Below are 113792 nucleotides of genomic sequence, written 5' to 3' on the forward strand. Positions count from 1 at the left end.
GCTCAGCAAACGGCGGCGGGTCAGGCCGCCGAACGCGGTCCGACCTGCGCGATCGGCAGGTGCAGCACGACGGCCGTCGCCGGGACCGCGTCGTCTTCGCGACGTTCCAGCAGCGCCGCATTCTCGGGCAGCTGACGCGAATTGATCTCGCCGGTGGCGATGCGCCGCAGTACCTCGTGGGCACGGGCAAGTTGGTCGCGCTTGCGGTACTGACCGCCGGGCAGCTTCACCCCGGCCCACACGCCGTACTCCTCGCGGTGCGTGACGGCGTGCTGGGCGCATCGGCGCTGCTGTGCCAATGGGCAGCGGCGCAGGCACTGGATCCGCGCCTCGGTGGCCGACCGCTCGTAGGCGCGCGCCTTCGCCGCGCCGTCGCCACCGTCGTCGTCCGGGTAGCCGAACCACAATTCCGGGTTGGTCGCGCAGGGGTGTCCCATGTCGGTCTCCTCGATCTGGCTGTCAAACGTAGACGGAAGCGTATAGCAACAGCGCCGGGCTCGGCAAGAGAAACGTGATGGAAACGTATATCCGCTGGCCGCCGCCCGCGGCTGTGTAATATCCGCCGTATGGCCGGAGCGTGCGGTGAGCCGTGAATCGGCCGGGGCCGCGATCCGCGCGCTCCGCGAATCGCGCGACTGGTCGTTGGCAGAGCTGGCCGCGGCGACGGGCGTCAGCATCATGGGCCTGAGCTTTCTGGAGCGAGGCGCCCGCAAACCGCATAAAAGCACAGTTCAAAAGGTTGAGAACGGGCTCGGACTGCCGCCCGGCACTTACTCGCGGCTGCTGGTCGCCGCCGACCCGGACGCCGAGCTGGCGCGATTGATGGCATCGCAGCAGCCCGGAGAGATGCCCGCAAGGCGGGTGGGCCCCATAGTGGTCGACCGCCACAGCGACACCGACGTGCTGGAAGGTTATGCCGAGGCGCAACTCGATGCCATCAAATCCGTCATCGATCGACTTCCGGCGACAACGTCAAACGAATATGAGACGTATATTCTCTCTGTGATCGCACAATGTGTGAAGGCCGAGATGCTGGCCGCCAGCTCTTGGCGCGTGGCGGTGAACGCCGGCGGCGACTCGACGGGCCGGCTCATGGAGCACCTGCGCGAACTCGAGGCGACCCGGACGGCGCTGCTGAAGAGGATGCCCGCCAGCCTGAGCGCGCGCTTCGACCTGGCGTGTGCGCAGTCGGCGTTGCCCGAACCGATCATCGCGGCACTGGTCGGAGTCGGCGCCGACGAGATCTGGGAGATCCGCAACACCGGCGCCATCCCGCCAGGGGCGCTCCCCCGCGTTCGCGCCTTCACCGAGGCGGTCGAGTCGACCAATCCGAAGCGAGCCGCCGAGGGGGCGCAATGATCGGCAACGAACTCGAGGTGTTGGGCCGTGCCCACCGGCTGTTCGCCGGCAACGCGCGGCGTCCCCCGCTGCACGCGGGCGCGCCGCTTCATGATGGCCCGCGCGTCACCGTCAATACCGTTGGTTTGCAGGGCAACTACCGAGCCGCTGCCGATCGGGGCCGGCGACAGCTGCGCTCGGCTGCCGGTACTGACGCGCTCGCGGCCGACATCATCGACGGCGCGCTTCACGATCGGGCGAGGGCCCATGATCTCACCGCACGCGTGCTCGACGCGGCGCGCGCCGACGTCGCATCCGGCCCCGTCACACCGCTGGCCCAGCGGGAGGCGATGCGCCGCGGGGCGGCCCGGCTGCGTTCCCAACGCGGGCACGTCCTGACGGCGCGCCTGCTGGCCCGACGGCATGCCGCGGCACTGCGCGCGCTGCGGTACCAATCGCTGCGCCGCTCGCGGCTGCCGCTGACCGATCGCCGCGCCGCCATCGTGGTGCGCGCCGCAATTTCGCGACTGGGCCGCCCGTACGTGTGGGGCGCGACGGGCCCCGATCAGTTCGACTGTTCGGGCCTGGTTCAGTGGTGTTACGCGCGGGCCGGTATCCACCTCGACCGCACCACCTATGAGCAGATCAACGACGGTATTCCGGTGCCTCGTTCCCAGGTTCGCCCGGGGGATCTCGTCTTTCCCCACGCCGGACACGTCCAACTGGCGATCGGCAACAACCTCGTCATCGAAGCGCCCTACTCCGGCGCCTCGGTTCGAGTGAGCCGACTGGGCAACAGCATTGCGATCCGGCGGCCATTGTGACAGGCGCGGAACAAGCCGGACGTGCACTGGACGCCGCTCGGGCGCGGCAATCGTCTCTGGCAGGCCGGCACCGCGCGATGGCCGACGCCGACCGCGCGCTCACGCAGGTCCTCGCCGACGCTCACGCCTCGATGCGCGAAAGCGTCAGGAGGCTGGATGCGATCGCCGATGAAGTCGACCGCGCGGTCGCGCACCAATCCGGGCTCGCCGTCGACACCCCGTTGGGCGCGCGCGAGTTTCAGAGATTCCTGGCGGCGAAGCACCGGGAGATCGCGGCGGTAATCGAGGATGCGCGCGAGTTCGGCCGCGCCAAAAAGGTTGCGATCGAGCGACTGGGCGCGCAGTACCTCGGTTCTGCGGACCAGTGAGACAGCTGGTGCGATGCTTGTCCACAACGGCGCCGTCGCGGTGATTTGTCGGTCGCGGCACCCATCATTACAGTCGCCCGGCATGCAGGGGCCGCCACAAGATCGCGACGTTGCCGCCACGCCCCCGGAACCGGGAAAGGGTGCGGCCGCGGACGCCATAGCGCACGCGGAAAGCGCTCTGGCGCGGCAGAATTCGGCTGTCTCCCAACTCGACCTGCAAGTCGTGTCCGCCATTTTGAACGCACACCTGCAGGCCGTCGAGGGAAAAGAGGCGTTGGCCGAACTGCAACGCGAGACCGAGGCCGCGGTCCGGACCCGGTCGGACCTCGACACCCCGGCGGGCGCGCGTGACTTTCAGCGGTTCCTCATCGGCAAGCTCAGGGACATCCGCGGGGTGGTCCTCAACGTGAGCCTGGACGACACCTCGAAATCGGCGCTGATGGCCGCCTGGACGTCGCTCTACGAATGTTCGCGAAGCGAGCCGCATCCCGGGGAGGATCAGGCGCCGGCGCCCCCGGGCGACGAGCCCGCGGCGTCTCCCGACGATCTAGGCACCGATCCCCTGCTGGACTCGTTGCTGGCCGACGATCCCGGCCTGCCGCCCGGGGAGGCGCCCGCAACGCTTCCGCAGGCCGCCTACCCACCCGCGCCGCCGATTCCCAACCTGGGCATGGGGCCGATGCCCGGTCTCGGAGTTCCCGGTGGGTTACCGCTGCCCACAGGGCTCGCAGACCTGGCCGATTCGGCGGCGCGTCATCCCGAGACCGACGCGTCCGGTCCCGACGACCCGGACACGGGTGCTCACGACCATGTCCGGGACTCAGGCGCAACCCCGGCACAGGGCGAGTTGGCATCGGCCGGCGATCCCGAGGCCGGCCCGACACCGGTGACGCTGCCCGACGGAGAAACGGTGACGGCGCCCAGCCCGCGGCTCGCGGCCGCCATCAATGCCGCGGTCGGTGGTGCGCCCATCGCCGAAGCGTTCCGCCAGCAAGGCATCACGCTTCCCCCACCGGGCACGCCGGTCACCGACCCCATCGACCCCAAGCAGGTCAACCCGGGCGACGTGGGCATCCTGACCGATCGCTATGCGCTCGCCCTCGGCCCCGGAAAAGCCCTTCTGGACGGCCAGATTCAGCACATCGGCACCGTGAGCGGGCCGAACTTTCTAGGCTGGGAGCATCCACCGGGGGCGAACACGACGGTGACCGCGCCGGCCGAGCCCAATGCACCGACACCGACTCGACCGGCGAACGCGCCGGCCACCTCAGGACAGTGACCGCCGCCGGCGGCCATGAACAGGAGACAGCGGATGGCAGATTCGATCCACGTCGTGCCCGCGCAGTTGCGGCAGGCCGCGGCGCAGCACCAGGAGACCGCGGAGTACCTACGCACCGTTCCGTCGTCGCATGCCGCGATTCAGGAGAGCCTCGACTCGCTGGGGCCGATCTTCGGTGAACTCCGCGAAGCCGGGCGCGAACTGCTCGAGTTGCGCCGGCAATGCTACGAACGACAGGCCGACGACCACGCCGACCTGGCCGACAAGCTGACCTTGTCCGCGACGATGTGGGAACACCACGAGCGAAGCGCGGCACATGACCTGCGGGGCGTCGCCGACGGCGGTCGATGACCGACGCCAACCCCGCGTTTGACACCGTCCACCCGAGCGGGCACATCATGGTCCGCTCCTGCCGCGGCGGATACATGCACAGCGTCGCGCTGAGCGACGCGGCGATGGAGACCGACGCCGACACGCTCGCGCGGGGTATTCTCCTCACCGCCGATGTGGCGTGCCTGAAGGCGTTGCTGGAAATCCGCGATGAGATCCTGGCCGCCGGTCACACCCCGTCCGCGGAGGTGCCGACCCCGCAAGACCTCGACGCTGCGATCGAGAAGTTGCTGGCGCACAAGCTGCGCCGCCGCGACGGCATGGGTTGACCGGCGCAGGGCTTACGGCAGCTGGGTTTGGCCGGCGCCGGGGCGGGGAACGATGTCAACTGGCGGCTCGACGGGGTTGGGGCCGAACAACTCTCGTGCCCGGGCCAGCAGGGCACGCACCTCGTCGAGTTGCTGCTGCAGCGCAGATTCAGCCATCCCTCCACGCTACCGAGGCCGCCGCGCCGGCACAATTCACCGACCGCATAAAGCATCCGAGGCATGCCGGTACGCTGAGTCGGTGGCGATCTTCGGCCGGATAGCGGCGCGCCAGCGCCTCCGCAGAGCTACCCGGGAATCGTTGGCGATTCCGGCCTTCAGCTCTCCCGTCGACTGCACCCCGTGGGTGACAGGCGGGCTGTGGCCGGCCGAGTTGTCGACCGTCACAGCCGAAACCGCCACGCTCGCAGAGTATCTCAGGGACGACCTGCAGCGCATCGCCGACCGCGCCAATGATGAGCTCAAGATCATCAAGCGGGCCGGATTGTCCGACTCCGCGCGTCAGGCGGAGGAGGCCGGCGTGATCGACGACGCCCGCGCCCGGGCGGTGCGGCGGGTCGAATCGACCCTGCGCCAGTTGGACGCGATGAAAGCCCGCGCTGCCGGGGCTGCGGTCCGGCGAGAACCCACCGAACCCGTGCATCCCGAGCCGGGGGAAACCCAGATCATCCCTGCCGTGAAGGACCCCGAACCGGACGTCGAGCCGGTGGCAGGGCTGGCCACCGCGACCGACCGTGAGGAGCCGGACACGGCGTGGTATCCGCCCGCTGTTCACCACGACGCCGTCGAGCCTGTCACACGCCCTCACATCGACGACACACAAGTCATTCCCGCCATCAGTCAGGCAGAGCCCGCAGTCGACGCGCCGGGCGGCCCGGGTCGCCATCATGCGCTCGTCGAGGCGCCCGCCCCGGACGACACGGCAACCGAGGGCGACTACGGCACCCCCGGCGGCGACGCCGAAGCCTCCGCCGCCGACTCAGCCTCCGCGGCAACGGAATCCGATGCCGCGCGGCTGAACCGGCTGCTCGAGTTCGTAGTGCGCCAGGAGTCGCGGCTGAACTGGGCCGTCGGCGATCGCGCGGACGGGACGACCCTGCTGGTCACCGACCTCGCCCACGGGTGGATACCGGGCGCGATCACGCTGCCGGCCGGCGTGCGGCTGTTGCCCCCGGGGCGGCGCACCGGCAGGGCCGCAGCACTGATCGGTGACCCGCAGCGCCTCGTGACCTACGCACCGGGCGACTTCTTGCGCCGTACCGCCGGCTTCGCGGCAACGCATACCTCGCTGCAGCCGCGCGAGCTGCCCGCCATCGACAACCTGAGGTCTGTGCTCGGCGAGACCACCCACTGGCGCGACGGGCTCCCCCGCATCGTCTACCGGCTGGCCAACGCGGCCGCCACCGGCGAGACGGTCGTCGACCAGGAGATCGACGTCCTGCGGGTGCATCTCGACACCGCGCGCTACCAGCTGCTGGTCCAATACCCGAATGTCGATCAAGCGCTGCTGCTCAACTGCATGCTGATGGCGGCCACCGAGAGGATGGTCAGCGGGGATCCGTTGTCGGCGAACTACCACCTCGCGTGGTACCGGCAACTGGTTTCCACGCCCGCCGATCAATGAATTGACGCTGGTCGGAGGGGTCGACATACTGTCTTCGTGTCGGGGTCGGGCGATGGCGCGGATCTCAGCGACAAGGATCTGGTCGAATCGGTTCTCAAGGAGCTGAGCGAGGCCGCCGACAAGTGGGAAGCCTTCGTCGCGCAGGCCGAGGCCGTCACCTACAGCGTGGACCTCGGCGACATCCAGGCCGTCGCGAACGCCGACGGCCGGCTGATCAGGTTGGCGCTGCACCCCGCCGTGATGACGGCCTACGCCCACGGGGAACTGGCCGACAGGCTGAACCTCGCGTTCGCGGCGCTGCGCGAGGAGGCCGAGGCCGAGAATCAAGCGACTTACGGCGGGCCGCTGCAGTAATCGCGCTCATCGCCGCTCGTCGCGCTTGCGCGCTCATCGCCCGACGCGGGGTGGGATGGGCGTCGGCTCTCTTCGCGCTTGCGCGCTCATCGCCCGACGCCGGGTGGGATGGGCGTCGGCTCTCTTCGCGCTTGCGCGCTCATCGCCCGACGCCGGGAGGGCCCGCGAAAGCCTGCGCGACCTCGAGCCATCGCCGCGCGTCGTCCCCCTCGGCAACGAGGCCGAGCGCGCTGAGCGGTCGCCGCTGGGTGACCAGGTAGCAGAAGTCCTCGGCGGAGCCGGTGACGCGCTGCGCGGCGTCGGGCGGCCCCCAGGACCAGGTGGCGCCCCCGGGTCCGCGCAGCTCAACCAGAAACGGCTCGGCGGGTGCCGCCAGGTTGTTGACCGAGAAGGCGTAATCGCGGGTGCGAACCCCGAGATGCGCGATCGACCGCAGCCGGTCGGTGGCCGGGCGTGACACGCCGAGGGCGTCGGCAACGTCGAGGCCGTGCGCCCACGTCTCCATCAGCCGGGCGGTGGCCATCGACGCCGCGCTCATCGGCGGCCCGAACCACGGCAGTTTGCGCCCGTCGGGAACCGTCAGCAGCGCCTCGTGCAATCGTGCGCGGGTGACCCGCCACTCCGAGAGCAGCTGCGCGGGTGCAACTTCCGCCAGTTCGTCGGCGCCGGCGTCGACGAATCCGGTCGGGTTCGCCGCGGCGGCCGTGAGCACATCGGCGAACCCCGCCTCGTCGGTGACCGACAGCAGCGCCACCCGATCGGTCCACAACAGATGTCCGATCTGGTGGGCGATGGTCCAGCCGGGAGCGGGTGTCGGACCGGCCCAGCGTTCGGCCGGCAGCGGCGCCACCAAATCGTCGAGTTGGTCGCTCTCGGCACACAGGTCGGCGACGACCGGGCCGGGTCCGGCCATCATCGGCTCCGCAAGGAGCGCGGGGAAGTCACCTTCGCACTTTAGCCAGTGCCCGGTTCGGCGCGGCGGCCGATGACGGCGTGCAGGACGAGGCCGGCCACGTAAAGCGCCGAGCCGAACAGCGCGAACGCGGGTGCATGCCCGTCGTCGGGAATCAGGGCGGCGGCCAAGGTGATCGAGGCGATGAACGACACCCAGAACAGCGCGTCCTGCACCGCGAACACGTGCCCGCGAAGCGCGTCGTCGACGTCCATCTGGATCGCGGAGTCGGCGCACAGCTTGACCACCTGGCCGGCCACTCCGAGGAAGAAACCGCACACCACCATCACCGGCAGCTGCAACCCGGCGCCTGCGAGCTGGATGACGGCGGCCGCGGCCAGGGCGCCGTTGGCCGTGGCGTAACGGCCCCGGCGGCGCACCACGGCGGGCGTGAACACGTTCGCCAGGAACGCCCCCAGCCCCGCGGCGCCGAAGAACAGCAGGGCCGCCCCCAGTCCCCCCGTCTCGGGATCGGGAATGTGGTGGAGCAGCAGCAAGACCAGCAGCGAATTGATGCCGATCACCATTCGATGTGCGGCCAGGCCGGACAAGGTGGCGGCGACGGTGGGACGCTGTGCAACGGTGCGGGCGCCGTGCAACCAGCCGGTGACCACCGCGTAGAGGGCCGGCCCGTGGACCGCGCGGCGGGTTTCGTCCGGGCCCAGTACGCGCGAGCCGAACCGCAACGAGAGCAGCAACGCGATCAGGACCGGTATCGCGGTCAGGAAGATGACCGCGGATGCCCCCTCGTCACCGGCGCCGACCACGAAGCGGGGCACCAGCATGAAGTTTGCGCCGAGGAAGGCGGCGATAGCTCCCGATGCCGTGGCGACCGAGTTCATCGTCACCACCTGTTCGCGCGGCACCACGTGCGGAAGCGCCGCCGACAGCCCGGATGCGACGAATCGGGCCAGGCCGTTGGCGAGCAGCGCCCCCAGCAACAGGGCCATGTCACCGGCCCGCACGGCGAGGATCGTGCCGATCGCGGCGATCAGAACCAGGCGGCAGGCGGTCGCGCCGACGAGCACCAGCCGGCGGTCCCAGCGGTCCATCAGGGCTCCGGCGAACGGACCCAGCAGCGAGTAGGGCAGGAACAGCACCGCGAACGCGCGCGCGATCGCCATGGGATCGGCGGCCCGATCCGGGTTGAACAGCAGCGCTCCCGCCAGGCCCGCCTGGAAGAGGCCGTCTGCGAACTGACTCGCCATGCGTACCAGGAGCAGTCGCCCGAAATCGGGCAAACTGCGCACGGACCGCCAGAGGGCTACGGGTGCGCTCGAGCGCGTCCCGGTATAGGTCACGAAACCGACTTCCACGAGTGGGGTGGGCAGGCTTGCTGCGGTCCGACGCCGCCGCATTAACAGTACAAATATCCGCGCGCTGCGCTCGATTGCCCCGGCGAAGATGCGCCGGATGCGATGATGGTCTGGTGCCGTCCGAGGACCCAGAGGACTATGTCGCGCCGGCCGCGCAGCGAGTGCGTGCCGGCACTTTGCTGCTGGCCAACACCGACCTCCTCGAACCGACGTTCCGGCGGACCGTCATCTACATCGTTGAGCACAACGACGGCGGCACGCTCGGCGTTGTGCTCAACCGGCCCAGCGAAACCGCCGTTTACAACGTTCTGCCCCAGTGGGCCAAGCTGACGGCCAAGCCGAAGACGATGTTCATCGGCGGGCCGGTGAAGCGAGACGCGGCCCTGTGCCTTGCGACGCTGCGCATCGGCGCCGACGCGCACGGCGTGCCCGGCCTGCGGCATGTGGCGGGCCGGGTGGTCATGGTCGATCTGGATGCCGACGCCGATACGATCGCGCCCCTGGTCGAAGGTGTGCGGATCTTCGCCGGGTACTCCGGCTGGACCATCGGTCAGCTCGAGGGCGAAATCGAGCGTGACGACTGGATCGTACTGTCGGCGTTGCCATCTGACGTTCTGTCCGGTTCGAGGGGCGACCTGTGGGGCCAGGTGTTGCGCCGGCAGCCGTTGCCGCTGTCGATGCTGGCCACCCACCCCATCGACGTCAGCCGGAACTGACGCCCCTCCCCCGCTGTCCGCCCGTTCAGTGACAGGACGTTCAGTGACAGGACGTTCAGTGACAGGACTGTGTGCAGGCGCCGCAGCGGCCGCCACACGGCTGTGCCGCCGCTTGCTGGCGCAACGCGAAGCGCGCACTCTGCCAGGAGCCGGCGGCCAGGGTTCCGAGTGCGCCGACGACGCACACGATCAGCACCACCAGAGCGGTGTGCGGGGACGCGGAAAGCGCCACGATGCCACCGGCGGTCAGCATCACCGCCGCCGCCAACTGCGTCGGCGCCATGGCACGCAACGCCACCGCCGTGATGTCGACCGTTTGGTTGTGCGCAAGCGACCAGATCCCGAACCCGGCACAGGCCCCGGCCGCACACATGCTCAGCACGCCCGCAATCAGCATGGCCTCACCATACGAGGCCACCCGCCGGTCCGCTCGCGCGGCTCCGGCCGCCCGCGGCGCGGCCGGATCAGTGCTGCAGGAACGAGAAATTCGGCAGCGGTGGCAAGCCGGGCACCATCGCCAGGAGGTTGGGCGTGGGCTGCGGCGCCTGGGCGGGGGCCGGCGCGGTCACAGGAACGGGCGCGGTGGCCGCAGGCGCGGGCACGGGGGCTGCGGGCGCGGGTGCGGGCCCCGCGACGGGCAGGCCGACCGGCGCGGCGGCCGGGACCTGGGCGGGGGCCGGTGTCGGCGCCCCCGGCACGGTCACCCGGAAACCGTTGATGATGGCGTCGGTGGCCGGGGCGTCGGCAACCGCCAGCGCACGGTCGGTGGTGACCGCCAGCGACACCAGGTACTTGTCGCGCCCGGACGTGGCGATGACGTGACGCCGCGCCGTATTCAGGATCATGTCGCCGTCGCGGTAGGTGCCCTCGGCGACCGATGAGGGAAAGCCGTCGAAGTCGGCCATCGATGCGTTGGTGGGTTGCCACGCCAGCAGCTGCTGGCTGTCGACGTATCCGTGCGAGATCGCCTCGCGGGCATCGAAGTTGCCGACCAGCTTGTACACCACCACCTGCGCGTTCGACGAGTAGATGCTGTTGCCGTGCCGGTCGGCGATCACCGCGAACGCGTCGGGCACGTTCGGGTCGGGCACCTGAGTCCAGCGCGGCGGTACCGGCAGCGTGATGTCGAGCGCCTTGAGACCCTGCGGCGTCTGCGCCTCGAGCTTGACCCCCTTCGACTGCAGATACTCACGAAGCGTGCCCGAGGTCGCGGGTGTCACGGCCGGCGGCGCCGGCACCGCGGGCGCGGCCGCGACCTGTGCCTGCGTTGCGGGCGCGCCGGCGGCGCTCGGCGGCATGAACGGGTTGGCGGCCGGCGGGGCGGCGAGCAGCCTGTTGGGCACCTGACCGGGAAGGACGTTCTGCGGCGCCAGTGCGGGGACGGCGGGCGCGGGGGAGGGGGTGGGAAGCCCCGGATCCGCCGATGCCCTGGCGGCGCCCGCAAAAAGCGCGACACCGATCAGGCCGGCGGCCACGCCCCCCAGGAATGCCCGATGAGTGGGGGCGATCTCGATCATCTGCGTCGTCCTTCCCAATAGCTCGGGTGGTGAGCGCCTGCGTGTAGAGGCCGACTGTAACCAGAGGTCAAAGGTGGTGGACAGGCTTGAAATAGAGCTGGGATGAAGCTCTGATCGGCGCGCAACGCAACCGAGACCAACCCGTGGCCGCAGTTGGCGCCCCGGCGGTCCTTATACCCTGTTCAGGTGACCGAATCCCCGACCACCGCGTCCGCGGGCACCGCCGGCGCCGCTTCGGGCTCTCCCTCGGACTCCGAGGCGCCGCCGCATCGGTACGCCGCGGCGTTGGCGGGTCGTATCGAGAGCACTTGGCAGGACAACTGGGCCAGGCTCGGTACCTTCAACGTTCCCAACCCGGTCGGCTCGCTGGCTCCCACCGACGGCACCCCGGTCCCGGACGACAAGCTGTTCGTGCAGGACATGTTTCCGTACCCCTCGGGTGAGGGACTGCACGTCGGCCACCCGCTCGGCTACATCGCCACCGATGTCTACGCCCGTTACTTCAGGATGACCGGCCGTAACGTCCTGCACGCGTTGGGCTTTGACGCCTTCGGGCTGCCCGCCGAGCAGTATGCGGTGCAGACCGGGACCCATCCGCGCACCAGGACCGAGGCCAACGTCGTCAATTTCCGTCGCCAGTTGGGCCGGCTGGGCCTGGGGCACGACAGCCGGCGCAGCTTCTCGACCACCGATGCCGAGTTCTACAAGTGGACCCAGTGGATCTTCCTGCAGATCTACAACGCGTGGTTCGATCGCGCGGCCAACAAGGCCCGCCCGATCGCCGACCTGGTGGCGGAGTTCGATTCCGGTGCGCGACGCCTTGACGGTGGCCGCGAGTGGACCGAGCTGTCGGCGGGGGAGCGGGCGGACGTGATCGACGGCCACCGGCTGGTTTACCGCGCCGACTCGCTGGTCAACTGGTGCCCGGGTCTGGGGACGGTGCTTGCCAACGAAGAGGTGACCGCCGACGGCCGCAGCGACCGCGGCAACTTCCCGGTCTTCCGGAAACGGTTGCGGCAGTGGATGATGCGGATCACGGCCTATTCCGACCGGCTCCTCGACGACCTCGACCTGCTGGACTGGCCCGAGCCGGTGAAAACGATGCAGCGCAACTGGATCGGTCGCTCCACCGGGGTCAACGCGCTGTTCGCGGCGAGCATGACCAACGGCGATGAGGTCGACATCGAGGTGTTCACCACCCGGCCCGACACGATGTTCGGCGCCACCTATCTGGTGCTGGCACCCGAGCACGACCTGGTCGACGGCCTCGCAGCGGAGCAATGGCCGGACGGGACCGATCCCCGGTGGACCTACGGCGCAGCCACACCGCGGTCGGCGGTCGACGCGTACCGCCAGGCGATCGCCGCGAAGTCTGACCTGGAGCGTCAGGAGAACAAGGAGAAGACCGGCGTCTTCCTGGGCAGTTGCGCGACCAACCCGGCCAACGGCAAACCCGTGCCGGTCTTCATCGCCGACTATGTGTTGGCCGGATACGGGACGGGCGCCATCATGGCGGTGCCCGGGCACGACCAGCGCGACTGGGATTTCGCCCACCAGCTGGGCCTGCCGATCGTGGAAGTGATTGGCGGCGGCGACGTTTCGGAGGCGGCCCACACGGGCGACGGCGTGCTGGTCAACTCCGGCGACCTCGACGGGATGGACGTGGCGGCGGCGAAGGCCGCCATCACCGCACGGCTGGAGGCCGAGGGGCGCGGTTGTGCGCGCGTCGAATTCAAGCTGCGCGACTGGCTTTTCGCGCGGCAGCGGTACTGGGGCGAGCCGTTCCCCATCGTCTACGACAGCGACGGCCGCGCGCATCCCCTCGACGAGGCCGCGCTACCGGTCGAACTGCCCGACGTGCCCGATTATTCGCCGGTGCTGTTCGACCCCGACGACGCCGACAGCGAGCCGTCGCCGCCCCTGGCCAAGGCGACCGAGTGGGTGCACGTCGAACTGGACCTCGGCGACGGGCTGAAGCCCTACACGCGCGACACCAACGTGATGCCGCAGTGGGCCGGCAGTTCGTGGTATGAGTTGCGCTACACCGACCCGCACAACTCCGAACGGTTCGTCGGCAAGGAGAACGAGGCGTACTGGATGGGGCCGCGGCCCGACGAGCATGGCCCCCAGGATCCTGGCGGGGTCGATCTGTACGTCGGCGGCGCCGAGCATGCGGTCCTGCACCTGCTGTATTCGCGGTTCTGGCACAAGGTCCTCTACGACCTGGGCCATGTCAGCTCCCGCGAGCCCTACCGCAGGCTGGTCAACCAGGGTTACATCCAGGCCTTCGCCTACACCGACGCCCGCGGGTCCTACGTCGCGGCGGATGAGGTGATCGAGCGCGACGGCGGCTTCTTCTACCCCGGGCCCGACGGCGAGATCGAGGTGTTCCAGGAATTCGGCAAAATCGGTAAGAGCTTGAAGAACTCGATATCGCCGGACCAGATCTGCGACGAGTACGGCGCCGACACCCTGCGGGTCTACGAGATGTCGATGGGACCTCTGGAGGCCTCTCGGCCGTGGGCCACCAAGGACGTCGTCGGCGCGCACCGGTTCCTGCAACGGGTGTGGCGCCTGGTCGTCGACGAGCAGACGGGCCGGACCCGGGTGGCCGACGGGGTGGAGCCGGGCGTCGACACGCTGCGGTTCCTGCACCGCACCATTGCCGGAGTGTCGGAAGACTATGCCGCCCTTCGCAACAACACCGCCGCGGCCAAGCTGATCGAGTACACCAATCACCTCACCAAAGAACACCGCGATGCGGCTCCGCGGGCGGCGGTCGAGCCGCTGGTGCTGATGCTGGCGCCGCTGGCGCCGCACATGGCCGAGGAGTTGTGGCTGCGGCTCGGCCACCCCACCTCGTTGGCGCACGGCCCGTTCCCGCTAGCCGACCCGGAGTACCTGGTCGACGACAGGGTCGAATATCCGGTGCAGGTCAACGGGAAGGTCCGGGGGCGGATCGTGGTGTCCGCGGACGCCGATCAGGATTCGCTGAAGGCCGCGGCGCTCGCCGACGAGAAGGTGCAGGCGTTCCTGGCCGGCGCCTCTCCACGCAAGGTGATCGTGGTGCCAGGCCGCCTGGTCAATCTCGTGGTGTGAGCCCCGTTATCGCCGCGCGGGCCGCAGCACCACCTCGTGCACGTGTCCGTCGCGGGGGGTGGCGACGGCGTTGGCAACCGCCGCGGCGACGGTCTCGGGCTTGAGGAAGTTGGCGGCGTCGTATTCGCCACCCTCGAACGCGACGAGTTCGCGCTGCATCGGGCTGTCCGTGCGTCCGGGATAGACGGTGGTGACGCGCAGGTCCGGCTCGTCGCCGCGCAGCGAGTCCGCGAACGCACGCAACGCGAACTTGCTCGCCGAGTAGGACGCCATGCCGGGGGACACGTTTCGCCCGGCGCCGGAGTTGATGAACACCACGTGGCCGCGGGCTCGGCGCAGCGCCGGCAGCAGCGACAGCGTAAGCTCGACGGGTCCAAACACGTTGACGGCGAAGGTGGCTCGCCACTCGTCGATGTTCGAGTCGGCCAGATGACCTGGAATGGACACGCCGGCGTTGTGCACCAGCACGTCGAGTTCGTCGACGATCTCGCACGCGGCCTCGATCTCGTCGGTGTCGGTCAGATCGAGCGGAAAGGTTGTGGCGCCGAGCCGATCGGCGACCGCGTCGAGCCGGTCGGAGGGTCGCCCGGCCAGCAGCAGGGTGTGCGTGGGAGCCAGCGCCGTGGCGATGGCCGAACCGATACCGCCGCCGGCCCCGGTGATGAGTGCAGTGGGCATGCAGCCGAGCCTACCGTCACCGCGAATCACCTTGACGGAAGGGCTTTTTCAGGCCTCTTTTCGCGCGGCGGACTCGTCTGCGGGGCCGGGTTCGCCGGAGGCCAGCCGTTCCAGCGGTGGCAGCGCCTTCAGCAACATCTCGAGATCGGACACGGGAAGTTGACTGAGCATCGCGGCTAGGGCTGCGCGCCGGTTGGCCAGCGACTCGCCGTGAACGGCCCGTCCCCGCGGGGTGATGTCGACGAGCACGGCGCGCAGGTCGGACGGGTCGCGGGAGCGCTTGACGAGCCCGAGCTTCTCGAGGCGCCGGATCGCCACGGTGGTGGTGGGGGTTCGCACCCGCTCGTGGGCAGCCAGGTCGGTCATGCGGATCGGACCTTGATCGAGCAGGGTGACCAGAATCGACAATTGCGCCAGCGTCAAATCTCCGGCGGCCGCACCGTTGGGGTCGCCGCGGCGCAGCATGGAAAAAAGTTTGGACAGCGCACGGTGCAAACCTTCCGCAAGCTCCGTCACCTCGGGCGCGGTGGAGTCGCTGTCCGCCATAAGTCGGCAGTCTAACCCTATCTGGGGGGCGAACAAGTGAGCTCTTGTCGACGAGCTCCCGGCGTCAGAGCACCTGGGACAGGAATCGCCGCAGCCGCTCCGTCTGCGCGGCTTCGAAGATCTGCTCGGGCGGGCCCGATTCCACGACCTTGCCGTGATCCATGAAGACGACCGTGTCGGCTGCCGACCGGGCGAACGCCATTTCATGGGTGACGACGAGCATGGTCATGCCGTCGGCCCCGAGATCGGCGACGAGTTGCAGTATTTCCTTGACCGTTTCGGGATCCAGCGCCGAGGTCGCCTCGTCGAAGAACATGACCTGAGGCGCCATCGCCAGGGCGCGGGCGATGGCAACCCGTTGCTGCTGGCCGCCGGAGAGCATCCCGGGCCGGGCGGCGGCCTTGTGCTTGAGGCCAACTCGGTCCAGCTGTGCCAGCGCCAGCTCGCGCGCTGCGTCGGCGTTGAGCCGCCGCAGTTTTTGTGGCGCCAGCGTGACGTTGCGTAGCACGCTGAGGTGCGGGAAGAGGTTGAAATGCTGAAAGACCATACCGATGCGCTGGCGAAGTTGGTTGGGATCGTCGCGCATCACCGACTTGCCGTCGAGCAGGATGTCGCCGCTGTCAGGCTCATGCAGTCGATTCAACGTCCGCAGCAGCGTCGACTTACCCGACCCGGACGGTCCGACGATGGCCACCGTGCTGCCCGCCGGAGCCTTCATGTCCACACCGCGCAACACCACCGTGCCGCCCAAAGTCTGGTGAATTCCCTTGGCTTCCAGGGAGACTGACGGGGGCGCCAAGGTGGGGCCGCTCACGTGATCTCCTGGCTGAAGGGCGCGGTGAGCACGTCGCCGCGGTCTTCGTCCGCGGCCGCGCGGCCCCCCCGGCGCAGGCGCGAGTCGATGTAGTTCACCAAATGCGTCAACGGGATTGTCAATATCAGGTAGAAGGCGCCGGCAGCGACCAGCGGCGACAGGCTGCCGGACTGCGCGTTGAGGTCGCGGCCCACCTGAAACAGCTCGCGCTGGTCGGCGACCAGACCCAGGAAGTACACCAGCGCGGAGGCCTTCAGCAGTCCGATGGCCTGATTGACCAGAGCGGGCAGCACTCGCCGTACGCCCTGCGGCACCACCACCAACCGCATGGCGGTCGCATAGCTGAAGCCGAGTGCCCGCGAGGCTTCGAGCTGGCCCGGGTCGACGCTCTGAATACCCGAACGCAATATCTCACCGATGTAGGCGGCGGCCATCAGTCCCAGGGCCGCGATCCCCAGCGGATAGGGATTCTTGTTCGTCAGGCCACCAACCAGCGGCCCGATGCCCATCCCGATGATCAGGATGATGACCACCTCGGGCAGGCCCCGGAAGATGTCGGTGTAGATCCGCGCCGGCCAGCGCAGCCAGCGCGACTGCGAGATCCCGGCCATCGCGAGCACCATGCCCAGCACCAGCCCGATCACCAGCGCGCTGTTCGTCAGGATCATCGTGTTCGGCAAACCCGTGGTCAAAAGCACGGGGATGGCCTGCTTGTACAAGTCCCAATCGAGGAACGAATGACCTAATTGCGCCAGGACGGACTGTGGCGCGCTCGGCGCCACCGGTTTGCGGTGCTGGCCCTCGGCGATCGCGGCGAAGTTCGGCAGCCTCGGGGCGGGGAGAAACAAGGACCCGGGTTTCCAGCCCGGCGGCAGCGTCCGGGGCACCCACTGGCAGTACAGGTTCGCCCAGGTGCCATCGGCGATGACAGCGTCCAGACCGGAATTCAGCGCATCGAGCAGCGGCCCGTTCTGTGGGGCTACCGCGTAGGCCACGAAATTGTCCTGGCTGAAGATGTTCGCGACGGTGACCGCAGGGTCGCCCGGCCGGATCACGGTCATTGCCAGGGTTCCGGGCGCCACCCAGGCGTCGAGCTGGCGCGTCTTGAGGGCGGCGTACAGGGTCGCGAAGCCGGGGTACTTCACCGGCTTCAGATTCAGGGTGTCGACGACGAACGACTCCTCGACGGTGCCCTGCACCACGCCGATCCGCTGGCCCGCAGCGAGGTCACCGAACTTGTGGATCGGTGAGCCGGGGGGCACCACGAGCGAGAAGAACCCGAAGTCGTAGCCATTGGTGAACGAGACGGTGCGACGGCGTGCATCGGTCGCCTTGATCGCCGCCGAGCCGACGTCGAAGCGCCCCGACGCCACCTGTGCGAGCAGCGCGGAGAAATCCGTGCTGACGAACCGGATCTCCAGACCGAGCTTGTCGGCGATCGCCCGCAGCAGCTCGTTGTCGAAGCCGCTGAATTCGCCGGTGGGGGTGATGCAGATGTTGGGCGGGGCGTCGGACAACGTGCCGACCGTCAGAACACCCCCCGTCGCGAGGCCCAACGCGTCGACGTTGACCGCGCGGAGCGGCTCGACGGTGGTGGTGGTGCCCGAGTCCTGGCGATGCGGGTACGGGTTGGTGGTCAGGTCTTTCGGCAATGCCACCGCGCTGTCCAAGCCGCCCGGTGCGCACTGGTTCCAGTCGGCGGACGCCGGAGCAGCCGGTCCACCCAGGACCACGCCGAACACGATCAGGATCGTCAGGGCCAGTCGGACCAACTGCCCACCACATCTGATGCACCCGCCCACTCGCAAAGTCATCACCGCCACCGTAACCACCTGATCCCGGTTCGGCTTGCCAAGCGCTGTGCTACACCGCCAGGGACGGCTCGCCAGGGCCCGGGTCGGCGTCGGCGAGGGCAGCAACGGAGTCGGCGCCAACGCCGGCCGTGTCGTCGGGCCGGGCGAAGACCCGGCGCCGGAACAGTTCTGCGAGCATCGTCTGGGCCATCAGCGACGAGCGAGCGACGCACGCGGCGCGTGCGCCGTTCGGGTCGTGCCGGTGAATGGCGGAGGTCTCGTCTTCGTAGAACGGCAGCGTGTCTTCGCGGCCGTTCTGGTAGGTCGCCCAGAACGCGCGCGGGATGATGTCCTGCGAGGCTCGGATCGAGGCGCGCAGGCGCGGTCCCGCGTACTCCTCGTTGATGGTGTGCCGATACTCCGCGGTGAGGTCGGAGAAGGTGCGCGAGTCTTTGGCGGCTCGCAGCGACCGCATGAGCGTGTCCAGCTGTCCCAGGATGCGCGGCGTCGGGCTGGTGGCCGCCCGGGCCGACGCGATCCCGTTGAGCATGCCCTCGAGTTCGTAGTGCTCCAGGATTGTGGCTTCGTCGAAGCGCTCAACGAACGCGCCCCGGTGGTAACGGGTCGAGACGATGCCGTCGTGTTCGAGTTGGACCAGTGCCTCCTGGATCGGGACCCGGCTCACCCCCAGGCCGAGCGCGATCTCGTTGCGGTCGACGCGGTCGCCGCTGCGCAGCTTGCCCGTCAGCAGCAAGTTGAGGATGTGCGAGACGACCAGGTCCTTTTCCTTGATCCCGTACTTCTTCGGCATGTGTGTCCGTGAGCCTCTTTCGACACGCGTAGATCATTAGCGCTGAGAAGTTTCTCACAACCCCGTTCGTACTATCAGAGGTTTCGTCAATCGGGTTGCGCAAGCCTCCAACCGCAGGTCTAGCGGCTGTCGCGCCACTTACACAGCGCTTCGGCGGCGCCGAGGTCGTAGCTCGGGCCGTCACAACCCACCGTGAGCAGTGTGACACCGAGGCCGGCCAGGGTTTGGGCATCGGCGATCAGATCGCCGCCGCCCTGCACGGCCGCGGAGCGTTCGATGCTCGCCGGCTCACGCCCCACTTCGGCGCAGTGCCGGGACAAGACGCCGGACTTCGCGGGGAACTCGTCCGCGGAGGTGAAGCTGTGCCAGATGTCGGCGTACTCGGCGACCAGCCGCAGGGTCTTGCGTTCGCCGCCGCCCCCGATCAGAACCGGGATGTCGCGGGTGGGCTGCGGATTCAGCTTGGCCAGCCGAGCCTTGATGCGCGGCAGGGCGCCCGCCAGGTCGTCGAGGCGGCTGCCTGCCGTGCCGAACTCGTAGCCGTACTCGTCGTAGTCCTTCTGCTTCCAGCCGGAGCCGATACCGAGGATGAGCCGGCCGCCCGAGACGTGGTCGACGGTGCGGGCCATGTCGGCGAGCAACTCGGGGTTGCGGTAGGAGTTGCAGGTCACCAACGCGCCGATCTGGATGCGCGACGTCTGCTCGGCCCAGGCGCCGAGCATCGTCCAGCATTCGAAGTGCGCGCCGTCGGGATCGCCGTAGAGCGGGAAGAAGTGGTCCCAGTTGAAAGCGACGTCGACGCCGATGTCCTCGCAGCGGCGCACGGCGTCGCGGATTTGTTGGTAGTGCGGCGCGTGCTGAGGCTGCAGTTGCACTCCGATACGGATGGCGGGATTGGCATTCATATCCCCACCGTAGTCAGCGGGCGGCGAGCACCCCGCGCAGAAGATCGGTCAGTGCGCGGGGCTGGTCGCTCTGCACCGAATGGCCCGAGTTCGCCACGACGTGCATGGTGCGGAAACGCTCTGCGCGATGGGCCAGTTCGGCCGCATCCTCATCGGTGACGAAGGGAGAGGATCCCCCGCGCACCAGGGTGACGGGTGCGGCCAGCGCGTCGACGTCCTCCCACAGGTCGCCGAAGTTCGGGACGGCGCGGATGGCGTCGTAGCGCCACGCCCAGCTGCCGTTGTCGAGCCGGCGGGAGTTGTGGAACACGCCCCTGCGCAGCGCCTTGACCTCGCGGTGCGGCGCCGCGGCGACGGTCAGGTCCAGCATCGCCTGGAAGGAGGGGAACTCGCGCTCGCCGGCTACCAGCGCCACGGTGCCCTGTTGCTCGGTGGTCAGCTCGGCATACCGGTGCAACGCCGACGGGGTGACGTCGACGAGGACGAGTTCGCGCACCAGCTCCGGTGCGATCGCGCCGATCCGGATGGCCGTCAGGCCACCCAGTGACATCCCCACGACCAGCTCGGCATCAGGCGCGAGAGCGCGCAGCACGGGCGCGACGGCGTCGGCGTTGTGGCGGGGTGAATAGTCACCGTCCGCACGCCAGCCCGAATGCCCGTGGCCCGGAAGGTCGACGGCCAGCGCCGGTTCGCCGAGCCCGACGATCACGGTGTCCCACGTGTGGGCGTTCTGCCCGCCCCCGTGCAGGAACACGACCCGTGGGGAAGCCGAGCCCCAGCGCAACGCGGAGACCCGGCCGTGTGGCGTGTCCGTCTCTATCCGCTCGACCTCCGGCAGCGGGCCCGCGACGCCGGCCTGCTCGGCGTTCTCCGCCAGCAGGGAGAATTCGGAGAGCCCGGCGAGTTCGTCCTCGGAGATGTCGGTCACAGGCTTCGACACTAGAGGAACGACATCAGAGGACATAGCGTCGCCGAATGCCGCGGAACCGCTCCCACATCGCGGCGACGCGCTCGGCCCGACCCGCCGTCGCGGTGTCGGCGGGAAGGGCGTCAGGCAACTCGTCGTGTTTGACCAACCGGGTGTGCAAAACGGCGGGCTCGCCCTCGAGCATGTGGCGATACGTCAGGTTGCCGCGCTCGAAACCCTGGGTGTCCAGCCAGTTGTGCACGCCCGGATCCCGGTGCGCCATCACCAGGCGGACGCGACCATCGCCATCCGTCGTGACGCGGCTCGGCGTGTAGCTGACGGGGCGGTACAGGTAGTCCATGCTGTTGAAGAAGACGCCCATGTTCGTGAACATCCACAGCCCCTCGTGGGCGTCGAATTCGACGATCAGGGCCTCGTCGGGGCCGAGCTCCCAGTACATGTTGGCGGCGGCCCTGCCGCGTTTGTTGTCCGCGTCGGTGGCGCCGGCCGGCGGGAAGGCGTTCGGGCGGCCGGCGTCGACGCCCCCGTATTCAAAGGGGAATTCGGGCCAGTCGGACATCAGGCCGGCGATGAACTCACCGGCCCAGCGCATGGCCTCGATCATGGTGTCCGGTGTGGGCAGCGGCTTGGGCGCGGCCATGTCGATCCGCTCGATCCGCATCTGGGCGGGCAACTCGTCCCAGCGGTCGAAGCCCTGCCGGATGAACAGCTTTCGCGAGCCCGGCGTGGTGGGCAACCAGTTGGGCCCGCGCTCTTCGCCACCGATGTAGAGCTCGAACGACCCGTCGTCGTCGACGCTGAGTTGCCGGCCGAAGACGTTGGCTTCCGGTGTGTCGCCGAAGGGTTCGTGCAGCACTCCCGGCCCGGGTATCCGCGGGCCCTGAACCGTGACGTTGAAGAACGGGGCTGTCCCGCGGGTGCCGCTCAGTCGGTAGGTGGACTGCCCGTCGATCCACGCCTGCTGGTAGGTGAAATCGGCGCAGTCGCCGCCGAGCTTGCGGGTGGGGCCGGCGAAGGTGTGCAACGCCGGGTAGCCGCTGTCCCTGGTCTCGAGCGCCAGATCGAAGGCCTGGCCCAGGTTTTGGGTGAGGAAGCGGAACGCGTCCACGCGCTGCGGGCCCGACGTGGCGTTGGCGTCCTTGAACACCTTCTCGCCCGCGCCGATGAGTCGCCCGCAGAATTGTGTCCACGCCGCGTGCAATGCCGCATCGTCAGTGCCGTCGCCGAAGCCCATTGTCAAACGCCCAATTTCGTCAGCATCGCGCCGACGACGTCGCAGGCGCGCCGGGCGGATTCCAGGCGGCCCTCGTGCTCGATGCGGGGACCGATCAGTTCCAGGTCGAACCCGTGCGGGTAGCCGCCGGCCAGCACGCCGGCGACGAACGCTTCGAGCGGGATGGTGCCGTCGCCGGGGACCGCCCTGGCCGGCAGCCCGCGGTCGCCGAGCACGTAGTCGCTCAACTGGATGAGGGCCGTGCGGGGCAGCGCCCGCCGAACCATCGCCTCGAAATCACCCTCGGCCCAGCAGTGGAACACGTCGATGCAGATTTGTAGGCCGGCCATCTCGGCCAGTGTGACGGCGTCGCGCAGGCTGTGGGCGATGTGGATGTCGGCGTAGAGGGGCGAGGCCGTCTCGATGGCCAGCGCGACGCCGGCCTGGCGGGCGTGCGCGACGCAGGGTGCGATCATCGCGCTGAACCGTTCGGCGGCCCGATCCCAACTCATGGTCCCGCGGCCACCGGTCAGCAGGTAGACGGTCCGCGCGCGCACGGCGGCCGCGGCGTCGATGACGGTGCACAGGGCGTCGCTCGCGGCGCGGGGGTCGGCGGACAGCCGTCCCCGCGCGAAGACGTGGCAGACGGCTTCCACCGAATATGCGGTGCGCTGCAACAGCTTCGGGAACGACGGATCGAGCGCCTGACTGTCCAGGACGCTCAGCCGGGACACGCCGAGCGCGGCCCATTTCGCCTCGAGATCGGGCAGGGCCGCGCCGTGGAAGGTGACGCTGTGTACGGACAGTCGGGGGTGCGCCGTCATCGCCTCAACCCCGGATCTCGATCGGGACGCCGAATCTGTCACGGAAGGGCGCGAACTCGGCGTGCAGGGCGTGGAGGTCCTCTCCGATGTCGATCAGCAACTGGGTCGAGTATTTGAACTTGCCGTGGCGGTCGCCGGGGTGGTCGGCCAGGTAGTCCCGCATTGCGGCCTCGGCTTCGGCGGCGAGTTCGCGACCGCAGAACTCGTAGTATCGCCGCACGGTGCCGACGGGATCGGCGATGAAGTCGGTGTAGCGGATATGCAGGATGCGGGGGTCATCCACCAACGGATTGCTCATTGTGTTGGCGACACTGGCGCGGGTCAGGTCGAGGTGCTTTCTGGCTTCGACCAGCAGATCCACCGGCCCGACCATCCCTTCGGCGATGTCGGCCATCATCATGGTGCGAGACGCGGCCACCTGTACGGGATCCCGATGCAGCCAGACCATGTGCGCGTCGGGGTAGGTCTCGAACAACTGCTCGAGTCGGAACCCATGAAAGCCCTTGAGTACCCAGTATTTCGGCGGCCGCCGGTATTGCAGCTGCTGGAGCATGGCCTTGTGCAGCCGGTATTGCGCGGCCGGATCGGTGGGCAGGCCACCGACCAGCGACTGCATGGGCACGCGCCACCACGCGGTGGGGGTCATGACGCGAAAGTCGAACGCCCAGGTGCGTTCGTCCTCGGGCAGCCCGTCGCCCAGCATGTCGTTGTAGGGGTGACTGTGCAGCCATTTGGGCATCTTCGCGTTGATCTCGCGCCAGTCGGCGTCGGCACGCCTGCGCCTGTCGTCGTCGGCGCCGGCCAGCCCCGGCGGCGGCGACGGGTACATGACCTCCCAGAAGCGCAACGCCCGCGCGCGCGGGTCGACGGACATCAGTGCGTGCATCAGCGTTGTGCCCGAACGCGGTTCGCCGGTCACGAACATCGGGGAGTCGACCACCTCGGTGGCGATGGGGTAGCGGTTGCGGTCCTCGATGAATTCCAGGCGCGACGTCAGCAGCCATCGACACACCTGTGCCGCCTGCGCGTTGCCGTCGGCGTCCATGCCCAGGGCGTTGAGGTGCTCGACGGCCGCGGCGAAACGTTCGGGCAGCGTCGGGTCGCCGTAGTCACGCAGACCGGTCTCGGCCTCGGCCGCGGCCAGCATCGCGGCGGCGACCAGCGGCGCGGTCACGCGGGCACCCCGCACAGCTGCATGAGCTCGTCCTCGGCGGCGCGGACGTTCGCGGCCGAGGCCGCGGCGTAGCGCAGTCCGGCCATCGCGCCGTAATCGAGGATCTTGGGCACGCGCAGCCCCGCGTCGACGTAGGTCTTGACGATTTCCGCCACCTCTTTCGGTGTCCCGTGGGGCACAACGGCCAGGATCATCTCGGGCTGCACCCGGGCGAGGAACGCCGCGATCCGCTCGCGGGTCAGCACCGCCGGGTCGATGTCCTGGAACCCCCGCCAACCCTCCCCCATCGGGTGTTCGAAACCGAAGCCGCGCAACGTCTCCGCCGAGACCTGCAGCAGGAACGCTTTGACCAGGGGGGCGCGCAGGATCTCGGCGAGGGCGTCGTCGTCGGCACCGATGAGACACACCTGGATGAAGCACGGCGTGATCGCCATCGGGTCGCGGCCGGCGCGCTGCGCCGAGGTCCGCACGACGCTCAGCATCTGTGCGTAATGCTCGGGGGTCCAGGCGCCGGCCGGCCACCAGCCGTCGGCATGACGGCCGGCGATCTCCAGCATCCGCGGGCCGCTCGCGCCGACCCAGATCTGCGGGGCCCGGCCTTCGTACGGCTCGGTGTCCAGCCGGGCGTGGCGCAACGAATAGAACCTGCCGTCGAAGTCGACCGGCCGCTCGCTTTCCCACAGGCTCCGGATCACCGCCAGCGCTTCCTCGAAACGGCTTACCGGGCGGGCGAAGTCGAAGCCGTAGGGCAGCGTGTTCTCGCTCTCGCCGCTGCCGAGGCCGAGGATGAAACGCCCCTTGGCGAGGTGCTGGATCGTCAGCGCCGTCTGGGCCAGCATGGCGGGGTGCCGGCGCACCGTGTCGACTACGGCGCTGACGAGCGGGACGTTCTCGGTGAGCACCGCGGCCGCGGCGGCCACCGCCAGCCCGTCGAGGTGGCGATGCGGCGACGGCGAGGCGGCGGCGAGATCGGTGAACTCGGGCGTCCAGATCGAGTCCGGCCAGAAACTGACCATGTGGTCGGGCAGCCAGATCGAGTGGTAGCGACCGCTGTCGAGCTCATCGAGCCCCGACAAGTCCAGCGGCAGGGTCGTCCGCAGGAAGGCGGCGCATTGCACGGTCATCGAGACATGATGCTAAGCACTTGCACAGCATCGTGTACAGCGGTGACGCGCGGTTGCGCCGAACCGAAGAGTTACCCCTCGATGATGAACTCTTCGAGCTGGGTGCGCGCGACGTCGTCGGGCAGCTGGCGCGGCGGGCTCTTCATCAGGTAGGCCGACGCGGCAACCACCGGTCCGCCGATCCCGCGGTCCTTGGCGATCTTCGCGGCGCGCACCGCGTCGATGATGACGCCCGCCGAGTTCGGGGAGTCCCACACCTCGAGCTTGTACTCGAGGTTCAGTGGCACGTCACCGAAGGCACGGCCCTCGAGCCGCACGTAGGCCCACTTGCGGTCGTCCAGCCAGCCCACGTGGTCCGACGGGCCGATGTGGACGTCTTTGGTCTTGAACTCGCGCTGCAGGTTGCTGGTGACCGCCTGGGTCTTCGAGATCTTCTTGGATTCCAGCCGCTCGCGCTCGAGCATGTTGAGGAAGTCCATGTTGCCGCCGACGTTGAGCTGCATGGTGCGGTCCAGTTGCACGCCGCGGTCCTCGAACAGCTTGGCCATCACGCGATGGGTGATGGTGGCGCCGACCTGGCTCTTGATGTCGTCGCCGACGATCGGGACGCCGGCGTCGGCGAACTTTTTGGCCCACACCGGGTCGCTGGCGATGAACACCGGCAGCGCGTTGACGAACGCCACGCCGGCGTCGATCGCGCACTGCGCGTAGAACTTGTCGGCCTCTTCGGAGCCCACCGGCAGGTAGGACACCAGCACGTCGACATTGGCCTCGCGAAGCACCTGGACCACGTCGACCGGCTCGGCGTCGGAGACGTCGATGGTGTCGGCGTAGTACTTGCCGATGCCGTCGAGGGTCGGGCCGCGCTGCACGGTCACGTTGGTGGGCGGCACGTCGGCGATCTTGATGGTGTTGTTCTCCGACGCGAAGATTGCCTCCGACAGGTCGAAGCCGACCTTCTTGGCGTCCACGTCGAATGCGGCCACGAACTTGACGTCGCGGACGTGGTACGGGCCGAACTTCACGTGCATCAGGCCGGGCACGGTCGACGTCTCGTCGGCGTTCTGGTAGTACTCGACGCCCTGGACCAGCGAGGACGCGCAGTTCCCGACGCCAACGATGGCGACTCGTATCTCGGACTGCGCCTCTTGCGCCTTCGGCGGCTGAAGGTCACTCATAGGGCGTTCTCCTAACTTCATGAGCATCTGTGACGGATGCGCTTGTGCGGGGGTTGGTGCAGGGGTTCTAGGTTTGTTCGGACAGGCCGGGCATCGCCCGCTCAGCGGCGATCAACTCGTTGAGCCACTTGACTTCACGTTCGCTGGACTCGAGGCCCAGCTGATGAAGCTGGCGGGTGTACCGGTCGAACGAGCTGCTGGCCCGCGCGATGGCTTCACGCAGACCTTCCCGCCGTTCCTCGACCTGACGGCGGCGACCTTCCAGGATGCGCATGCGTGCTTCTGCCGGAGTCCGGTTGAAGAACGCCAGGTGCACCCCGAAGCCGTCATCGGTGTAGTTGTGCGGGCCGGTGTCGGCCACCAACTCACCGAAGCGCTGACGGCCCAAGTCGGTCAGCTGGTAAACCCGGCGGGCGCGCCGGACGGGCGTGCCTGTCGGAGCGGCATTCTCGGCGATCAGTCCTTCGGACTGCATACGCCGCAACGCCGGGTAGAGCGAACCGTACGAAAACGCCCGGAACGCGCCGAGGAGCCCGGTCAGCCGCTTGCGCAACTCGTACCCGTGCATGGGCGACTCGATGAGGAGACCCAGGATGGCCAGCTCCAGCATCTCCTCACCCCCTTTGCATCGGTAGTTACGACGGTTCGACGCCTCGCGTAATCGTATCGTTCCGATATATTTGCCACAACTGCACCTCGTGTTGGTGCGGTATTCGTCACGGCACGCGAGAGCGCATCGCGCCGCTGCGGGGACGCGATGGGGCCTGGTCCACGGTGTTCACGGAGATCGTAGGAGCGCGCCGCCGGTTCGGCACGGCGGGTGAGTGCCGCCGGCCGGGCACCGGGGCCGGGCGCGCGCGTCGCGCCGGCTCGGTTGCGTATCGGTGCCGCGGGAGGCGACGTACTCTGGTCACCGTGCGACTGCAGCGACAGGTGGTGGACTACGCGCTCCGGCGGCGCTCTCTGCTGTCCGAGGTTTACTCGGGCCGCACCGGGGTGTCCGAGGTCTGCGACGCGAACCCATATCTGCTGCGCGCCGCCAAGTTTCACGGCAAACAGAGCCAGGTGATGTGCCCCATCTGCCGAAAGGAGCAGCTCACGCTGGTGTCGTGGGTGTTTGGCGATCACCTGGGTCCGGTCTCGGGTTCGGCGCGCACGGCCGAGGAGTTGGTCCTGTTGGCGACCCGCTTCGACGAGTTCTCGGTTCACGTGGTGGAAGTGTGTCGAACCTGCAGTTGGAATCACCTGGTCAAGTCGTACGTGCTCGGCGCGGCGCGCCCGCCCAAGGGCAAGCGGACGGCACGCAACGGGGCCCGCACGGCCATTGAGTAACGAAGGGCATAGCGAAGGGCGCCACGACCCGTCCTCCGGTGACCCGCAAGCGCCGGTGACCGAGCGCCTCGGCAAGCATTCGGCGGCTCGCGCGGACGGCACCGTCGCGGGCGCGGGTCAGCTTCCCGGCCACCGCCGCCAGGTGCCGCCGGACGACCGGATGACCACGATCCTGCCGCCGGTCCGGGACGACCGGCCAACGCCCACGCGTCCCGATCCGATCGACGAGGTCAGGGCGGCGTTGGCCGGCCCGCCGTCGACCCCGCTGAACCGCGACCCGATCGACGAGGTGAAGGCCGCGCTGGACGAGCGGGCGGCCAGGCCGGGGCGCCGGGAGGGACCGCTGTCCGGGGGTGGCCCGCCGGTCGGCCCCCCGCCGCCACCGCCGGGACGTCACGGCGGCCCGGGTCAGGGCGGGCCCGGACGGGGCATCGACTGGTCCTGGACCCAGCGGATCAACTGGCAGTGGGTGCGACGGGCGGCCTACCTCGCGGCGGCGGTACTGGTGCTGTTGCCGATCGTCACCTTCGCCATGGCGTATTTCATCGTCGACATCCCCAAGCCGGGGAATATCCGCACCAACCAGGTCTCGACGATCCTGGCCAGCGACGGTTCGGAGATCGCGAAGATCATTCCGCCCGAGGGCAACCGGGTGGACGTCAACATCAGCCAGGTGCCCGTGCACGTGCGCCAGGCGGTGATCGCCGCCGAGGACCGCAATTTCTACTCCAACCCGGGGTTCTCGTTCACTGGGTTCGCGCGGGCCGTGGACAACAACCTGTTCGGTCATGGGGACCTGCAAGGCGGTTCCACGATCACCCAGCAGTACGTGAAGAACGCGCTGGTCGGTTCCGCGCAGCACGGCCTGAACGGTCTGATGCGCAAGGCCAAGGAGCTGGTGATCGCCACCAAGATGTCGGGGGAGTGGTCCAAAGACGATGTGCTGCAGGCCTACCTGAACATCATCTACTTCGGCCGCGGCGCCTACGGCATCTCCGCCGCCGCCAAGGCCTACTTCAACAAGCCGGTCGAGCAGCTGACGGTCTCCGAGGGCGCGCTGTTGGCGGCGCTCATCCGGCGGCCGTCGTCGCTGGACCCCGCCGTCGACCCGAAGGGCTCGATGGCGCGGTGGAACTGGGTGCTCGACGGCATGGTGGAAACCAAGGCCCTGTCCCCGAGCGACCGTGCCGCCCAGGTGTTCCCCCCGACCGTGCCGCCCGACCAGGCGCGCGCGCAGAATCAGCCCAGCGGTCCCGACGGCCTGATCGAGCGCCAGGTGACCAAAGAGCTGATGGAGTTGTTCAACATCGACGAGCAGACCCTCAACACCGAGGGGCTGCAGGTCACCACGACAATCGATCCCAAGGCGCAGCAGGCCGCGGAGAAGGCTGTCACCAAAACCCTCGACGGGGAGGACCCCGACATGCGGTCCGCCGTCGTCTCGGTCGACCCGCACGACGGCGCGATCCGCGCCTATTACGGCGGGTCCGACGCCAACGGATTCGACTTCGCTCAGGCCGGCCTGCAGACGGGCTCGTCGTTCAAGGTGTTCTGCCTGATCGCCGCGCTCGAGCAGGGGATTGGGCTGGGGTATCAGATCGACAGCTCACCGCTGACGGTCGACGGCATCAAGATCACCAATGTCGACGGCGAGAGCTGCGGCACCTGCAACATCGCCCAGGCGCTCAAGCAATCGCTGAACACGTCCTACTACCGGCTGATGCTCAAGCTCAAGGGCGGCCCGCAGGCGGTCGCGGACGCCGCGCACCAGGCCGGCGTCGCCACCAGCTTCCCGGGCGTCGACCACACGCTGTCCGAGGACGGCAAGGGCGGGCCGCCCAACAACGGGGTGGTGCTGGGCCAGTACGAAACCCGGCCGATCGACATGGCATCGGCCTACGCCACGCTGGCCGCCTCCGGCGTCTACCACCGGCCGCATTTCGTGCAGAAGGTCGTGAACTCCGAGGGGCAGGTGCTTTTCGACGCGAGCAACTCCGACAACAGCGGCGAGCAGCGCATACCCAAGGCCGTCGCCGACAACGTCACCGCTGCCATGGAGCCGATTGCCGGCTACTCGCGCGGCCACAACCTCGCCGGCGGCAGGCCGTCGGCGGCCAAGACGGGCACCACTCAACTCGGTGACACCAACGCCGACAAGGACGCCTGGATGGTCGGGTACACGCCGTCGCTGTCGACGGCGGTGTGGGTGGGCACCGTCAAGGACGACGTGCCGCTGGTGACGGCCTCGGGCGCGCCGGTCTACGGGTCGGGTCTGCCGTCGGACATCTGGAAGTCGACCATGGACGGCGCGCTGAAGGGCACCCCCAACGAGTCCTTCCCGAAGCCGACGGAGATCGGCGGCTACGCGGGCGTGCCGGCGCCGCCTCCGCCGCCGAAGGAGCCTCCGCCGGTGACCGTCATCCAGCCGACCATCGAAGTGGCGCCGGGCATCACGATCCCGGTCGGGCCGCCCACGACCATCACCGGCGCACCGCCACCGCCGCCCGGCGGCGAACCCGGCGTCCCACCCGGCGGCGCCCAGGCGCCTCCGCCACAGCCGCCACCGTGACGGGCGCTCCCGAGAAGAGCGGCACCATCTCCCCGCAGCCGCTGGCCCCGGACCTACGCAGCGTCACCAACCGCGATTGCCCGAGCCGCACCGACGTTCTGGGTGCCGCCCTGGCGGACGCCATCGGCGGGCCAGTGGGTGGCCACGCCCTGATCGGTCGCAACCGGGTGATGACTCCGCTGCGGGTGATGTTCGTCGTCGCGCTGTTCTTCCTGGCGCTCGGCTGGTCGACGAAGGCGGCCTGCCTGCAGAGCACCGGCGGCGGGACCGGCGACCAGCGGGTCGCCAACTGGGACAACCAGCGCGCCTACTACGAGTTGTGCTACTCCGACACGGTGCCGCTGTACGGCGCCGAACTGCTCAGCCAGGGCAAGTTCCCGTACAAGTCGAGTTGGACCGAGACCGACGGCAGCGGCACCCCGCAGATCCGCTACGACGGTCGCCCCGCGGTGCGATACATGGAGTATCCGGTGCTGACCGGCATGTATCAGTACGCGTCGATGGCGTTGGCCAAGACCTACACGGCGCTGAGCAAGGTCGCCCCGCTTCCCGTGGTCGCCGAGGTTGTGATGTTCTTCAACCTCGCCGCATTCGGGCTGGCGCTGGCGTGGCTGGGCACCGTGTGGGCGACGGCGGGACTCGCCGGCCGCCGGATCTGGGACGCGGCGCTGGTGGCCGCCTCGCCCCTGGTGATCTTCCAGATCTTCACCAACTTCGACGCCCTGGCCACGGCTTTCGCGATGGCCGGACTGCTGGCGTGGGCGCGCCGCAAACCGGTGCTGGCCGGCGTGCTGATCGGCCTGGGCGCAGCGGCCAAGCTGTACCCCTTGCTGTTCTTGGCGCCGATGCTGCTGCTGGGAGTCCGCACCGCGCGGCTCGGCGCGCCGGCCCGCACCGCGACCACGGCCCTGGCCACCTGGCTGTTGGTCAATCTGCCGGTCCTCGTGCTGTTTCCGCGCGGCTGGTCGGAGTTCTTCCGGCTCAATACCCGGCGCGGTGATGACATGGATTCGCTCTACAACGTGGTCAAGTCGTTCACCGGGTGGCGCGGCTTCGACCCCGGGCTGGGGTTCTGGGAACCGCCGACGGTGCTCAACTCCGTGGTGGCGGCGCTGTTCGCGATCTGTTGCGCGGCGCTCGCCTATGTCGCGCTCACCGCTCCGCGCCGGCCGCGGGTGACCCAGCTGGCGTTTTTGGCGGTGGCGGCGTTCCTGCTGACCAACAAGGTGTGGAGCCCGCAGTTTTCGCTGTGGCTGGTGCCGCTCGCCGTGCTCGCGTTGCCGCATCGTCGAATCCTGTTGGCGTGGATGACGGTCGACGCGCTCGTGTGGGTGCCGCGGATGTACTTCCTGTACGGCAACCCGAACCGCTCGCTGCCGTTGCAGGTCTTCACCACGACGGTGCTGCTGCGCGACATCGCGGTGATCGGACTGTGCGCGTTGGTGATTCGGCAGATCTATCGTCCCGACGAGGACCTGGTGCGCTGGGGCGGCCGGTTGGACGACCCTGCGGGCGGCCCCTTCGACCGCGCGCCCGACGCCCCGCCCGGTTGGCTGCCCGACTGGCTGCGACCGGCGGGGGTGCGCCGCTCGCCGGCGCCGGCTGCGGCGGCGCCGTGACCCTCGTCGTCATCCCGTTGTTCCCCCGGTTCACCGCGCTCGACGCCGTGGGCCCTTACGAGGTGCTGCAACGGATCCCGTCGATCGAGGTGGTGTTCGCCGGGCATCGTCGCGGCGAGGTGCGCACGGAGAACGGGATGCTCGGCATGACATGCGACGCCACCTTCGATGAGGTGGCGGCCCCGGATGTGGTGGTGTTCCCCGGCGGCATCGGAACCCGGCAGCTGATTCACGACGACGTCGTCCGCGCCTGGCTGCACGCCGTGCACCCGAACACCACCTACACGACCTCGGTGTGCACCGGCGCGCTGCTGCTCGCGTCGGCGGGCCTGCTCGACGGGCTGACCGCGACCACCCACTGGCGCGCCGCCGACCTGCTCAACGCGCTGGGCGCCCGCTACGTGCCCCAGCGCGTCGTCGAACACCTACCGCAGCGGATCATCACCGCCGCGGGCGTGTCCAGCGGCATCGACATGGCCCTGCGGTTGGTGGAACTGCTCGTCGATCGGCGGGCAGCGCAGGCCGCTCAGTTGATGATCGAGTACGACCCGCAGCCGCCGTTCGACACGGGCGCCCTGGACAAGGCCGACGACGCCACGGTGGCGCGGGCCGCCGACTACTTCGAGGAGCGGCAGTAACGCTCGACGGGGCAGTGGGTTGTCGCGGTGGGTTAGTGCCCTTCTCCGCGCGGCTGGTTGGCGACGAAACATTGCACACGTTTGGCGGCGTCGTCCGGCTTGACGCCCATGCCCACCAAGATCTGGGTGACTTGCGCAGGGGAGTCCCCGGAATCGAGATCCGTCTGGATCACGTGGACGCTCGGGAACCACAGCTCTGCGGTTACGCCCGGCGGCGGGGGCTTGGCGTCGCCACCCAGGCAATGAACGTAACCGTCGATGCCGGTGTCGGCGTGAGCGGACGACGCCCCCGTCAGCCCGCCGGCGATGAGCAGGCCGGCGATTCCGATGCCGGACGCGCCCCGGCTGAACTGAAGGATCTGCATCGCGGTCCGCTCCTTCGTGTCGCCCCGCAGGATCCTAACTCTTCCAGAGCGGCCGATCAGGGCCTTCGATTGCCGGGATTTTGAGGCCAACCGCGGGTCCGGTAGCCTGGTGCGGTTGCCGACGCAGGCGACCCTCCTGCCACGGATCGTCCGTGGCCGCTTGAGACCAGAGGAGGTGGTGAGGTTTCCATGCGTCCATACGAAATCATGGTCATTCTCGACCCCACGCTCGACGAGCGCACCGTAGCCCCGTCTTTGGAGACGTTCCTCAACGTCGTCCGCAAGGACGGCGGATCCGTCGACAAGGTCGACATCTGGGGCCGGCGCCGCCTGGCCTACGAGATCGCCAAGCACGCCGAGGGCATTTATGTCGTCATCGACCTCAAGGCCGCCCCGGCGACGGTGTCCGAACTCGACCGCCAGCTGAGCCTCAACGAGTCGGTTCTGCGCACCAAGGTAATGCGCACCGACAAGCACTGACTGCCGCCTGTCGGCGCGGCTGCATAGGCTCTACGAGACATGCTCACGACCGTCCACCGTGCACAGGCGATGAATCGGGCGGAACTAGGAGGAAACTGTGGCTGGTGACACCACTATCACCGTTGTCGGAAACCTGACCGCCGACCCCGAGCTGCGGTTCACTCCCTCGGGTGCCGCCGTCGCGAATTTCACCGTGGCGTCGACCCCTCGGATCTATGACCGCCAGAGCGGTGAGTGGAAGGACGGCGAGGCGCTGTTCCTGCGTTGCAACATCTGGCGCGAGGCCGCCGAGAATGTCGCCGAGAGCCTCACGCGAGGCTCACGCGTGATCGTCACGGGCCGGCTCAAGCAGCGCTCCTTCGAGACCCGCGAGGGCGAGAAGCGCACCGTGGTCGAGGTCGAGGTCGACGAGATCGGGCCCTCCCTGCGGTACGCGACCGCCAAGGTGAACAAGGCCAGCCGCAGCGGCGGTGGCGGCGGTGGCGGTGGCTTCGGCGGGGGATCGCGTCAGGCCGCGCCGCCGGCGGGTGGTGGCGGTGGTGGTGGGGCTCCGGCGGACGACCCGTGGGGCAGCGCTCCGGCGTCGGGCTCGTTCGGCGGCGGCGACGACGAGCCGCCCTTCTAGACCCCAGAACTTCAGTAAGAAACGACAGGAAAGACAGACATGGCGAAGTCCAGCAAGCGGCGTCCGGCCCCGGAAAAGCCGGTCAAGGCGCGCAAGTGCGTTTTCTGCGCGAAAAAGGGACAGGCGATCGACTACAAAGACACGACATTGCTGCGCACCTACATCAGTGAACGCGGCAAGATTCGCGCCCGGCGTGTCACCGGCAACTGCGTCCAGCATCAGCGTGACATCGCCACCGCGGTCAAGAATGCCCGCGAGGTTGCCTTGCTTCCCTTCACGTCCTCGGCGCGCTAGTCGGCCCGGACACCAACCGAAAGAACACAACGATGAAGCTGATTCTGACGGCTGACGTCGACCACCTCGGCACCGTCGGTGACACCGTGGAGGTCAAGGACGGCTACGGCCGCAACTTCCTGCTGCCGCGCGGCCTGGCGATCCTCGCCTCGCGCGGGGCGCAGAAGCAGGCCGACGAGATTCGCCGGTCCCGCGAGACCAAGGCGGTCCGCGACCGCGACCACGCCGCCGAGCTGAAGACGGCGATCGAGGCGCTGGGCCCGGTTTCGCTCCCGGTGAAAACCGCGTCCGACTCGGGCAAGCTGTTCGGATCCGTGACCGCGGGTGATGTGGTGGCGGCCATCAAGCGGGCCGGCGGCCCCAACCTGGACAAGCGGATCGTCCGGTTGCCCAAGTCGCACATCAAAGCCATCGGCACCCACCCGGTGTCGGTGCACCTGCACCCGGAGATCGACGTCGAGGTCGCGCTCGAGGTCGTCGCGGCGAGCTAAGCGGACGAGATTTGCTCGAGCCCGGCGGTGGCCCAGATCGGCCGCCGCCGGGCTTCGCTGTGCTGCGAGGTCGCCGTCCGGGCGTGTCAGCGCCTGTCGCGGACGTCTGTTCCAGCGAACTCTTCCGGTGGCGCCTCCGAACGGCTGCCTTTACCGGCTCGTAACGCTGCGAAAATGTCGCTGAAAGCCAACACGCCCGGCGCAGTAACCTGGCACGACACGCCGTAGAGATTCTTGTCCACACAAATTTTATGGCGTTGTATGGCGCTTAGCTGCAGCGTTGCACCACCCCTGGGAATCGGTCCACAGGTTCTCCACACCCCGCTCAACACAGGTGTCGATGGATATGCACACACCATGCACAGCTTCATGAACAGGCGCCCTTTGAAGTGCTAGCCAGCAACGTCTAACGTCGTCCCGGCACGAGGCGTACGAGTGCTGTGGGGCGGAAGTGTCTGCGCCTTGACTTACGCTGAAGAATAGCGGTAATCGAATATACGTTCGGATGCGTTTGTCAGGGGAGGAGGAGGTCCATGGCGGTCGTCGACGACCTGGCGCCGAGCATGGATTCGTCGGCGCCGAGCGAGGACTACGGCCGTCAGCCGCCGCAGGATCTGGCGGCCGAGCAGTCGGTGTTGGGCGGCATGCTGTTGAGCAAGGACGCCATCGCCGACGTGCTGGAGCGGCTGCGGCCGGGCGATTTCTATCGCCCGGCGCATCAGAACGTCTACGACGCGATCCTCGACCTCTATGGGCGAGGCGAACCGGCCGACGCGGTGACGGTGGCCGCCGAACTGGACCGCCGCGGGATGCTGCGCCGCGTCGGTGGCGCGCCGTATCTGCACACCCTGATCTCGACCGTGCCGACGGCGGCCAACGCGGGCTACTACGCGGGCATCGTTGCCGAGAAGGCGCTGCTGCGCCGTTTGGTCGAGGCGGGCACGCGGGTTGTGCAGTACGGGTACGCCGGCGCCGAGGGCGCCGACGTAGCCGAGATCGTCGACCGCGCCCAGGCCGAGATCTACGACGTCGCCGAGCGGCGGCTGTCGGAGGACTTCGTTCCGCTCGAGGACCTGCTGCAGCCGACGATGGACGAGATCGACGCCATCGCGTCCAATGGCGGCATCTCCCGCGGGGTGCCCACCGGCTTCACCGAACTCGACGAGGTGACCAACGGCCTGCACCCGGGGCAGATGATCATCGTCGCGGCGAGGCCCGGCGTGGGGAAGGCGCTCGCGTTGGACACGCCGCTGCCCACGCCGTCCGGCTGGACGACCATGCGCGAGGTCGCGGTCGGCGACGAGTTGCTCGGCGCAGACGGGCGGCCGACGCGGGTGGTGGCGGCCACCGACGTGATGCTGGGCCGGCCGTGCTACGAGGTGGAGTTCTCTGACGGCACGGTGCTCGTCGCCGACGCAGAGCATCAGTGGCTGACCGAAACACGCGCATCCCGGAAGTCGGCGCAAGCCGCGGAGGTGGGCTACAACCGCTGTAAAAACCAGCGCACATTTGCGGCGGTACGAACGACGGCCGAGATCGCCGGGAGCCTGCGCTGTGACAGCAGGGACCGGAGACTGAACCACAGCGTGGTCAATTCGCGTGCGCTCGACCTACCGGATCGCGAATTCTTGGTTCCCCCCTACACCCTTGGCGCCTGGCTTGGGGACGGTGCGAGTGCGGCCGCCCAGATCACAACGGCCGACCCGGAAATCGTCATGCGGATCGAAGCGGACGGGTTCGTGGCAGTCCCATCGCAAACCGCTCGGTACCGGTATGAGCTGTGCCTGCCGGCTGACGTCGAGCCTCCGCGCGAGTGCATGGTATGCGGCGAGTCGTTCGTCCCCCCAACGAATCCGAACTGCGTTCGCTGCTCCGGACCGTCGCCGGGATTCCGGTTGCGCCAGGACTGCCGTTGGGCTGAGGGCACTTTGCAGGCGCGACTCACAACACTCGGCGTGCTCGGCAACAAGCACATTCCGATCGAATACCTGCGGGGGTCCGAGACGCAACGGCGCGCCCTGCTCGCCGGCCTGCTCGACACCGACGGAGCGGTGACCGCGTGCGGCGCTGTCCAATTTTCGGTCACCAGCCATCGGCTGGCGTGCGACGTCGCCGAGCTGATCGTCAGCCTCGGCTATCGCTGCCAAACCTCGACCAAGCGCGTACGGGGCCCCCACGACTCGTCCGGCGTTGCGTACACTCTGACCTTCTCCACCGACGAGGCGGTGTTCGCCTTACCGCGAAAGGCCCTCACGCACAAGGAGCGCCGGGCCACGGCCGGCACCAAACGCTCCGGGTCGCGCTTCATTGTGGACGTGCGCCCCGTCGAGACCGTCGCCGTGCGTTGTGTCGAAGTGGACAACGACAGCCACTTGTATCTGGCGAGCAAGGCGATGATTCCCACCCATAACTCCACGCTGGGTCTGGATTTCATGCGGTCGTGCTCGATCAAGCACCGAATGGCGAGCGTGATCTTCTCGCTGGAGATGAGCAAGTCCGAGATCGTCATGCGGCTGCTGTCCGCGGAGGCGAAGATCAAGCTGGCCGACATGCGTTCGGGCCGGATGAGCGACGACGACTGGACGCGGCTGGCGCGGCGGATGAGCGAGATCAGCGAGGCGCCGCTGTACATCGACGACTCGCCCAACCTGACCATGATGGAGATTCGCGCCAAGGCGCGCCGGCTGAAGCAAAAGGCCGACCTGAAGCTGGTCGTCGTCGACTACCTGCAGCTGATGACGTCAGGCAAAAAGCATGAGTCGCGGCAGGTCGAGGTGTCGGAATTCTCCAGGCACCTCAAGCTTCTGGCCAAAGAGATCGAGGTGCCGGTAGTCGCGATCGCGCAGCTGAACCGCGGTCCCGAGCAGCGCACCGACAAGAAGCCGATGCTGTCGGACCTTCGCGAATCCGGCTCCCTCGAGCAGGACGCTGACATGGTCATCCTGCTGAACCGGCCGGATGCCTTCGACCGCGACGACCCGCGCGGGGGCGAGGCGGATTTCATTCTCGCCAAACACCGTAACGGCCCGACCAAGACGGTCACCGTCGCACACCAGCTGCACCTGTCGCGCTTCGCGAACATGGCGCGCTAGCACTTGGCGGCTGTCGAGATGCAACGAAGATTGACAAAGTGTGCAGTCTTGTTTAACAAGCTGGCGCGACGCTCTGCTCCCGGGAGCCGTCGAGCCGGTCGGTGCTTTTTGTAGGTGCTCAAACAAAATGGCCACGCGGCCCTGCGTCTACGGTGGATTCAGGCCGTGCGGGGTTGATCCCGTGTGGCGCATGTCAACTTGGGGTCGTCATCGACCGGCGAAGAAGCGCCGAGGTGTTTCGGTCTTATTTTGAAGGGAGCCGTGACTCAGGGGCGGGGGGAGTTTTACGTGCTCGACGTCCGGGGGCGGCCGCTGCCGGCAATTCCAGCGAACGCCTTAAGTATTGGGTGAGTTCGAGTGCCACGTCGTCAGCGGGCCTGTCGAATTCGCTGTTGACCCAGTCGGTCAACCAAACTTGCAGTGCTGACACCACGAGGCCCGCTAACAGCGATGGCCGCATGGGGGGAACTCCTTCGGATTCGACTGCGTCGTGCGCCAGTGCGACCATTGTGTCGATGCCCGTACGCCAGGCGTCGCGCTGGTTGCCGCGGCCCCAATTGTGGCCGCCTGTGGCCCAGCTCAATCCTTCGCTGACGTGAATGCGCAAGTAGTTGGGATGTTCGGCGAAGTAGGTGACGAGCGCATGAAGCGATGCGAACAGTCGTTGGACCGGCGAAGTGCAATCAGCTATGGCTTGTTGTCCCGCGGAAATGAATTCTTCGACGCGCTGCTGATTGAGGACGTCCCATATCTCGTCCTTGCCGGCGAAGTGTTTGTACAGCGTCGCCAGGGATACATCGGCGGTGCGCGCGATGTTTGCGACCTTGGTCTTTTCGAACCCGGCCCTGGCGAACTCGTACTCGGCGGCTGCAATGATCTGCATCCGATACATCTGCCGGCGGGTTTCGTGAATGCTGGGGACGTTCACCGGTATCGCCTCACTGTGCCATACCGTCCTTCGGGCCAGGGTACTGACTGACCGAGCATAATTGACCCGTAAGTGAGTTCCTCTGACCACCGGCGATGGGCCTGACGCGCGTTACTGAGACTTGCCGTCACGTCCTATTTGTTCCACTTCTCGCGGTTGAGAGCGTAGAGCCATGGCAGCACTACGTAAGGGGTTAGGTACCAGATGAATACGGCCCACCAGCCGACAACGCCGAACCGGCTGGCCGGTGTCGCTGATCACTGTCAAACCCTTCTTCGGATGTTCGGTGGTCATGGCGACCACGCGCGTTGTGTCGCGAATTCGGGGGGTGCTTGCTTGGATCGAGTCGGCCTGGCGCTTCGTGGGAGGATTAGCACGCCTAAGCCCTGTCCTGTTGGTGGTTCATCGTTGGTGGGTTCGCAAGGCGATCATGAGGGCGGTTGCTTTGGCCAGTGTCGTTGTGTCGTTGAGGCGGGTCAGCTCGGCGCTGAGGAAGGTTTTGCGTCCTTCGATGACGTCGATGCGGGCGGTGGCCTGCAGTGGGGTGTCGGTCTCTACGTAGTCGGTGTAGTCGACGTGGAGGTAGGCGGTGCGGCTGATCGGGCGGCCGGCGGCGTCGATGGTGAGGGCGAAGTGCCAGTCGAAAAGTAGCGGTAGCGCGCCGCCGAGGACGACGTCATGGGCGCCATGGTAGAAGCGGCCGAACTTGCCCTGCAAGACAACACCTTTGGCGCTAGTGGTGTGGATGGTGAACGCTGGTATCAGTGGGTTCCCAAAGCCGGGTAGTGCGGCATCGCGACCGGCTGGGGCCTGTGTTTCAGGTGCCCGATGCTGGGTCAGGATTGTCGTGAGTCGGCGCAGTTGAGTTGCCGCCGCGGTCCACACGGCCGCGTCGGGGTTCGCCGACTGCGTGGCGTCTTGTAATTCCCGCAGGCGTTGGACGTATTCCACGAATTCAGGGCTGGCAGCCTCGGGTCGATACTGTGAGAAGTCGAAGGCGGGTGATGTCATCGTGTCCGTTCGCGGCTATGCGGCGCCAGGGTCGTTTTGATTGGCGGATGTCGCCGAGCGTCGGCGCAGGGACGCTCAAAATCGCTGTATCTTCTGCGCTTTCGGTGTCGTTGCAACGGCTGTGTGTGCGGGACCGCCGGGCGTGCCCCGGCGTGGCGGTTGCCTAGGCGCGGACCGAGGCAGGAGCGCCGACGCTGGTCGACGCCCGGTCCGCCGCCAGAGCTTTGCGCCCGTAGAGGTAGCCCAGTTGCTTGGCGACGAAGGGAAGGCTGACGATCGGTGCGATCATCCACGGCAGGTTCTCATAGATCAGGACGATCGAGACGTCCCAGAATCCGTGGCGTGGGAAGTTGGGAAAGCCGTGGCGCGCCTCGGCGACGAAGTAGATGAAAAACACCGTCAACATGACCGCCATGGTGAAGAAGGTCCACCACAGCGGACGGATACGTTTTTCGGGGTCGTTGCCGGCTTTCCTCAACTTCGACCACGAGTACAGCAGGATGGCGGCGCCGGTTACGACAGCCAGTTCCATCGCCCACAACGCTCCGTCGCTGTTGAGATAGCGCACATCGTTGATGCCGTAGTACCAGATCACCCATCCCCAGCGCTGACCCTGCGTGATGTGCATCTTGCCCATCAGGTCACCGACGAGCCAGATGACCTCCCACCAGAGCTCACTTGCGGCGCCAGCGATGCAAAACCAGAGCATCTGAAACTCGTTTGCTTTTTCCAACGTCGTGCGTGTCTCGCCCGGAGTATCGATCCATGACGTGATGAACATGATGAAAACCGGGGTCATAAACAGAAAACAGGCGATCGTGCCGGTCGCGGGCACCATCGGGATCAGCCCCACGCCGACACCGATGACGCTGCCCACGGCGATCGTTGTCGTAAACGCCGCGCACCACGCGTAAGTCCGGACCCGCCGTTTGGCCCATGGTCGGGCGAAATCGTGTTCAAGGGCGGTTGTCATGACAGCCTCCTGCTGCTGGAGTGAAAAACTTCGTACGACCCGGATAGCAGAATCGTTATTCTGGAAGCTAGCATCACGATACTGCGCAGCGCAATAAGTGTTCTAATGTGGAGCTGCGGTCGCGCTACACGCCGGGGGCCGGGTCGTAGCGACGACACCATGAAAAGGAGTCACGGGTTGATGAGTTATGGACCGCCGGCGTCAGTCGTGGACCGGACGCGGAAGTTGTTAGATCCGCGGCGATGTACCGACTTTCGCTTCACCGAGCCGGGATACTTGGACTTTCTTGGTGAGCAGGCACCGCCTGCGCCACGTATCGTGCACCGGTTGATGAATACCGAGTTCTATACCGGCGGCTACGAGCGCGGCCGCGCCGCGCTGCGACGCCTCGTGGGGCTTGTCGCTCCGCAGCGCGCCGACGACCGCGCACGAATATTGGCCGGCCTTCAGCTAAGACCGGGTGCCGCGGTGATCGACCTGGGTTGCGGGCCGGGTAATTTCACTGGGCTGTTCGGTAGTGCCGTGGGCGAGAAGGGTTTGGCGGTGGGAGTCGACGCCTCACACCACATGCTGCGACGTGCCACCATCGACAATGCGGGCCCCAACGTGGCTTATCTACGTGCCGACGCCCAGAACCTACCCTTTGCCGATCAAAGCGCCGACGCCATTGCATGCCTTATGGCGCTTTATCTCATCGAGCAGCCCTTCAAGGCGCTCGATGAGATTGCCCGCGTGCTGCGTCCCAACGGTCGGGTGGTCATCCTCACCAGTCTGGCGCCGGGGGGCACGCGCGGTGCTGTGCGCAGCCGGGTGGTTGAAGGTGTTAGCGGATGTCGGATGTTCGGCCGTGATGAAATCGTTAAAGCTCTGCTTCTGAGAGGTTTCGGCGAAGTCGAGCAACGAACCGGCGGTCTGTCACAGTTGGTGACCGCTACGCGGCACGTCGTCGGCGGCGAAGATGACACACGATGAAATGACACGACTCCGCGTCCAGGCCGCGGCTCGGTACTGATGCGGGTGAGGCGAATAGAGGTCCAGATCGGGCATGCCGACCGTAGCGCGCCCCCGCGGGGCAAGCCGCGATGGCAGCCAAAGCAGGCGCTTCAGTGCAGCATTACCCGTGTGATCATTTCGACGTGTGGCCGCACGGCCCGCCTTCGACGCCGTAATCGCCCACCAGCGCGAATTTCTGTACACGCTGTTTCGTGACTCGCCGCGGTAAGACCCGCTCGGCAAAGATTGGTGTGGTTGATCGCACGATGATGTGCAGCGAAAATTAACAAGCCTCGGGGACACGCTGAAGTTTTGTCAAAGTAGCCAGGCGTGTCTGGTCAATCTTCGCTGCATCTCGACAGCGGCGGTGTAGGTCCCCAGAGCTCGGCGGTAGGAGGTGGCCGCGTTCGCGGGCGTAGAATACCGGTGGTTATGCTATAAATGTTCTTATCATGAGATATCCGGCAGACCAGAAGGCCAAGGCGCGCGCCGCGCTGCTGCGTGCCGGAATGCAGTCGATGAAGGTCGCCGGGTTCAACGGGATCGGGGTGGACGGGCTCGCCGGCGCGGCGGACGTGACCTCCGGAGCCTTCTATTCGAACTTCGCCAACAAGGAAGCGATGCTCGAGGCGATCATCGAGGCCGCCGTCGGCGAGCCGTTCGTTTCCGACACCGAGTCCGGCAACAAGACCGAGCGCCGGTCGAAGCTGAAGAGCTTTGTCGCGGAATACCTCAGTGCCTACCACGTGGAAAACCCGGGCGACGGATGCGTGATGCCCACGCTTAGCGCCGACGTGGCACGGGCGGGAGCATCCACTCGGGAGGTCTACGAGCACAAGATCACCGCGCTGGCGGCGCGGGTGGCCGAGGTGCTCGACGGCGCCGATCGGGAGCGCCGGGCGTGGAGCGTCGTCGCGCTGATGGTGGGGGCGGTGTCGATCTCGCGCGCGATGTACGACCCGGCCACGCAGGCAGAGGTGCTCGAGGCCGCGAGCGAGACCGCGGACAGGCTCATTTCGCCCGGCAAGCGACGCACATGAGTGGAAGCGGCATGAGCACTTCGAGAGCTTGGAAAGCCGCTCTGGCGGGCTCGGGTATGGCCGTTGCCTTGGCTTGCGTTGTGCCCGGCCCCAAATCGACCGCCTCGCCCGACTACGACGCTGCGGCAACGCAGCGCCAGCGGGCCATCGTCGGCGCGTTCGCGACCGCTATCGTGCACGACGACCATGCGGAGATCGCTGGACACGCCACGCCCGACATCGTCTGGACCATCCCTGGCAACAGCGTGGTGTCCGGCCGGGCGACCGGAATCGACGACGTCACGAGGCTCGCCGACACTTTCGCTCAATACGGACTGCACATCGCGCCGCAAGGATTCGCTTTCGGCCGTGACACCGTCGCGGTCACACTGCACGACACTGGAGAGCACAACGGCAAGCGACTCCAACAGGACGTGGTCAATGTCCTGACCATCAGTGGGGACAAAATTTCTGAGGTCACAGCACATTTGACCGACATTGACTCCTTCGACGCGTACTTCTCCTAATTGACGTGCGGGAGTGAACCAGTCCCCGCCGCGGAACCAAAGCGAACCTCGTCGGCCGTTGACCCGCAAAGTGGCTATCGGCCCGACGACGATCCCCTTCTGGTCGGTCGCGGTCTGGCACGTGACGCGAAGAGGCGAAGCTCGCTATTGGATAGCGATCGTTATATAGTGATCGTTATCCTGAATCCCCTCCGAGAGGAACGTGCATGGCAACCGAGGGAGCGTTCGATCTAGCCGATTTCTTGGCCGACCTCGGCAGGCGAGCATCTAATCCCAATTTTGAGCTGGAGACGATTCGCGACGTGATCGAGAACATCCATGTCGCGTCCAAGGAACCCGAAGGGGTCACCTACGCCGAGGTCGATGCCGGTGGGGTCGAGGCCCTGTGGTGCATCCCCGCCGACAGTGATCCCCAATCGGTACTCCTGCACGCGCATTTGGGCGGCAGCGTGCTGATGTCGATGCATTCGGACCGCAAGGTGGCGGCGCACATCGCCAAGGCGGCGGGCGCACGCTCGCTTGTCGTGAACTTCCGGCGTTCCCCGGAGCACAAGTATCCGGCGCAGGTTGAGGACGTGGACAGTGCTTACCGCTGGCTGCTCGGTCAGGGCTACCGGCCTGCCAAGATCGCCAGCGTCGGCCACTCAATCGGTGGTTATCTCGCGGTCGAACTGGCGCTGCGGCTGCGGGATCGGGGTGAGGCACTGCCCGGCGCCGTGCTGTCGGTATCGCCGTGGGCCGACGTCACGCTGTCGGGCCAAACGATCGAGACCAATGCCGAGCGGGACAAGCTGCTCACGCGGGGACTGTTGGAGCTGTTCCGGTCGTGCTGGCTCGACGGAACCGGGGTGGAATACACCGACCCGCGGGTGCACCTGCTTGCCGCAGACCTGTCCGGGTTACCTCCCACCGCCGTGTATTACGGCGAATACGAACTGCTCGCGTCGGACGCCGTCGCCTTCTCGCAGCGGGCCAAAGAGGCGGGCAGCGACGTCACCGTGCGCCGAGTCGACGAAGGCCAGCACTCCTTCATCATCGGAGCGGGCCGCGTTGAGGCGGTTGACCGCGCGATCGCCGAAATGGGTCGTTGGCTGCGCTCGGCACTCGGCATTCATACGGTGGCGGCCTAGTGTCATGCAACCGGTCGAAGGCCGCCGCCCGCGAAAGCGTTGCGGCGAACGGGGTCAGCGGCGATCCCCGCCCCACCTCGATGTGTGGAGGAGTTCACCGCTAACACCGAGCCCCCGCGTCGCCCTTTGCGTCGAGTGCGATTGAACCGCAGGGCCTTTCCGCCCGTGACCCTAGGTATCTACCGCTATACCCAACTAATGAGTCAGGAGACCTCGTGGATACTGTGTTGGAACCGCGTTACGACGTCATCGTGTGCGGTGCCGGGTCGTCAGGGTCGGTGGTCGCGGGCCGGTTAGCCGAGAACCCCGACCTCAAGGTCCTGCTTTTGGAGGCCGGCGGCAGCGATGACGCGTCCAGTGTGACCGACGCCAACCAATGGCCATCCAACCTTGGCAGTGAGCGTGATTGGGGTTTCGTCGCCCAACCCGACCCGCGCCTTCATGGGCGCTGCCTCCCGTTGTCGACGGGCAAAGTGCTCGGCGGCGGGTCCAGCATCAACACCATGATCTGGGCGCGCGGACACCGCGCCGATTGGGACCATTACGCTTCCGAATCGGGCGAATCGGCATGGGAATACGAGTCCGTGGTGAATCTGTACCGTGAGATCGAGGACTGGCAGGGCGTCGCCGAATCCAACTATCGCGGCAGAGGCGGACCGATCTTCGTTCAACCCGCGCCTGATGGGCATCCCCTGGCCGCGGCGACCCTAGATGCGGCCAGGAACCTCGGGATTCCCACCTACCAGAGCCCCAACGGCCGCCTCACCGAGGAAACCCGTGGCGCCGCCATTACCGACCTTCGCTGGCGTGACGGCAGACGTCTCTCACTGTTTCGCACCTATATCGCCCCGCACACACGCAAGCCCAACCTGACAGTCCTACCCCACGCGCTGGTCACCCGGGTGATCTTTGCGGGCAAGCAGGCCGCTGGCGTGGAGCTCGTCCATGGCGGCACGGTGCATCGTGTGGCCGCCGACACCGAGGTCGTGCTGTCGCTGGGCGCCATTCACACACCCAAAGTGCTCCTGCAGTCCGGCATCGGAGACCACGACGAGTTGCATGATATCGGCATTACGGTCCGTCAACATCTGCCCGGCGTTGGTCGAAACTTTCAAGACCACTTCGGCTTCGACTGCGTCTGGGAATTTCCCGACACCATGCAAGGCAGCACGCAAGTCGGGGCAACGCTGTTCTGGGACTCCGGGGCGGCCAGCGTTCACGAACCGGACCTATTTGCGTGTGTGGGGCCGTTCCCGAAAGCCACGCCTGAGAACGCGGCCAGATACGGTCTCCCCCAGAACAGTTGGATTCTTTTCGGCGCACCGACGCACCCCCAAAGCCGAGGCCGGGTGCGGCTCTCGGGCGCCGACCCGGCCGATCCCGTCAGGATCGAAGCCAACGCGCTCTCGGATCCCGACGACATCAAGACTGCCATCTCCTGCATCGAAACCCTGCGTGAAATCGGCAATTCCGCCGAGCTTCGCCCATTCGTCGCACGCGAGGTCATGCCGGGCGACCTGACCGGCGCCGAGTTGGAGACCTATTTGCGCAACGCCGTCACCACCTACTGGCACCACTCAGGAACGGCGAAGATGGGCCGCGACACCATGTCGGTGGTCGACGGACACCTCAAGGTCTACGGCATCGAGGGCCTGCGTGTCGCCGACGCATCGATCATGCCGCGGATCAGTACCGCCAACACCATGGCCCCCTGCGTCGTCATTGGCGAGCGCGCCGCACAATTCATCCAAGCCGAACACCGAATGTGACTTCATTGGTGCCTCGCAGTGCGCCGTCCTCACTTTGTTGGTGCACCTGCGCGGTGTCGGCCAAGGGACGGCGCGCGCTGATGGGCGGCCCTCATGCTGTCGCTACTCGGTGGTGCGCGTGGCGGCGATCGGGATGAGCATCAGTGTGCAGTTCGATCCCGATCGATTGTGCCAGCGGTGGAACGTCCCGTTGTGGGTGAGGAAATCGCCCGCCTTGATCGTGATCTCGTACTCATTGCCGTCCTCGCCGGGGTAGGCGACATTCGTCTCGCCTTCGAGGACCGCGACGAGGTCGATGGTGTCGGTGCGGTGCATGCCGCCCCCTTCCTTGCCCGGCGTCATCCCTCCACCGGTGCCGAGGTCGAGCCTTCCCACCGTCGCCGAGAGGTCCGGCGGTTCGTCTCCGATGACCGGGGGAATGATCTGAATGTCGACGCGGATGCCGCCACGCGGCCCGAAGAGGCCCAGTTGCTTGTACTCACCGAGCACGTGCTCGGGCCGTAGCGGCAGTTCGGGAACCTCGTCGAATCCCCAGATATCGAAAGCATAGGTGGCGTCCTTAACGGTCGAGGAGTCAAAGACCTCGTCGGTCTGCGTCACCACGCCCGTGGGGGCCTCGGCCGTGGTCAATCGCCTGATCTTCATTCGGTTTCATCTCCTCGTAGGTGGTGGACCGCCCAACGCAGGGCTTGCCCGAACGTGGATTTCCAGATCCATTGAATGGCGGATACGCTGGATCCACAGATACATAATGTTGGCCCTGTGCGTTCATGTCAACCGTGAGGCGGTCCAGGCGTTGACGACTGATGACCATGCTTAATCAGCTAGATAAGGCCGTTTTCGATGTGGTCGTTGATCGAGTAGACACACCTCAACGAGGAACTTCTCGAAACCAATTCTCCAAGCGTGCCCTATATTTTGTATCGCGAGATTCATAATCGTCGCTCGTAGCGCTACACTGTCTGAAGCGGCGATGACCATCCGGACATCAGGCGAACAGCCGCTGGCGACCCTGCCCGCAGGCAGGTGGAGGAGGACAAACGGCGATGAACATCCCGACTACCTACGCGGCGACGGTGACAGTGCCGCTGCCCGATGATGACGTCATCAAGGGGGTCATCGAGGCCTACTTCGGTGGCACCTATCAGCCCGACGCGACGCTGAACGTCGTCAAGATGTTCGCCGGAACGGGAGCGCACTTCCCGGGCGTCATCGATACGGTCCAGGCGATCTTCGGGCCCGAGGGCATCAACCCCAAGCACCGGCAGATGTGCATGATGCGCGTCGCCAAGGCTTTCGACGCACCCTACGAGTGGCAGGTCCACTCGGCGATCGGCCGCAACGTGGGACTCAGCGAGGACGAGATCGCCGCCATCGCCTCCGACGGGCCCGTCACCGGCATCGACTCGGACTACGTTCTGCTGGGCCGGGCAGTCGACGAGTTCGCCAGCGCGAAGACGCTGACCGACGAGACGCTCAGCGAACTCCTGAGCACCTTTGGTGAGGACTTGACACGCAAGTACATTTTCTCGATCACCTACTTCATCTTCATGGGCCTGTGGCTCAACGGCTGCCGCGTCCCGCTGGAGACCACCGACAAGATCGGCGGGCGGGACAGCAACCCGGCCGCGACATCTGCGGAGACCGTCTCCGCCAGCTCCTAACCACGACCAAGCCGCCGGCGGATCAGACAGATCGGAAGGAGGATCAGGACAGCGGGCCCGCAGCGACGGACTCGCCCAACCTGGCCAAAAGTGATGGCAACGAAGGAATCGGTCACCGACACGCACCGGCTCACCCCCAAGGGACGGGCCACTCGGGAGCGGATCGTGGCCACCGCAGCGCAACTGATGTACGACCACGGTGTGGCCAACACCAGTCCCGGTGACGTCCAGAAGGCTGCAGGCGTTGGCGCTTCGCAGATGTACCACTACTTCGAGGACAAGCAAGCCTTGATCAGAGCCGTGATCGCCCACCGCGTCCAGGCTCTGCTGGCAACGCTTGGGGGGCTGGACAGCATGGAGGGGTTGCGCGCCTGGCGAGACTTCGTCGTCGACACCCAACGCCAGCGCGACTGCGCAGGTGGTTGCCCGCTCGGGTCGCTGGTCGGTGAGCTGGCCGAACCGTTCCCGGACTGTCGAGGCGACCTGGTCGGGGGATTCGACCAGTGGGAAGCGGCGATCCGCGAGGGCCTGCAGGCCATGTGGGATCGGGGCGAGCTGCGCCGCAAGGCCGACCCCGACCGCCTGGCGACCGTGTTGTTGGCCGCGGTCGAAGGGGGGATGCTGCTCGCGCAGGTGCGCCGCGACCCCGCACCGCTGGAAACGGCACTCGATGACGTCCTCGACCGCATCGAGGAGCTCAGGCCCCGACGCGCGCCGGCCGGTCGGTGAGCCGGCGCCGCGTTGCCCACCCGTCGGGCCAGCCGCCGCACTGACACCTCGGCGAGTGCGTCGGTCGAGGGACGGACGCGCGTAGTCCGGCCCTGCGCCCCACGAACAAGGAAACACAATGCCGTTGTTGACCAACAAGATCGCCGTCGTCACTGGAGGAAGTAGCGGAATCGGTCTCGCGACCGCCAAGAGGTTCGTCGACGAGGGCGCTCACGTGTTCATCGCCGGCCGCCGCCAGGCTGAGCTCGACAAGGCGGTCGCGGAAATCGGCGAGAACGTGACCGCCATCGAGGCCGATGTCTCCAACCTCGACGATCTCGATCGTCTCTGCACGGCGGTGGCTCAGCAACACGGCGTCGAGGTCTCGAAAGGCAGTGGGCGTCGACCCAGATGAGCCCAGGTAGCGGTAAGCGCGGCCTCTGGTAACGCAGCATCGGTTGGGATGAATCCGTGGTCATCCAGATAGATTCCATCCAGCCAGTCCGTAGGGGGTACGGCGCCACTGTGCTCATCGAGACCCTGGTGTAGGGCGCGAATGCCGTCGAAACCAGCTACGACGCAATCAGCCTCGCCGCTCTAACGCACGGCGATCAGGCGGCGCGATCCATGAATCGCGGTGCCCGTGTGCAAGTGTTTACCTCCGCCTGCACCGAGGTTATACATCCCTCCCAGGCGATCCGCCGCAAGTCTGGCAATAGCTATAGATGATAGCTATGATTCATATCTGTCAGCAGCAGCTCGGTTCGCGATGATTGCGTCGTTACGTGGTGCCGTGCGCCGTGTCATCAGAACCGTTGGCAGAAAGGACCTTCGCATGCCTCACCTGGACAGCTACCCGTTTGCGGTCTCGATCCCGTTGCCCACCGATGAAGAGCTCGGACCGGAGAACGTGACGTTCCTGCACGAGTACGGCCGCAACTACAAAGACGGACGGATGATGATGGGCACCGATGTCGGTCGCCCGATGATTGCGCTGGCGCGGGCTGTATTTCGTGTCGAAGGTGTCGATCCCAAGATCCGCGAATTCGTGGTTCTGCGCATCGCCAAGATCCTCGGCGGCGTCAACCCGTGGGGGCCGAATCTGCGGATGCTGGACAATCTGGGCGCTACGGATGCGGAGAAGGAAGGCATCCAGAATGACGGCCCGGTGTCCGGCCTCGACGAGGACGCCACTCTGGTCATGCGCGCCACCGAGGAGATCACCAGCAATGCAGGCCTGCAAGACGCGACCCTGACCGCGCTGAAGGAACGGTTCGGTGATCACACCGCGCGCAATTACATCGCGGTGATCTGTTGGTACAACATGTTCAATCGTTTCCTGATCAGCACCCGGGTGCCTGCCGAAAGCGAACAGGAAGTCATCGACAAAGTCGGCGATCAAACCATGCCTGCGTGATCGTGCGCGTGGACGAAGCGCTCGGACGAACGCTTCGTCCACTCATTGCTTCAGCCCGTGGGAGGCCAGGCGTTTCATCAGCTCGCCGGCACGGCGCAGGGTGTCTTGCTCGCGGCTGCTCAGTGTCGCGTTGATGGCCTCGCAGAGCCAGGTGTCTCGTCGACGTCGATCGTCGGCGACATATCGTCGGCCGGCTGCGGTGATCTCGATCAGGACACGGCGAGCATCGTCGGGGTCGCGGCCACGCCGGATGAGTCCCTCGCGCTCCAGGAGCCGCAAAGAGGCCGCGACGTTGGAGGTTGCCATGAGCAGGTCCGCCGCGAGTTGCCCCGGCGATGCCGCAGCGCCGCGGCGCTCGATCGCCCCCAGTACCAGTGCGTCGGACGTGGGCACCGAGCCGGAAGTCATCTCGCGGCGAAGACGGCGCTGCAGTGCCATCAACTGACGCCGGAAATCCGCCGCTTGATCTTGCTTCATCCTGCGGCCTTTCGGGGGCAACGCGAGCAACCCGCGGCTTCGACGACAGCGACAGCGATGCCGGATAACGATAACATGTAGCTATGCTACATAAATAGTCGATCATGTTGGCATATTGGGGTCATCATGACGACTGGTGCCGACAAGGCCGACCGAGTCGACTCGGGTCCGGATGGATCAGCGCTCGAACGGCGTTGAGGCCTCGGACGTTGGCGAATACCCGAAGGGATGGGCAGTTGGCTGCGAACGCCCCGACACTTTTCGTGAACGCCTCGGTGTATGACGGCGACGACGACCTGCATCGCGGCATGCAAGTCCTCGTCGCCCAGGGCCGGATAGAAGCTGTGACCGGCCGAACCGTCAGGACGCCGGCGCAGTGCGAGGTCATCGACCTGCGTGGGCGCACGCTAATGCCGGGGTTGATCGATGCCCACGTGCACGTCTGGCTGGCGGATCTAGATCTCGGCCGGGCGATGCGGCGACGCTATCCGTACATTGCCGCGTTCGCGTTCAGAACCCTTGCCCGGATGCTGAACCGCGGATTTACCACCGTTCGGGATGCCGGAGGCACGGACGTGGGTTTCGCGTCTGCTCTGCAGGCGGGCCTGCAGCGCGGGCCGCGGCTGCTGCATGCTGGTCGGTTCATCTCCCAGACCGGCGGCCATTTCGATGCGCGCCGGGCCGACGAGGTCGACATGGCGTGTGGTTGCCAGGGCGGGGCCGCTCGCTTCGCGTGCATCGCAGACGGTGTCGACGAGGTGCGTCGGGCGGTCCGGGAGGAGGCACGAAAAGGTGCTCACCATATCAAGCTGGCGGCCTCGGGGGGCGTCGCCAGTCCCACCGATCCGCTCGACCGTATGCAGTTCAGTGACGACGAGATCCGGGTGGCGGTAGAGGAAGCGCATCGGCACGGCATCTACGTGATGGCCCACTGCTTTCCCGCGGCGGGGATCAAGCGTTGCGCGCAATTAGGTGTCCGCTCGATCGAGCACGGCTTTTTCATCGACGATGAGGCGGCGACCGCGGTGGCAGCGGCCGATGCCTACGTCGTGCCCACGATGGCGACCGTCTGGGCGTTGGTGGAAGACGGTGCGCACCAAGGGTTGCCACCGGCCAGCCAGGAGAAGGCCCACGAGCTGGCCAGGGGAGTGTTGCATGGGCTGGACATCATGCGCAGCCATGACCTGAAGATCGGGTTCGGCACCGACCTGCTCGGCCCCCAACAAGACAGACAGGTCACCGAGTTCGCGTTGCGGGCCCAGATCTTCACGCCCAACGAAATTCTGCGTTCTGCCACCCGGGTCAATGCGGAAATCTTGCGCATGGAAGCGCAATTGGGCCGCGTCGCCGAGGGCTTTATCGCCGATCTCATCGTGGTTGACGGCAATCCGCTCGAGGACCTGGCGCTGCTGAGCGAACCTGAGGGGGGCCACATTCCGCTGGTCATGCAGAACGGCGAGATCGTCAAACGCGATGGAAGACCAGCTGGCTGACCGGCAGGTTCCCCGCGCGGTTCTATGTCAGATCGGCGGAAACGAAGCCCAATCGTCAATGACGTAGTTCTGATCATCGTCGAAGGCAACCGTCAAACCTCCGGGGCCGGGACAATGCGCGAAAAAGATTGTCCTGTCGGTTTGCGCCGCGCGGTCCAGGATGTCTCGCCGCGACGTTCTGGCCGCTTCGGCGTCGAGGTCAAAGCTGCATACGTCGTCGGGACGGCTCACTTGCAGGGGACAGTGCAGCAGATCGCCGGCGAATACCGCCCCGCGGCCGTCGTCGAGCCACAGCACCGATGACCCGGGCGTATGGCCCGGCGTCAGCTCCAGGCGGAGACGGTCGCCGATCACGTATTCGCCGTCCCAGGTGACCAGCTGGCCGGCTTCCTCGATCGGCGCGATGCTGTCGGCGTACACCAGGCGGATGCCGGCGAAGCGGGCCGCTTCGTCATCGTTTTTGGGCGGCCGCATTCTGGACGCGTTGTCCGGGTGGAAATAGTCCCGGTCCCGTTGCGGTACCAGGTATCTGGCGTTCGGGAAGGTGGGGACCCATTCGCCGCCGGCCAGCATGGTGTTCCAACCGACGTGGTCGTAGTGGATGTGGGTGTTGACGACATAGTCCACGGCGAAACGGTCGATCCCCGCCGCGTCGAGCCGGTCACCGAAATCGGTGTGCAGATCGGCCAGCAACGGAGCCTGTGGCCGGTCACGGCCGTTGCCGACCCCCGTGTCGACGACGACGGTGCTGTCCTCGCAGCACACCACCCACGTTTGGATGGCGCAGCGGTACGCATGGTCAGCGGGCACATAGAACTGCGGATTCAGCCAGTCCACGTTCTGCGTCCATGCCTGCTGCGGTGTACCGGGGAACATCTCGTCGACCCCTTTGATCGGTCCAACCCACTCCACGACGCGGCGGACCTCGCAGTCGCCAAAGACCTGAACATCAGCCATGGCAAAGTTCCTCTCGGTCAATCACAATCCCGCCGTGGGATCCGCAGTGCCGGCGATCTCCCCAAAGCACCACGGCGCTGGCGTCGGCGCAACCATTCGAGAGATTCGCGACCCCACTGGGCCGGGTTCCCCACTCTTAGCCGATCCGACGACGTGCTTGCAGCTTCTCAGACGTATTCCGTCAGCGGTGGAGGCCGGCCAACAGCCATGAATCATTCATTAACCAGATGTTGACAAACGGTTTCCGGCGTTACGCATGGATACTTTTCCCATGGCCACGGCTCATGACGACAGGGGGCGGTGACATCTCGCGACCCGGACCGAAGTTGCGCGCCGCCGCCAACCAGACCCGAATCCTGGTCGTGGCGATCATCGTGTCGATGGTCGCCTTTCTGGACAGCAACATCGCGGAGCTCGCACTTCCAGCGATCCGGCGTGACCTCGGTGGCGGCCTTTCCTTCCAGCAGTGGGTCCTGGGCGCTTACCTGCTGGCGCTTGCGGCCACGATCCTGCCGGGGGGATCCATCTCCGACCTGTTCGGGCGGATACCGGTGATGCGCTTCGGCCTCGTGACGTTCGGGACCGGCTCGTTCTTGGCGGCCTTCGCAGCGTCGCCGGCAATGCTGATCGCCGGACGGCTCGTGCAGGGACTGGGTGCGGCGTTCCTCGTGCCGGGCTCCCTGGCGCTGATCAACTCCGCGTTCGACCCCGCCGACCGACCCGCGGCCATCGGGTCATGGACCGCCTGGACCAGTAGCGCGTTCGCGCTCGGGCCGCTCCTGGGGGGACTGGCGGTCGAATATCTGAGCTGGCGATGGATCTATGCCTTCTCGGCGATACCGACGGTCATCGCATTTGCCCTGACGTTTTGGCTGCGCCCGGTGCCCGACTCCGCCCCGCAGACGCGCGTCGACGTCGCCGGGGCCGCATTGTCGTCGATCGGCCTGGCCGCCACGGTGTATGCCTTGATCGAATCGCAACAGCGCGGGTGGAAATACGTCTTGACGTTCCTGGTCCTGGGGGTCGGGGCGATGCTGGCATTCGTGTTATGGGAGCGCCGCGCCCGAAACCCCATGGTGCCGCTACGGATGTTTACGGTCCGGAATTTCGCCGGCGCCAACCTGGTGACCGCGTTCGTCTACGGTGGCGTCGCGCTCGGATCGTTGGCCACCGCGCTCTACCTCCAAGAGGTCGTCGGCTACCCGGCCATAGTGGCGGGTTTGATCACGTTGCCCAGCCCCGTGATGTCACTTCTCTTCGCACGTCGCGTCGGCCGCGCGGCCACCCGGCTGGGCCCCAAGGCCTTCTTGGTCGCGGGCCCGGTGGTCGCCGGGTTGGGGGTCCTCTTGATCCGGCCCTCCGCGCAACGATTCAACATCTTGACGGACCTGTTGCCCGGGAGGATTGTGCTGGGCATCGGTCTGGTCGTCACCATTACACCGCTGACGGCGCTCAACCTGTCCGCTGCCGAGCCTGAGCACAGCGGGATCGCTGCCGCGATCCAGAACGCCGTCGGGCGAACCTCGTCGCTGGCCGCGGTCGGCTGCGCGGGAGTCATCGCCGCGGGCACGCTCAGCGACGCGGGTTTTGCCCGACTGCTGCAGGCCACCGCCGTGCTGTTCCTCCTTGGCGCCATCGTCAGCGCGGTCGCCGTCACCAAGCGGCCGCGGCGTCCCCTGCGGGAAAGATCCGCCTGGCCGACTCACCCTGAGAATGCGGAAGATGGCTCACCGCAACGGATATACGATCTGAGCTCGTCGGCTCCGCCGTATGACAGCGACGCAGTACCATGACGAGGCAGCAGCTCCGGCCGGCACCGGCGTTCGACGCGGCCGTGGCTCACTTCGCTGCGGCCAGGACATCATGCACCGCGGCGTCGACGGTGCTCAGGATGTCGGGGTCGATGCCGGCACGGCCGCGAACCAGTATCGACGCGTAGTTGCCGGGCGGCAGGCCCTCGGCCGGGCAGAGGCCGTCGGGGAGCTTGCCGATCATCGGCAGCAGCGCCACGCCCAGTCCCGAGCGCACGGCCGCGTACAGGCCGGACAGGTCGCCGCATTCGGCGGCGATCTCGTAGGCGATTGCGTGCTTGTCCAGGATCGAGAAGGCGGGCTCCCGCAGGGTGCACGGCTCGGAGAAGATCACCAGAGGCAGTGGCCCACGTGCCGGAGCGGTGCAGCTGCGACCCGAAATCCATTGCAGTCGAACCATTCCGGAGGCTTCGGTGCGATTGAGTGCCGCTCCGTCCAGCATCACCGCCACGTCGACGAGGCCGCGCTCGACCGAGTCCGCCAGCGACACGTTGCGGTCGAGCCGAAATCGCACTCGCCGGTCGGGGAGGCGCTGACGCAGTGCGCTCGTCAGCCCGGCCAGCATCACGTCGGCGCCGTGCTCGGTGGCACCGATGGTCAACAGCTCCTGTTCGGTCGCGCCGAGATCGTCCAGCGCCGTGTCGTGCGCGGCCAGGATCGTACGGGCATGGCGCAGCACCTTCTGGCCGACATCGGTGAACACGATCCCGCGGCCTGAGCGCTCGACCACCGTCCCGCCGACCACCGCCTCGATCCTGCGCAGGTGCTGGCTCACCGCCGACTGACTGAGGTGCAGAGCGGCGGCCGCGCGGTGAAATCCACCACAATCTGCGACGGCGACCAGGCTGCGCAGCGGTGCGATATCAAGCACATGAGCCATGACCAGACCATAGTCCGATTCGCTCTGGTGATCAATATCCAAGCTCATAACCCAAGCTCATGGCCTAAAGGCGGCGGTATGACCCATCACTGATAAGCTTGCACGATCGATTGCGGTCACTAATAATCGTTGGACTGCATGAGTTCGTCCCGCGAGCATGGTGCTCATGGACTCAACGCGCATGCCACTGACCACCGCGGCGGCGGTGACGTTCTTCTACGCGGTCGGGTACCCGATCGGAGCGCTTGCGGTGGCCGCGATGACGCCCATGGCCGCCTTGGTGCTGCGGTTCGGTCTGGCCGCGGCGATCCTCATCGGCTGGACCGTGCTGGCCAGAGCGCCCTGGCCGCGGGGCGCCCAGTTCGGTCATGTCGTGGTAGCGGGCTTACTCATCCAGGCCGTGCAATTCTGCTGCCTCTACGAGGCGGTTCAGCTCGGGGCCCCGGCAGTGCTGTGCGCGGTGGTGGTAGCCATGAACCCGGTCACCACCGCGATCCTGGGTGCCGCGTTCCTTCGCGAGCCGCTCGGTCTGCAGCGAGTGGTTGCGCTTGTCCTGGGCGTCGTCGCGGTGCTCTCGGCGTGCGCCGTCAGACTGGTGAGCACCCACGGCGTCGATCCCGTGATCCTGCTGCTTGTGGTTGCGCTTTTGGGCCTTTCGGCCGGTGGTGTATACCAGCAGCGGTTCTGCGCCCAGGTCGACTTTCGCGCCATGAGCGCAATGCAGAACGCGGTGGCACTCATTCCCGCGGCAGTGCTCGCGGGTTGCACGCCGTTTGCGGTGCATGACGGCCCCAAGGCCGCCATCGCCGTCGCCGGCATGGTGCTGCTGAACGCCACGCTGGCGGTGAGCCTCTACGTGCGTGCCATCAGCAAGCACGGGGTGGGGGCGGTCGCGATGTTGTTTGCCGTCATCCCCGCGCTTGCCGGGGTGCTGTCGTGGCTGATGCTCGGCCAGCGCCCGGACGCCGGTGTCGGCGTCGGTCTGCTCATCGGGGGTCTCGCCTGCTGGCTCAACAGCAGGGCATTGCGGCGGCATCGCGCACAAGCGGGCCACTCGACGTCCGGGCCCCAACCTGCTCTGGCGGGTGTCGGGCGGTGAGCACTTCTTCCTTGGACGATTCACCGCTCGCCACGTCTCGTCGGCGCCGTGACTCGAGGTCCGCGGCTCTGCCGAAGTCAACCTGGTGCTCTACAATCTGGGTCTCTGCGCAACGCGAAAGGTGTTGGTTGTATGTCCGACAGCACTTTTCGACGGTCTTCGCCCTTGACACCGGGGCGTCGCCCGGTGGCGGGTCGCGCCCCGCGGCCCGCGGTTCCGTGGTGAACCAAGAACAGCAGCACGCCGACGTCGAACAGCCGTCGTCGTGGGCGCCGTTGCGCAACAGGGTGTACCGTGCCCTGTTCATCGCGCAGTTCGGTTCCAACATCGGCACCTGGATGCAAAGTGTGGCGGCCCAGTGGTTCCTGGTGGAAAAGCACAGCAGCGACGTCATCGTGGCATTGGTCCAGACTGCAAGTCTTGGGCCGGCGCTGCTCCTGGGCCTGTTCGCCGGCGTGCTCGCCGACCTGTTCGACCGACGCCGCCTGCTGATATTTCTGCAGTCCTACGCGGTTTTGGTGGCGCTGGCCCTGGCGCTTGTGACGTACCTCGGCCGGCTCGGCCCGACATCGCTGTTGCTGTTCACCGTGGCCATCGGGTGCGCTTCCGCGCTGACAGGGCCCGCCTGGCAGGCGATACAGCCCGAGATCGTTCCGCGCGAGCAGATACCGGCGGCCGCGACACTGGGCAGCGTTTCGGCGAATTCCGCGCGAGCGATCGGACCGGCGATCGGCGGCGTCGCGGTGGCAATGGCCGGTCCGGCAGCGGTCTTCGCGATCAACGCGGTGTCGTTCGCGCTGATCATCGTCGCGTTGCTGACATGGCAACGGCCCAAGCAACGGGCGCCCATCGAACGGGAGCACCTGGGTCAGGCCGTTCTCAGCGGACTGCGATTCGTCCGCAACGGCCCGGTATTCCGCAGGATCCTCTTGCGCGCGGCGCTGTTCCTGTTTCCGGCCTCGGCTCTGCTGGCCCTGTTGCCGATCGCCGCCGCGCGGACGTGGAACCTTGGCGCGAGTGGTTACGGTCTGGCGCTGGGGGCCATCGGTCTGGGCGCGGTCCTCGCTGTCGTGGTGGCCGCGCCGCTACACCGACGGGTGTCGGACAATGCGCTCCTGGCCGTGTGCGCCGCCGTGTACGGCCTTGCGCCGATGGCGGCCGTGTGGCTGCCCTTCGCCGCATCGGCCCCTACCTTGGTGCTCTCAGGGATGGCGTGGCTGCTCACCCTGACGACGCTGAACGCGGCGGCACAGCTTACGTTGCCGCAATGGGTTCGGGCACGGGCGCTTTCGATATACCTGTTGGTGTTCACAGGAACGCAAGCCGTCGGGTCGTACTTCTGGGGCCTGGTCGCCACGCACGCCGGGTTGGCTGCCGCTCTGCTGTGGTCCGGGATCTTGTTGGTTGTCGCCGCCCTCAGCGTTGCCGTGCTTCCGCTGCGGCCGGCGACCGGGAAGCTCAGCGTCGAGGTCTCGACGGCCTGGCCGACGCCGACGATCGCCTTCGAACCGTGTCCGGACGACGGACCCGTACTCGTGACGGTCCGGTATCGGGTGGCCAAGGAGAACCTCGAGAAGTTCGTCAAGGCGATGAGCGCGGTGAGGCGATCCCGGCTGCGGACGGGGGGCCACAGTTGGCGGCTGTACGAGGACATCGGGCAGCCCGACTCGGTGCTCGAACGGTTCACGGTGGCGTCCTGGAGCGAATTCGAACGCCAGCGCACCGAGCGCTGGCTGGGTTATGACTCCGAAGGGATCGAGCAGGCAATCCGCTATACCGTCGACGGCGACCGACGGCACGGTTACTACGTCGCCCTGCGAGTACCCCGATGACCAGGTCGACGTCCACGATGGTGAAGCGGTGACCGCCCTCATGCGCCTGCGCCGCTGTTAGTCCACTGCGCCGGCCTCGGGATCGGTGAACTCAACGGCGACTTCCCAGTCTTTGAGGTTCGCGACAGGTCCGAACAGGTCGGCGGGCAGGTCGGGCGACAAGGGCTCGCCCCTGAGGACGCGATGCGGCCAATCACGGTTGGCCAAAGCAGGTTTGGCCAGGGCGACGACGTCGGCGGCGCCCGAGTCGATGATCTCGGCGGCATCGCGCGGGTCGTCGAGGTGGCCGTTGGCGATGATCGGCAACCGGCTGTATTTCTTGGCGAGCTCCGCCAACGTCTTGACGTCACCGATGAAAGCCGGTGCGAGAGCGCGATATTCGGTGATATGAAGGTAGTCGATGCCCGTGTCGGACAGCGCGGTGAAGATGGCGGACGCGTCATCCTCGCGCCCCGCCCACCGATGATGATTGTCGGAGACCTTTCCTTGCGAAATGCGGATACCGACGGCGATATCCGCCCCGACCGCGGCCACGACGTCTTGACAGACCTCGCGGGCCAGCCGAATTCGGTTGGTGACGTCTCCCCCGTAGCTGTCGGTGCGGTTGTTCATGTAGTCGGTGAGGAATTCGTCGAGCAGGTATCCGTTGGCGCCGTGGATCTCCACACCGTCGAAGCCTGCGTCGCGCGCGAATCGGGCTGCGGTGACGAATGCGGCGCGGACTTGCCGGATCTGCTCGGCGGTCATCGCCTCGGGAATCTGGAACGGGCCGGACCCGCGGTACATGGCCAGCTGCTTGCCTTTCGGACGCACTGCCGAGGGTCCCCAGGTGGCGGCGGAGTGGGGGTTGCCCTGTGACTGGCTCCCCGCGTGCATCAGCTGGGCGAAGAACCTCGATCCAGCGGTGTGGACTCCCTCGACGATCCGTTGCCACGCCGCGGCTTGGGTCGGATTTGCGATCCCGGGCTGGAAGAAATATCCCTGGCTGGTCTGGTCATCGATGTAAAGACCTTCGGTGATCAACAGCGCAAAGCCGCCGTCGGCGAAAACCCGGTAGTAACTGCCTATCCGATCGGTGGGAACCCCGTCGGCTGTCGCACTTACCCGGGTCATCGGCGCCAAGGCGACACGGTTGGCCAGGTCGACTTTGCCGAGCGCTGTCGGTTCGAAAAGAGACTCGTATCGCGTGCGCTGCCGGTCAGGCATGAATTCAGTCACCTCTGTCTTCGAATTGCGATCGAAGTTCGTTGCCGCTCAGCGCGCTTGCGGGTGCTCGGCCAAGTAGCGGATGAAACCGACCACGTCTTCGGCGACGAGCCGCCCGATGGCCCCGCTCGAGTAGACGGCGAGGCGAACCGTTGCATCCGGCGCCAGTATGAAGCCGGTCGATTGCAGATAGTGCGGATCGTCGTTGACGTAGGCAGCTGTCGCCGCGGCGACCTTGCCGGCGTCGGCGCTGTGGCCGACCGGAAACTGCAACCGGCGCTTGGCGACGAGCGCGGCAGACGTCTCCTCGTCATCGACAGAGAAGGCGACGACCTTTACGCCGAGTTCGCCCAGGGTGTCGAGCGCCCGCGAGAAAGCGGCGAGCTGCGCGTTGCAGTACGGGCACCACGACCCGCGGTAGATCAAGATGACGCCGTAGGAGCCGGCGAGGTCGCCGGGCAGGGCCATCATGCCTCCACCGACGACGGGAATGCTGAGCGCGGGGAAGGGCTCGCCATAGTCGAGTCGCGGCATCGGCGTCCTTCTACGATGGTTGATTCGCTACTCGGCATCATGGTGCGACAAAACTGGACTGGCAATGACAATGCGGACGCAGCGCGGATATTCTGCGGCCGTGGTGTCGAAACAGGGTCGTCCCGCCGCGCGGCTGACCGATCGCGGCGCGGCCACCAAAGCCCGCATCGTGGCGGGAGCGGCGTCCCTTGTCCGAGAGCGTGGGGTGGCGGGGACGAGCCTGGACGCCGTCATGGCCGCCACCGGCACCAGTAGGTCGCAGCTGTATCACTATTTCGACAACAAAGACGCGCTTATCGGCGAGGTGATCAAGACCCAGTTCGGCCGCGTCATCGCGGCGCAGGAAACGTTGCTGCGCGAGATCTCCTCTTGGGAAGGGCTGCAGCGGTGGTGCGATCACCTGGTGACCATGGTCGGCGAGACGCACGGAGTGGGCGGCTGTCCACTGGGCTCGCTGGTGAGCGAGCTTGCCGACCGATCTGAATCAGCGCGACAGGAATTGGCGCGGTCCTTCGCCGAATGGCAGTCGTATCTTTCCGCGGGCTTGGCGGCCATGCGCGACAACGGCGAACTCGCCGCGGAGGCCGACGTAGACGATCTCGCGCTGACGATGATGAGCGCGCTGCAAGGCGGGCTGCTCATGGCGCAGGCCACGCGCAGCGCCCGTCCTCTTCGGCTCGCCCTCGACATGGCGCTCGGGCACGTAGCCGGTTACCGGTGCAGCACTTCCGAGCGCAGCAGCGCCGGGGGCTGAACGTCTACGGCCAAGACGCCGTCACATCAATCCCGCTGGGCCGCAACGAATCACGCCGCGTGATGCCCACGCAGCGGCGAGCTGCCCGATGCGTGTCCCGGCATCGAGAGCACGGGGAGGTGCGATACTCCCGCCATCTGCGTGTCGCTTCTTTCCAAGCGCCGCTCGACCTTGCGATAGAGCCATGCGACGGCGGCCACGACTGCGGACGTCGCCACCAGTACGGCTAGCGCCTCACCGAAGGCGATCACCATGATCAAGCCGGCGAGAATCCAGAACGCCACGGTCTCGGCGCGGCGGCTGCGCTGCTCTGCCCCGATCGTCGTTGTCGCGTTGCCCATGTCCGCCTCGCTCTCGTCGTACCGCCATCCGGTGGCGTAGTACCTTCAAGAACGCCCCAGCGGGTGAAAGGCTGCCCGTGGGTGACCGACGTCACGGTGCCTGCGTCGCCGCGCGCAGCGCGCCGCGTCAGATGGTGCGGCGCCGCGATACGCCTTACGATCGACGGGCCGCGCCACCTCCCGCTACCCGGCAGAGGAACTCGCATGCCCACGCAGGTCAAGTCCGCGTTGCCACTTCGCGCGATCTTCGGAACCCGGCAAGCCCGCTCCTCGCTCGTCATCGGGGCGCTCGGCGTCGTGTTCGGCGACCTCGGGACGAGCCCGATCTACACGATCCAGACGATCTTCGATCCCCACGACCCCCATCCCATACCGGTCACCGCCGACAATATCTACGGCGTGGTCTCGCTGATCTTCTGGTCGGTGATGGTGATCGTCACGTTCACCTACGTCACCCTGGTGATGCGCGCCGACAATGACGGCGAAGGCGGCATCATGGCGCTCATCACCCTGGTTCGCCGGTGGGTCGGGCGGGGAAGCCGGCGAACGGCGATGACGCTGGCGGTGCTCGGTCTGTTCGGCGCGTCGCTGTTTCTGGGCGACAGCATGATCACCCCGGCGATCTCGGTGATGTCCTCCGTGGAGGGGCTCAAGGTAATCCAGCCGAGGTTGGGCGACTGGGTCGTGCCCGTCACCGCGGCGATCATCGTCTGTCTTTTCGCCCTACAGAGTCGAGGCACCGCCGCCATCGGGCGCGTGTTCGGGCCGGTGATGGTGTTGTGGTTCACCTCGATCGGCGCGTGCGGTGTTCACGGGATCGCCAAGCAGCCCCAGATCCTGCGGGCGTTGTCACCGGTGTACGCGCTGACGTTCATCGGGGAGCACTTCGACACGGCCTTCTTCTCGCTGGCCGCGGTTGTGCTGGCGGTGACGGGCGCGGAGGCGCTCTACGCCGACATGGGTCACTTCGGTCGGTCGGCGATCACCCGGGGATGGCTGTTCGTCGTCATGCCGGCCTGCATGCTCAGTTACTTCGGCCAGGCGGCCTTACTGCTGGGTGACAAGAGCCTCGTCGGCGCCCCGTTCTTTTTGCTGCCACCGGACTGGGCTCGACTGCTGATGGTGTTGCTGTCGACGGTGGCGACGGTCATCGCCTCGCAGGCGGTGGTCACCGGCGCCTACTCGGTGGCGTCGCAAGCCGCCCAGCTCGGCTACCTGCCCAGGCTGCGGGTCGTGCACACCTCCGAGTCGACGATCGGCCAGATCTATGTGCCGTGGATCAACGGCCTGCTGATGGTGTCGGTGCTGATCCTGGTCTTCGCGTTCCGAAGTTCGGCGGCCCTGGCGTTCGCGTTCGGCATGGCGGTGACCGGGACGATCACCATCACCACGCTGCTGTTCTTCTACATCGCCCGCACGCGATGGCGCACGCCGTGGTGGTTGATCGTGATCGGCGCCGGCGCGTTATTGACGGTTGACCTGCTGTTTGTGGCGGCCAACCTGACCAAGCTGGTGCACGGCGCGTGGGTTCCGCTTCTGATCGGCGCGACGGCTTTCACGGTGATGACCACCTGGCAGCGGGGAAACGAGCTCGTCACGCTGGCGCGGGCGAAGGCCGAGGGTTCGCTGCGCGAATTCGTCGAAGAGATGGCCGCCTACCGTCCGCCTCTGGTGCGGGTCGCCGGGACGGCCATCTTCCTCAATCGCGGCAAAGAGAATGCGCCCCTCGCGTTGCGGGCGAACGTCGAGCACAACCACGTGCTCCACGAGCATGTGGTGCTCATGTCGATAGAAACGGTCCCGGCGCCACGCGTGCCCGACTCGGAGCGGTTGGAGGTCGACCCGCTGGGCTACGCCCAGGACGGCGTCATCCACGTCACCGCGAAATTCGGATACATGGAACGGCCCAACATTCCAGGCGTGCTGCGCCTGCTGAACCCCCGACAGACGGAAGGCCCGATCGCCGTCGACGACGCCTCGTATTTCCTGTCGGAGCTCGAACTGAGGGCCGGCTCGGCACCAACCATGCCGGCATGGCGCAAGCGCCTCTTCGTGGCCACGTCGTACATCGCCGCAGACGCCGCCGAGTACTTCGGGTTGCCCATGGACCGCACCGTCGTGATGGGTGCGCGCATCGAGGTGTGACGGTACCTCAGCCCAGATGCGCCGAAAGCAGCCAAGCGCCAACAGATTTGCGGCCCTTGGGCTCGTCGCGGATGTCGGCGCCCGCGAAGCCCTCGAAGTGGGTCAGGAAGTTCTCGGGAACGCTGGCGTGAATGCGGGCGGGCCGGATCTCGTCGATCACCCAGTACTTGCCCACCGCGGCCCGCAGCTCGGCCTCGGTCACGGCGTTGACCGGTCCGGCCGGCATGCTGTTGCGGTCGAAGACCAGGACGAAGTAGGAGGCTCCCGGCGCGGCGGCCCGCACGATCGACTGCTGGTAGCCGTCGCGCAGCTCGACCGGCATCGAGTGGAACAGCGTGCTGTCGACGATGGTGCCGAAGCGCCCGTCGTGGCCGGTGAAGGCGCTGATGTCGGCGACGTCGAAGGTGGCGTTGGTCAGTCCGCGTCTGGCCGCCTCCTCGCGTGCCAACGCCACGGCCGTGGGGGACTGGTCGAGGCCCACCGTGGTATAGCCACGTTCCGCCAGATACAGCGAGACCGCCGCCTCCCCGCAGCCGGCGTCGAGCACGTCGCCGTGAAATTTTCCGGCCTCGATCAGGGCCGCGATCTCGGGTTGTGGTTCGCCGATGCTCCACGGTGGCCGGTTGCCCTCGCCCATGTCGGGATCATTGCCCTGGTAAGCGGCTTCGAACATATCTCGCGTTGGCTGAGTCATGGCGCCCACGGTATCAATGATCCTGATATATCTCAACCGGCCTTATATAGCACGCGTCACCGCTCGTTCTCCCAGAGATGTGTGGTGAGATCGCGAAATGCCGACAGGATGAAGCGGTCGTCGGCGCGCCGGAGGATCGACCGGCTCATCAGCGCCCGCACGATCGAACCGTCCCGGTGGATCAGCTCGACGACCATGTTGGTAACGGCGTGAGTGGCAGACACCAGAGCTTGCGGACCGGCGGTGTGGTGGAAGATTTGATCGAAGCGCAGCGACAGCAAGTCATCGGGTCTGCGGCCCAACATTTCACCGAAGGCGGAGTTGGTGAACAGGATGCTGCCGTCGTGCTCGGTGGCGAGCACAGGGACCGGAATGCTGTCGAGTGCGACCAGCGCGGGCAATTGCCTCAAAACAGCAATCGGGGACTGGTCGAGTTGCCGATTCGGCCGATGCCCCGTCGGTGGCTTGAGGGCGAGATGGGCGCGCGAGGCGCGCGCTTGCGGACTCGAACCGCTAGGCGGCACTGCGCTGGATGCAACCGGCTTGGCGGCCATCGGGGCACCTCCTGACACGTTCCGCGGCGAGATGGTCGATGCCGGAAATCATGCGGGCGCGAGCATGCCTCGCGCACGCGTAGCGGACTACCTGTTTTCGGCGGCGAGGTACCTGGGATGCAGACCGAAGATCGAGTGGTCGCGCCGCTGTACGGCATCGCCGCTCCCGGAGTTAGCCAACTGATCACGCGGCCGATACCCGGCCATGGCACCGTACCCGTGTGCAAACCGGATCGCGAACCAGCGCAACGCAGCTGGTCGACCGATTTCACCAGACGTGCGAGCGGGTTGTCGCCCGGTTTCCCCTGGGGCTCGACTCGATCGTCGCACCCACCTTTCTGGGCTTCTGTCTGATCAACGGCCTCACCTTCGCCGTCGACCTGGCGATCCTGACGGGCTTGCACAGCCTGCTCCACCTCCCGGTGCCGGTCGCCGTCACCACCGCCTACGCCTGTGCGTTCGCGCTCAGCTACGCGCTCAATCGCATCTTCAACTTCCAGTCCCACGCGCCGGTCGGTCAACAGGTCGCGATCTACGTGGTGGTTGTCCTGGTCAATTACCTGGCCTTCATTCTCGGGTTGACCAGCGCGCTGGCGGCCCTAGGGGTGCAATATCAGGTGTCGCGAATAGCGGCAGGGATCTGCGAAGCGGTCTACATGTACAGCGCAATGCGGTGGGTCGTCTTCCGCCGCTGATCTTCGCGTTGCCCGGTCCACCGGGCTAGGTTGTCCGACGATGACCGTTCGTGAACCGCAGGGGTGGCTCACCCCCAACCTTTGGGTGCTGTCGCTGGTGTCGTTGCTGCAGGACGCGGCGAGTGAACTGCTGTATCCGCTGCTGCCGATCTATCTGACGACCGTGCTGGGCGCGCCACCCTCAGTGGTCGGCGCGGTCGAAGGCGCCGCCGAAGGCGCCGCTTCGTTGACCAAGGTCGTGTCGGGTCCCTTGGGCGACAGGTTCACCCGCCGCCCGCTCATCGCGACCGGCTATGGGACGGCCGCGCTGGGTAAGCTGATCGTCGCGGCGGCCGGCGTCTGGCCCGGGGTGCTCGTCGGACGGGTCGTCGATCGGCTGGGAAAGGGCCTCCGCGGAGCCCCGCGTGACGCGTTGCTGGTGGAGGGGGTGAAGCCGGCCGAACGCGGCCGGGTGTACGGGTTTCACCGCGCGATGGACACCCTCGGCGCCGTGATCGGGCCGCTGCTCGGACTCGCCGGGTACGAGCTCTTCGCCCACCAGATCCGTCCGGTGCTCTACCTGGCCGTGCTCCCCGCGGTGCTGAGCACGCTCTTGATCGCGTGGGTACGGGAACGGCCACGGGTTCAGCCCAAGGCGATCCGGCCGAGCATGCTCGCCGGCGTCCGGCGGTTGCCGCGCCGATATTGGGGTGTGACCTCCTTCCTGGTCGCGTTTAGTTTGGCGAATTTTCCGGACGCGCTGTTGTTGTTGCGGCTCAAGCAGATCGGCTTCTCGGTGGTCGGCGTCATCTTGGCTTATGTCGGCTACAACGCCGTCTACGCGATCGCGAGCTTCCCGTCCGGGGTGCTGGCAGACCGTCTCGGCCGGCCTGCGGTGTTCGGGACCGGGTTGGTGTTCTTCGCCGTCGGCTACCTCGGGTTGGGCCTGACCACCGACCCCACCGCCGCCGGGGTGCTGATCGCCGTGTACGGGCTGTTCACCGCCTGCTATGACGGCGTCGGAAAGGCTTGGATCTCAACAACTGTCGCCGAAGACCTGCAGTCCAGCGCCCAGGGCCTGCTGCAGGGCTTCAACGGGCTCGCAGTGCTGGCGGCGGGACTATGGGCCGGCTTGCTGTGGGGAGCCGACGGGCGGTTGCCGTTGTTGCTCTCGGGCGTCGCCGGCGCGGTTTTCGCGGTCGTGCTGCTGGGCGCTCAAGCCGGCAGCCGGCGTCAGCTCACCTGACGCCGGCCGACGTGCGGTCGCCCTCGGGGCGTCGGGCCTGCGCATCGTCCAATCCGTGCGGCATGAGGCGCGTCGGCACCAGCGGGATCGCCGCCAGCGGGAACAACCCGCACAGCGCCCACGCCGCCGGATACGCAGCCGCCGTGATCAGCGCGCCGACGAGAGGAGGCGCGGCGGCCGCCATCAGCCGCTGGGTGGTGTTTTGCATCCCCAGCGCTCGTCCGCTCCAGAATGGCCCGGCAAACTCGGTGATGGCGGTGGCTTCCAGCCCGTTGTCGAGCGACGCGATCACCGCGATCACAACCATGAGCACCACGTCGAATCTCGATCCGCTGCTGTCGGTGAGCGCCAGCAGCAGCAGCGCCCCGGTGGCGGCGATGGCGATCAGGCGCACCGGGCGCATCCTCGACCCGATGCGATCAGACCACCGACCGACCGCGACGCGGCCGAGCGCTCCGAGCAGTTGGGACACGGTGACCAGACCGCCGGCCGCTGCCACGGACCAGTGATGATGATCCATCAGCCACACCAGCATGAAGGTCACGGTCACCGTCTGAGGAACCATCAGCAAGCCGGCGACCGCGTGGATTCGCCAGAGCACCGGCGATCCGCGATAAGGGTTGGCGAGTTCGCGTTCGCTGGCGACGCGGCGGGATTTGCGCGGTGGATCGACGATTCCCAGGACGCTGGCAACGGCCGCCACGGTGCACACCAGCGCGAGGAACATCAACCCCGGACGAACGCCCCGTTCGGCCAGTTCGGGGACGATGAGCGCGCCCAGAGCGATGCCGAGCGGTTGTGCGGTCTGCCGGATCCCCATCGCCAGGCCCCGTTGCCGTGTGGGGAACCACGCGGACACCAGGCGGCCGCCGGCGGTGTTACAGCTCGCGGCAGCCATGCCCCCGAGAAACAGAAAGACGCCCACCCACAACATCGAATGGACCGATGCCGCGGCGTAGGCCGCCGTCGCAGTGAGCGCCGAGCCCACCGCCAACACCGTCCGCTCACCGACGCGGTCCAGCACACAGCCCCACAGAACCAGCGTGAGCACCATGCCCCAGCTCGGCATCGACGACAACAAGCCGGCTTCGGTCAGCGGGATGCCGCGGTGAGCCTCGAGCGAAGGGATCAGGAAGGCAACACCGTTGATGAACAGGAACGAACTCGCCGTTATGCCCACCGATACGGCCATCACCGACCATCGAGCACCCGCACCAATCTGGTGTGTGGCAGCTGGATCCGTCTGCATACATCCATCTTGGCACGACGGACAGTGCCACCACGGCCTGCGAACCGCGAAACTTATTGAATCTTAAGCTGATTGCTAAGCAATGGTCAGGGCCGTAGCGGTCGTTTGAGAGGCCCCTAAAGGGAAAAAGGTTGCACGGCTTGATCGTTGACGTCCCAGGGGCGCTTCGCGCCCCGGCGCCCGGGCATGCGAAATCATAGCTGACTGCCAGCTTCTCTAATCATTCACGCAGGTTTGGCGCCCACGGTTATCGTGGGCGTGACCAACGACGAGCCGGGAAGACTGCGACGATGAGCGACGACACGAAGCAAGTGCTGGCCAAGGTGCCGGCCGTCACCCTCGGCTTCTGGGTGATCAAGATCTTGGCGACGACGCTGGGTGAAACCGGCGGTGACACCGTCACGATGACGCTGAACTGGGGGTACGTCGCCGGGGTTGCGCTGTTCGGTGTCGGCCTACTGGTGCTGGTCGCCGCGCAAATCTTCGCGAAGCGCTTTCATGCGTCGCTATACTGGGCGACCATCGTGGCGTCGACGACGTTCGGCACGGCGCTGGCCGATTTCGCGGACAGGTCACTGGGAATCGGTTACACGGGCGGATCCCTTCTGCTGGCCGGTTGCCTGATAGTGACCCTCGGTCTCTGGCGCTGGACGCAGGGAACCGTGTCGGTGAGCACCGTGTCGACGCCGAAAGTGGAGGCCTTCTACTGGGCCACCATCACCTTCTCGCAGACGCTGGGCACCGCCCTGGGCGACTGGCTGGCCGACACTCGTGGATTCGGGTACGAGCGCGGCGCGCTGATCTTCGCCGCCGGCCTCGTCGTGGTGGTGGCCCTGTACTACTGGACCGGAATCTCCCGCGTCGTCTTGTTCTGGGTTGCCTTCGTCCTCACGCGGCCCCTGGGCGCGACCGTTGGTGACTTCCTCGACAAGCCGGTGGCCGACGGCGGCCTGGCCCTGAGTCGCCCACTTGCCTCGGCGGTCATCGCCGCACTGATCGTCGCGTTGCTCATCGTCCTGCCGCAACGCCCGGGGCGCCACCCCGGTCGCGCCGGGGACGTCGTCACCGAGTCCTGACGACCGTCTTCGTCAAGGCCGCCGTCCTTCCTCGTGGGGTGAGTACCGCCCTGGCGGCAAGTCACGCCGACGTCTCCGGATATTCAGCCGTCCAGCGGACCTCGTCGATGCGGCCGGCGAGTTCCTGATCGCTGCGCTCGGGGGCCACGCCGTCCGCGACGGCCTGCACGGCAACGGCGTGGGCGATGCGCACAGCGATGTCAGGGACGTCGGCCCAGTCCGGTAGCAGGGGCTGGTCGGGGTCGGTCAGGGCGGGTGACGCGTCGCCGAGGGTCGCCGCGGCGACCCGCATCATCTCGTCGGTGACCCGGCTCGCCTGCGCGGCGGTCACCGCGAGCCCCATCGCGGGGAAGATGTAGACGTTATTGCACTGCGCGATACGTTTTTCCACGCCGTCGTGCTGCAGGGGAGCGAATGGCGAGCCCGTGGCGATCAGCGCCCGCCCGTCGGTCCAGTGGTCCAGTTCGGCCGGGTGCGCCTCGGCGCGGCTCGTCGGGTTGGACAGCGGGAAGATGATCGGGCGATCGGCCTTCGCGGCCATCTCGCGCACGATCTCCTCGGTGAATGCGCCGGCCGCGGTGGACAGCCCGAGCAGGACGCCGACGTCGACGTTGTGCACGACATCGGCCAACTGGGCCGGCCCGGACAGCTTCCAATCGGCCACGCGGTCGGCGGGCTGGGCGAAGTCGCGCTGTCCCTCGGAGAGATCGGTGCGGTCGTCGGTGAGCAGCCCGACGACGTCGACGACCCAGAGCCGCTCTCGGGCCGCACGCTCGGAAAGCCCCTCGTTGACCATCTCCCGCCGGATCATGTCCAGCACGCCGATGCCGGCGGAGCCCGCCCCGAGCATCACGACCTGCTGTTGCGACAGCGGCCGGCCGGCCACCTTCGCGGCGCCGTGCAACGCACCTAGGGTGACGGCGGCGGTGCCCTGGATGTCGTCGTTGAAGGTCAGCAGCTTGTCGCGGTAGCGGGCAAGGATCGGCTGGGCGTGCGCGGTGGCGAAGTCCTCCCACTGCAGCAGCACATCCGGCAGTTGCTCGCGCACCGCGGTGACGAACTGGTCGATGAATTCGTAGTACGTGTCGTCGTCGATGCGCCGGTGACGCCAGCCGAGGTATTGCGGGTCGTCGAGCAGTTCGACGTTGTCGGTACCGACGTCGAGCACGATCGGCAGGGTGCGGGCGGGATCGATACCGCCGATGAGGGTGTAAAGCGAGAGCTTGCCGATCGGGATACCCATGCCGCCGATCCCCTGGTCGCCCAAGCCGAGAATACGCTGCCCGTCGGTCACCACGATCACGTCGACGTCGCGGTGGGGCCGGTTGCCCAGCACCTCGCCGAGGCGGTCGCGGTCGGGATAGGAAACGAACAATCCTCTTGGGCGCCGGTAGATTTCGCTGAAACGCTGGCAGGCCTCACCGACGGTGGGCGTGTAGACGACGGGCAGGGTCTCGGGTATGTGGTCGCTCAGCACGCGGTAGAACAGCGTCTCGTTGCGATCCTGTAGGGCGCGCAGATAGATGTGCTGGTCGAGACCGTCTCGGCGAGTTGAGAACTCGTGCCAGCAGTGCGCGGCCTGTTCGTCGATGGTCTTCACCGCGGTCGGCAGCAGGCCCAGCAGTCCGAACTTCCGCCGCTCGTCTTCCGTGAAGGCCGTGCCCTTGGTCGTCAGAGCGTCGAACAGCCTTGCTTGACCACGTTTGTCGTCGGACATCGAGAAAGCCCTTCTGCCGTGGAATTCGGCCGATGCGGCGCTTTGCCTCCGCGAGACAACCAGAAGCTACCGCAGGGAATCCACCGGCGTCGAATCCTTCGGTCACGGGTCAGCTACTCTCGGCGGCCGGGCGCACCGCGGACATGCGGCGTTCATCGCCGGTTTGACCGCGGTTCGGGATGACCATGTCCACAACACGGTTCGGTGGGTGCCCCTCAGCCGGGGCGGTTGGCGCGCAGGGCGGCCGACTCACGGCAGATCACTTTGGACTCCCTACGCGCTCTGCGCGCGCGCCTGCGCAACTGTCGCGCGAATGCCGTCGCGTAGTCGGACTGCCCGATGTCGGGTACGTCGGATTGCCGGCTGGCGACGCGTGACCGGTAGGCCTTCTGCCGGCACGCGCCCGAGCAGTAACACGCGTCGGAGCGACCGTGGAACCGCTTCCCGCATACACAACATCGCAATTCTGACGCGCCCACCCCTGGAACGTTACATTTATTCGTAACGTCAGCCAAGGGCGTTCTCAGCGATTTCGTCCCCAAAGCGAAGCCCTGGCAACGGAGTAGCATTTTCGCCCGGGAGTTTGTGAATACCGCCAACGGCCGGAAATTCTGAGCGTAAAACAGGAAATGGCCGAAGGCCGGTGACGAGGTTGGCGATGCGCTAGCCGCTGCGGGCGAATTGCACCGCCCGAACGGGCGAAGGGGGAGTCGATGCACCGCCACCCCGGTCCCTGCGGATCGGCCGATCGCAAGCACCGCGAATCCTTCCCGCAGGACGGTCGGAGGTTCGTCGGGTGACGGCGCCTCTGAGAGCGTGGTGGAGCCAGCCCGACCAGTTCGACTGGATCACCTCGTTCCTGCTGCAACGCGGCATGCTGCGGCCGGCCCGCATGATCATGTCCGTCGTCGCCGGATCCTCGGCGTTGGTGCCGCTGACTGTGCTGCCCAGCCAGAGCCATCCGACCGCTGTCCAGGTGGTCACCGCTGTGTTCGGTGCGGCGGTCACCGTCGGCATGACCGCCATGTGGCTGACGCGATGGCCGACGCGCAGGCAATCCCAGGCCGGCGCGGTGATCGGGGCGTTGTGCATCGGTGGGTGGAGTCTCATTCAGCCCACTGCGGCGCTGGCCGCGCTGGCGTGTACGGCCATGGCGGTGACCGGCGGCTACATGGCGTTCTTCCACAGCCTTCGACTGCTGCTCGTCAACGCGCTGGTAGCGACCGTGCTCGCCGCCACGGTGGTGCTCAGGCTGGCCATAGAGGTCAACGTGGCCACGGCCGTCTCTGCTCTGTGGGTCATCAATTTCGTCAACTTGTCGATCCCCCTGGCGATTTGGGGCATTTCGCAGGCGATGGGCTTGTACGCACAGCGCTCCGAGGAGGACGCTCTCACGGGCTTGCTCAACCGCCGGGCCTTCACGGCGGCGGTCGCCGTTCGGTTGGCGAATCCACCCCAGGCGCACACGCACTTGGCGGTGGTGATGATCGATCTCGACAACTTCAAGCGCATCAACGACACGCACGGTCATCCGGCCGGCGACCGCGCCCTGCGTTCGGTCGCGGAGTTGCTGCGGGCCCACACACCTGCCGACGCGGTGATCTGCCGTGCCGGCGGCGAAGAGTTTTTGGTCGCGGTGACCGCTGCCGACGCGGACGTGTGGCCCTTGACGGCGCGGTTCTGCGACGCCTTCGCCGGACTCTCCCCGAAGATCACGGCGAGCATTGGCAGCGCCAGCACCGCGCTGCACCTACTGACCGGACCGGACGTCGCACGCCTGATCGACGAACTTGTCGTCAGCGCCGACAGGGCCATGTACGCCGCCAAACGCAACGGGGGGAACCAGGCTTGCCACAGCGCCCGTGCGTAGATCGTTCATCGGCGATCGGCCGGCGCCGGCAGGCCGGGCAACCAGGCGGTGAGGCCCTCCCGGATTCCTCGATCGATCTCCGCGCGCCGGGCCGGGCCGGCGGGTGCGGCGGACTCGCCGCATTGACAGCGGAGGCCGTCGAACGGGTTCTGGTCGGCTCCGGTCAGCCCCGGTTCTGCGGCGGCCGACGCGGCGCAACCGAGGCCACCGAATGCGACGGCGGCGCCGACCAGGAGCTTGGCGAGCAAGCGTGGAGTGAGCATGTCGGTAGGACGCGGCAACTCACCGATCCGGTTCACCCCGTGCGCTACTCGACTGGCTTCAGGCGGCTCTCGAACGTTGCATGAGGATGCCCTTGGCCTGGCCGATGAGGTCGCGGCCTTCGATCGTCGGTCTTTCTCAGCGAGCGAGCGTCGCGGTGAGGTAGCCGGACGCGCCCCCGAACGACGCCAGCTCGTCATCGGGTAACTCGAATCCGTGCGCCGCGTAGGCCTGCTCGGTCGTACGGATGTCGGTCCGCCAACCGTGCCCGGCGAGGTAGTCGGCGGCGGTATTGCGTTCGCCGGTGTAGAAGAGCTCGGCCAAGTTGATGTTGGAGCCGATGCGCCGCGACCGCTCGGTGAGCCTTTCGGCCCAGTCGGACGGTATGCCGCGCATGTCCAGGTGCTCGGTCGCTATCCGGCTGCCCGGAGACGAGAGCGCGGCGATGTTGTCGAACAAGCGGTCCTGCGCGTCCGGGGGCAGGTAGACCAACAGGCCCTCGGCGGTCCAGGCGGTCGGCTGCCGGGGATCGAACCCGGCGTTGGTCAACGCCGCGGGCCAATCGTCGCGCAGGTCGACCGCAACCGTTCGCCGCGCCGCGGTCGGCTCGGCCCCCAGGTCGCGCAGTGTCCTCGTCTTGAACTCGATGACATCGGGTTGGTCTATCTCGTAGACCACCGTTTGCGCGGGCCACGGCAGCCGGTACGCCCTGGTGTCCAGCCCGGAAGCCAGGATGACGGCCTGCCGGATGCCCGCGGCGGTGGCTTGCAGGAAGAAGTCGTCGAAGAAGCGGGTACGCACGGTGATCTGTTCGTCCATGGCACGGCGGTTCAGCAGGGGATCGCTGGTCTGCCCGAGCTCGCCGTCGATCAGCTTGACGAAGGTGTCGATACCTACGGCGCGGACCAGCGCGTCGGCCCAAGGATCGTCGAGAAGCGGTTCCGGTCCCTTGGATGCCATCGCGCGCGACGCGGCGACCGCGGTCGCGGTCGCGCCGACGCTGGACGCGAGATCCCAGGTGTCGTTCTCGGTGCGGCCCATTCGAAGCTTCCTCCCCGTGGCGTTCCAAGCATTAGTTAGGTCAGTTAAGCGATGGCTTCACTGTACGCCGTGTGGCCAAGAACCTCAGTCGACCAGGGATTGGGTGCCGAGAACGATTGCCAGAGAGAGGAGTTCGGCGTCCTTCGTGCCGGGTTCGGCGGTGTACATCATGATACGCAGGTCGTCGGCCGCAACGATGAGCGTGTCGCAGTCCAGCGCGATGCGACCGACGTCGGGATGGTCGATGATCTTGTGCCGAGCGAAGTCCTGATGCGGCTCCGGGACGGCGCCGGATTCCCAGAGTTCGGTGAACCGCGGGCTGCGCGCGGCGAGCTGGCGGATCAGTTGTTTCAACCGCTGGTCGGCCGGATACCGGGCCGAGGTGAGGCGCAGGTCGGCAACCAGTCCGGCCTCGAACACCGCACGCTCGTCGGCGGTGTGGACGGCGCGGGTGCCCGGGCCCACGAGGTTGCGCCAGACGCTGTTGCGCTCGACTCCCCGCCAGCTCGTCGTCTGGCCCATCAGCGCGTCGTACGGCGCGTTGGCGACGAGCAGTGTCCAGGTGGCGTCGTAGACGGCGACCGGGGTGTGGGCCAGGCGGTCGAGTAGGCGCTGCACGCTGGGCGTGATGCGGGAGGGTACGACGTCGAGGCCGGGCGTGACGTGCCCCGCGAGCAGGAAGAGGAGATCGCGCTCGGCGTCGGAGAGGCGCAGCGCCCGGCAGAGCGCCTCGACGACCTGGACCGACGGCGAGGTGGCCCGGCCCTGCTCGAGGCGGGTCAGGTAGTCGACAGAGATCCCAGCCAGCCCGGCGAGTTCTTCGCGACGCAGACCCGTCGCGCGGCGACGCCCTCCGACGGGAACGCCCACCGCCGACGGCCGCACCCGGTCGCGCCAGTGCCGCACCGTCCTGCCGAACTCCCAGGATTCCATCTTCCTACTGTGCTCGACGCGGACCCCGCGAGAAAGGTTCGGTCCTGGTACCGCCAGTCCTACGAAAACCGGACGACTGCCTGAGCGCCTGGTTCCCGACGAGACTCCTTGCCATGAACCCGATTGCATCCGGCTCCGTGCTCATCACCGGGCCGACCAGCGGACTGGGCAGGGCCACCGCATTGGCGCTCGCGCGTCGCCCCGCGGCCGAGCGCCCCGACTTGCTGTTGGTCGGCAGACCCGGTCGGCACCTGAGCGAGGTAGCGCGGGAGGCGAGCGCGGCCGGGGCGACCGTCCGCGAGATCGGTTGCGACCTTTCACGGCTCGCGGATGTGCGCAGCGCGGGGCAAACGGTCCAGCGGCTGCTGGACTCGTCCGCGGTGCGCCCCCTGCGCGGGTTGATCGCCAACGCCGGTGTCGGGATGATCGATACCCACACCACGTCGGCGGACGGGTACGAGCTGACCTTCGCCGTGAACCACCTTGCCCACGCCCGGCTCGTCGGCGACCTCCTCGGCTCCTTCGCCGCGCCCGCCCGCATCGTGCTGCTGGGGTCGAACACGTACCACCAGAACGTCTTTCGCCGCGTGCTGCACGTGCCGCCGGCACGCTGGCGCGATCCGATCGAGCTGGCCCGGCCCACACCCGCCGACGAGCCCGCCACACTCGAACTGGGCGGGATCGCCTACTCCACCTCCAAGCTCGCGATCCTTTACTACGCGCACGAGCTGCAACGCAGAGCACCGGCGGGCATCAGCGTGACGGTGTTCGAACCCGGGTTCATGCCGGGCACCGGCCTGGGGCGCGAGCGGGGTGTCGGCCTGCAACGCATCGGCCGCCTCGTGCAGCGCGTCCCAGGTGTTTCGTCGCCGGCGCGGTCAGGCCCGGCGTTGGCGTCGGTCGTGCTGGACGATCGCTGGGCGCATCTGCGCGACGGCGCGTTCGTCGTCAAAGACAGGGAGCGGGCGGTGAAGGCGTTCGCGCACGACCGAATCCGCGAGGCGCGCTTGTGGGAGGCCACCGCCGAACTGCTGGATTCCGCACGGGTCTGAGATGAGATCGCCGGCGCCCACTGCCGACTCAGCAAAGGTTCAGGCATTCGCCATTTGCGCGTAACTTTCCCTGGCAATCCGGTCACCGTGAGGGAAATTCCGGGCCGCTGCGCAAAGCAAGGCAGCTTTGCCGGTCTGCGCGGGCAGATCCGGTCTCGGGATGCGCGCGCATCCGGAACATGCTTCAATAACATCTGCCCGTAGGAAACAGTTGCATATATGCATCGTTGGCCCGAGGAAGGGTGGACAGCGCAGTCTTCACGCGCCTCGGCCGACGCGGGCCCGAGTCGATTTCCCGAGTTGATTCGATGTGAGAGGGAGCTGCACGGAAATGATCACGAAGAAGACGAGTGTCATCGCCTTAGGTGCGCTGCTGACCGCCCTGGTGGTGCCCACGGCCGTGGCGAGCGCCGACAGTACGGACGCGGACTTCAGCAATTACCTGAACTCGGCGGGCATCCACCTTGGCACCACCGCACAGACCGCGAAGATGGCGCAGGTGATGTGTCAGGACCTGGACGCCGGATTCACCCAGAACGACGAGATAACCCAGTTCACGGGCTCACATCGGCTGGATAAGGACCAAGCCCAGCTCTTTGTCGGTGCGGCCACGGCGGAATACTGCCCGAGTCACCACAATTCCAACAAGCCGGCCGCTAAGTGACGAGAGGGCCCGCCGGGTCCGGGCCGGTCAGGACCGGGGGCTGCCCGCCACGATCGCGGCGAGATCGTCGCGATCCGACACGTCCAGCTTGATGCATGCGCGGTAGATGTGGCCCTCCACGGTCCGCACCGAAACGTGCAGTCTGCGGGCGATTTCGCGGTTGGACAGGCCCTCGGCGATCATCGAGGCGATTTCCCGCTCGCGCGGGCTCAGCGGCAGCGGGCGCGCCGCCGACCGGATCGCCGGGGTGATGGCCCCGCCGCACAGGGCGGCCAGGTGTAAAGCCCGCCCGGCGGATTCGGCACTCCGGCGGCGCTGCCCGGCCTGATCGTGCATCGGGACCGCTTGCGCGGCGGCGTCGGCCGCCGAAAGCAGGAGTCCCGCGTTCTCGAAATCCCCGCTGACCGCGTCGAGGGCGTCCGCATCGGCGTCGGCGACGGCGGTGGCGTGGCGCAGGTACAGCTTGGCCACCGAGCCGTCCAATTCCGGGACGAGAGCCGCCAGCGGCTCCGCGACGCCGCGGTCCCCGAACCTGGCCGCATGATGGAGGGCTTCGGCTTCCAGGGCGTACTGCCCCGCCTGGCGGGCCGCCTGTGCGGCACGGCGCGCCGCCTCGGCCGCGGTTCGCTCGCCGCCGGCGGCCGCCTTGAGCCAGGCCTCGGCGATCATCCGCTGCGGCTCGTGCAGCTCCACCTGGCGTCCGGTGTGTTCGGTCGCGTCGTTGAGCACCCGTTCGGCCTGGCCGGTTTGACCCAGCGCGGCGTAGGCCCGCGCCAGCAGCAGCCGCCCCGGAAGCCGCCAGGGCAGCGACGTTTCGGCGTTGAGCGCGGCGAGCGCCTGTTCGATGGACGAGATCGCCCCGGGAAAGTCGCCGCGGTAGGTGGCGACCAGCCCGGCCGCGATCTTGGCGATCGCCCAGCCGAGAAACTGTCCCTCGGAGGAGAACTGGGTATATTCCGCGACCCGCCGGTCCGCCTGGTCGAGCTGTCCGGTGTGGGTCAGCGCCAGCACGTCGCAGTAACGGACCATGACGCGGATCATGCCGTCGGTCGGCTTCTGTTCGGCACGGCAGCGGGCGGCGATGGGTTCGTATTCGCTGCCGCGCCCGGCCACCGGCAGCGCCAGGCCGGCCGCGAAGGCCGCGAAGTCCACGGCCTGCTTGGGCGCATCGGGGTTGCTCAGCACCGCCTCGGCGGCGGGCAACCCGGTGTCGAACCGGTTCTCGTGCACCGCCATCGCCGCACCGGTCGCCTCGACGATCAGCCGCAGGGCCGGGTGGGTGACCCGCCGGTTGAGCAGAGCCAAGACCTCATGGGCCTGTTGTACCTGACCCATCGACCAGAAAAGGATCGACAGCCGCGGGATGCCCCAGAGGACGAGCTGCAGCTCGTCGAGATTGTCGGGTTCGAAGCTGGCGAGGATCGCGTCCGCCTCGCGTGGCCGCCCCTGCCACAGCAGCGCCCGCGACAGCAGCTCCGCCGCGCGCAAGCCGTCACCGCGCTCGAAAGCGCTGCGCGCCAGCTGTTCTCCCAGCGGTAGGTTGGCCAGGAACACGGCGTCCTTGGCCGCCGCCACCAGCAGGTCGTTGTCGGGGGGCTTGTCGCTGTCGATGGACAGCTGCGCCAGCCGAATCCGCTCCGCCGCCGATTCGATTCCTTGCGCGCTCAGCTCGGTGACGATGCGCCCGCGCAACTTGCGGGCCGATGCGGTGCCGATCCGGCGGCGGATCACCTCACCGTAGAGGGGGTGGCTGATCCGGGCGTTGACCTGATTGCCGTCCCGCACGATCCGCAGCAGGCCCTGCGCTTCCGCGGCGTCGACGGCCGCTTCGCCGGCCAGGTCGGACAGGGTGCCGATCTCGAGGGGTTCGCACAGCGCCAGCAACTCCAGCGCTCGGACAGCCGCTTCCCCGGCACGCTTGAAGCGGTCCTCCAGCAGGTCGGCGAACCCCGCCGACACCGTGGTCGGTCCGCGCAGCTGCCACACACCGTTGACGCTGCTCAGGGTGTTTGCCTCCAGGGCACCCTCGACCAGGTGCCGCAGGAACAACGGGTTACCGCCGGAGGCTTCCCACATGACTTCGGCGGACAGTTCCTCGAGGGTGCCGCCCAGCACCGTCTCGACCAGCGCGATGCTCTGCTGCTTGCTGAACGGCTGCAAGTCGAGCCGCTCCATATAGCCGTCTTTCCACAGCGACGTGACCGCGTCGGGAACGGGCTCCCCGCTGCGCACCGTGGCGACAATGTGCCCGGCGCCTTCGGCGGCGATCTGGTGCAGCAAAGTGGCCGAGAGCTGGTCGAGCAAGTGGGCGTCGTCGACGCCGATGACCGCATCCGAGCTGCTGACGATCGATCCGCGGGCTTGGCTCAAGAGGGCGATCGGATCGCGCGCGCCGGTGGAGCCGACCCACTGCGCGAACGCGCCCAGCGGGATGCCGCGCGAGGTTTCGGTGCATGCGGCCCAGTGCACCGGGGTGGCCAGCGCTTTTGTCACTGTCCGGGCCAGCGTGGTCTTGCCGACCCCCGCCGCACCGATCACGAGCACGCCGCAACCATCGACTCCGGTCAGGGCAGCGCGTATCGTCTGCTGCTCGACCGGGCGATCCAGCAACTGCCAACTGCCGGCCATGAGCGGAGTTTAAGTGTTGGCGGTCCGATCTGCCCGGCAAAAAAATCCGGCCAGACGGAAAATTTGCCGACGAGATGGGGTGCGGTTTGTGGTTGGCGGCCCCCACCCAGCCGCCGGCACGGTGGGTCAGTCGGGCAGGTCGCCGTGCGTGGGCTCCAACGACCGCGCACGGTTCTTCCGGTGCCGGAACTGGCTGGAGGCGTCATAGACACGCAGCTTCATGCGGTTGATCGGCCCCAGCGGCCGGTGGGCGCTCAGGCCACGCCAGGAGTTGAAGGCGAGCACCTCGTCACCGAAATATCTGCGCGCATCGGTGTAGGGATTCTGCTGCGGATACGTCAGCGTGGCGACGCGCACGTAGGGAGACTGCGTTTCCGGCCACTCGACGGTGGCATCTTCGATCGGCATGCTGGCCAGGTCGGTGCACAGCTGGGCGCACAGGTGATACTCGGCCGCCTCGGTGCTGAAGAAGTCGACCATCATTTCCCGGTAGGCCTCGGGCCCGGCCGTTCGCGACAAGGGTTGGCCGGCGAAAGGCTTGAGGTTGGCCGAGCCCGGCACGACTTTGAACTTCGCGACGTAGTCGCCCCACCGGATCGGTGCCGCGGAGAAGAAGTCCATGCCCAGCATGTTGTCGTTGGGGGCGATGAACACCTGCATGGGCAGCGGGAGGCGCCTGCCCAAGAAAGCGAGCAGCGGTTCGGCGAGGCGCAGCACCCAGATGACAAACGCGAGCTGGCGGTCGGACAACCGCACCAGCAGCCCGGCCAGCGGCATGCCCTTCTCGAGATAGTCCTTCACGTCCTTGAACGGGAATTCCTTATGGGTGACCAGCAGGAAGTCCTGGGTGTCCGCGTCGTCGTCGGCCAGGCAGCGCTCCCCCGTCACGCCGAGCACCTTGATCGCCAACCCGTGCACGCCGCGGACCTGGTCGCTGCGCAGCACTCCGGCGGTGCTCGACAGCCGCGCGATCACCTCGTAGGTGGCGGCGTCGGCGAAGAGGCCCTGCTTGAGTTCGACCGGCAGGTCGCCCTCGATGGTCAGCCTGCCGCGCAGGATGGCGTGGCTCTTGGCATGCGCGTCGCGCAGCGCGTGCCCGTATCTGCGGTACACGCGCTCGTTGGCACGAGTCAATTTCTCGATGATGCGGGCGATGTCGAGGTCTTCGCCCGGGGCGGGCTGTTCGAGACGGTCGCTATAGCGCAGGTAGGGCGAGGGCGCGTCTCCGGGCGGGGCGCTGACGGCGGGGGCCGGCCGCGCCACCAACGGCGCCGGGCCGGCTACCGGCCACGGCGCGAACGGGTTGGACACGCCGCGCAGCGACGGCTCCAGCTCCGGCATGTGCCGCAGCAGCATGGTGCGCAGCGAATTCTGCCGTATCCAGGTCATCCCGACGTCGGTGTAGATCTGCGGGCGGAAGTCGCGGGTAAAGAACCGGTCGCTTTCGAGCCGCCGCGAGGCCATCAGGATGAAGATGCGAAAAGCGGTGTCGCTGAACCCGAATCCCGGCGGCTTGGGCTCGGCGTAGAGACCGATCATCAAGTCGACGCGTTCGATGTCCTGGTAGACCTGGCGCAGTTGCTCTGCCCAGTGCGGGTTGTCGGTCAATTCGTCGAAGGTGGCCGCCGGCTTCAACCGCAGCGCCCGGCGGAATGCGTTGTAGCGCGGCACGCCCCGTTCGCGCGTGCGCAAGATGTCGGCGGCGGCGAGGTCGATGGGGGTGTCGCGGGGCCGCCGGTCGAAGTACTGCAAGTACTTGGGAAAGTTGTGCAGGGTGACCGCGCCGGGGTTGGCCGTGCCGAAGGAGTAGAACAGGTCCGGCATCGAGAACTCGTCGAGGCGTTCGCGGACGTGCTGATAGGTCAGGTCCGGCAGCCGGCAAGTCTTCAACAGGCTGTTGTCGCGCGCCGAGCGGAACTCGTAGTCGTCGGGAATGAGCGGGTGTAAGCGATAGACGGCCACGAACTCCTCGGTCAGCGAGTAGGGAACGCCGTGGAAGTCGGTCGGGGAGCCCGGAATACCCTGCAGCACCTCGTCGGCGAAGACCCGTCCGTGGGCCTCGTCGAACCGCTCGCCGAGCAGCCCGAACCAGTTGGCGTGCAAGGCCGCTTGGCTCGTGGGGTGGGCGATGATCGCCGGTGTCCATTCGAGGGTGTGGACCTTGGCCATGAGCGCGACGTTGATCAGCCGGGCGGTGTCGTAGAGCTGCTGGTCGGTCATCGCCGGATACGCCGACGCCAGCCGCTCGCAGATGGCGTTGTGCTCGCGCAGGAACAGCGCGTGCAACATCGCCAGGCCGACCCAGAAGTTGTTCTTGTTGCCCAGCGGCGCGAGAAACCTCTCCAGCTCGACCGGGTGCAGCCCGTGCTGGTCCAGTCCCAGCCGGCCCTGGGAGTGGGCGCGCAGCCCGTCAGCGAATTGCGTTGTATTGCCGTAGATTTGGGAAGCATCCCACCAGTGGGTGTCGGCGGTGACGAAGGTCGGCGGCCCGGAGCCGTCGGGGCTCGGATCCGGGGCGGTCCGGCGGATCTTCATCGGCCTGTCTTTCCGGGGCCACGGGTCGTCGGGTTCCAGGGGGACCTCGAACGGCCGGCTGTTGGTGGTGTCGTGGCTCAGCCAGTCGTGGACCTCGAACTGAATCCATGCCGCGGCCAAAAGATTCAACGTCGTGGCCGGCTGGAATTCTTCGCGGGTCAGCAGCTCACGGCTGACCAGGCGGGGATTCGGCTCCCAGAACCGCTCGGTGGGCTCGGGATGGGTGAGTTCGGGCGCCACGTTGCGGCCGAACCGGCTGCCGATCGAGCCCATCAGCGGGTCCCGCAGGTCGTTGTGGGTGCCGTCGAGGGTGCGGGCCGTCTTGAAATCGGTGCGACCGGCGAGGGTGGTCGGGGGCCGATCGGCCGCACCGCGCCCGGTGTCGAACAGGTTGTCGGCCCGCAACCGTTGCCGCAGGCCGATCAACACCGCCAGCCCCAGCGGCTTGGGCAGGCGATACCAGCCGACCAGGCGATCGGTCGCCTCTGCCAGCCGGGCCAACCGCCGTGCCCGCGTCATCGCGGAGCGGTCTTTGCCGCGCAGTTTCCGGCAGGACAGGCCGCCCAACCACTCAGTCGTGCGAACACGCCGCTCCCGTCCTCAAGACGCTGGCTTAACAGCTCGAACCGTAACAGGCGACATTGCCGCGCGCGCCCCTTGTTTTGCGGGTGTCGACACCACGGTCCTATGCGACCGCGCTGCTGGCCGCGGGCTCCGGTGCTGGAAGGGCAGACATGCCTGCGGATTCGCTGAGGCCGATTCGCCCGTGGAGCCGCGCCACTGCCGGCGGCGCCCACCAATTGAGGCGTCCGAGGACGCGCATGAACGCCGGGAGCAATACCATCCGGACCAGGGTCGCGTCGACGACCACCGCCAGTGAGACTCCGAGGCCGAACATTCGCATGAACGAGACTTGCGCGGACGTCAACGCGGTGAACGTGATCGCCATCAATATCGCCGCGGCCGTCACCACCCGGCCTGTGCGGGCCAGGCCCAGTGCAACGCTCTCGTCGTTGTCGGCCCGCGTCTGAGCGGATTTCAACCAGTGCTCACGGATACGGGCGATCAGGAATACTTCGTAGTCCATCGAGAGCCCGAAGGCCATGCAGAACAACAGCACCGGGATGTTGGCCACGAGGGTGCCGGTGGCGGTGGTGCCGAACGCACCGAGGTGACCGTCCTGGAAGATCCAGACCAGCGCCCCGAACGCGGCGCTCAGCGACAAGACGTTGAGGATCAGCGCCTTTGCCGGGAGGACGAAGCTGCCGGTCAGCAGGTACAGCAGCACGAACGTGATCGTTGCGATGATGCACAGCACCAGCGGCACCCTCGAGGTGACGGCATGGGAACTGTCATGGTTGATCTGGGCCCTGCCGGTCAGCTCGACGGTCCGGCCGCCCGGCGGCGTGACTTCGTGCAGCCGCTCGAGTTGCGCCTCCGACGCCGGGGAGAACAGCGGCACGTTGGTGCTGATGGTGAAGAACGCGCTGCCGTCCTTCAGCCCGGATGCGGCTACGGGAGGCCCGGCGATGCGTCCGTGTACGAATGCGCCGACCGGCGTCGACACAGACAGCACACCGGGCACCCGGGACAGCGCGGCGCCATAGTCGTTCAGCTCTGCGCCGGATATTCCGACCGAATCGGGAATCACCAGAAAGACATCGGTCTGGGAGTTGACCGCGAAGTCGCTACGCAACTCGTCTCCAAGTTGACGTGCCGAAAACCTGCTCGGAAGAACTCGGTCGTCGGGAAAGCCCCACCTGATTCCCAGCAGCGGCGCGCCCAACACCAGGAGGAGGGCCACCACCGACAACCCGGCCGGAACCGCGTGCCGCATGACGAATTTCGTCCAGCGATACCAACGCGTTTCCTGTATCGGGCGCGGCGCTGGTTCCGGCCGCCGGAGCAGATGCCTGAGCGCGCGGCGCAGGTCGAAAGCGTCGAGTCTCTGGCCGAGCAGCACGATGGCGGCAGGTGTCAGCACTATGGCGGCGAAGGCGGCGAACGCGACCACCGCGACGCCCGCGTAAGCGAAGGACTTCAGGAAGTACATCGGGAACAGCGCCAGCGAGACCATCGACAGGGCCACTGTGGTCGCCGAGAACAGCACCGTTCGCCCGGCCGTGGCCATGGTGCGCAGCAGGGCTTTGTCGAGGCTTGCGCCGAGGGCCCGTTCGTCTCGGAACCGGCTGATGATGAGCAACGTGTAGTCCACCGACAGGGCGAGTCCCATTGCGAGCGTGACGTTCAAGGCGAACACGGACACGTCGGTGATGTAGGAGATCAGGCGCAGAACCGCCATGGACCCGACGACGGCGGTCCCTCCGACCGCCAGTGGCAGCGCAGCCGCGAGGGCTCCGCCGAACACCCAGACCAAGGCCACGAACATCAGCGGGAACGCGATGACCTCCATGAGCAGCAAGTCGTTCTCGGTTTGGTCGGTGACCTGGACGTAGCCCATGACCTCCCCACCGAAAGTGACACTTACACCGTCGAAATGCGGCGCGGCTTCGGCCAAAGCCTCGGCGTGTTTTTGCGCCCCCGCCTCACCCCCGGTGATCCCGGCGATCACCAGGCCGGTGTCGCCTCGCTCGTTCACCAGGGCCGTTGCCACCTGCGGTGGCGCCGTCCAGGCCGACTCCACGTCGGCGACGAAGGGGAAGGTGCGCAGCCACGCGACGAGCCCGGTACCTGCGGCGCGCGCCGCAGCGCTTTGTTCGCCGGCATCTGATTTGACGGAGATGACCAGCTGCATATCGCCGTGACCGAACTTGTCGGAGAGCAATCGTGACGCCCGCCAGGATTCCGAGGTCGGGTCTCGAAAACCCCCGGCGGGCAGTTCCTTTACCACCGGCAGACCGAAGATTGCCGCACCGATGGTGATCAGCACCGCCGCCGCGATGACGCGCCGCGGACCGGCGATGGCGAATCTGGTGATTGCCGAGAACACGATGAATCCTCCGTTCAGCGGGCCACCGCGTGGCGCCGAAGGCCGACGTCGACACGCGAAACATCCTGAAGTCGCTTGCCTTCGGAGGCATGGGGTTCACGGGAGGTGGCCCGGGGGGGCGTCCTGAAACGTGCCCACAACTCGTCAGGCAACGCGGGGGGATCCACGTCGCGGCCGCACACGAGCCGGGCGAGCTGCGCGGGTGCCACGCTGCCCGCCGGCGAGCGGATGATCGTCTTGACGTAGCCGGTCGCCACGGGGCGGACGGGACCCTCGCGTGTTTGAAAGGTCTGCCGCATGAAGAGCCAGCGGTCGTCCCAAGACAGCACCTGCGTCGAGATCTCAAACCTCTGAAAGGGTTTGAGCGGCCGATGAAATTCCAGAGCCACCGCCGAGACGGGGATGACCCACCGCTGCTTCAGCGCCACCGTCAACAGACCTGCGCGGCGCAGGTAGTGCACCCGCGCAAAGTCCATCATCAGTGCGTACCGGCTGTTGTTCATATGCCCGAAAAGGTCTATGTCACAAGGCAGGACGCGCCATCGCGTCACTGTCTGGGCCTGCGGGTCCTCCGCGGACGGCCGCACGTCCTCGTGGTGGGCGCTCGCCGGGGGCGCGGTCAGGATTTTAAGCAGACGGATCGAGGGTTTCATCTGTCTTCACAACCGGTACATCTCACGGTGCATGCGGGCGTCGGCAATGAAATCGGATTCGAACCGAGCCGGGTAGTGGGGGCGCGCCCGCCGATCACGTCGAGCCTCTTCCCGCCTCTTGAACAGTCGGGTCCAGGCGATCTTCCGGGGCGCCACAACTGCGTCGGCATGCAGTTCATCGAGCGCCGGCTCTTCGACCTCGAGCTCGCTCTCGAACGAAGGCGGGACCGCCGTCGCTGCCGCGCTGCCGAGGAGAACCTGGTGTTCGGAGATGACGGTCTGCACCGGTGCGGCCTCGTCGGCGGCCGGGACCGGCCTCTCCAGCGATTCCTCGGCGCGGCCCGGGTTGGTGACGGCAGGCTGACCGGCATTGGCCACCATGTCGGATGTGTTTGGCGTAGCGGGCATTTGAGCTCTCCACTTTTGTCTCGGCTAGGACGCGTATCGTCCCGTCGCGGAGAATCATGCGGGCCCGGGGGCTTATTGGGCACGCGTAGAGCGCTACCTGTTTTTGCCGATGAACTACTGGAATCGCACGCCGGCGAACCGACGAGCGTGGCGGTTGCATCGGCCGATTCGTGCCACCGAACGCGGAGTCGTTAACGCGCGCGACACCCCGCCCTCACAAAGCCGGGCGCCGAATGTCCGAGCGGTAACACGACGGGCGCCGGGCCGCACCACCCGAGGACGGAGCGCGGACACAGTTGGCGTAGTGGACTACTTGATCGGCGCGACCCGTCCGCCGCGCACTACTCGCTTTCACCGGCGCCGCGTCAGCGCCGGCCCTGGATCAACCGGCCGTGCGAGACCAGGGAGGCCGCCTGCTTGAGTCGCTTGGTGCGGATGCCGACGTCGTAGCTGTGGACGTCGTCGATGACGGCCAGGCGCTCGGCCAAGTAGCGGTAGAGGTGCTCGACGTCGCGGCAGATGACCACGGCCATCAGGTTGTTGTGACCGCTGACGGCCACGACCGAGGCGACCTCGTCGTGGGCGGCGATCTGCCCGGCCACGCGCACCAGATGCCGCGGCGGTGTCCGCAGCCACACCATGGCGTTGACGTGGAATCCGAGGAGTAGTTCCGGCAACAGCTCGAGGTCATAGGTCAGTGTCGCCGAGGCTTCCAGAGCGGCGAGCCGTCGTTTGACCCGGGCAGGCGACCAGCCGGTGAGTTCGGCCAGGCGCGCGTGCGGCGTCCGACCGTCCGAGGCGAGCGCGTCGAGGATGGGCTGGTCGTCGTCCGCCGGTGGCGCGGGCGCCCGGGGCGATTCGGCGCCGGCCGTCGCTTCGAGCAGCGCCGTGGCCTGCTCGGCGCTCAGGTTATGTCCGTAACCGGTCCACTGCGTGCCGGACGAGCCCCCGAACACGTGCAGGATCAAATCGACCTTCATGCCGAGCACCGCGGAGGTACGCGGGAGGCGTTGCAGGAGGCCGTCATTGGTTTCGCCCAGCGGTGCGCGCACGACGCAGACGAGTTCGGTCCAGCCCGACATGACGTTCGCGTGGGTGACCTCCGGTCGCCGTACCAACGCCTCGGCCAGTCGGGGCAGGTCGTCGGGCCTGGCGTGCACCCGGACGATCCACTGGCACTCCCCGTGTACCCGGGGGTTCACCACACCGATCACCCGCACCGCGCCGTCGCGGCGCATCTTTCGGTACCTGCGCGCGACGGTCTGTTCGGGTACCCCCACAAGGTCGGCGATGCGGCGAAAAGGCACACGGGGCGACAACTGAAGCGCATGCAGAATCTGTCCGTCGAGAGGCTCGATCACAAACAAAACCCTACGGCGGGGCTGGACTAGATGTCGGATTCGGACGATTCCGGCGCACCGCTTGGCCACATCGCCACTTCGCGCCGACTCTTGACTGCGGAAAGGAGCACCGATGCGGATAAGCGACAACACCGTCCTGATCACCGGCGGCGGCAGCGGCATCGGCCGCGGCCTCGCCGCTGCGCTGCACCACGCCGGCAATCGGGTCGTCATCGCCGGAAGGCGCACCGCCGCGTTGCGCGCAGTCGCCGCAGCGCATCCCGGAATGCGATACCGGCAACTGGACCTCTGCGACGCCGGGTCGATCCGCGATTTCGCGGACGCCCTCGCGCGCGACTTCCCGGACCTCAACGTCGTCGTCAACAACGCGGGGATCATGGTGACCGAGGACCTGGCGACACCGGATCCCGCCACCGCGACGGCGGTGGTCGCCACCAACCTGCTCGGGCCCATCGCGCTGACTTCTCTGCTGCTGCCGACGCTGCGGTCGCACTCCCACGGCGCGATCATCAACGTGACATCGGCTCTGGCGTTCGTGCCCCTGGCCGCCGCGCCGACGTACAGCGCGACCAAGGCCGGGTTGCACTCTTACACCCAGTCGCTGCGATATCAGTTGCGGGAAACGGGAATTCGGGTGATCGAGATCGCGCCGCCCCGTGTCGAGACCGATATGCCCGGCCCGGGGGAGGACGACTACACGATCACCGTCGACGACCTCGTCGCGCAGACCATGGCGCAGCTGACCGCGCGGCCCGAGACCACCGAGATCGTCGTGGACGCCGCACGGGACCTGCGCTATGCCGAACGCGACGGCGTCTACGCCGAACAGTTCACCGCCGTCAATGCGGCCGGCCTCGGACAGGAAGCCTCATGAAGATAGGAATCGGTCTGCCGAACCACGTCGCCGGCGTCCCGGGGCCGCTCATCACACACTGGGCGCGTCGCGCCGAGCGACGCGGGTTCGACTCCGTGACCACCATCGACCGCCTCGTCTATCCGAGCCTGGATTCCGTCGTCGCGCTGGCACTGGCTGCCGGAGTCACCTCGGACCTCGCGCTGGTGACCAACGTCCTGCTGACGCCGCTCTATACGCCGGCGGTGCTGGCCAAGCAGCTGGCCAGCCTGGCCGACGCCGCGGGCGACCGGCTGGTCGTCGGCATCGGCGTGGGGTCGAGGGCGGACGACTACTCCGCCGTCGGTGTCGAGTACGCCGACCGCGGCCGCGTTCTCGACGAGCAGGTTCCGATCATGCGGCGCGCCTGGACCGCAAAGGGCATCGCCGGCGACACCGCGTTGTGCCCTCGGCCTGTGCACATTCCGTTGCTCTTCGGGGGCAGGTCGCAAGCCACCCTCCGCCGCGCCACGACGCTCGGCGACGGATGGGTGGCCGGCGCCCTGCGCGACTATCCGTGGCAGGAGAAGTTCGCCGGCCGCGTCCGGGACGGATGGCGTAAGGCCGGCCGCTCGGGCGATCCGCAGATTCACGCGTCGGTCAACTTCGCCCTCGGCCCGGCCGCGACCGTACAGTCCGGGCGCGACCACCTCGCCCGCTACTACGGGTTCAAGCCGGACTACGCGCAGCTCAATGTCGCCGACATGCTGACCTGCGCCGCCGACGCTCGTGACACGGTGCGCGCCTACCGCGATCTCGGTTTCGACCGGCTGCTGTTCCACCCCACCGTCTCGTCGCTCGACCAGGTCGATCGCCTGGCCGACGCCGTGCTGTAGGCAGTTACCCGAGGTCGGCGGCGACCCGCTCGAGCGCGGCCAGGTGCCGGTCGACGCCCGTCAAGCCGGCATTCATGGTGTTGACCGACAGGTGAGTGGCTCCGGCGGCCCTCCAGTCGGCGATCTGGGCGGCGACCCTGTCGCGGTCGTCGCCCCAGTTCACCCGGCCCTCCATGCCGAGGGCATCGGCGTCGCGACCGGCGGCCGTCGCCGCACTGCGCACCCGCTCGAGCGCGTAGTCCAGCTTGGGTCCGGGGTCCATCATCGGGAACCAGCCGTCGCCCAGCCGGCCGGCCCGTTCGTAGGCACGATCCGAGGCCGCGCCGAACCACACCGGGATGGGCCGCTGCACGGGCAGCGGCGCCAGGCCCGCCGCGGTCACGGTGTGATACTTCCCGTCGAAGGTGACCGACCGCTCGGTCCACAGTCTGCGCAGCACTTCGACCTGTTCCTCTGAGCGCTTGCCGCGGTTGCGGAAATCCTCGCCGAGCGCCTCGTACTCGACTGCGTTCCAACCCAACCCGATACCGAGCCGGAACCGGCCACCGGTGAGCAGGTCCACCTCCGCGGCCTGCTTGGCCACCAGCACCGACTGGCGTTGCGGCAGGATGATGATGCCGGTGACCAACTCCAGCGAGGTGACGGCCGCGAGGTAGCCGAACATGACGAACGGCTCGTGAAAAGTCGAGTCGATGTCGTACGGGCCGGCCCAGCCGTGGTGAACTTCCGGGTCGGCGCCCACGACGTGGTCGTAGGCGAGGATGTGGGTGAATCCGAGTTCCTCGACGCCCTGGCCGTAGGCCTTCACGACCGCGGGATCTCCGCCGAGCTCGGTCTGGGGGAACACGACTCCGATGCGCATGCGAGTTGCAACCACGCCGGGGCGGTGTTGCTTCCCGGCTCCCGTTCGTGCCCGCCGGCGCGCGGAACTCCTCCATGGCCGGCGGACAATCGCAGAACGGGTGACGGTGCCGCCTTCTCACCTCTCGGCAAGTAAACGCTGCGGGCGACGGTTCTGGTGCGGTACCCGGGGGAACGGTCGGCACCGTCGAGGGATGCGACAAGGGCCGTCGCCGGGATATTTCATCGGACGGCAACGATGATGGAAGCGTGACGGCGAAAAAGATCAGCGGTGTGTGGCGGGTCGGCGCGTTCGAGCCGACCTTCGAGTCCGAGATGGCCGCGCGTTACGACATCCCCCGCCTCCCCGAGGGTGCGCGGCGGGCGGAGTTCCTCGCCGAGCACGGGCCCGACGTGCGGGTGCTGGTGACCTCGGGCAGCCCCGGTGTCGACGCCGGCACGATCTCGGCGCTGCCCAACCTGGAGGCGATTGTCAACAACGGTGCGGGGGTCGACCTGATCGATCTGGCGACGGCGAAGCGCCGCGGCATCGGCGTGAGCAACACTCCGGACGTGCTGTCGGACTCCGTGGCCGACACCGCGCTCGGGCTGATCCTGATGACACTGCGTCGTTTCGGCGCGGCTGACCGGTTCGTTCGGGCGGGCAGGTGGGCGAGGGAGGGGCCGTTCCCGTACGCAAGAGACGTCAGTGGCCTCCAGGTCGGGATCCTCGGCCTGGGCCGCATCGGCTCGGCGATCGCGACGCGACTGCTCGGATTCGACTGTGCCATCGCGTATCACAACCGTCACCGCATCGAGGGATCTCCCTACCGCTACGCGGAGTCGCCGTTGCAGCTCGCCGAGTCGGTCGACGTGCTGGTGGTCGCCACCACCGGCGACCGCGGGGCGCGGCACCTGGTCGACCGCGCCGTCCTCGAGGCGCTGGGCTCCGAGGGTTACCTGATCAACATCGCGCGGGGCAGCGTCGTGGATCAGCAAGCACTGGTCGAGCTGCTGGTCGGCGGCGCGCTGGGCGGTGCGGGCCTGGACGTCTTCGCCGACGAGCCCGACGTGCCCGCCGAACTCCTCGACCTGGACAACGTGGTGCTCTTCCCGCACATCGGCAGCGCGACCGGCCGAACGCGCCGGGCGATGGCGCTGCTGGCGATCACCAACCTCGAAAGGTACCTGGAAACCGGGGAATTGGTGACGCCGGTGGTGCGCCCGCGGCGCCGATGAGTCAGAGACTGGTCGCGGGCGCGGTGGGTTCGGGCGAAGTCGCGGATTGCGTCAGTCGGCGCAGAATCGGCATCGCCACCTGGGCGGCGAGCCACAGGGCGAGCTCGTCCTCCGAGGACAATCCGTCCAGCAGCTGGGCGAGCCGCTTCCGGCGATCTTCGGCGCGCTGATCCCACAGCTCGCGCCCGGCGTCGCTGATGGACACCAACGCGGCCCGGCCGTCGTCGGGATCGCTCGACCGCGCCAACAGGCCCTGGCGTTCCATCCGCTGCACCAACTGCGTCATGGCGGGCTGGCTGGTGTCCTCGGCCGCGGCCAGCGCCGTCAGCCGCATCGGGCCTTCGCGGTGGACCCGGTTGAGCACCAGCGCGGCGCTGGGGCTCAGATCCCGTCGGTTGGGCAACAGGTAACGCCAGGTCAAATCGGTCCCGGTGTCGATCATCTCGAAGATCGTGTTGGCGCTGTCGACGCCGGGTCGCCTCTTCATGGACGACGTTATATCACGTTTGCGATGTAGAACTGGGGCAGCTTCTCACACAACGGTTTTCGCGGCACTTCGGTCGACATAAACGTGGGCCGCGCGCCGGATCGACTCCTCGGTGGGCGCGGGGTGCCAGCCGAGTTCGCGGGTGGCCTTGTCGTGGCTGGCCGGCGAGGTCAGTGCGATGAGCCGCGCGCTCTGCGTGCTGATGGGCAAGTCGCGCCGCAGCAAAGGGCGCACGACGTCGCCGAACCGGGCGAGCGCGTACACGAGCGCCATCGGGATCCCGATCCGCGGCGGGCGCGCACCGACGGCCTGTGCGGCGCACGTCACCAGCTCCCGCTGCGTCATGTACCGCTCGGAGACGATGTAGCGCTCGCCGACCCGGCCGCGTTCGGCCGCAAGGACCAACGCGTCGGCGACATCGTCGATGCCGACGACCTCGGCGCCGACGCCGCGGATGTAGAACGGCATCTTCCCGAGCGCCGCGAGCTGGACGAAGATCCCCTGCCGCGGCTGCCAATCGGGCGGACCGTAGGGATTGGAGACGTTGGTGACCACCGCCGGTAACCCGCGCTCCGCGACGTAGGAGAAGACCAGATCTTCTGCCTGGCGGCGAGATTCGATGTAGTTGCCGCCCCGGTCGGCCCAGTTGAAGGGAGTGTCCTCGTCGACGGTCGCACCGTCGGTGCCGATCGCGATGGCGCCGATGGTGCTCAGAAAGACAAATCGCTTCAGGTCGGCCTTCGCCGCCACCTCGAGGACGTTGCGCAGGCCCTTGACGTTGGTCTCGAACAGCGGTGCGGGGTCACGCAGTTCCGCCCTGGTGTCGACGACGCAGTAGTAGACGACGTCGCGGTCGGTCATGGCGGCGGCCACTGCGGAGGTGTCGAAGATGTCACCGTAACAGCGCTGGACGTCCAGGCCGTCGATTCCTCTGGTAGCGCTCGACTTTCGCAACAGGACCCGGACGTCGGCGCCGCCGGAAACGAGTCGGCGGGTGACGGCCGCCCCCACGTTGCCGCTCGCGCCCATGACCAGGGCACGCTGCCCGGTCACGGTTGTACCGCCGTCATCCATGTTTGCCGTCCGTTACGTCCACGACACGTACTGTAACGCCGACGGTACGGCGCGGCACCCCCTTGCTATCCCGCTGCCGGCGGGCGTGCGACGAAGGTCGGGCGGAATCCGTACTGCGGTACGGCGCGCCCGTAGCCCTGACCGGCCGCCCCGCCGCCCAGCGGAACTCCGGGCAGGCCCGCCGCCATGGCCGGAGGCGGGGCCACCATCGGAGTACCGCCCAGGCTCGACGCCAGCGGTCCGGACAGCGGCGCGGACGCGGTCCAACTCGGGGGCACCGAGAGCGGTCCCAGCGTGGCGGCTTGGCCCAGTCCGGCCGCGAACGCCGGTCCCGGACCTGCGATGCCGACGACCGGGCCCGCCACCTCCTCGCCGGCCGCCCCGGCCGCGGCCTCACCTGCCGCGGCGGCCGTCTGGCCACTGGCCTCGCCGCCGGTCAGGCCCAGGAACGGCGCCAGGGTGTTGCTCGGCATGTAGAACCCCGACGAGAACACGGTGTTCCAAATGTTGCCGTTGGGTCCCCAGGTGTTCCAGAAGCCGTCGAGCGCGTCGTTGCCCGACCCGGACCCGGTCAGCAGGAGGCGGAGGATATCCACGGCTTGCGTCCTCGGCGCCGCCGAGGCGGGGTACGCCATCCTCTGCAGGGACGTCGGCACCGCGGCCACCATCTGACTCAGCGTCGACTGTTCGGCGACGGCCGCGGACTGCGCGGTGAGCCCGGTCGGGCTGGTGGTCGGCTGCGGCAGGGTGAACTCGGCGAGCCGGGTGGCGGCTGCAGACGAGCCGGCATAGCCGTACATTGCCGCGGCGTCCTGGGCCCACATCTCGGCGTACTGCGTTTCGGTGGCGGCGATGGCCGCAGTGTTCTGGCCCAGGATGTTGGTGGCGACCAATGCCGCCATCCGGACCCGGTTCTGGGCAACCACCGGCGGGGGCACGGTGGCGGCGAACGCGGCTTCGTAGGCCGCGGCCGCGGATTCGGCCTGTGATGCGGTGTGCTCTGCCCGGGTGGCGGCGTCACTCATCCACACGACATAGGGAAGGGCCGCGGCCGCCATGGCGGCCGACGCCGGGCCGTGCCACTGCTCGCCGGTCAGGACACCGAGAATCGAGCCGTAAGACGATGCGGCCGATCGTAATTCGGCGCCCAGGCCGTTCCAGGCCGCGGCGGCGACCAGCATGGGTGTGGAACCCGGTCCAAGGTACATGCGGGCGGAGTTGACCTCCGGTGGCAGCGAGGCGAAGTCGCTCATCGCCGCACGCTGTTGACGACGTGACGAACTGGTTGAGAAGCGTTGTCGGACACGATTTGTCTCCTTGACAGCGGAAGCTGGGCAGCGCAAAGCCGCCCGCTGACTATGAGTATGAGATTGCCCGAGTGGAGCTTTGGCGGGCGTGCGTGATCTGCCGGTGAAAACCCGATCGGTGTTACCGGTTCGCTGTTAGTGATTCACAACAGATTTCAGCCGCCGGGGCCGGCGCGGCACCTGTCAGGAGTTGACCAGTGCTGGCGACTGCGCATAGTGCGTCCTCCATGCCGATGACATGCTCATCGCCGTCGGACGGTCGCCAAGGTGTGAGCGGCGGCGGTAGTGCCCAGCTCGCTCACTGCACCCGGACATCCGCCCAATCCGCGGGGCGATGCGCCGCCGGACACGGTGTGTCCGGCACGGCCAGCAGGTCTTCGGACTCCCGGGCGCGCACCGCTTTCGGTGCATCTACTGGCCGTCGCTTCCCGGGATCAGCGGGCTTCGCTGTTCCCAGTGCCGATGACGGCGGTCGTTCCCGGATACCGCTGCGGGACAGTCCCGGATTCACACCGGGTTCCCTCTCGCGGCCCATCCCGTGGAAGCGATGCGCCGCTCGGTGCTCAGATCTGTCGATCTCAGCAAACTGGCTGCGAAGCTCAAAATACACGGTTTACGCGAGAGTTACAAACGGTTTCCGCCGACCCCCTCGCGAAATGGCATGCCTTGCGCCAAAGTTCGGGCCGGGTCGGCCGCGCAGCGACCCGAACGGCGGTCAGCCGCCGCTGCCCGCGCCGCCGATCCCCGCAGCCGGCGGCGGCGGTGCGGGCGAACTGCTCGCCACCGGTGTGATCGACGGACCGATCGCCGGATTCTCGGCGCCCGCACCGCTCACGATTGCGAGGACCAGCACTCCTGCGCCGCCAAGGAGTGCGAGCCACCCTTTGACTTCGGACCTCATGGCAATCCTCACCCTCAACTACGTCTTAGGGGTTCATTACCCGCTTCGCGGTGCGCTCAAGCGGGCACGGCGCCCTCCAAGCGGACGGGACGGCCGGAAGCCGACCGCGCTGCCCAACGGTCGAACCGCAGGGTTGTAATTCGAAGAATGGCCGGCCCGGCCGAATGGAAATGGCCCGGGCTGAAGCATGAAGCGCCGCGCGGGTGAGCGACGCCGCGACCGGTATCGGTCGATCTTGGTGCACCCGCACCGGTGCGCAAATTTCGCTTGTGATCGGTTCAGTTAATGCCGCCGGGTTACCGGCGCGGCGATTGTTCCCGGCACAAGTCCAGCTCAGGCCGTTCCCGCCGGCGCTGCTTCGAGCGACCCGATGAGTCTGGGCAACGATTGCCGACGGGATTTCGTGATCGAAATCGTGTACCCGCGGTCCTAATTTTTGCGACCGAAAACGCGATCGCCGCGGGCGCACTACACTAATGCTCCATCTAGGTCCTGATCAGGGGCATATCGGAGGGAATCATGGTTCTGTCTGTGCAGCCAGAAGCCGTTTTGGCGTCGTCGGGCGCGGAATCGGCGATCAGCGCAGAGACTCAGGCCGCCGCGTCGGCCGCTGCGCCGGCGCTGCTGGGGGTCACGCCGATGGGTGCCGACCCGGACTCGGCGATGTTCGCGGCGGCGCTCAATGCCTGCGGTGGCAGCTATCTGGGGGTGGTCTCGGAGCACGCGGCGCAGCGGGGCCTGTTCGCCGGCGCCCAGGGCATGGCCGCAGGCGTGTATGGCGCGACCGAGACGTTGCGAACGTTGACGTTTGGGCTTTAGAGGGGGCAGTACGCATGGCTGATCCGGGGTGGGCAGCCCGTACACCTGAAGAGAACGATCTGTTGCTCAAGGGCGGGGCCGGAGCCGGGGTGGGCACACACCTGGCCAACGAGACCGCATGGACGACCCTGGCGGCAACCCATCATGCATCGGGTGTCGCTTCCGCGATCAATACCGCCGCCACGTCAGCGAGCTGGCTGGGCACGGGATCGGCCGCGTCGGCGGCAAACGTGACCGCGCTCAACGCGTCGCTGCATGGCCTGGCCGGGTGGGTCGACGTCAAGCCGGCGGTGGTTTCAACCGCGATCTCGGCGTACACGACCGCCAACGCGGCCATGCGTCCGGCGCCCGAATGCATCGCCAATCGCGACGAGTGGGGCGTCGACAACGGCATCAACCCGCTGGTGCTGGGAGCGCTGACCCCGCGAATCGTGTCGCTGGACGTTGAGTATTTCGGCGTGATGTGGCCGAACAACTCGGCGGTCGGCGCCAGCTACGGAGCGATTTTGACGGCATTGGCGGAAAGCCTGGCGATCCCGCCGCCGGTCGCCGGCCTGGGCGCTTCGCCCGCGGCTCCGGCGGAGGCCGCTTCGGCGGTCGGCCAGGCGGCGGCCGATACCGCGGCCGGTGACGGCATGCGCGCCGCATATCAGGGCGTCCAGTCGGGCACCACCGGCGCCGGTCAATCGGCATCGGCCGGGCAGGACGCCGGCAGCCAGCTCGGGACGCTCATGCAGCCCATGCAGTCGATGATGCAGGCCGTGCCCCAGGCGCTGCAGGCTCCCGCCCAGATGATGCAGGCGCCGATGCAGGCGATGCAGCCGCTCATGGGCATGTTCACCAACTCCGGGGGTCTGGGCATGGGCGCGGCAGCCCCCGGTGCCTCGGCGGCATCGGCGACCGGCGGGATCTCGGCTGCCGAGGCGGGAGCCTCGATGGGCGCGAGCGGCGGGAGCGCCTCGCTGGGCGGCGCGGGGGTGTCGGCGACCAGCTTCACCCGCCCGGTCAGTGCCTTCGACTCCTCCGCCAGCGGCCGTCCGGTCGGGTTGCGGCCGAGCGGGGCGTTGGGCGCCGAGGCGGTCCGTCCGCAGACGACGACGGTCGGCGGCTCGCCGATGGGTGGCATGCCGGTGGGTCACGCGGCGGGCGGACACCGCGACTCCCGGGGCAAATCCGAACAACCCGCGACAGTGCGGGTTGTCGACAATCGGTTGTGAACAAAGGTGAATTTACAGGCCAAAACCGCCGCCATACACTTCGCTCCACACCCTAGACAAGTACCCGGGGGCGAACCGCACGAAGGAGAAAAGCAGTGACAATCAAGGTGACACCGCAAATGTTGCGGGACACTTCCAATGCCATTCAGGCGAACATGGAGCACGCGATGGCGATCGCTCAGGGCTATGTCGCGAATCAGGAAAACGTGATGAATCCGGCCACGTGGTCCGGCGATGCCGTAACGGCCTCGCACGTGACTGCCACCGAGGTCGCCGGTGACCTGAACAAGATCCTGACCGGCGGCACCCGCCTGGCCGAGGGGCTCAACCAGGCGGCCGCCCTGATGGAAGGCCACGAGGCAGATTCGACCCACGCCTTCAACGCCCTTTTCGGCCAGCACGGCTCGTAATCTCTGAGCACTCAGCACTTTTCAACTTCACTTTCGGCCTTCAAAGGAGTTCACCATGAGCAACCCGATCACCTACAACCCGGGCGCCGTCGCCGACTTCGCATCGGATGTCGCGTCACGCGCGGGTCAGCTGCAATCGATCTATGAGGACACATCGAATCGGACGAACGCGCTGACGGAATTCTTCGCCGGCCACGGTGCCTCGGGGTTCTTCGAGGCTCAGGCGCAGATGCTGTCGGGCCTGCAGGGACTGATCGACACCGTGCGTCAGCACGGGCAGACGACCTCCCACGTGCTCGACAGCGCAATCAGCACCGACCAGCACATCCACGGCCTGTTCTGATTCCGGCCACCGGAGCCGGCACCTGAAAGCGTTGGGACAGCGCGGTGTTGAAGGTGGGGCAGGCCTTGGATGCGGTGTTGCGGCAGGGTGAAGTGAGAGTTGCGTGCTGACAACGACGGTCGATGGCCTGTGGGTGCTGCAGGCCGTGACCGGTGTGGAGCAGACCTGCCCCGAGCTGGGGCTGCGGCCACTGCTGCCTCGGCTCGACACCGCCGAACGGGCGCTGCGCCATCCCGTCGCAGCGGAACTGATGGCCGCCGGCGCCATCGACCGGGCCGGTGACGCCGATCCCATGATCCGGGAATGGCTCACCGTGCTGTTGCGGCGCGACCTGGGCCTGCTGGTGAATATCGGTGTGCCCGGCCGTGAACCGACGCGCGCTTCTATCTGCCGCTTCGCCACGTGGTGGGTGGTCCTGGAGCGTCACGCCGACCTGATCCGGCTCTACCCTGCCGGCACCGCCAGCAACGAGAGCTCAGCCGGCGAACTCGTGGTGGGGCAAATCGAGCGGCTGTGCGGCGTGGCCGAGGCGGCGCCGTTGAGGCCGGTCACCCTGGACACCGAGCAGTTGCTCGAGTCGGTGCGCGACCAATCCAGCCTCCGCTCATTCCTCGCCGCGCAGCGCCTCGACGCCGACCAGATGCAAATCATCACGACCGCAGCGGATCCCGCCCGCTCGGCGCAAGCCTCGGTGGTGGGGTTGCAGGCCGGCGTGGGGCCGGACTCGATGGCGCGCCTGGTCGTCGGCGACTCGTCGGTGTCCATCGTCGATACCCCGGCGGGCCGCATCTGCGTGGAGAGCGTCATGTCGGGGCAGCGCCGCTACCAAGTGATCTCGCCCGGGTCGCGCAGCGACATAGGCGCAGCGGTGCAGCGCCTCATCCGCCGCCTTCCCGCCGGCGCCGAGTGGTATTCCTACCGGCGGGTGGTCTAATCGAGGTATGCGCGCATGAGTTCGTTAACCAATGCCATGGAATAGCAACGTCTTCCGTTCGCTAAAGATAACTGAACGGGTAAACGCGGTGCCCATTGCCGTGTTAGCATCGCGGTCGTGACTGGCCCTTGGAATGACCCGAATATGTCGGACGAAGGTGCGTTCAGGCGGGGGGATCCGTCGCCGGGCCGCGCCTTCCCGGATTCGGTGTCGGACACGATGCGCATTACCGATCTGGCGGCGCCGCGAAAGATTCCTCCGGGCTCCGGATGGCGCAAATTCGTCTACTTGGCGTCATTCCGCAAGATAAATCCCGGCGAGTCGCCGAGCGAACGACACTATCGTGATTTGCAGAACCGCATTCGCCGGCACATCCGGCGGCAGTACGTCATCACCGTCGTGTCGGGCAAGGGCGGAGTCGGCGTCACCACCATGGCCGCCTGCATCGGCGGCGTCTTCCGGGAATGCAGGCCGCAGAACGTCATTGCGATCGACGCCGTCCCGGGGTTCGGCACGCTGGCCGACCGCATCGACGAGTCGCCGCCCGGCGACTACAGCGCCATCATCAACGACACCGACGTGCAGGGCTACGCCGACGTTCGCGAGCATTTGGGCCAAAACCCGGTCGGGCTGGACGTCTTGGCCGGAAACCGCACCTCGGATCAGCCGCGGCCGCTGCTGCCGGCCATGTTCTCCGGAGTGTTGTCACGGCTGCGCCGCACTCACACCGTCATGATCGTCGACGCGTCCCCGGACCTCGAACACGACGTGATGAAAGCGGTTCTCGACAACACCGACACCCTGGTGCTGGTCTCGGGGATCACCGCGGATCGCTCCCGCCCGGTGCTCAGGGCGGTCGACTATCTCAGGTCGCAGGGTTACCACGAGCTGGTGTCGCACAGCACCGTGATCATCAACCACACCGACGCCATCGCCGACAAGGACGCGCTGGCCTACCTGACCGAGCGGTTCAGCAAGGTCGGGGCAATTGTCGAGTCGATGCCTTTCGATCCGCACCTGGCCAAAGGCGGGATCATCGACACGGTTCACGAGCTGAAGAAAAAGTCGCGGCTGCGGCTTTTCGAAATCACGGCGGGTCTGGCTGACAAATACATTCCTGATGCCGAGCGGACGGTGCCGTGACCGCGCCGCATAAAGTCGCATTTCCGGCGCGCTGTGCGGTCAACATCTGCTACGAGAAGCATCTGTGCTCGCAAGTCTTTCCCGCCGGAATTCCGGTCGAGGGATTCTTCGAGGGAATGGTCGAGCTGTTCGACGCCGACCTGAGGCGCAAAGGCTTTGACGGCGTCGCACTTCCGGCGGGCAGTTACGAGCTGCACAAGATCAACGGGGTTCGGCTGGACATCAACAAGAGCCTGGACGAGCTCGGCGTGCAGGACGGTGACACCCTGGTGCTGGTGCCCCGGGTTGCCGGCGAATCCTTCGAGCCGCAATACGAGTCGCTGTCAACGGGTTTGGCGGCGATGGGCAGATGGCTCGGGCGGAACGGCGGCGACCGCATGTTCGCGCCGGTGACCCCCTTGACGGCCGCACACACCGCCATCGCGATCGTCGCGATGGCCGTCGCCGTGGTGGTGGCCCTCACCCTGCGTGCGCGCACCTTCACCGACGACGCGATCCCGGCGGCGGTGGCCGCGGGCATCGGCGTGCTGCTGGTGATCGCGACGTGGGTGGTGTGGCGCGGCTGGCCGCAGCGGCGCGACCTGTTCAGCGGCTTCGGGTGGCTCGCGGTCGCGTTGCTGGCCGTCGCGGGCGCCTGCGCGCCGCCCGGCCGGCTCGGTGCGGCACACGGGCTGATCGGCGTGGTGATAGTGATCCTCGGCTCCATCGGCATCGCCGTGGCGATCAAAAACCGTTGGCAGACGGCGGTGGTCACCGCCGTGGTGACCGTCTGCGGCATCCTCGCCGGTGTCGCCGCGGTGCGGATGTTCCGGCCGGCTTCGGTGCAGGTGCTGTCCATCTGCGTGCTGGTCGGGCTGCTCGCCCTCATCAGGGCGACCCCCCTGATCGCGTTGTGGGTGGCGCGGGTGCGGCCCCCGCATTTCGGGTCGATCACCGGACGCGACCTGTTCGCGCGCCGCGAGGGCATGCCCGTCGACACCGTGTCCCCGGTCAGCGAGGACGAATCCGAGGACGAGGACAACGAATTGACCGACATCACCGCCCGCGGTGCGGCGATCGCGGCCTCGGCCCGCCTGGTGAACGCGGTACAGGTCGGTGTCTGCGCGGGGGTGTCGGTGGTGCTGCCGGCCGCGGTGTGGGGGGTGCTGGCCCCGGGACGCCCGTGGGCATGGTTGGCGCTGGTGGTCGCCGGGCTCGTGGTCGGGATCTTCATCACGCAGGGCCGCGGATTCGCGGCCAAGTACCAGGCGGTCGCGCTGGTGTGCGGGTCGGCCGCCGCGGTCTGCGCCGGAATCGTCAAGTACGCCATCTGCGAGCCGCGAGACGTCTGGGCCGGGCTGCTCTGGCCCGCCGCTGCGGTGACCGGGTTCGCCGCACTGGGTTTGGCCGCGGCGCTTTTGGTGCCGGCGGTGCGCTTCCGGCCGTTCATCCGGCTGACCGTGGAATGGGCCGAGGTACTGGCGTTGATCGTGTTGCTGCCGGCGGCGGCGGCTTTGGGAGGGCTCTTCACGTGGCTTCGCCACTGAGCGTCTGCTCCCGGGCCGCGGCGATGGCCGCCGCCGTCGTCCTGGTCGCGGTGTCCGCCAACGCTCCCGCAGCGCAAGCCATTACACCGCCCTCGGTGGATCCTGCGCTGGTGCCGCCTGACGGCCCACCGCACCCCGACCAGCCGATGCGCCGCGCCAACAGCTGCTCCACGCCAATCACCGTGCGCAACCCCGACGTGGCGCAGCTGGCGCCCGGCTTCAACCTGCTCAACGTCAGCAAGGCCTGGGAGTACAGCACCGGCAACGGTGTCACGGTCGCGGTCATCGACACCGGGGTGACCCCCAGCCCGCGCCTGCCGGTCGTGGCCGGCGGTGACTACATCATGGGTGAGGACGGCCTGTCGGACTGCGACGCGCACGGCACGGTCGTCAGCTCGATCATCGCCGCTGCGCCGCAAGGGATCCTGCCGATGCCGCGGCCCATGCCGGTGACCCCTGCCTTTCCCCCTCCGGCCGGTCCGCCGCCGGCCGTGGGCGCGCCGCCGCCACCCGTCGAGGTGCCGCCGCCGCTCGCGCCGCCGCCCCCGCCGCCGCCGGTGACGATCACGCAGATCGTTCCGCCGCCGCCGCCACCGCCACCCCCGCCACCCGAGGGCGGCGGCGCCACGGCCGCGTCCAACGGACCGCCGGATCCGCAGACCGAGGACGAACCGGCGGTGCCGCCGCCCCCACCCGGGGCGCCGGACGGGGTGGTGGGCGTCGCCCCGAATGCGACCATCATTTCGATCCGCCAATCGTCGCGGGCCTTCGAGCCGGTCAACCCGCCCCCGGCGGACCCCAACTCCGACGAGCGCGTCAAGGCTGGCACGCTCAACACGGTGGGCCGGGCGGTGGTGCACGCGGCCAACATGGGGGCCAAGGTCATCAACATCTCGGTGACCTCGTGCCTGCCGGCGGCGGCGCCGGCCGACCAGCGGGCGCTGGGCGCGGCGCTGTGGTACGCGGCCACGGTCAAGGACGCGGTGATCGTCGCCGCGGCCGGCAACGACGGGGAGGCCGGCTGCGACAACAACCCGATGTATGACCCGCTGGACCCCTCTGATCCGCGGGACTGGCACCAGGTCAAGGTCATCTCGTCGCCGTCGTGGTTCTCCGACTACGTCCTGTCGGTCGGTGCCGTCGATGCCGGTGGCGCCGCACTCGACAAGAGCATGTCGGGCCCGTGGGTCGGCGTCGCGGCGCCGGGCACCCACATCATGGGTCTGTCACCGCAAGGCGGCGGACCCGTCAACGCCTACCCGCCGTCGCGGCCCGGTGAAAAGAACATGCCGTTCTGGGGCACGAGCTTCTCGGCGGCATACGTCAGCGGCATCGCGGCCCTGGTGCGGGCCAAGTTCCCGGCGCTGAGCGCGCACCAGGTGATCAACAGGATTGTGCAGTCGGCCCACAATCCGCCTGCGGGAGTGGACAACACGGTCGGCTACGGGCTCGTCGACCCGATCGCCGCGCTGACGTTCAACATCCCGCCGGGCGATCGGCTGCCGCCGGGTGCGCAGAGCCGCGTGATCACGCCCGCGCCCCCGGCCCCGCCGCCCGACCACCGCGCCCGCAACGTCGCGCTCGGCTTCCTGGGGGCCGTGGCCGCCGCGGTGCTGGTGCTCGCGATCGCGGCGCGACTGCGGAGGGCGCGGTGAGGCCCCGCCTGACCGGGTTCGAGCCCAGCAGCGATCGACGGGTCCTCGGGGTGTCCGTGGTGTTCTCGCTCGCGACACTGAGTTGGGCGCTGGCCGGATACCCCGGCGCGGCGGTCGCGGTGGTGGTCGGGCTGCTAGTGGTATTCGTCCGCTGGTGGGGGCAGCCAGCGTGGTCGTGGGCCGTCTTGTGGCTGCGTGGCCGCCGCCCCATCCACTGGGAGGCCCCGATCACGGTGGCCAACAACCGATCCGGGGGCGGTGTTCGCGTCCAGGACGGCACCGCCGTCGTCGCGGTGCAGGTGCTCGGTCGAGGGCATCGGGCCACGATCGTCACCGGCTCGGTGACCGTCGAGTCCGAGAACGTGCTCGACATAGCCGACTTGGTGCCGATGCTGCACCAGGCGCTGGACCTGCAGCTCGACTCGATCAGCGTCGTCTCGATAGGCTCCCGGCACGGCACCGTGGGGGACTACCCGCGCGTCTACGACTCCGAGATCGGCACCCCACCCTATGCAGGGCGGCGCGAGACCTGGCTGATCATCCGGCTGCCCGTCCTCGACAACACGCAGGCCCTCTTCTGGCGCACCACCGTTGGCGCGGCGGCTGTCTCGGTTGCCCAGCGGATTGCGGGCTCGCTGCGCTGCCAGGGACTGCGCTCCAAGGTCGCCACCGCCACCGACCTCGTCGAACTCGACCGCCGGCTGGGATCGGACGCGGTGGGCGGGGAGGCGCAGCGGTGGACGGCCGTCCGCGGCGAGTCCGGCTGGATGACGACCTACGCGTATCCGGCCGACGCGATCAACTCGGCGGCGCTCTCCCAGGCGTGGACGGTGCGGGCAGACGAGATCATCCAGAACGTGACCATATACCCGGACGCGACGTGCACGGCGACGATCACCGTGCGCACGCCTACCCCGGCGCCCACGCCGCCCAGCGTGGCGCTGCGCCGCCTCAACGGGGAGCAGGCCGCAGCCGCGGCGGCCAGCATGTGCGGACCGCGCCCACCCCTGCGCGGGCTGCGGCCCAGCCCGCTGCCGCCTCACCTGATCACCGAGATCGGACCGTCGGGTGTGCTGATCGGCAAGCTGAGCAACGGCGACCGCCTGATGCTGCCGGTCACCGACGCGGGTGAACTGTCGCGCGTTTTCGTGGCCGCCGACGACCCCATTGCCAAGCGACTCGTCATCCGCACCGCCGGCGCCGGTGAGCGGGTGTGCGTGCACACCCGCGACAAGGCGCGCTGGGACAGCGTGCGAATGCCGGAGATCGCCGTGGTGAGCACGCCGCGGCCGGCGCCGCGAACGACGGTCAGCGTCGTCGAGCACGTCGCGCGGCTCGGCGACGCCTCGATCTCGCCGACCCCGCGCCCCGCGACCGTCATCACCGTCGCCCCGGCGGGCACCCGGTTGCCCGACCCGCACCGGCACGGCTTTGAGGTGACCGTCGAGCAGATCGGGCCGACCACGGTGAATATCGCCGCAGCAGGTCGGAACTGGCTTGTCGAGATGGACATGTTCCGCGCCGAGAACCGCTACGTCAGCCTGGAGCCGGTGACGATGTCGGTCGGCTCGACGACCTCGCCGCAAGGCGGACGCGATGGGTGACTTGCAGATCGCCCGGCGGCACTTCGACCGCGCCATGGCGACGTTGGCGCGGCATGGCCGCAGCGCCGCGCTGCCCGATTTCGTCGCCGCCACCGATTCGGACCCGTCGATGGCCGACGCGTGGCTGGGGCGCGTCGCATGCGGTGACGGCGACCTCGCATCGCTGAAGCAGCTCTACTCCACCAGCGAATGGCTGCACCGCGAGACCACGCGCATCGGCCAGACCCTGGCCGCCGAGATCCAGCTGGGCCCCTACATCGCGATCACGGTGACCGACGCCTCGCAGGTGGGGCTGGCGTTGTCGTCGGCCCTGACCATCGCCGGCGAGTACGTCGAGGCCGACCGATTGCTGTCCAACCGCGACCTGCTGGACTCCTGGGCCAGCCACCAGTGGCACCAGCTGGCCCGGGTGTTCCTGATGTACACAACGCAGCGCTGGCCGGAGGTCTTGCTGGCGGCCGCAGAGGACCTGCCCCCGCAGGCCATCGTCATGTCAGCGGTGACGGCGTCGATCTGCGCGCTGGCGGCCCACGCGGCCGCGCACCTCGGACAGGGGCGCGTGGCCCTTGACTGGCTGGACCGGGTGGACGTGATCGGGCACAACAGCTCCTCGGGCCGGTTCGACGCCGACGTGCTGACAGCGTCGATCGGGCCTGCCGACATCCCGCTGCTGGTCGCCGACCTCGCGTATGTGCGCGGAATGGTCTATCGCCAACTGCGCGACGAGGACCAGGCGCAGGTCTGGCTTTCCAAGGCCACGATCAACGGCGTGCTGACCGAGGCGGCCAAGGAGGCGCTGGCCGATCCGAATCTGCAATTGGTGGTCGTCGACGAGGAGACCATCGCCAGCCGCACGGACAAGTGGGATGCCTCGACGGCGAAGACCCGCGAGCAACTCGAGGACGACGGCGCATCGGAACGACGGGCCGAGTTGCTGGCCGAGGGACGGTTGCTGCTGGCCAGACAGGTCGGCCTGGCAGCGGTCAAGCAGGCGGTGGCCGCGCTGGAGGACCAGCTCGAGGTCCGCATGATGCGGATGGAACACGGCCTGCCCGTGGAGGGCCAGACCAACCACATGCTCCTGGTGGGGCCGCCGGGCACCGGCAAGACCACCACCGCCGAGGCCCTGGGCAAGATCTACGCCGGCATGGGCATCGTGCGTCACCCGGAGATCCGGGAGGTCCGGCGCTCCGACTTCTGCGGCCACTTCATCGGAGAGTCGGGACCCAAGACCAATGCGCTCATCGAAAAGTCGCTGGGACGAATCATTTTCATGGACGAGTTCTACTCGCTGATCGAGCGCCACCACGACGGGACGCCGGACATGATCGGCATGGAGGCGGTCAACCAGCTTCTGGTCGCGCTGGAAGCGCACCGATTCGACTTCTGCTTCATCGGCGCCGGATACGAGGACCAGGTGGACCAGTTCCTCACCGTGAACCCGGGTTTGGCGGGCAGGTTCAACCGCAAGTTGCGCTTCGAGTCGTATTCGCCGGACGAGATCGTCGAAATCGCGCGCCGTTACGCCACGCCGCGCGCCAGCCTGCTCGACGACGCGGCTCGCGAGACGTTCCTGGACGCGGCCACCACGATCCGCAACTACACCACCCCCGGCGGCCGCCACGGCATAGACGCGATGCAGAACGGCCGGTTCGCCCGTAACGTCATCGAACGGGCCGAAGGCTTCCGCGACACCCGGGTGGTCACGCAGAAGCGTTCGGGCCGGCCGGTGACCGTCGAGGACCTGCAGATCATCACCGCCCCGGATATCGAGGCCGCCGTGCGCAGCGTGTGCTCCGACAACCGCGACATGGCGGCCATCGTCTGGTGAACGGAAAACGGCCGGGTCCCAGCGCCGCAAGATCTATGATGCACCCGAGCCCGCGATGGGAGACGATCGCGGTCGGCTGGCGAAGAAGCGGCGCGGCTATGTGGATGGAGGGTGCGGGTGCACCGTATCTTCCTGATCGCGACGGTTCTGACGCTCGTGCTGCTGGCCGCGCCCCCAGCCGTGGCGGTCGCCCCGCCCACCATCGACCCTGGCGCGCTGCCGCCCGACGTGACCGGACCCGAGCAGCCCCTCGAGCAGCGCCGGGTGTGCAAGGCGCCGTTGGCCGTGCCGGGCGCAAACTTTCACGATCCTTCGTGGGCCAATGCGTATCTGGGCGTGGGCGAGGCGCACAAGTTCGCCACCGGAGCCGGCATCACCGTGGCCCTGATCGACACCGGGGTGGACGCCTCGCCGCGGGTGCCGGCCGAGCCGGGCGGTGACTTCGTCGTCAAGGGTGGTGACGGCCTGTCAGACTGCGACGCGCACGGCACGCTCGTCGCATCGATCATCGCGGGCCGGCCGGCGCTCACCGACCGCTTCGTCGGTGTGGCACCCGACGCGCGTCTGATCTCGATACGACAGACGTTGGAGGCCTTCGAGCCGAAGGACAACCCGAACAACCACAACGACCCCAACGCCACCCCGGCAGCGGGGTCCATCCGCAGCCTGGCCCGCGCGGTGCTGCACGCCGCGAACCTCGGCGCGAACGTGATCAACATCAGCGAGGCCGCCTGCTTCAAGGTGCGCAGCCCGGTCGACGAGTCCACCCTGGGCGCTGCGCTCAACTACGCGGTGAACGTCAAGAATGCCGTGGTCGTCGCCGCGGCCGGCAACACCGGCGGCGATTGCGCGCAAAATCCCCCGCCCGATCCCGCGCAGCCCGCCGACCCGCGCGGCTGGCAGCAGGTGCAGACGATAGTCAGCCCCGCGTGGTACGCGCCGCTGGTGCTTGCGGTCGGGGGCGTCGGCCAGAGCGGGGCGCCGAGCCCCTTCTCGATGCATGGTCCGTGGGTGGGGGCGGCGGCGCCCGCCGAGAACATCGTTGCGCTGGGACCCGACGGCGAGCCGGTGGATGCGTTGCCCGGCAAGGACGGGCCGGTGCCGATCGCCGGCACTTCCTTTGCCGCGGCGTACGTCTCCGGTCTGGCGGCGTTGCTACGGCAGAAATTCCCCGACCTGACGCCGGCGCAGATCCTCAACCGGATCACCGCTACCGCCCGGCACCCCGGCGGAGGGGTCGACGACGCCGTCGGCGCCGGCACCGTCAACGCGTTCGCCGCGCTCACCTGGGACATCCCGGCGGGGCCCGCCGCGACCGGCCCGCCGATCGTCAAACGGATTGCGCCTCCGGTACCGGTGCCGCCGCCGGACCGCGGGCCCATCACGGCCGTCGCCGCGGGCGTCGTCGTCCTGCTGTTGGCGCTGGGGCTGGCGTCCCTCACCAAACGAGCACTGCGAAGGCACTGAGAGCCTATGGGTGCGTTACGGTTACGGTTCACCCGCGGCCACGCCCTGTGGGTTGCTGCGCTCGCCCCGTTGTGCATCCTGCTGTTCATCCGGACGCGTTATGCATGGGCGGGCCCGGCCCTGGTGGCGGTGGCAGCCCTGGTCACTCTGGTGACATTTCGCGGCCGGCGGCTCACGGGCTGGGTGGCGGCGGTGATCGCCTGGCTGGTGCGGCGGCGCAGGCTTCCCGACGTCCCGTCGGAACCCGTGGTCGGTGCCACCGTGCGGCCGGGAGATCACGTCGCCGTGCGCTGGCAAGGCGAATTCCTGGTCGCAGTAATCGAATTGATCCCGCGGCCGTTCACGCCGACCGTCGTCGTCGGCGGGCAAGCCCACACCGACGACGTGGTGGACACGCGGTTGCTCGAGCAACTGCTGTCCGTCAACTGCCCCGACTTGGAAGCCGACATCGTCTCCGCCGGTTACCGTGTCGGCAACTCGGCGTCGCCGGACGTGGTGAGCCTCTACGAGCAGGTGATCGGCTCCGACCCCGCGCCGGCGCACCGCCAGAGCTGGATCGTGCTGCGCGCCGATCCAGCGCGCGCCGGCAGATCGGCCCGGCGGCGCGATGTGGGGGTCGCGGGCCTGGCCCGTTACCTCGTCGCATCGGCGACGCGCATCGCCGATCAGCTGGCCGCCCACGGCATCGACGCGGTCTGTGGCCGCAGTTTCGACGACTACGACCACGCGACGGAGATCAGCTTCGAGCGGGAGAAGTGGTCAAAGATCAAGGGACACGGCAACTTCACCGCGGCATATATCGCACCAGGCGGTCCGGACGTGTGGTGGTCGGTGCCCGCCGACCACACCATCACCAGGGTCCGCGTCGTTCCCGGGATGGCACCGCAGTCCACGGTGCTGCTGACGACACAGGCCAAGCCGAAGCGGCCGCGCGGGTTCTCCCGTGTGTCGGGCGGTCAGCGTGCGGCGCTGGAGGGCCAGCACCTGATTCCCGACCGGCACCATCAGCTCCCCATCGGATCGGCCGGTGTCCTGGTGGGCGAGACCGCGAGCAGTTGCCCCGTTTACATGCCGTTCGACGACGTCGACGCGAGTATCAATCTGGGCGACGCCCGGACGTTCATGCAGTTCGCCGTGCGCGCGTCGGCAGCCGGGGGGATCGTCACCCTCGGCCCGCGATTCCGGCAATTCGCCGAGCTGATCGGAGCACACATCGGCCCGGAAGCCAAGGTGACGTGGCCGAAGGCAACGACCTATCTGGGCCGGCATCCCGGCCTCACGCGAGTCATATTGCGGCACAATGTGATCAGCACCCCGCGGCACCATCAGCTGCCGATCCGGCCCGTCACGCTGCCCGAGGAGACCCGCTACCAGAATGCGCTCCCGAGGTAGCGTGCCCCGTCGCCTGTCGGGGTTTCCTCGGGTTGAGGCGGTCGCATCCACGCCCGGAATTTGGTGTGAGGACCCCCGCCCCGCCGGCCCGATAATGGCTGGAGGGCAAGGAGAGGATTCCGCATGGCGCGACCGAAGATGTCCGTCGAAGGAGACGAGCTGTGGGACAGAGCCGAGGGGCTCGAGTATCCGATGCCCGCAGCGCCGTCGGCAGACCCGCACGCGCCCTGCGCGCTCGACATGTCCGTGGAAGCCTCCCGAACCCTGCGCGCCTCCGCCGAGCGCATACGCACCTACCTCGACAGGGGGGCGAAAGAATGGGGCAAGCTCGCGCAGTCGCTGCGCAATGCCGCGCAAGCCTACGAAGAGGTGGACTTCGGCGCCGCGGAGGCCATCAGCGTGGGCGGCCCGGAGATCTCGCGCGCCGTGTCCACCGGCCCGGCCGGGGGCCGGGATCCCGCGGCGGCCGACGGCAGTGCGCACGCGGCGAAGCCGTACCCGATCGACCTGCAATACGTCGACCTCCGCACGGCGGCGGAGCAGATCCAAGGACCCGACCAGGGGGTAGGACTTCGCGCCTTCGCCGAAGCGTGGGAAAGGTATTCGTCGACATTGGTCGAGGACGCCGACAAGCGGTTCCGCGATTTCAGGCACTGGGAGGGCGACGCCGCTGAACAGGTGGCGCAGAACTTCAAGAGACAGTTCGACTGGGTCCTGCAGATGGTCGACCGGGTCCGGGCGATGGCCAAGCAGGCCAAGGAACTCGAGTCGGCGCACCACGAAGCGGTTCCCGGCGATTTTCTCGCCGCCACCGAGGACCGCCAGACCGGAGAATGGTGGGGCAAGCACCCCACGCTGTACGAGGTCCGCGAGCTCGACCGGGTGTACAACGAGAACTGGACCGACCCGTACATCGTCGAGGCAATCATGAAGGTATACCAGCGGTTAACGGAACATTCCCGGTTGGTGCTGAGCAAGTACGCCAGGAGCGCTTCGTTGCCTCTGGTTCCCATCAATCCGCCGTCGCCCCCGGCCGCGCACAAGATCGATCCACTGCCGACACCGGAGCCCGACAACCCGTTCATCGACGTCTGGGACCCGGACAATGTGCCCAGCTGGCCGGACGTACCGGAAGACACCGGCACATCCGGCCCGATCCCGGGTGGTGACCAGCCTTACGATCCGGGCCTTCCCGATCCGACCGGGATGCCGACGGTGCCGTCAGCCGCCCCGCCCGGCACAGGGCCGGACCCGGCGGCGCTGGCCGCCGCAGCCGCGGGGGTACGGCCGGACCCGACGACTGTCGGTGCCGGGGTGAAGCCGGCCTCGTTGGGGGACGGCGGAATTGGCGGAGCGCCTCCGATGCCGCTGCAGCCCTCGCTTGAATCCGACGCGGCCGCCCGTGCCGCGGCGGCGGGACGTGACGCGGCGAGCCTGGGCCGCGGAGTCCCGGGCGCGGGCGGCGCGATGGGCGGCGGCATGGGCATGCCGATGGCCCCCGGAGCCGCCGGCCAGGGGCAGAGCGGCAAGGGCAAACGGTCGCAGTCAGACGAGGAGGCGCTCTACACTGAGGAACGGCCGTGGACCGAGGCCGTCATCGGTAATCGCCCACGCCCCAAGCCTTCCCCCGACATAAAGGACCTACTCAAATGACACAGATGAGCGCCGGAACGCACCCGCAGGTGGCGCAGGCAATGGAGCACTTGCAGCGGTTCAACTCGCTGCTCGAGGGGCAGATGCGCCGAAACGACACCGGAACCTTCACGGGCACAGACGAAGCCGAGACCGTCGAGGTGACACTGAACGGTCACCGCTGCGTCACCGGCCTCGAGATCGAGGAGGGCTTGCTGCGGCTCGGCGCCGAGACGGTCCAGGAACGCATCAACGAGGCGCTGCTCAACGCCCAGGCCGCGGCGACCGGCGCGCGGGAAGCCGAGAACGCTCAGCTGCTGCGCTCGCTCGTCGAGATCACCGGGGACCTGCAAAAGTCGGTGGGCCTGATATAAGCCGCCGCGACGCCCGCGACGGTTCGGTGAGGGGGTCGGGGCCCGAAATTGGCGCAGTTGGCCTGCCCCGACGTCGATTACGCTTCTAACCATGACGTCGGGCGGCCGACCGAGGCGACGCCGGCCCGGCGTCAAGACCAGATACGGCATTGCCGCCGTCGCGGTCCACACCCAGGAGGTGATTCGCCGTGACACAGCCGGGGACGCTGAGCGTCGAGTACGACGAGCTGATGGCGCGTGCCGCCGAGCTCGAGGAGCCGATCCCGGGTATGCCCACCGGCAACCCCGCCGCGCCGTGCAACCTCGGATTCGTCAGGAGGGCGGCCCAACAGATCGGGCTGTCCGCCGACAACATGCGCACCTACCTCGGGGTCGGTGAGCGGGAGCGGTCGCGCCTGGCGCAGTCCCTGCGCAACGCCGCCAAGGCCTACGAGGAGGCGGACGAGGGGGCCGAGGAGGCCATCGCCGACGAGACTTCTGTGTCGCCGGTGCAGCCCGGGCCCGTTCGCGAGAGTGTGGACCCCGCGACGCTCGACGAAACCCCGGTCGCGGCGATGGCGGGCCCCGGCGATTACGCTGACCTCAAACAGCGAACCCTGGACAACGAAACAGGGGACCAGGGAACGGCGTTCCTGCGCTTTGCCGACGCCTGGGAGAGCTATCAGCGCGCGCTGCTGGAAGCCCGCTACCGCTTCAGGCCGTTCAAGGACTGGTGGAGCCCTGCGAGCGATGCTGTCGAGGCCAACTTCGATTCGCAGCGGAGCTGGTTGGACTCCATGGCGACGCTGTGCGGCCAGCTGGCGACGCAGGCCAGGGGCGTCGCATCGACGCAGCGCTGGGCTCAAAAAGAGCACATCTGGTACAACAACCAGACCATCAAGTACAAGGATTTCGCCGAACTCGATCAGCTGTACAACAGCCAGCCGATGTTTCGGGACGTCGTCATGCAGATATACGGGCAGCTGCAGACGAAATCCGACGAGGTGATGCTCGAGTACGAGAAGAGGGCGGCGTTACCGTTGCCGCCCCTGAGTCCGCCGAAGCCCACGCCCGCCTACAGGATCGACCCGCCGCCCGAACCGAAGCCCTCCGACCCGGATAATCCTGCTGACCCGACCAATCCCGGCGACGGCGGCGATCGAGTCGAGCCGGACAATCCCGTCGACACGGATCCGGAGACCGGCCTGCCCCTTGACGATTCGGAACTTCCCGACCCGACCGGCATGCCCGCCACGCCGTCGGCCGGGATGCCGACAACGCCGACCGACCCGCAGCTGACGCAGGCCCTGAAGGATCTGAAGGGGAAGCCGGGACTTCCGGCGGGAGCGGGTGTCAAGCCGGCGTCGGTGGGAGGCGCCGGGGCGGGCGGCGTGCCGGCGATGCCGTTACAGGCCCCAGTGGACGCCGAATCAGCCTCGCGGCCCGCCGGGGCCGCGGGTCCTTCGGCGGCGGGGCCGGGCCGCGGGGTTCCCGGCGTCGGCGGCGCCGGCGGCGGCATGGCACCGATGGGAGCGCCCGGTGCCGGTCAGGGCCAGGGCAACAACAAGGGAAAACGCACGCAGTCGGACGACGAGGCGCTCTACACCGAGGAGCGGCCCTGGACCGAAGGCGTGATCGGCCGACGCCGAGCCAAGGATGCCCCCGACAAGTAAGGACCGCCGATGACCACCGAGATGCACCCGCAAGTAGCCGAGGCGCTGCGACAGGCGCAGCGATTCCAGTCCGCCCTCGAAGCGCAGCTACACCTGACCGCAACCCAAACATTCACGGCCACCGACGAATCCGAGACGGTCGAAGTGACCGTAAACGGCCACCGCTGGCTCACCGATATCCGCATCGAAGACGGCCTGCTGCGGCTGGGCGCCGAAACGGCGGAGAAACGCATCAACGAGGCGATCCGCGCCGCGGTGGCGGCCGCGGCCGCCGCCGGCGAGGCCGAGTCCGCGCAGCTCGTCGAGTCGCTCGCCGAGATCGCCGGATCGCTCCAAGGCACGCTGGGGCTGGCGTAGGCGAACCGCAGCGCGCCAGGCCTTTTCGTATGAACGATGCGGTCAGTCTCGCCCGGGGAAAGGGGTAATGCGATGGGCTTGACGAGGCCGACGGGCGACTACGTCGCGCAGATGCTCGATCCGGGCGGCTGGCCGGAGGCAGACGAGCAGGCCTTCTACGACCGGGCACATGAATTCACCCAGGTGCTGCGGCAGGTCACCGAGGTCTTGGCGACGTGCCGGCACGAGCACGCCGAGATCTTCGACGGCGGTGCCTGGTCGGGTGGTGCCGCCGGAGCGGCAAACGGCGAACTCGCAAAGAACATCGATGAGCTCGCGACCCTGCAGAACGGACTTGCCACCGTGATCACCTGGCACAGGTATGTGGCCGCGTCGATCGTGCAGGCGAAGTCCGACATCACCGACAACGTCGACGCCGCTGACCGCCGGATCGATCTTCTGCAGCGGGATTCGAGCCTGGACGCCGCCGAGCGAACCACCGCTATCAACACGGTGATCAGCGCGACGCACGGGGCGAATGTCTGCGTGGTCGACGGCACCGCCGAACAAATCGTGGCAAGTCGGGCATGGAAACCGCCCGGCAATGCCCTCGAGGACCTGCTCGATCAGAAGAAGCCGCCCCCCGTCACGCTCCCCGATGCACCATCGCTGTGGCCACCTCCCGTCGAGCATGACCGCCCCCGACCCGCCCCGGCGCCGCCGCTGATGGCACCGCCGGTCTCGCCGGTCGGACCCGGGCGACCGGCACCCGCGGTTCCACCACTGGACAATGGTCCCCAGTGGCCAAGTCCTGCAACACCTTCGGTGCCGGGACAGCGGCCGCCGACGTCTCCGCCCGCCCCCGTTGAGCCCGTCCCGCCCGGCCCCGTCGCGGCGGTCCCCGGTTCCCCGGGTGCCGGGCCCACCGATGCGTTGAGTCCGGCGGCACCGGCGCCGCCGCTGGGTGGGGGCGGCGGGTCAAAGGGACTGGCTCCGGCGGCGGTCCAGGGCGGGAGCGCGCCGCAGTCGCCCGGCTCGACCACCAAGGAGGACGCTTCACCGTCGGTGGCTCCGGCCGCGGCGACGGGCATGCCCGGGGTTCCCATGGCAC

At 67.6% G+C, this 113792-nt stretch carries 108 protein-coding genes, 1 pseudogene and 1 riboswitch (1 of these 110 only partly in view); of the genes and pseudogenes, 60 read left to right on the top strand and 49 right to left on the bottom strand.

Annotation, left to right across the window (positions count from 1 at the left end):
* Window positions 1-20: 20 nt before the first annotated feature.
* Window positions 21-437 carry a WhiB family transcriptional regulator gene (locus G6N48_RS19470; protein ID WP_085270419.1) on the bottom strand — a complete coding sequence of 139 codons (417 nt, stop codon included), beginning with the start codon at window positions 435-437 and terminating at the stop codon, window positions 21-23.
* Window positions 438-582: 145 nt separating this feature from the next.
* Between G6N48_RS19470 and G6N48_RS19475 the strand changes: the two genes are divergently transcribed.
* From G6N48_RS19475 to G6N48_RS19500, 6 genes are all read left to right on the top strand, one after another.
* Window positions 583-1359: a helix-turn-helix domain-containing protein gene (locus G6N48_RS19475; RefSeq protein WP_085270420.1), complete on the top strand. Its 777-nt coding sequence runs from the start codon at window positions 583-585 to the stop codon at window positions 1357-1359.
* On the top strand, window positions 1356-2162 hold the full coding sequence (locus G6N48_RS19480) for a C40 family peptidase (RefSeq protein WP_085270421.1): 807 nt from the start codon (window positions 1356-1358) through the stop codon (window positions 2160-2162). Before G6N48_RS19475 ends, G6N48_RS19480 begins: the two co-directional genes overlap by 4 nt.
* Window positions 2159-2530, top strand: a complete 372-nt coding sequence (locus G6N48_RS19485; protein ID WP_085270422.1) for a DUF4226 domain-containing protein — start codon at window positions 2159-2161, stop codon at window positions 2528-2530. The genes G6N48_RS19480 and G6N48_RS19485 overlap by 4 nt, the downstream gene beginning before the upstream one ends.
* Before the next feature lie 82 nt (window positions 2531-2612).
* On the top strand, window positions 2613-3809 hold the full coding sequence (locus tag G6N48_RS19490; RefSeq protein ID WP_232066664.1) for a DUF4226 domain-containing protein: 1197 nt from the start codon (window positions 2613-2615) through the stop codon (window positions 3807-3809).
* 33 nt (window positions 3810-3842) lie between these two features.
* Window positions 3843-4160 (top strand): ESX-1 secretion-associated protein, encoded by a 318-nt coding sequence (locus tag G6N48_RS19495; protein ID WP_085270424.1) that lies wholly within the window; start codon window positions 3843-3845, stop codon window positions 4158-4160.
* The gene (locus tag G6N48_RS19500) at window positions 4157-4468 is read left to right on the top strand and encodes a DUF2694 family protein (protein ID WP_085270425.1); all 312 of its coding nucleotides are present in this window, start codon (window positions 4157-4159) and stop codon (window positions 4466-4468) included. The genes G6N48_RS19495 and G6N48_RS19500 overlap by 4 nt, the downstream gene beginning before the upstream one ends.
* A gap of 12 nt (window positions 4469-4480) precedes the next feature.
* Here G6N48_RS19500 and G6N48_RS27730 read toward each other — a convergent pair whose 3' ends face one another.
* Window positions 4481-4624, bottom strand: coding sequence for a hypothetical protein (locus G6N48_RS27730; protein ID WP_169718450.1), 144 nt, complete (start codon window positions 4622-4624; stop codon window positions 4481-4483).
* A gap of 82 nt (window positions 4625-4706) precedes the next feature.
* Between G6N48_RS27730 and G6N48_RS19505 the strand changes: the two genes are divergently transcribed.
* Both G6N48_RS19505 and G6N48_RS19510 read left to right on the top strand, forming a co-directional pair.
* Window positions 4707-6089 carry a DUF5631 domain-containing protein gene (locus G6N48_RS19505; protein ID WP_085270426.1) on the top strand — a complete coding sequence of 461 codons (1383 nt, stop codon included), beginning with the start codon at window positions 4707-4709 and terminating at the stop codon, window positions 6087-6089.
* Between the two features lie 36 nt (window positions 6090-6125).
* The gene (locus G6N48_RS19510) at window positions 6126-6443 is read left to right on the top strand and encodes a DUF2710 family protein (RefSeq protein WP_085270427.1); all 318 of its coding nucleotides are present in this window, start codon (window positions 6126-6128) and stop codon (window positions 6441-6443) included.
* 139 nt (window positions 6444-6582) lie between these two features.
* Here the strand turns inward: G6N48_RS19510 and G6N48_RS19515 are convergent, their stop codons facing one another.
* Window positions 6583-7356, bottom strand: coding sequence for a TIGR03084 family metal-binding protein (locus G6N48_RS19515; protein ID WP_085270428.1), 774 nt, complete (start codon window positions 7354-7356; stop codon window positions 6583-6585).
* 41 nt (window positions 7357-7397) lie between these two features.
* Entirely contained in the window at window positions 7398-8753 is a 1356-nt protein-coding gene (locus G6N48_RS19520) for an MFS transporter (protein WP_085270429.1), read from the bottom strand.
* 68 nt (window positions 8754-8821) lie between these two features.
* On the opposite strand from G6N48_RS19520, the gene G6N48_RS19525 reads away from it, so the two are divergent.
* Window positions 8822-9427, top strand: coding sequence for a YqgE/AlgH family protein (locus tag G6N48_RS19525; RefSeq protein WP_085270542.1), 606 nt, complete (start codon window positions 8822-8824; stop codon window positions 9425-9427).
* 55 nt (window positions 9428-9482) lie between these two features.
* Here the strand turns inward: G6N48_RS19525 and G6N48_RS19530 are convergent, their stop codons facing one another.
* Window positions 9483-9824, bottom strand: coding sequence for a hypothetical protein (locus tag G6N48_RS19530; RefSeq protein ID WP_085270430.1), 342 nt, complete (start codon window positions 9822-9824; stop codon window positions 9483-9485).
* A 67-nt stretch (window positions 9825-9891) separates the two neighbouring features.
* Window positions 9892-10944 carry an LpqN/LpqT family lipoprotein gene (locus G6N48_RS19535; RefSeq protein ID WP_085270431.1) on the bottom strand — a complete coding sequence of 351 codons (1053 nt, stop codon included), beginning with the start codon at window positions 10942-10944 and terminating at the stop codon, window positions 9892-9894.
* Between the two features lie 186 nt (window positions 10945-11130).
* On the opposite strand from G6N48_RS19535, the gene leuS reads away from it, so the two are divergent.
* Complete coding sequence (gene leuS, locus G6N48_RS19540; RefSeq protein WP_085270432.1) at window positions 11131-14043, top strand: leucine--tRNA ligase; 2913 nt, start codon at window positions 11131-11133, stop codon at window positions 14041-14043.
* A gap of 6 nt (window positions 14044-14049) precedes the next feature.
* Here the strand turns inward: leuS and G6N48_RS19545 are convergent, their stop codons facing one another.
* The 13 genes from G6N48_RS19545 to G6N48_RS19605 form a co-directional block, all read right to left on the bottom strand.
* Complete coding sequence (locus G6N48_RS19545) at window positions 14050-14721, bottom strand: SDR family oxidoreductase (RefSeq protein WP_085270433.1); 672 nt, start codon at window positions 14719-14721, stop codon at window positions 14050-14052.
* 48 nt (window positions 14722-14769) lie between these two features.
* Window positions 14770-15267: a MarR family winged helix-turn-helix transcriptional regulator gene (locus G6N48_RS19550; RefSeq protein WP_085270434.1), complete on the bottom strand. Its 498-nt coding sequence runs from the start codon at window positions 15265-15267 to the stop codon at window positions 14770-14772.
* Window positions 15268-15331: 64 nt separating this feature from the next.
* On the bottom strand, window positions 15332-16081 hold the full coding sequence (locus G6N48_RS19555; RefSeq protein WP_085270435.1) for an amino acid ABC transporter ATP-binding protein: 750 nt from the start codon (window positions 16079-16081) through the stop codon (window positions 15332-15334).
* Window positions 16078-17895 (bottom strand): ABC transporter substrate-binding protein/permease, encoded by a 1818-nt coding sequence (locus tag G6N48_RS19560; protein WP_085270543.1) that lies wholly within the window; start codon window positions 17893-17895, stop codon window positions 16078-16080. Before G6N48_RS19560 ends, G6N48_RS19555 begins: the two co-directional genes overlap by 4 nt.
* Before the next feature lie 49 nt (window positions 17896-17944).
* Window positions 17945-18685: a GntR family transcriptional regulator gene (locus tag G6N48_RS19565; RefSeq protein ID WP_085270436.1), complete on the bottom strand. Its 741-nt coding sequence runs from the start codon at window positions 18683-18685 to the stop codon at window positions 17945-17947.
* A 119-nt stretch (window positions 18686-18804) separates the two neighbouring features.
* Entirely contained in the window at window positions 18805-19590 is a 786-nt protein-coding gene (locus G6N48_RS19570; protein WP_085270437.1) for an LLM class F420-dependent oxidoreductase, read from the bottom strand.
* A 13-nt stretch (window positions 19591-19603) separates the two neighbouring features.
* On the bottom strand, window positions 19604-20518 hold the full coding sequence (locus G6N48_RS19575; RefSeq protein ID WP_085270438.1) for an alpha/beta fold hydrolase: 915 nt from the start codon (window positions 20516-20518) through the stop codon (window positions 19604-19606).
* A 25-nt stretch (window positions 20519-20543) separates the two neighbouring features.
* Window positions 20544-21752 (bottom strand): DUF1214 domain-containing protein, encoded by a 1209-nt coding sequence (locus G6N48_RS19580; protein WP_085270439.1) that lies wholly within the window; start codon window positions 21750-21752, stop codon window positions 20544-20546.
* A 2-nt stretch (window positions 21753-21754) separates the two neighbouring features.
* Window positions 21755-22555 carry a sugar phosphate isomerase/epimerase family protein gene (locus G6N48_RS19585; protein ID WP_085270440.1) on the bottom strand — a complete coding sequence of 267 codons (801 nt, stop codon included), beginning with the start codon at window positions 22553-22555 and terminating at the stop codon, window positions 21755-21757.
* A gap of 4 nt (window positions 22556-22559) precedes the next feature.
* Window positions 22560-23729 carry a sulfotransferase family protein gene (locus G6N48_RS19590; protein ID WP_085270544.1) on the bottom strand — a complete coding sequence of 390 codons (1170 nt, stop codon included), beginning with the start codon at window positions 23727-23729 and terminating at the stop codon, window positions 22560-22562.
* On the bottom strand, window positions 23726-24853 hold the full coding sequence (locus G6N48_RS19595; protein WP_085270441.1) for an LLM class flavin-dependent oxidoreductase: 1128 nt from the start codon (window positions 24851-24853) through the stop codon (window positions 23726-23728). Before G6N48_RS19595 ends, G6N48_RS19590 begins: the two co-directional genes overlap by 4 nt.
* A 71-nt stretch (window positions 24854-24924) precedes the next feature.
* Window positions 24925-26031: an inositol-3-phosphate synthase gene (locus tag G6N48_RS19600; RefSeq protein WP_085270442.1), complete on the bottom strand. Its 1107-nt coding sequence runs from the start codon at window positions 26029-26031 to the stop codon at window positions 24925-24927.
* A gap of 67 nt (window positions 26032-26098) precedes the next feature.
* Window positions 26099-26641: a PadR family transcriptional regulator gene (locus G6N48_RS19605; RefSeq protein WP_085270443.1), complete on the bottom strand. Its 543-nt coding sequence runs from the start codon at window positions 26639-26641 to the stop codon at window positions 26099-26101.
* Between the two features lie 305 nt (window positions 26642-26946).
* Between G6N48_RS19605 and G6N48_RS19610 the strand changes: the two genes are divergently transcribed.
* The 4 genes from G6N48_RS19610 to G6N48_RS19625 all read left to right on the top strand — a co-directional run bounded on the left by G6N48_RS19610 (window position 26947) and on the right by G6N48_RS19625 (window position 32189).
* On the top strand, window positions 26947-27363 hold the full coding sequence (locus G6N48_RS19610) for a DUF5318 domain-containing protein (protein ID WP_085270444.1): 417 nt from the start codon (window positions 26947-26949) through the stop codon (window positions 27361-27363).
* 160 nt (window positions 27364-27523) lie between these two features.
* A complete protein-coding gene (locus tag G6N48_RS19615; protein WP_085270546.1) occupies window positions 27524-29932 on the top strand; it encodes a transglycosylase domain-containing protein in 2409 nt (802 codons plus the stop codon).
* On the top strand, window positions 29929-31551 hold the full coding sequence (locus tag G6N48_RS19620) for a glycosyltransferase family 87 protein (RefSeq protein WP_085270445.1): 1623 nt from the start codon (window positions 29929-29931) through the stop codon (window positions 31549-31551). The genes G6N48_RS19615 and G6N48_RS19620 overlap by 4 nt, the downstream gene beginning before the upstream one ends.
* Window positions 31548-32189, top strand: a complete 642-nt coding sequence (locus G6N48_RS19625) for a DJ-1/PfpI family protein (protein ID WP_085270545.1) — start codon at window positions 31548-31550, stop codon at window positions 32187-32189. The genes G6N48_RS19620 and G6N48_RS19625 overlap by 4 nt, the downstream gene beginning before the upstream one ends.
* A gap of 32 nt (window positions 32190-32221) precedes the next feature.
* On the opposite strand, the gene G6N48_RS19630 is transcribed toward G6N48_RS19625, so the two are convergent.
* Window positions 32222-32554, bottom strand: a complete 333-nt coding sequence (locus tag G6N48_RS19630) for a hypothetical protein (protein WP_085270446.1) — start codon at window positions 32552-32554, stop codon at window positions 32222-32224.
* Between the two features lie 189 nt (window positions 32555-32743).
* On the opposite strand from G6N48_RS19630, the gene rpsF reads away from it, so the two are divergent.
* The 5 genes from rpsF (at window position 32744) to dnaB (ending at window position 37536) form a co-directional block, all read left to right on the top strand.
* A complete protein-coding gene (rpsF, locus tag G6N48_RS19635) occupies window positions 32744-33034 on the top strand; it encodes a 30S ribosomal protein S6 (protein ID WP_085270447.1) in 291 nt (96 codons plus the stop codon).
* A 97-nt stretch (window positions 33035-33131) separates the two neighbouring features.
* Entirely contained in the window at window positions 33132-33659 is a 528-nt protein-coding gene (locus G6N48_RS19640) for a single-stranded DNA-binding protein (protein WP_085270448.1), read from the top strand.
* A gap of 39 nt (window positions 33660-33698) precedes the next feature.
* Window positions 33699-33953: a 30S ribosomal protein S18 gene (gene rpsR, locus G6N48_RS19645; RefSeq protein WP_085270449.1), complete on the top strand. Its 255-nt coding sequence runs from the start codon at window positions 33699-33701 to the stop codon at window positions 33951-33953.
* Between the two features lie 32 nt (window positions 33954-33985).
* Window positions 33986-34444, top strand: a complete 459-nt coding sequence (gene rplI / locus G6N48_RS19650; protein WP_085270450.1) for a 50S ribosomal protein L9 — start codon at window positions 33986-33988, stop codon at window positions 34442-34444.
* A gap of 533 nt (window positions 34445-34977) precedes the next feature.
* Window positions 34978-37536 carry a replicative DNA helicase gene (dnaB, locus tag G6N48_RS19655; protein WP_085270451.1) on the top strand — a complete coding sequence of 853 codons (2559 nt, stop codon included), beginning with the start codon at window positions 34978-34980 and terminating at the stop codon, window positions 37534-37536.
* Between the two features lie 244 nt (window positions 37537-37780).
* Here dnaB and G6N48_RS19660 read toward each other — a convergent pair whose 3' ends face one another.
* The 3 genes from G6N48_RS19660 to G6N48_RS19670 all read right to left on the bottom strand — a co-directional run bounded on the left by G6N48_RS19660 (window position 37781) and on the right by G6N48_RS19670 (window position 40448).
* The gene (locus G6N48_RS19660) at window positions 37781-38464 is read right to left on the bottom strand and encodes a TetR/AcrR family transcriptional regulator (RefSeq protein WP_232066665.1); all 684 of its coding nucleotides are present in this window, start codon (window positions 38462-38464) and stop codon (window positions 37781-37783) included.
* Window positions 38465-38866: 402 nt separating this feature from the next.
* Complete coding sequence (locus G6N48_RS19665; RefSeq protein WP_139825885.1) at window positions 38867-39475, bottom strand: hotdog family protein; 609 nt, start codon at window positions 39473-39475, stop codon at window positions 38867-38869.
* Window positions 39476-39638: 163 nt separating this feature from the next.
* Window positions 39639-40448, bottom strand: coding sequence for an Emopamil-binding protein (locus G6N48_RS19670; protein WP_085270454.1), 810 nt, complete (start codon window positions 40446-40448; stop codon window positions 39639-39641).
* Window positions 40449-40778: 330 nt separating this feature from the next.
* On the opposite strand from G6N48_RS19670, the gene G6N48_RS19675 reads away from it, so the two are divergent.
* The 5 genes from G6N48_RS19675 (at window position 40779) to G6N48_RS19695 (ending at window position 45886) form a co-directional block, all read left to right on the top strand.
* Window positions 40779-41420: a class I SAM-dependent methyltransferase gene (locus G6N48_RS19675; protein ID WP_232066666.1), complete on the top strand. Its 642-nt coding sequence runs from the start codon at window positions 40779-40781 to the stop codon at window positions 41418-41420.
* Window positions 41421-41893: 473 nt separating this feature from the next.
* Window positions 41894-42481 carry a TetR/AcrR family transcriptional regulator gene (locus tag G6N48_RS19680; protein ID WP_085270456.1) on the top strand — a complete coding sequence of 196 codons (588 nt, stop codon included), beginning with the start codon at window positions 41894-41896 and terminating at the stop codon, window positions 42479-42481.
* Between the two features lie 56 nt (window positions 42482-42537).
* On the top strand, window positions 42538-42987 hold the full coding sequence (locus G6N48_RS19685) for a nuclear transport factor 2 family protein (RefSeq protein ID WP_085270457.1): 450 nt from the start codon (window positions 42538-42540) through the stop codon (window positions 42985-42987).
* A 242-nt stretch (window positions 42988-43229) separates the two neighbouring features.
* Entirely contained in the window at window positions 43230-44117 is an 888-nt protein-coding gene (locus tag G6N48_RS19690) for an alpha/beta hydrolase fold domain-containing protein (protein WP_197745597.1), read from the top strand.
* 215 nt (window positions 44118-44332) lie between these two features.
* Entirely contained in the window at window positions 44333-45886 is a 1554-nt protein-coding gene (locus G6N48_RS19695) for a GMC family oxidoreductase (RefSeq protein ID WP_085270459.1), read from the top strand.
* Window positions 45887-45988: 102 nt separating this feature from the next.
* Here G6N48_RS19695 and G6N48_RS19700 read toward each other — a convergent pair whose 3' ends face one another.
* Window positions 45989-46531 (bottom strand): cupin domain-containing protein, encoded by a 543-nt coding sequence (locus tag G6N48_RS19700; RefSeq protein ID WP_085270460.1) that lies wholly within the window; start codon window positions 46529-46531, stop codon window positions 45989-45991.
* Between the two features lie 401 nt (window positions 46532-46932).
* Between G6N48_RS19700 and G6N48_RS19705 the strand changes: the two genes are divergently transcribed.
* The 4 genes from G6N48_RS19705 to G6N48_RS19720 all read left to right on the top strand — a co-directional run bounded on the left by G6N48_RS19705 (window position 46933) and on the right by G6N48_RS19720 (window position 49675).
* Window positions 46933-47550 carry a carboxymuconolactone decarboxylase family protein gene (locus tag G6N48_RS19705; RefSeq protein WP_085270461.1) on the top strand — a complete coding sequence of 206 codons (618 nt, stop codon included), beginning with the start codon at window positions 46933-46935 and terminating at the stop codon, window positions 47548-47550.
* Between the two features lie 93 nt (window positions 47551-47643).
* Window positions 47644-48279: a TetR/AcrR family transcriptional regulator gene (locus G6N48_RS19710; RefSeq protein WP_085270462.1), complete on the top strand. Its 636-nt coding sequence runs from the start codon at window positions 47644-47646 to the stop codon at window positions 48277-48279.
* 127 nt (window positions 48280-48406) lie between these two features.
* Window positions 48407-48673 carry an SDR family oxidoreductase gene (locus G6N48_RS19715; RefSeq protein WP_372511353.1) on the top strand — a complete coding sequence of 89 codons (267 nt, stop codon included), beginning with the start codon at window positions 48407-48409 and terminating at the stop codon, window positions 48671-48673.
* 378 nt (window positions 48674-49051) lie between these two features.
* A complete protein-coding gene (locus G6N48_RS19720; RefSeq protein ID WP_139825887.1) occupies window positions 49052-49675 on the top strand; it encodes a carboxymuconolactone decarboxylase family protein in 624 nt (207 codons plus the stop codon).
* Window positions 49676-49717: 42 nt separating this feature from the next.
* On the opposite strand, the gene G6N48_RS19725 is transcribed toward G6N48_RS19720, so the two are convergent.
* Complete coding sequence (locus tag G6N48_RS19725; protein ID WP_161494232.1) at window positions 49718-50113, bottom strand: MarR family winged helix-turn-helix transcriptional regulator; 396 nt, start codon at window positions 50111-50113, stop codon at window positions 49718-49720.
* Between the two features lie 275 nt (window positions 50114-50388).
* Here G6N48_RS19725 and G6N48_RS19730 point away from each other — a divergent pair, with 275 nt between their 5' ends.
* Window positions 50389-51645, top strand: coding sequence for a metal-dependent hydrolase family protein (locus tag G6N48_RS19730; protein ID WP_161494233.1), 1257 nt, complete (start codon window positions 50389-50391; stop codon window positions 51643-51645).
* A gap of 27 nt (window positions 51646-51672) precedes the next feature.
* On the opposite strand, the gene G6N48_RS19735 is transcribed toward G6N48_RS19730, so the two are convergent.
* The gene (locus G6N48_RS19735) at window positions 51673-52602 is read right to left on the bottom strand and encodes an MBL fold metallo-hydrolase (protein WP_085270467.1); all 930 of its coding nucleotides are present in this window, start codon (window positions 52600-52602) and stop codon (window positions 51673-51675) included.
* 284 nt (window positions 52603-52886) lie between these two features.
* Between G6N48_RS19735 and G6N48_RS19740 the strand changes: the two genes are divergently transcribed.
* On the top strand, window positions 52887-54395 hold the full coding sequence (locus G6N48_RS19740) for an MFS transporter (protein ID WP_085270468.1): 1509 nt from the start codon (window positions 52887-52889) through the stop codon (window positions 54393-54395).
* A gap of 46 nt (window positions 54396-54441) precedes the next feature.
* On the opposite strand, the gene G6N48_RS19745 is transcribed toward G6N48_RS19740, so the two are convergent.
* Entirely contained in the window at window positions 54442-55293 is an 852-nt protein-coding gene (locus tag G6N48_RS19745) for a LysR family transcriptional regulator (RefSeq protein WP_085270469.1), read from the bottom strand.
* Window positions 55294-55459: 166 nt separating this feature from the next.
* Between G6N48_RS19745 and G6N48_RS19750 the strand changes: the two genes are divergently transcribed.
* The gene (locus G6N48_RS19750; RefSeq protein WP_179969888.1) at window positions 55460-56392 is read left to right on the top strand and encodes a DMT family transporter; all 933 of its coding nucleotides are present in this window, start codon (window positions 55460-55462) and stop codon (window positions 56390-56392) included.
* Window positions 56393-56613: 221 nt separating this feature from the next.
* Window positions 56614-58224 carry an MFS transporter gene (locus tag G6N48_RS19755; protein ID WP_139825889.1) on the top strand — a complete coding sequence of 537 codons (1611 nt, stop codon included), beginning with the start codon at window positions 56614-56616 and terminating at the stop codon, window positions 58222-58224.
* 57 nt (window positions 58225-58281) lie between these two features.
* On the opposite strand, the gene G6N48_RS19760 is transcribed toward G6N48_RS19755, so the two are convergent.
* Together G6N48_RS19760 and G6N48_RS19765 are read right to left on the bottom strand one after the other, a co-directional pair.
* Window positions 58282-59430 carry an oxidoreductase gene (locus tag G6N48_RS19760; protein ID WP_085270471.1) on the bottom strand — a complete coding sequence of 383 codons (1149 nt, stop codon included), beginning with the start codon at window positions 59428-59430 and terminating at the stop codon, window positions 58282-58284.
* Between the two features lie 48 nt (window positions 59431-59478).
* Window positions 59479-59964 carry a redoxin domain-containing protein gene (locus G6N48_RS19765; RefSeq protein WP_085270472.1) on the bottom strand — a complete coding sequence of 162 codons (486 nt, stop codon included), beginning with the start codon at window positions 59962-59964 and terminating at the stop codon, window positions 59479-59481.
* A gap of 100 nt (window positions 59965-60064) precedes the next feature.
* Between G6N48_RS19765 and G6N48_RS19770 the strand changes: the two genes are divergently transcribed.
* Window positions 60065-60718 carry a TetR/AcrR family transcriptional regulator gene (locus tag G6N48_RS19770; RefSeq protein WP_085270473.1) on the top strand — a complete coding sequence of 218 codons (654 nt, stop codon included), beginning with the start codon at window positions 60065-60067 and terminating at the stop codon, window positions 60716-60718.
* A 50-nt stretch (window positions 60719-60768) separates the two neighbouring features.
* Here G6N48_RS19770 and G6N48_RS19775 read toward each other — a convergent pair whose 3' ends face one another.
* On the bottom strand, window positions 60769-61059 hold the full coding sequence (locus G6N48_RS19775; RefSeq protein ID WP_085270474.1) for a hypothetical protein: 291 nt from the start codon (window positions 61057-61059) through the stop codon (window positions 60769-60771).
* Between the two features lie 204 nt (window positions 61060-61263).
* Between G6N48_RS19775 and G6N48_RS19780 the strand changes: the two genes are divergently transcribed.
* Window positions 61264-63204, top strand: coding sequence for a potassium transporter Kup (locus G6N48_RS19780; protein WP_085270475.1), 1941 nt, complete (start codon window positions 61264-61266; stop codon window positions 63202-63204).
* Between the two features lie 7 nt (window positions 63205-63211).
* Here the strand turns inward: G6N48_RS19780 and G6N48_RS19785 are convergent, their stop codons facing one another.
* Both G6N48_RS19785 and G6N48_RS19790 read right to left on the bottom strand, forming a co-directional pair.
* Window positions 63212-63898, bottom strand: coding sequence for a class I SAM-dependent methyltransferase (locus G6N48_RS19785; RefSeq protein ID WP_085270548.1), 687 nt, complete (start codon window positions 63896-63898; stop codon window positions 63212-63214).
* Between the two features lie 56 nt (window positions 63899-63954).
* A complete protein-coding gene (locus tag G6N48_RS19790; RefSeq protein ID WP_139825896.1) occupies window positions 63955-64317 on the bottom strand; it encodes a PAS domain-containing protein in 363 nt (120 codons plus the stop codon).
* A 356-nt stretch (window positions 64318-64673) separates the two neighbouring features.
* Here G6N48_RS19790 and G6N48_RS19795 point away from each other — a divergent pair, with 356 nt between their 5' ends.
* Together G6N48_RS19795 and G6N48_RS19800 are read left to right on the top strand one after the other, a co-directional pair.
* Complete coding sequence (locus tag G6N48_RS19795) at window positions 64674-65147, top strand: GtrA family protein (protein WP_085270477.1); 474 nt, start codon at window positions 64674-64676, stop codon at window positions 65145-65147.
* A 40-nt stretch (window positions 65148-65187) separates the two neighbouring features.
* A complete protein-coding gene (locus G6N48_RS19800; protein WP_085270478.1) occupies window positions 65188-66372 on the top strand; it encodes an MFS transporter in 1185 nt (394 codons plus the stop codon).
* Here the strand turns inward: G6N48_RS19800 and G6N48_RS19805 are convergent.
* Window positions 66365-67621, bottom strand: coding sequence for an MFS transporter (locus tag G6N48_RS19805; RefSeq protein ID WP_085270479.1), 1257 nt, complete (start codon window positions 67619-67621; stop codon window positions 66365-66367). The two genes, G6N48_RS19800 and G6N48_RS19805, sit on opposite strands and share 8 nt — an antisense overlap.
* Before the next feature lie 290 nt (window positions 67622-67911).
* Between G6N48_RS19805 and G6N48_RS19810 the strand changes: the two genes are divergently transcribed.
* Complete coding sequence (locus G6N48_RS19810) at window positions 67912-68697, top strand: COG4705 family protein (protein ID WP_085270480.1); 786 nt, start codon at window positions 67912-67914, stop codon at window positions 68695-68697.
* A 61-nt stretch (window positions 68698-68758) separates the two neighbouring features.
* Here the strand turns inward: G6N48_RS19810 and G6N48_RS19815 are convergent, their stop codons facing one another.
* Window positions 68759-70414, bottom strand: a complete 1656-nt coding sequence (locus tag G6N48_RS19815) for an NAD-dependent malic enzyme (protein WP_085270481.1) — start codon at window positions 70412-70414, stop codon at window positions 68759-68761.
* Between the two features lie 796 nt (window positions 70415-71210).
* Here G6N48_RS19815 and G6N48_RS19820 point away from each other — a divergent pair.
* Complete coding sequence (locus tag G6N48_RS19820) at window positions 71211-72284, top strand: GGDEF domain-containing protein (protein WP_085270482.1); 1074 nt, start codon at window positions 71211-71213, stop codon at window positions 72282-72284.
* Between the two features lie 5 nt (window positions 72285-72289).
* Here the strand turns inward: G6N48_RS19820 and G6N48_RS19825 are convergent, their stop codons facing one another.
* The 3 genes from G6N48_RS19825 to G6N48_RS19835 all read right to left on the bottom strand — a co-directional run bounded on the left by G6N48_RS19825 (window position 72290) and on the right by G6N48_RS19835 (window position 74519).
* Complete coding sequence (locus G6N48_RS19825) at window positions 72290-72547, bottom strand: hypothetical protein (protein ID WP_139825890.1); 258 nt, start codon at window positions 72545-72547, stop codon at window positions 72290-72292.
* Window positions 72548-72683: 136 nt separating this feature from the next.
* The gene (locus tag G6N48_RS19830; protein WP_085270484.1) at window positions 72684-73586 is read right to left on the bottom strand and encodes a class I SAM-dependent methyltransferase; all 903 of its coding nucleotides are present in this window, start codon (window positions 73584-73586) and stop codon (window positions 72684-72686) included.
* A gap of 84 nt (window positions 73587-73670) precedes the next feature.
* A complete protein-coding gene (locus G6N48_RS19835; protein ID WP_085270485.1) occupies window positions 73671-74519 on the bottom strand; it encodes a helix-turn-helix transcriptional regulator in 849 nt (282 codons plus the stop codon).
* A gap of 113 nt (window positions 74520-74632) precedes the next feature.
* Here G6N48_RS19835 and G6N48_RS19840 point away from each other — a divergent pair, with 113 nt between their 5' ends.
* Together G6N48_RS19840 and G6N48_RS19845 are read left to right on the top strand one after the other, a co-directional pair.
* On the top strand, window positions 74633-75571 hold the full coding sequence (locus tag G6N48_RS19840) for an SDR family NAD(P)-dependent oxidoreductase (protein ID WP_085270486.1): 939 nt from the start codon (window positions 74633-74635) through the stop codon (window positions 75569-75571).
* 331 nt (window positions 75572-75902) lie between these two features.
* Window positions 75903-76235, top strand: a complete 333-nt coding sequence (locus G6N48_RS19845; protein ID WP_085270487.1) for a DUF732 domain-containing protein — start codon at window positions 75903-75905, stop codon at window positions 76233-76235.
* 27 nt (window positions 76236-76262) lie between these two features.
* Here the strand turns inward: G6N48_RS19845 and G6N48_RS19850 are convergent, their stop codons facing one another.
* From G6N48_RS19850 to G6N48_RS19875, 7 genes and pseudogenes are all read right to left on the bottom strand, one after another.
* On the bottom strand, window positions 76263-78863 hold the full coding sequence (locus G6N48_RS19850; RefSeq protein ID WP_085270488.1) for a helix-turn-helix transcriptional regulator: 2601 nt from the start codon (window positions 78861-78863) through the stop codon (window positions 76263-76265).
* 126 nt (window positions 78864-78989) lie between these two features.
* Window positions 78990-80126: a catalase family protein gene (locus G6N48_RS27945; protein WP_169718452.1), complete on the bottom strand. Its 1137-nt coding sequence runs from the start codon at window positions 80124-80126 to the stop codon at window positions 78990-78992.
* A 24-nt stretch (window positions 80127-80150) separates the two neighbouring features.
* Window positions 80151-81917, bottom strand: a pseudogene (locus tag G6N48_RS27950) (peroxidase family protein); the annotation flags it as partial.
* Window positions 81918-82083: 166 nt separating this feature from the next.
* Window positions 82084-84348 carry an MMPL family transporter gene (locus G6N48_RS19860; protein WP_085270489.1) on the bottom strand — a complete coding sequence of 755 codons (2265 nt, stop codon included), beginning with the start codon at window positions 84346-84348 and terminating at the stop codon, window positions 82084-82086.
* A gap of 14 nt (window positions 84349-84362) precedes the next feature.
* Window positions 84363-85001 (bottom strand): acyl-CoA thioesterase, encoded by a 639-nt coding sequence (locus tag G6N48_RS19865; RefSeq protein ID WP_085270490.1) that lies wholly within the window; start codon window positions 84999-85001, stop codon window positions 84363-84365.
* A gap of 6 nt (window positions 85002-85007) precedes the next feature.
* Window positions 85008-85409, bottom strand: coding sequence for a hypothetical protein (locus G6N48_RS19870; RefSeq protein WP_139825891.1), 402 nt, complete (start codon window positions 85407-85409; stop codon window positions 85008-85010).
* A 365-nt stretch (window positions 85410-85774) separates the two neighbouring features.
* A complete protein-coding gene (locus G6N48_RS19875) occupies window positions 85775-86770 on the bottom strand; it encodes an Lrp/AsnC family transcriptional regulator (protein WP_232066668.1) in 996 nt (331 codons plus the stop codon).
* Window positions 86771-86882: 112 nt separating this feature from the next.
* Between G6N48_RS19875 and G6N48_RS19880 the strand changes: the two genes are divergently transcribed.
* Together G6N48_RS19880 and G6N48_RS19885 are read left to right on the top strand one after the other, a co-directional pair.
* Window positions 86883-87644 carry an SDR family oxidoreductase gene (locus tag G6N48_RS19880; RefSeq protein ID WP_085270493.1) on the top strand — a complete coding sequence of 254 codons (762 nt, stop codon included), beginning with the start codon at window positions 86883-86885 and terminating at the stop codon, window positions 87642-87644.
* Window positions 87641-88498: an LLM class flavin-dependent oxidoreductase gene (locus tag G6N48_RS19885; protein ID WP_085270494.1), complete on the top strand. Its 858-nt coding sequence runs from the start codon at window positions 87641-87643 to the stop codon at window positions 88496-88498. Before G6N48_RS19880 ends, G6N48_RS19885 begins: the two co-directional genes overlap by 4 nt.
* Window positions 88499-88502: 4 nt before the next feature.
* Here G6N48_RS19885 and G6N48_RS19890 read toward each other — a convergent pair whose 3' ends face one another.
* Window positions 88503-89360 (bottom strand): LLM class F420-dependent oxidoreductase, encoded by an 858-nt coding sequence (locus G6N48_RS19890; protein WP_085270495.1) that lies wholly within the window; start codon window positions 89358-89360, stop codon window positions 88503-88505.
* A gap of 248 nt (window positions 89361-89608) precedes the next feature.
* On the opposite strand from G6N48_RS19890, the gene G6N48_RS19895 reads away from it, so the two are divergent.
* Window positions 89609-90577 carry a 2-hydroxyacid dehydrogenase gene (locus G6N48_RS19895; RefSeq protein ID WP_085270496.1) on the top strand — a complete coding sequence of 323 codons (969 nt, stop codon included), beginning with the start codon at window positions 89609-89611 and terminating at the stop codon, window positions 90575-90577.
* Window position 90578: 1 nt separating this feature from the next.
* Here the strand turns inward: G6N48_RS19895 and G6N48_RS19900 are convergent, their stop codons facing one another.
* The 4 genes from G6N48_RS19900 to G6N48_RS19915 all read right to left on the bottom strand — a co-directional run bounded on the left by G6N48_RS19900 (window position 90579) and on the right by G6N48_RS19915 (window position 94346).
* Window positions 90579-91064: a MarR family transcriptional regulator gene (locus G6N48_RS19900; protein ID WP_085270497.1), complete on the bottom strand. Its 486-nt coding sequence runs from the start codon at window positions 91062-91064 to the stop codon at window positions 90579-90581.
* Between the two features lie 45 nt (window positions 91065-91109).
* A complete protein-coding gene (locus tag G6N48_RS19905) occupies window positions 91110-92138 on the bottom strand; it encodes an NAD-dependent epimerase/dehydratase family protein (RefSeq protein ID WP_085270498.1) in 1029 nt (342 codons plus the stop codon).
* A gap of 65 nt (window positions 92139-92203) precedes the next feature.
* Window positions 92204-93391 carry a PPE family protein gene (locus tag G6N48_RS19910; protein ID WP_085270499.1) on the bottom strand — a complete coding sequence of 396 codons (1188 nt, stop codon included), beginning with the start codon at window positions 93389-93391 and terminating at the stop codon, window positions 92204-92206.
* 405 nt (window positions 93392-93796) lie between these two features.
* Window positions 93797-94020, bottom strand: a riboswitch (cobalamin riboswitch).
* Between the two features lie 140 nt (window positions 94021-94160).
* Window positions 94161-94346, bottom strand: coding sequence for a hypothetical protein (locus G6N48_RS19915; RefSeq protein ID WP_139825892.1), 186 nt, complete (start codon window positions 94344-94346; stop codon window positions 94161-94163).
* 519 nt (window positions 94347-94865) lie between these two features.
* Here G6N48_RS19915 and G6N48_RS19920 point away from each other — a divergent pair.
* The 17 genes from G6N48_RS19920 to G6N48_RS20000 all read left to right on the top strand — a co-directional run.
* The gene (locus G6N48_RS19920; protein ID WP_085270500.1) at window positions 94866-95165 is read left to right on the top strand and encodes a PE domain-containing protein; all 300 of its coding nucleotides are present in this window, start codon (window positions 94866-94868) and stop codon (window positions 95163-95165) included.
* Window positions 95166-95179: 14 nt separating this feature from the next.
* Window positions 95180-96382: a PPE family protein gene (locus G6N48_RS19925; RefSeq protein WP_085270501.1), complete on the top strand. Its 1203-nt coding sequence runs from the start codon at window positions 95180-95182 to the stop codon at window positions 96380-96382.
* A 95-nt stretch (window positions 96383-96477) separates the two neighbouring features.
* Window positions 96478-96792, top strand: a complete 315-nt coding sequence (locus tag G6N48_RS19930) for a WXG100 family type VII secretion target (RefSeq protein ID WP_085270502.1) — start codon at window positions 96478-96480, stop codon at window positions 96790-96792.
* Between the two features lie 55 nt (window positions 96793-96847).
* Complete coding sequence (locus G6N48_RS19935; protein WP_085270503.1) at window positions 96848-97135, top strand: WXG100 family type VII secretion target; 288 nt, start codon at window positions 96848-96850, stop codon at window positions 97133-97135.
* Window positions 97136-97238: 103 nt separating this feature from the next.
* Entirely contained in the window at window positions 97239-98069 is an 831-nt protein-coding gene (locus tag G6N48_RS19940) for an ESX secretion-associated protein EspG (RefSeq protein WP_085270504.1), read from the top strand.
* Window positions 98070-98186: 117 nt separating this feature from the next.
* Complete coding sequence (locus G6N48_RS19945) at window positions 98187-99212, top strand: MinD/ParA family ATP-binding protein (protein ID WP_139825893.1); 1026 nt, start codon at window positions 98187-98189, stop codon at window positions 99210-99212.
* Window positions 99209-100738 (top strand): type VII secretion integral membrane protein EccD, encoded by a 1530-nt coding sequence (gene eccD, locus G6N48_RS19950; protein WP_085270505.1) that lies wholly within the window; start codon window positions 99209-99211, stop codon window positions 100736-100738. The genes G6N48_RS19945 and eccD overlap by 4 nt, the downstream gene beginning before the upstream one ends.
* Window positions 100723-102393 (top strand): type VII secretion-associated serine protease mycosin, encoded by a 1671-nt coding sequence (mycP, locus tag G6N48_RS19955; protein ID WP_139825894.1) that lies wholly within the window; start codon window positions 100723-100725, stop codon window positions 102391-102393. Before eccD ends, mycP (G6N48_RS19955) begins: the two co-directional genes overlap by 16 nt.
* On the top strand, window positions 102390-103997 hold the full coding sequence (gene eccE, locus G6N48_RS19960) for a type VII secretion protein EccE (RefSeq protein WP_085270507.1): 1608 nt from the start codon (window positions 102390-102392) through the stop codon (window positions 103995-103997). The genes mycP (G6N48_RS19955) and eccE (G6N48_RS19960) overlap by 4 nt, the downstream gene beginning before the upstream one ends.
* Window positions 103990-105828, top strand: coding sequence for a type VII secretion AAA-ATPase EccA (gene eccA / locus G6N48_RS19965; RefSeq protein ID WP_085270508.1), 1839 nt, complete (start codon window positions 103990-103992; stop codon window positions 105826-105828). Before eccE (G6N48_RS19960) ends, eccA begins: the two co-directional genes overlap by 8 nt.
* Before the next feature lie 117 nt (window positions 105829-105945).
* On the top strand, window positions 105946-107295 hold the full coding sequence (gene mycP / locus G6N48_RS19970) for a type VII secretion-associated serine protease mycosin (protein WP_085270551.1): 1350 nt from the start codon (window positions 105946-105948) through the stop codon (window positions 107293-107295).
* 6 nt (window positions 107296-107301) lie between these two features.
* Entirely contained in the window at window positions 107302-108687 is a 1386-nt protein-coding gene (gene eccE / locus G6N48_RS19975) for a type VII secretion protein EccE (RefSeq protein WP_085270509.1), read from the top strand.
* A gap of 123 nt (window positions 108688-108810) precedes the next feature.
* Window positions 108811-110340, top strand: a complete 1530-nt coding sequence (espB, locus tag G6N48_RS19980) for an EspB family ESX-1 secretion system-associated protein (RefSeq protein WP_085270510.1) — start codon at window positions 108811-108813, stop codon at window positions 110338-110340.
* A gap of 5 nt (window positions 110341-110345) precedes the next feature.
* Complete coding sequence (locus G6N48_RS19985) at window positions 110346-110693, top strand: YbaB/EbfC family nucleoid-associated protein (protein ID WP_085270511.1); 348 nt, start codon at window positions 110346-110348, stop codon at window positions 110691-110693.
* Window positions 110694-110881: 188 nt separating this feature from the next.
* Entirely contained in the window at window positions 110882-112345 is a 1464-nt protein-coding gene (gene espB / locus G6N48_RS19990) for an EspB family ESX-1 secretion system-associated protein (RefSeq protein ID WP_085270512.1), read from the top strand.
* 9 nt (window positions 112346-112354) lie between these two features.
* Window positions 112355-112702 carry a YbaB/EbfC family nucleoid-associated protein gene (locus tag G6N48_RS19995; RefSeq protein ID WP_085270513.1) on the top strand — a complete coding sequence of 116 codons (348 nt, stop codon included), beginning with the start codon at window positions 112355-112357 and terminating at the stop codon, window positions 112700-112702.
* Window positions 112703-112774: 72 nt separating this feature from the next.
* Window positions 112775-113792: the 5' portion of a hypothetical protein gene (locus G6N48_RS20000; protein ID WP_085270514.1), read on the top strand. Its footprint extends 1199 nt past the window's final position; only the first 1018 of its 2217 coding nucleotides appear in the window; its start codon is at window positions 112775-112777; its stop codon lies beyond the right edge, outside the window.

It is taken from the genome of Mycobacterium parmense, from assembly GCF_010730575.1.
Lineage (GTDB): Bacteria > Actinomycetota > Actinomycetes > Mycobacteriales > Mycobacteriaceae > Mycobacterium > Mycobacterium parmense.

Bases quoted from the DNA above. Each gene is read 5' to 3' on its own strand.
- G6N48_RS19600 (WP_085270442.1), bottom strand. From the start codon at position 26,031: ATGAGTGACCTTCAGCCGCCGAAGGCGCAAGAGGCGCAGTCCGAGATA.
- G6N48_RS19545 (WP_085270433.1), bottom strand. From the start codon at position 14,721: ATGCCCACTGCACTCATCACCGGGGCCGGCGGCGGTATCGGTTCGGCC.
- espB (WP_085270510.1), top strand. From the start codon at position 108,811: ATGGCGCGACCGAAGATGTCCGTCGAAGGAGACGAGCTGTGGGACAGA.
- G6N48_RS19865 (WP_085270490.1), bottom strand. From the start codon at position 85,001: ATGAAACCCTCGATCCGTCTGCTTAAAATCCTGACCGCGCCCCCGGCG.
- G6N48_RS19870 (WP_139825891.1), bottom strand. From the start codon at position 85,409: ATGCCCGCTACGCCAAACACATCCGACATGGTGGCCAATGCCGGTCAG.
- G6N48_RS19500 (WP_085270425.1), top strand. From the start codon at position 4,157: ATGACCGACGCCAACCCCGCGTTTGACACCGTCCACCCGAGCGGGCAC.
- G6N48_RS19905 (WP_085270498.1), bottom strand. From the start codon at position 92,138: ATGGATGACGGCGGTACAACCGTGACCGGGCAGCGTGCCCTGGTCATG.
- G6N48_RS19830 (WP_085270484.1), bottom strand. From the start codon at position 73,586: ATGGGCCGCACCGAGAACGACACCTGGGATCTCGCGTCCAGCGTCGGC.
- G6N48_RS19745 (WP_085270469.1), bottom strand. From the start codon at position 55,293: ATGGCTCATGTGCTTGATATCGCACCGCTGCGCAGCCTGGTCGCCGTC.
- G6N48_RS19805 (WP_085270479.1), bottom strand. From the start codon at position 67,621: ATGCAGACGGATCCAGCTGCCACACACCAGATTGGTGCGGGTGCTCGA.
- G6N48_RS19995 (WP_085270513.1), top strand. From the start codon at position 112,355: ATGACCACCGAGATGCACCCGCAAGTAGCCGAGGCGCTGCGACAGGCG.
- G6N48_RS19480 (WP_085270421.1), top strand. From the start codon at position 1,356: ATGATCGGCAACGAACTCGAGGTGTTGGGCCGTGCCCACCGGCTGTTC.
- G6N48_RS19810 (WP_085270480.1), top strand. From the start codon at position 67,912: ATGAGCGACGACACGAAGCAAGTGCTGGCCAAGGTGCCGGCCGTCACC.
- G6N48_RS19630 (WP_085270446.1), bottom strand. From the start codon at position 32,554: ATGCAGATCCTTCAGTTCAGCCGGGGCGCGTCCGGCATCGGAATCGCC.
- G6N48_RS19670 (WP_085270454.1), bottom strand. From the start codon at position 40,448: ATGACAACCGCCCTTGAACACGATTTCGCCCGACCATGGGCCAAACGG.
- G6N48_RS19920 (WP_085270500.1), top strand. From the start codon at position 94,866: ATGGTTCTGTCTGTGCAGCCAGAAGCCGTTTTGGCGTCGTCGGGCGCG.
- G6N48_RS19815 (WP_085270481.1), bottom strand. From the start codon at position 70,414: ATGTCCGACGACAAACGTGGTCAAGCAAGGCTGTTCGACGCTCTGACG.
- G6N48_RS19560 (WP_085270543.1), bottom strand. From the start codon at position 17,895: ATGACTTTGCGAGTGGGCGGGTGCATCAGATGTGGTGGGCAGTTGGTC.
- G6N48_RS19665 (WP_139825885.1), bottom strand. From the start codon at position 39,475: ATGACATCACCCGCCTTCGACTTCTCACAGTATCGACCCGAGGCTGCC.
- G6N48_RS19595 (WP_085270441.1), bottom strand. From the start codon at position 24,853: ATGACCGTGCAATGCGCCGCCTTCCTGCGGACGACCCTGCCGCTGGAC.
- G6N48_RS19735 (WP_085270467.1), bottom strand. From the start codon at position 52,602: ATGGCTGATGTTCAGGTCTTTGGCGACTGCGAGGTCCGCCGCGTCGTG.
- G6N48_RS19760 (WP_085270471.1), bottom strand. From the start codon at position 59,430: ATGCCTGACCGGCAGCGCACGCGATACGAGTCTCTTTTCGAACCGACA.
- G6N48_RS19910 (WP_085270499.1), bottom strand. From the start codon at position 93,391: ATGAGCGACTTCGCCTCGCTGCCACCGGAGGTCAACTCCGCCCGCATG.
- G6N48_RS19605 (WP_085270443.1), bottom strand. From the start codon at position 26,641: ATGCTGGAGCTGGCCATCCTGGGTCTCCTCATCGAGTCGCCCATGCAC.
- G6N48_RS19710 (WP_085270462.1), top strand. From the start codon at position 47,644: ATGGCAACGAAGGAATCGGTCACCGACACGCACCGGCTCACCCCCAAG.
- G6N48_RS19835 (WP_085270485.1), bottom strand. From the start codon at position 74,519: ATGGAATCCTGGGAGTTCGGCAGGACGGTGCGGCACTGGCGCGACCGG.
- G6N48_RS19580 (WP_085270439.1), bottom strand. From the start codon at position 21,752: ATGGGCTTCGGCGACGGCACTGACGATGCGGCATTGCACGCGGCGTGG.
- rpsF (WP_085270447.1), top strand. From the start codon at position 32,744: ATGCGTCCATACGAAATCATGGTCATTCTCGACCCCACGCTCGACGAG.
- G6N48_RS19850 (WP_085270488.1), bottom strand. From the start codon at position 78,863: ATGGCCGGCAGTTGGCAGTTGCTGGATCGCCCGGTCGAGCAGCAGACG.
- G6N48_RS19585 (WP_085270440.1), bottom strand. From the start codon at position 22,555: ATGACGGCGCACCCCCGACTGTCCGTACACAGCGTCACCTTCCACGGC.
- G6N48_RS19775 (WP_085270474.1), bottom strand. From the start codon at position 61,059: ATGGGCAACGCGACAACGACGATCGGGGCAGAGCAGCGCAGCCGCCGC.
- G6N48_RS19925 (WP_085270501.1), top strand. From the start codon at position 95,180: ATGGCTGATCCGGGGTGGGCAGCCCGTACACCTGAAGAGAACGATCTG.
- G6N48_RS19615 (WP_085270546.1), top strand. From the start codon at position 27,524: ATGACCACGATCCTGCCGCCGGTCCGGGACGACCGGCCAACGCCCACG.
- G6N48_RS19785 (WP_085270548.1), bottom strand. From the start codon at position 63,898: ATGACTCAGCCAACGCGAGATATGTTCGAAGCCGCTTACCAGGGCAAT.
- G6N48_RS19675 (WP_232066666.1), top strand. From the start codon at position 40,779: ATGAATACCGAGTTCTATACCGGCGGCTACGAGCGCGGCCGCGCCGCG.
- G6N48_RS27730 (WP_169718450.1), bottom strand. From the start codon at position 4,624: ATGGCTGAATCTGCGCTGCAGCAGCAACTCGACGAGGTGCGTGCCCTG.
- G6N48_RS19700 (WP_085270460.1), bottom strand. From the start codon at position 46,531: ATGAAGATCAGGCGATTGACCACGGCCGAGGCCCCCACGGGCGTGGTG.
- G6N48_RS19935 (WP_085270503.1), top strand. From the start codon at position 96,848: ATGAGCAACCCGATCACCTACAACCCGGGCGCCGTCGCCGACTTCGCA.
- G6N48_RS19565 (WP_085270436.1), bottom strand. From the start codon at position 18,685: ATGCCGAAGAAGTACGGGATCAAGGAAAAGGACCTGGTCGTCTCGCAC.
- G6N48_RS19885 (WP_085270494.1), top strand. From the start codon at position 87,641: ATGAAGATAGGAATCGGTCTGCCGAACCACGTCGCCGGCGTCCCGGGG.
- G6N48_RS19840 (WP_085270486.1), top strand. From the start codon at position 74,633: ATGAACCCGATTGCATCCGGCTCCGTGCTCATCACCGGGCCGACCAGC.
- G6N48_RS19825 (WP_139825890.1), bottom strand. From the start codon at position 72,547: ATGCTCACTCCACGCTTGCTCGCCAAGCTCCTGGTCGGCGCCGCCGTC.
- rpsR (WP_085270449.1), top strand. From the start codon at position 33,699: ATGGCGAAGTCCAGCAAGCGGCGTCCGGCCCCGGAAAAGCCGGTCAAG.
- rplI (WP_085270450.1), top strand. From the start codon at position 33,986: ATGAAGCTGATTCTGACGGCTGACGTCGACCACCTCGGCACCGTCGGT.
- G6N48_RS19880 (WP_085270493.1), top strand. From the start codon at position 86,883: ATGCGGATAAGCGACAACACCGTCCTGATCACCGGCGGCGGCAGCGGC.
- G6N48_RS19550 (WP_085270434.1), bottom strand. From the start codon at position 15,267: ATGGCGGACAGCGACTCCACCGCGCCCGAGGTGACGGAGCTTGCGGAA.
- G6N48_RS19780 (WP_085270475.1), top strand. From the start codon at position 61,264: ATGCCCACGCAGGTCAAGTCCGCGTTGCCACTTCGCGCGATCTTCGGA.
- G6N48_RS19470 (WP_085270419.1), bottom strand. From the start codon at position 437: ATGGGACACCCCTGCGCGACCAACCCGGAATTGTGGTTCGGCTACCCG.
- G6N48_RS19845 (WP_085270487.1), top strand. From the start codon at position 75,903: ATGATCACGAAGAAGACGAGTGTCATCGCCTTAGGTGCGCTGCTGACC.
- G6N48_RS19570 (WP_085270437.1), bottom strand. From the start codon at position 19,590: ATGAATGCCAATCCCGCCATCCGTATCGGAGTGCAACTGCAGCCTCAG.
- G6N48_RS19530 (WP_085270430.1), bottom strand. From the start codon at position 9,824: ATGCTGATTGCGGGCGTGCTGAGCATGTGTGCGGCCGGGGCCTGTGCC.
- G6N48_RS19985 (WP_085270511.1), top strand. From the start codon at position 110,346: ATGAGCGCCGGAACGCACCCGCAGGTGGCGCAGGCAATGGAGCACTTG.
- G6N48_RS19520 (WP_085270429.1), bottom strand. From the start codon at position 8,753: ATGCGGCGGCGTCGGACCGCAGCAAGCCTGCCCACCCCACTCGTGGAA.
- eccE (WP_085270509.1), top strand. From the start codon at position 107,302: ATGGGTGCGTTACGGTTACGGTTCACCCGCGGCCACGCCCTGTGGGTT.
- G6N48_RS19900 (WP_085270497.1), bottom strand. From the start codon at position 91,064: ATGAAGAGGCGACCCGGCGTCGACAGCGCCAACACGATCTTCGAGATG.
- G6N48_RS19800 (WP_085270478.1), top strand. From the start codon at position 65,188: ATGACCGTTCGTGAACCGCAGGGGTGGCTCACCCCCAACCTTTGGGTG.
- G6N48_RS19535 (WP_085270431.1), bottom strand. From the start codon at position 10,944: ATGATCGAGATCGCCCCCACTCATCGGGCATTCCTGGGGGGCGTGGCC.
- G6N48_RS19685 (WP_085270457.1), top strand. From the start codon at position 42,538: ATGGCCGTTGCCTTGGCTTGCGTTGTGCCCGGCCCCAAATCGACCGCC.
- dnaB (WP_085270451.1), top strand. From the start codon at position 34,978: ATGGCGGTCGTCGACGACCTGGCGCCGAGCATGGATTCGTCGGCGCCG.
- G6N48_RS19705 (WP_085270461.1), top strand. From the start codon at position 46,933: ATGAACATCCCGACTACCTACGCGGCGACGGTGACAGTGCCGCTGCCC.
- G6N48_RS19495 (WP_085270424.1), top strand. From the start codon at position 3,843: ATGGCAGATTCGATCCACGTCGTGCCCGCGCAGTTGCGGCAGGCCGCG.
- G6N48_RS19740 (WP_085270468.1), top strand. From the start codon at position 52,887: ATGACGACAGGGGGCGGTGACATCTCGCGACCCGGACCGAAGTTGCGC.
- eccA (WP_085270508.1), top strand. From the start codon at position 103,990: ATGGGTGACTTGCAGATCGCCCGGCGGCACTTCGACCGCGCCATGGCG.
- G6N48_RS19890 (WP_085270495.1), bottom strand. From the start codon at position 89,360: ATGCGCATCGGAGTCGTGTTCCCCCAGACCGAGCTCGGCGGAGATCCC.
- G6N48_RS19725 (WP_161494232.1), bottom strand. From the start codon at position 50,113: ATGGCACTGCAGCGCCGTCTTCGCCGCGAGATGACTTCCGGCTCGGTG.
- G6N48_RS19750 (WP_179969888.1), top strand. From the start codon at position 55,460: ATGGACTCAACGCGCATGCCACTGACCACCGCGGCGGCGGTGACGTTC.
- G6N48_RS19765 (WP_085270472.1), bottom strand. From the start codon at position 59,964: ATGCCGCGACTCGACTATGGCGAGCCCTTCCCCGCGCTCAGCATTCCC.
- G6N48_RS19915 (WP_139825892.1), bottom strand. From the start codon at position 94,346: ATGAGGTCCGAAGTCAAAGGGTGGCTCGCACTCCTTGGCGGCGCAGGA.
- G6N48_RS19680 (WP_085270456.1), top strand. From the start codon at position 41,894: ATGAGATATCCGGCAGACCAGAAGGCCAAGGCGCGCGCCGCGCTGCTG.
- G6N48_RS19490 (WP_232066664.1), top strand. From the start codon at position 2,613: ATGCAGGGGCCGCCACAAGATCGCGACGTTGCCGCCACGCCCCCGGAA.
- G6N48_RS19515 (WP_085270428.1), bottom strand. From the start codon at position 7,356: ATGGCCGGACCCGGCCCGGTCGTCGCCGACCTGTGTGCCGAGAGCGAC.